106 protein-coding genes, 3 tRNA genes, 1 pseudogene and 1 riboswitch (1 of these 111 only partly in view) are annotated in these 110,859 nt (G+C 68.7%); of the genes and pseudogenes, 53 read left to right on the forward strand and 57 right to left on the reverse strand.

The window, feature by feature from the left end:
- From Q9R47_RS08245 to Q9R47_RS08315, 15 genes are all read right to left on the reverse strand, one after another.
- Nucleotides 1–2,121: phage tail length tape measure family protein (locus Q9R47_RS08245; RefSeq protein WP_311232728.1), on the reverse strand; the 2,121-nt coding region annotated here is incomplete at its 3' end.
- A gap of 72 nt (nt 2,122–2,193) precedes the next feature.
- Nucleotides 2,194–2,631, reverse strand: a complete 438-nt coding sequence (locus tag Q9R47_RS08250) for a DUF1799 domain-containing protein (RefSeq protein WP_311232965.1) — start codon at nt 2,629–2,631, stop codon at nt 2,194–2,196.
- Complete coding sequence (locus tag Q9R47_RS08255) at nt 2,535–2,954, reverse strand: phage tail assembly chaperone (RefSeq protein ID WP_311232729.1); 420 nt, start codon at nt 2,952–2,954, stop codon at nt 2,535–2,537. Before Q9R47_RS08255 ends, Q9R47_RS08250 begins: the two co-directional genes overlap by 97 nt.
- 98 nt (nt 2,955–3,052) lie before the next feature.
- On the reverse strand, nt 3,053–3,703 hold the full coding sequence (locus Q9R47_RS08260; protein WP_311232730.1) for a phage tail protein: 651 nt from the start codon (nt 3,701–3,703) through the stop codon (nt 3,053–3,055).
- Between the two features lie 203 nt (nt 3,704–3,906).
- A complete protein-coding gene (locus Q9R47_RS08265) occupies nt 3,907–4,104 on the reverse strand; it encodes a hypothetical protein (RefSeq protein WP_311232731.1) in 198 nt (65 codons plus the stop codon).
- A gap of 12 nt (nt 4,105–4,116) precedes the next feature.
- Nucleotides 4,117–4,473, reverse strand: a complete 357-nt coding sequence (locus Q9R47_RS08270) for a DUF3168 domain-containing protein (RefSeq protein WP_311232732.1) — start codon at nt 4,471–4,473, stop codon at nt 4,117–4,119.
- Nucleotides 4,470–5,000: an HK97 gp10 family phage protein gene (locus Q9R47_RS08275; RefSeq protein ID WP_311232733.1), complete on the reverse strand. Its 531-nt coding sequence runs from the start codon at nt 4,998–5,000 to the stop codon at nt 4,470–4,472. The genes Q9R47_RS08270 and Q9R47_RS08275 overlap by 4 nt, the downstream gene beginning before the upstream one ends.
- A complete protein-coding gene (locus Q9R47_RS08280; RefSeq protein ID WP_311232734.1) occupies nt 4,997–5,323 on the reverse strand; it encodes a phage head closure protein in 327 nt (108 codons plus the stop codon). Before Q9R47_RS08280 ends, Q9R47_RS08275 begins: the two co-directional genes overlap by 4 nt.
- Nucleotide 5,324: 1 nt before the next feature.
- The gene (locus tag Q9R47_RS08285; RefSeq protein WP_311232735.1) at nt 5,325–5,651 is read right to left on the reverse strand and encodes a head-tail connector protein; all 327 of its coding nucleotides are present in this window, start codon (nt 5,649–5,651) and stop codon (nt 5,325–5,327) included.
- Nucleotides 5,652–5,656: 5 nt separating this feature from the next.
- Nucleotides 5,657–5,890, reverse strand: a complete 234-nt coding sequence (locus Q9R47_RS08290; RefSeq protein ID WP_311232736.1) for a hypothetical protein — start codon at nt 5,888–5,890, stop codon at nt 5,657–5,659.
- Nucleotides 5,891–5,940: 50 nt separating this feature from the next.
- On the reverse strand, nt 5,941–7,131 hold the full coding sequence (locus Q9R47_RS08295; protein ID WP_311232737.1) for a phage major capsid protein: 1,191 nt from the start codon (nt 7,129–7,131) through the stop codon (nt 5,941–5,943).
- 10 nt (nt 7,132–7,141) lie between these two features.
- A complete protein-coding gene (locus tag Q9R47_RS08300) occupies nt 7,142–8,002 on the reverse strand; it encodes a head maturation protease, ClpP-related (RefSeq protein ID WP_311232738.1) in 861 nt (286 codons plus the stop codon).
- A 3-nt stretch (nt 8,003–8,005) separates the two neighbouring features.
- Entirely contained in the window at nt 8,006–9,301 is a 1,296-nt protein-coding gene (locus tag Q9R47_RS08305) for a phage portal protein (protein ID WP_311232739.1), read from the reverse strand.
- Nucleotides 9,298–11,022, reverse strand: coding sequence for a terminase large subunit (locus tag Q9R47_RS08310; protein ID WP_311232740.1), 1,725 nt, complete (start codon nt 11,020–11,022; stop codon nt 9,298–9,300). Before Q9R47_RS08310 ends, Q9R47_RS08305 begins: the two co-directional genes overlap by 4 nt.
- Complete coding sequence (locus Q9R47_RS08315) at nt 11,022–11,267, reverse strand: hypothetical protein (protein ID WP_311232741.1); 246 nt, start codon at nt 11,265–11,267, stop codon at nt 11,022–11,024. Before Q9R47_RS08315 ends, Q9R47_RS08310 begins: the two co-directional genes overlap by 1 nt.
- A gap of 281 nt (nt 11,268–11,548) precedes the next feature.
- Between Q9R47_RS08315 and Q9R47_RS08320 the strand changes: the two genes are divergently transcribed.
- Nucleotides 11,549–11,971, forward strand: a complete 423-nt coding sequence (locus Q9R47_RS08320) for a hypothetical protein (protein ID WP_311232742.1) — start codon at nt 11,549–11,551, stop codon at nt 11,969–11,971.
- Here the strand turns inward: Q9R47_RS08320 and Q9R47_RS08325 are convergent.
- Nucleotides 11,968–12,180: an HNH endonuclease signature motif containing protein gene (locus tag Q9R47_RS08325; protein WP_311232743.1), complete on the reverse strand. Its 213-nt coding sequence runs from the start codon at nt 12,178–12,180 to the stop codon at nt 11,968–11,970. The genes Q9R47_RS08320 and Q9R47_RS08325 overlap by 4 nt on opposite strands.
- A 171-nt stretch (nt 12,181–12,351) precedes the next feature.
- Here Q9R47_RS08325 and Q9R47_RS08330 point away from each other — a divergent pair, with 171 nt between their 5' ends.
- On the forward strand, nt 12,352–12,561 hold the full coding sequence (locus Q9R47_RS08330; RefSeq protein WP_311232744.1) for a hypothetical protein: 210 nt from the start codon (nt 12,352–12,354) through the stop codon (nt 12,559–12,561).
- Nucleotides 12,562–12,684: 123 nt separating this feature from the next.
- On the opposite strand, the gene Q9R47_RS08335 is transcribed toward Q9R47_RS08330, so the two are convergent.
- Complete coding sequence (locus Q9R47_RS08335; protein ID WP_311232745.1) at nt 12,685–13,095, reverse strand: hypothetical protein; 411 nt, start codon at nt 13,093–13,095, stop codon at nt 12,685–12,687.
- Between the two features lie 93 nt (nt 13,096–13,188).
- Here Q9R47_RS08335 and Q9R47_RS08340 point away from each other — a divergent pair, with 93 nt between their 5' ends.
- Nucleotides 13,189–13,410: a hypothetical protein gene (locus Q9R47_RS08340; protein WP_311232746.1), complete on the forward strand. Its 222-nt coding sequence runs from the start codon at nt 13,189–13,191 to the stop codon at nt 13,408–13,410.
- A gap of 199 nt (nt 13,411–13,609) precedes the next feature.
- Here Q9R47_RS08340 and Q9R47_RS08345 read toward each other — a convergent pair whose 3' ends face one another.
- The 7 genes from Q9R47_RS08345 to Q9R47_RS08375 form a co-directional block, all read right to left on the reverse strand.
- The gene (locus tag Q9R47_RS08345; RefSeq protein WP_311232747.1) at nt 13,610–14,305 is read right to left on the reverse strand and encodes a hypothetical protein; all 696 of its coding nucleotides are present in this window, start codon (nt 14,303–14,305) and stop codon (nt 13,610–13,612) included.
- 51 nt (nt 14,306–14,356) lie between these two features.
- The gene (locus Q9R47_RS08350; protein ID WP_311232748.1) at nt 14,357–15,736 is read right to left on the reverse strand and encodes a DnaB-like helicase C-terminal domain-containing protein; all 1,380 of its coding nucleotides are present in this window, start codon (nt 15,734–15,736) and stop codon (nt 14,357–14,359) included.
- Complete coding sequence (locus Q9R47_RS08355) at nt 15,729–16,715, reverse strand: hypothetical protein (protein WP_311232749.1); 987 nt, start codon at nt 16,713–16,715, stop codon at nt 15,729–15,731. Before Q9R47_RS08355 ends, Q9R47_RS08350 begins: the two co-directional genes overlap by 8 nt.
- Before the next feature lie 37 nt (nt 16,716–16,752).
- The gene (locus tag Q9R47_RS08360; protein WP_311232750.1) at nt 16,753–17,271 is read right to left on the reverse strand and encodes a hypothetical protein; all 519 of its coding nucleotides are present in this window, start codon (nt 17,269–17,271) and stop codon (nt 16,753–16,755) included.
- Between the two features lie 105 nt (nt 17,272–17,376).
- Nucleotides 17,377–17,910 carry a phage regulatory CII family protein gene (locus tag Q9R47_RS08365; RefSeq protein WP_311232751.1) on the reverse strand — a complete coding sequence of 178 codons (534 nt, stop codon included), beginning with the start codon at nt 17,908–17,910 and terminating at the stop codon, nt 17,377–17,379.
- Entirely contained in the window at nt 17,907–18,416 is a 510-nt protein-coding gene (locus Q9R47_RS08370) for a hypothetical protein (RefSeq protein ID WP_311232752.1), read from the reverse strand. The genes Q9R47_RS08365 and Q9R47_RS08370 overlap by 4 nt, the downstream gene beginning before the upstream one ends.
- Entirely contained in the window at nt 18,409–18,675 is a 267-nt protein-coding gene (locus Q9R47_RS08375; protein WP_311232753.1) for a hypothetical protein, read from the reverse strand. Before Q9R47_RS08375 ends, Q9R47_RS08370 begins: the two co-directional genes overlap by 8 nt.
- A 21-nt stretch (nt 18,676–18,696) precedes the next feature.
- Here Q9R47_RS08375 and Q9R47_RS08380 point away from each other — a divergent pair, with 21 nt between their 5' ends.
- The 3 genes from Q9R47_RS08380 (at nt 18,697) to Q9R47_RS08390 (ending at nt 20,883) form a co-directional block, all read left to right on the forward strand.
- The gene (locus Q9R47_RS08380) at nt 18,697–19,371 is read left to right on the forward strand and encodes a S24 family peptidase (RefSeq protein ID WP_311232754.1); all 675 of its coding nucleotides are present in this window, start codon (nt 18,697–18,699) and stop codon (nt 19,369–19,371) included.
- A 49-nt stretch (nt 19,372–19,420) separates the two neighbouring features.
- Nucleotides 19,421–20,230 (forward strand): DNA/RNA non-specific endonuclease, encoded by an 810-nt coding sequence (locus tag Q9R47_RS08385; protein ID WP_311232755.1) that lies wholly within the window; start codon nt 19,421–19,423, stop codon nt 20,228–20,230.
- Between the two features lie 119 nt (nt 20,231–20,349).
- The gene (locus tag Q9R47_RS08390; protein WP_311232756.1) at nt 20,350–20,883 is read left to right on the forward strand and encodes a hypothetical protein; all 534 of its coding nucleotides are present in this window, start codon (nt 20,350–20,352) and stop codon (nt 20,881–20,883) included.
- Between the two features lie 226 nt (nt 20,884–21,109).
- Here Q9R47_RS08390 and Q9R47_RS08395 read toward each other — a convergent pair whose 3' ends face one another.
- Nucleotides 21,110–21,784 carry an SOS response-associated peptidase family protein gene (locus Q9R47_RS08395; protein WP_311232757.1) on the reverse strand — a complete coding sequence of 225 codons (675 nt, stop codon included), beginning with the start codon at nt 21,782–21,784 and terminating at the stop codon, nt 21,110–21,112.
- Between the two features lie 188 nt (nt 21,785–21,972).
- Here Q9R47_RS08395 and Q9R47_RS08400 point away from each other — a divergent pair, with 188 nt between their 5' ends.
- Genes Q9R47_RS08400 through Q9R47_RS08410 form a run of 3 tightly spaced genes read left to right on the forward strand, consistent with a single transcriptional unit; the run spans nt 21,973 to nt 22,797 of the window.
- Entirely contained in the window at nt 21,973–22,395 is a 423-nt protein-coding gene (locus Q9R47_RS08400) for a hypothetical protein (RefSeq protein WP_311232758.1), read from the forward strand.
- Nucleotides 22,392–22,598, forward strand: coding sequence for a hypothetical protein (locus Q9R47_RS08405; protein ID WP_311232759.1), 207 nt, complete (start codon nt 22,392–22,394; stop codon nt 22,596–22,598). The genes Q9R47_RS08400 and Q9R47_RS08405 overlap by 4 nt, the downstream gene beginning before the upstream one ends.
- Entirely contained in the window at nt 22,579–22,797 is a 219-nt protein-coding gene (locus Q9R47_RS08410) for a hypothetical protein (RefSeq protein WP_311232760.1), read from the forward strand. Before Q9R47_RS08405 ends, Q9R47_RS08410 begins: the two co-directional genes overlap by 20 nt.
- Nucleotides 22,798–22,918: 121 nt before the next feature.
- Here Q9R47_RS08410 and Q9R47_RS08415 read toward each other — a convergent pair.
- Nucleotides 22,919–23,191, reverse strand: a pseudogene (locus tag Q9R47_RS08415) (IS5/IS1182 family transposase); the annotation flags it as partial.
- A gap of 118 nt (nt 23,192–23,309) precedes the next feature.
- Here Q9R47_RS08415 and Q9R47_RS08420 point away from each other — a divergent pair.
- Entirely contained in the window at nt 23,310–23,729 is a 420-nt protein-coding gene (locus Q9R47_RS08420; RefSeq protein ID WP_311232761.1) for a hypothetical protein, read from the forward strand.
- 178 nt (nt 23,730–23,907) lie between these two features.
- Entirely contained in the window at nt 23,908–24,393 is a 486-nt protein-coding gene (locus tag Q9R47_RS08425) for a hypothetical protein (protein ID WP_311232762.1), read from the forward strand.
- Nucleotides 24,394–24,526: 133 nt separating this feature from the next.
- Here Q9R47_RS08425 and Q9R47_RS08430 read toward each other — a convergent pair whose 3' ends face one another.
- Nucleotides 24,527–25,126 (reverse strand): hypothetical protein, encoded by a 600-nt coding sequence (locus Q9R47_RS08430; protein ID WP_311232763.1) that lies wholly within the window; start codon nt 25,124–25,126, stop codon nt 24,527–24,529.
- A 412-nt stretch (nt 25,127–25,538) separates the two neighbouring features.
- On the opposite strand from Q9R47_RS08430, the gene Q9R47_RS08435 reads away from it, so the two are divergent.
- The 3 genes from Q9R47_RS08435 to Q9R47_RS08445 all read left to right on the forward strand — a co-directional run bounded on the left by Q9R47_RS08435 (nt 25,539) and on the right by Q9R47_RS08445 (nt 27,274).
- The gene (locus tag Q9R47_RS08435) at nt 25,539–26,402 is read left to right on the forward strand and encodes a hypothetical protein (protein WP_311232764.1); all 864 of its coding nucleotides are present in this window, start codon (nt 25,539–25,541) and stop codon (nt 26,400–26,402) included.
- 106 nt (nt 26,403–26,508) lie between these two features.
- Nucleotides 26,509–26,709 carry a helix-turn-helix domain-containing protein gene (locus Q9R47_RS08440; protein WP_311232765.1) on the forward strand — a complete coding sequence of 67 codons (201 nt, stop codon included), beginning with the start codon at nt 26,509–26,511 and terminating at the stop codon, nt 26,707–26,709.
- A 352-nt stretch (nt 26,710–27,061) separates the two neighbouring features.
- On the forward strand, nt 27,062–27,274 hold the full coding sequence (locus tag Q9R47_RS08445; protein ID WP_311232766.1) for a hypothetical protein: 213 nt from the start codon (nt 27,062–27,064) through the stop codon (nt 27,272–27,274).
- A 56-nt stretch (nt 27,275–27,330) separates the two neighbouring features.
- Here Q9R47_RS08445 and Q9R47_RS08450 read toward each other — a convergent pair whose 3' ends face one another.
- Nucleotides 27,331–27,795, reverse strand: a complete 465-nt coding sequence (locus Q9R47_RS08450) for an Arc family DNA-binding protein (protein WP_311232767.1) — start codon at nt 27,793–27,795, stop codon at nt 27,331–27,333.
- 86 nt (nt 27,796–27,881) lie between these two features.
- Here Q9R47_RS08450 and Q9R47_RS08455 point away from each other — a divergent pair, with 86 nt between their 5' ends.
- The 8 genes from Q9R47_RS08455 (at nt 27,882) to Q9R47_RS08490 (ending at nt 32,912) form a co-directional block, all read left to right on the forward strand.
- Nucleotides 27,882–28,067 (forward strand): Arc family DNA-binding protein, encoded by a 186-nt coding sequence (locus Q9R47_RS08455; RefSeq protein ID WP_311232768.1) that lies wholly within the window; start codon nt 27,882–27,884, stop codon nt 28,065–28,067.
- On the forward strand, nt 28,064–28,855 hold the full coding sequence (locus tag Q9R47_RS08460) for an ORF6N domain-containing protein (protein WP_311232769.1): 792 nt from the start codon (nt 28,064–28,066) through the stop codon (nt 28,853–28,855). The genes Q9R47_RS08455 and Q9R47_RS08460 overlap by 4 nt, the downstream gene beginning before the upstream one ends.
- 80 nt (nt 28,856–28,935) lie before the next feature.
- A complete protein-coding gene (locus Q9R47_RS08465; RefSeq protein ID WP_311232770.1) occupies nt 28,936–29,280 on the forward strand; it encodes a hypothetical protein in 345 nt (114 codons plus the stop codon).
- 289 nt (nt 29,281–29,569) lie between these two features.
- A complete protein-coding gene (locus tag Q9R47_RS08470) occupies nt 29,570–30,430 on the forward strand; it encodes a hypothetical protein (RefSeq protein WP_311232771.1) in 861 nt (286 codons plus the stop codon).
- Nucleotides 30,427–31,221: a hypothetical protein gene (locus tag Q9R47_RS08475; protein ID WP_311232772.1), complete on the forward strand. Its 795-nt coding sequence runs from the start codon at nt 30,427–30,429 to the stop codon at nt 31,219–31,221. The genes Q9R47_RS08470 and Q9R47_RS08475 overlap by 4 nt, the downstream gene beginning before the upstream one ends.
- Nucleotides 31,214–31,645, forward strand: a complete 432-nt coding sequence (locus tag Q9R47_RS08480; RefSeq protein WP_311232773.1) for a hypothetical protein — start codon at nt 31,214–31,216, stop codon at nt 31,643–31,645. The genes Q9R47_RS08475 and Q9R47_RS08480 overlap by 8 nt, the downstream gene beginning before the upstream one ends.
- The gene (locus tag Q9R47_RS08485; RefSeq protein ID WP_311232774.1) at nt 31,642–31,890 is read left to right on the forward strand and encodes a DUF4224 domain-containing protein; all 249 of its coding nucleotides are present in this window, start codon (nt 31,642–31,644) and stop codon (nt 31,888–31,890) included. The genes Q9R47_RS08480 and Q9R47_RS08485 overlap by 4 nt, the downstream gene beginning before the upstream one ends.
- Nucleotides 31,887–32,912, forward strand: a complete 1,026-nt coding sequence (locus tag Q9R47_RS08490; RefSeq protein WP_311232775.1) for a tyrosine-type recombinase/integrase — start codon at nt 31,887–31,889, stop codon at nt 32,910–32,912. Before Q9R47_RS08485 ends, Q9R47_RS08490 begins: the two co-directional genes overlap by 4 nt.
- 79 nt (nt 32,913–32,991) lie before the next feature.
- Here Q9R47_RS08490 and Q9R47_RS08495 read toward each other — a convergent pair.
- Both Q9R47_RS08495 and infA read right to left on the reverse strand, forming a co-directional pair.
- Nucleotides 32,992–33,068 (reverse strand) — tRNA-Pro (locus Q9R47_RS08495).
- Nucleotides 33,069–33,168: 100 nt separating this feature from the next.
- Nucleotides 33,169–33,417, reverse strand: a complete 249-nt coding sequence (gene infA / locus Q9R47_RS08500; protein WP_092739728.1) for a translation initiation factor IF-1 — start codon at nt 33,415–33,417, stop codon at nt 33,169–33,171.
- A 491-nt stretch (nt 33,418–33,908) separates the two neighbouring features.
- Between infA and asd the strand changes: the two genes are divergently transcribed.
- Entirely contained in the window at nt 33,909–34,763 is an 855-nt protein-coding gene (gene asd / locus Q9R47_RS08505; RefSeq protein ID WP_311232776.1) for an archaetidylserine decarboxylase, read from the forward strand.
- A gap of 24 nt (nt 34,764–34,787) precedes the next feature.
- On the opposite strand, the gene Q9R47_RS08510 is transcribed toward asd, so the two are convergent.
- Nucleotides 34,788–35,057, reverse strand: a complete 270-nt coding sequence (locus Q9R47_RS08510) for a hypothetical protein (RefSeq protein ID WP_311232777.1) — start codon at nt 35,055–35,057, stop codon at nt 34,788–34,790.
- Between the two features lie 244 nt (nt 35,058–35,301).
- Between Q9R47_RS08510 and Q9R47_RS08515 the strand changes: the two genes are divergently transcribed.
- Complete coding sequence (locus tag Q9R47_RS08515) at nt 35,302–37,260, forward strand: phosphatase PAP2 family protein (protein ID WP_311232778.1); 1,959 nt, start codon at nt 35,302–35,304, stop codon at nt 37,258–37,260.
- A 137-nt stretch (nt 37,261–37,397) separates the two neighbouring features.
- On the opposite strand, the gene Q9R47_RS08520 is transcribed toward Q9R47_RS08515, so the two are convergent.
- The 15 genes from Q9R47_RS08520 to Q9R47_RS08590 all read right to left on the reverse strand — a co-directional run bounded on the left by Q9R47_RS08520 (nt 37,398) and on the right by Q9R47_RS08590 (nt 52,732).
- Nucleotides 37,398–38,309, reverse strand: coding sequence for an EamA family transporter (locus Q9R47_RS08520; RefSeq protein WP_311232779.1), 912 nt, complete (start codon nt 38,307–38,309; stop codon nt 37,398–37,400).
- 69 nt (nt 38,310–38,378) lie between these two features.
- A complete protein-coding gene (hutG, locus tag Q9R47_RS08525; protein WP_311232780.1) occupies nt 38,379–39,206 on the reverse strand; it encodes an N-formylglutamate deformylase in 828 nt (275 codons plus the stop codon).
- 40 nt (nt 39,207–39,246) lie between these two features.
- The gene (locus tag Q9R47_RS08530) at nt 39,247–40,668 is read right to left on the reverse strand and encodes a formimidoylglutamate deiminase (RefSeq protein ID WP_311232781.1); all 1,422 of its coding nucleotides are present in this window, start codon (nt 40,666–40,668) and stop codon (nt 39,247–39,249) included.
- 25 nt (nt 40,669–40,693) lie between these two features.
- Nucleotides 40,694–41,950 (reverse strand): imidazolonepropionase, encoded by a 1,257-nt coding sequence (gene hutI, locus Q9R47_RS08535; protein WP_311232782.1) that lies wholly within the window; start codon nt 41,948–41,950, stop codon nt 40,694–40,696.
- A 35-nt stretch (nt 41,951–41,985) separates the two neighbouring features.
- On the reverse strand, nt 41,986–42,594 hold the full coding sequence (locus Q9R47_RS08540) for a HutD family protein (protein WP_311232783.1): 609 nt from the start codon (nt 42,592–42,594) through the stop codon (nt 41,986–41,988).
- Nucleotides 42,595–42,598: 4 nt separating this feature from the next.
- The gene (locus tag Q9R47_RS08545) at nt 42,599–43,375 is read right to left on the reverse strand and encodes an amino acid ABC transporter ATP-binding protein (protein ID WP_404977122.1); all 777 of its coding nucleotides are present in this window, start codon (nt 43,373–43,375) and stop codon (nt 42,599–42,601) included.
- A gap of 2 nt (nt 43,376–43,377) precedes the next feature.
- The gene (locus tag Q9R47_RS08550; RefSeq protein WP_019701108.1) at nt 43,378–44,046 is read right to left on the reverse strand and encodes an amino acid ABC transporter permease; all 669 of its coding nucleotides are present in this window, start codon (nt 44,044–44,046) and stop codon (nt 43,378–43,380) included.
- Between the two features lie 27 nt (nt 44,047–44,073).
- Nucleotides 44,074–44,823: a transporter substrate-binding domain-containing protein gene (locus Q9R47_RS08555; RefSeq protein ID WP_311232966.1), complete on the reverse strand. Its 750-nt coding sequence runs from the start codon at nt 44,821–44,823 to the stop codon at nt 44,074–44,076.
- Between the two features lie 82 nt (nt 44,824–44,905).
- Nucleotides 44,906–45,655, reverse strand: coding sequence for an IclR family transcriptional regulator (locus tag Q9R47_RS08560; protein WP_311232785.1), 750 nt, complete (start codon nt 45,653–45,655; stop codon nt 44,906–44,908).
- A 126-nt stretch (nt 45,656–45,781) separates the two neighbouring features.
- The gene (gene hutU / locus Q9R47_RS08565) at nt 45,782–47,515 is read right to left on the reverse strand and encodes a urocanate hydratase (RefSeq protein WP_311232786.1); all 1,734 of its coding nucleotides are present in this window, start codon (nt 47,513–47,515) and stop codon (nt 45,782–45,784) included.
- A gap of 54 nt (nt 47,516–47,569) precedes the next feature.
- Complete coding sequence (gene hutH / locus Q9R47_RS08570; protein WP_311232787.1) at nt 47,570–49,129, reverse strand: histidine ammonia-lyase; 1,560 nt, start codon at nt 49,127–49,129, stop codon at nt 47,570–47,572.
- A gap of 119 nt (nt 49,130–49,248) precedes the next feature.
- The gene (gene hutC / locus Q9R47_RS08575; protein ID WP_311232788.1) at nt 49,249–50,058 is read right to left on the reverse strand and encodes a histidine utilization repressor; all 810 of its coding nucleotides are present in this window, start codon (nt 50,056–50,058) and stop codon (nt 49,249–49,251) included.
- Between the two features lie 14 nt (nt 50,059–50,072).
- Complete coding sequence (locus Q9R47_RS08580; protein ID WP_311232789.1) at nt 50,073–50,852, reverse strand: ABC transporter ATP-binding protein; 780 nt, start codon at nt 50,850–50,852, stop codon at nt 50,073–50,075.
- The gene (locus Q9R47_RS08585; RefSeq protein ID WP_311232790.1) at nt 50,852–51,721 is read right to left on the reverse strand and encodes an ABC transporter permease; all 870 of its coding nucleotides are present in this window, start codon (nt 51,719–51,721) and stop codon (nt 50,852–50,854) included. Before Q9R47_RS08585 ends, Q9R47_RS08580 begins: the two co-directional genes overlap by 1 nt.
- A gap of 45 nt (nt 51,722–51,766) precedes the next feature.
- Entirely contained in the window at nt 51,767–52,732 is a 966-nt protein-coding gene (locus Q9R47_RS08590) for an ABC transporter substrate-binding protein (RefSeq protein WP_311232791.1), read from the reverse strand.
- Between the two features lie 512 nt (nt 52,733–53,244).
- On the opposite strand from Q9R47_RS08590, the gene Q9R47_RS08595 reads away from it, so the two are divergent.
- From Q9R47_RS08595 to Q9R47_RS08670, 16 genes are all read left to right on the forward strand, one after another.
- Nucleotides 53,245–54,093 (forward strand): STAS domain-containing protein, encoded by an 849-nt coding sequence (locus tag Q9R47_RS08595; RefSeq protein ID WP_311232792.1) that lies wholly within the window; start codon nt 53,245–53,247, stop codon nt 54,091–54,093.
- A 19-nt stretch (nt 54,094–54,112) separates the two neighbouring features.
- Complete coding sequence (locus Q9R47_RS08600; protein WP_172819446.1) at nt 54,113–54,487, forward strand: STAS domain-containing protein; 375 nt, start codon at nt 54,113–54,115, stop codon at nt 54,485–54,487.
- Complete coding sequence (locus tag Q9R47_RS08605; RefSeq protein WP_160046473.1) at nt 54,477–54,881, forward strand: anti-sigma regulatory factor; 405 nt, start codon at nt 54,477–54,479, stop codon at nt 54,879–54,881. The genes Q9R47_RS08600 and Q9R47_RS08605 overlap by 11 nt, the downstream gene beginning before the upstream one ends.
- On the forward strand, nt 54,881–55,951 hold the full coding sequence (locus Q9R47_RS08610) for an ATP-binding protein (protein ID WP_311232793.1): 1,071 nt from the start codon (nt 54,881–54,883) through the stop codon (nt 55,949–55,951). Before Q9R47_RS08605 ends, Q9R47_RS08610 begins: the two co-directional genes overlap by 1 nt.
- A gap of 42 nt (nt 55,952–55,993) precedes the next feature.
- Nucleotides 55,994–56,911, forward strand: a complete 918-nt coding sequence (locus Q9R47_RS08615) for an ATP-binding protein (protein WP_311232794.1) — start codon at nt 55,994–55,996, stop codon at nt 56,909–56,911.
- A gap of 5 nt (nt 56,912–56,916) precedes the next feature.
- Complete coding sequence (locus tag Q9R47_RS08620; protein ID WP_311232795.1) at nt 56,917–58,899, forward strand: response regulator; 1,983 nt, start codon at nt 56,917–56,919, stop codon at nt 58,897–58,899.
- 18 nt (nt 58,900–58,917) lie between these two features.
- The gene (locus Q9R47_RS08625; protein WP_311232796.1) at nt 58,918–61,587 is read left to right on the forward strand and encodes an ATP-binding protein; all 2,670 of its coding nucleotides are present in this window, start codon (nt 58,918–58,920) and stop codon (nt 61,585–61,587) included.
- A gap of 90 nt (nt 61,588–61,677) precedes the next feature.
- Nucleotides 61,678–62,340, forward strand: a complete 663-nt coding sequence (locus Q9R47_RS08630; RefSeq protein ID WP_311232797.1) for a biliverdin-producing heme oxygenase — start codon at nt 61,678–61,680, stop codon at nt 62,338–62,340.
- 79 nt (nt 62,341–62,419) lie between these two features.
- Entirely contained in the window at nt 62,420–64,657 is a 2,238-nt protein-coding gene (locus tag Q9R47_RS08635; protein WP_311232798.1) for an ATP-binding protein, read from the forward strand.
- 39 nt (nt 64,658–64,696) lie between these two features.
- Entirely contained in the window at nt 64,697–65,092 is a 396-nt protein-coding gene (locus Q9R47_RS08640) for a response regulator (RefSeq protein ID WP_311232799.1), read from the forward strand.
- A gap of 337 nt (nt 65,093–65,429) precedes the next feature.
- Complete coding sequence (locus Q9R47_RS08645; protein WP_311232800.1) at nt 65,430–66,740, forward strand: glucose-1-phosphate adenylyltransferase; 1,311 nt, start codon at nt 65,430–65,432, stop codon at nt 66,738–66,740.
- Nucleotides 66,737–68,887: a glycogen debranching protein GlgX gene (gene glgX, locus Q9R47_RS08650; RefSeq protein ID WP_311232801.1), complete on the forward strand. Its 2,151-nt coding sequence runs from the start codon at nt 66,737–66,739 to the stop codon at nt 68,885–68,887. The genes Q9R47_RS08645 and glgX overlap by 4 nt, the downstream gene beginning before the upstream one ends.
- Nucleotides 68,884–70,713, forward strand: coding sequence for a malto-oligosyltrehalose trehalohydrolase (treZ, locus tag Q9R47_RS08655; RefSeq protein WP_311232802.1), 1,830 nt, complete (start codon nt 68,884–68,886; stop codon nt 70,711–70,713). The genes glgX and treZ overlap by 4 nt, the downstream gene beginning before the upstream one ends.
- Complete coding sequence (locus tag Q9R47_RS08660; RefSeq protein WP_311232803.1) at nt 70,710–75,743, forward strand: malto-oligosyltrehalose synthase; 5,034 nt, start codon at nt 70,710–70,712, stop codon at nt 75,741–75,743. The genes treZ and Q9R47_RS08660 overlap by 4 nt, the downstream gene beginning before the upstream one ends.
- Nucleotides 75,740–77,272 (forward strand): glycogen synthase GlgA, encoded by a 1,533-nt coding sequence (gene glgA, locus Q9R47_RS08665; RefSeq protein ID WP_311232804.1) that lies wholly within the window; start codon nt 75,740–75,742, stop codon nt 77,270–77,272. The genes Q9R47_RS08660 and glgA overlap by 4 nt, the downstream gene beginning before the upstream one ends.
- Nucleotides 77,273–77,326: 54 nt before the next feature.
- A complete protein-coding gene (locus Q9R47_RS08670; RefSeq protein ID WP_311232805.1) occupies nt 77,327–77,542 on the forward strand; it encodes a hypothetical protein in 216 nt (71 codons plus the stop codon).
- 78 nt (nt 77,543–77,620) lie between these two features.
- Here the strand turns inward: Q9R47_RS08670 and Q9R47_RS08675 are convergent, their stop codons facing one another.
- The gene (locus Q9R47_RS08675; protein WP_311232806.1) at nt 77,621–78,388 is read right to left on the reverse strand and encodes an SDR family oxidoreductase; all 768 of its coding nucleotides are present in this window, start codon (nt 78,386–78,388) and stop codon (nt 77,621–77,623) included.
- A gap of 13 nt (nt 78,389–78,401) precedes the next feature.
- Entirely contained in the window at nt 78,402–80,726 is a 2,325-nt protein-coding gene (gene rnr / locus Q9R47_RS08680) for a ribonuclease R (protein WP_311232807.1), read from the reverse strand.
- Nucleotides 80,727–80,745: 19 nt separating this feature from the next.
- On the opposite strand from rnr, the gene Q9R47_RS08685 reads away from it, so the two are divergent.
- Nucleotides 80,746–80,830: transfer RNA gene (locus Q9R47_RS08685), tRNA-Leu, on the forward strand.
- Nucleotides 80,831–81,021: 191 nt separating this feature from the next.
- Nucleotides 81,022–81,106 (forward strand) — tRNA-Leu (locus tag Q9R47_RS08690).
- A gap of 350 nt (nt 81,107–81,456) precedes the next feature.
- Here the strand turns inward: Q9R47_RS08690 and Q9R47_RS08695 are convergent.
- Together Q9R47_RS08695 and Q9R47_RS08700 are read right to left on the reverse strand one after the other, a co-directional pair.
- Entirely contained in the window at nt 81,457–84,225 is a 2,769-nt protein-coding gene (locus tag Q9R47_RS08695; protein ID WP_311232808.1) for a DUF349 domain-containing protein, read from the reverse strand.
- Between the two features lie 298 nt (nt 84,226–84,523).
- Nucleotides 84,524–88,486, reverse strand: coding sequence for a DUF748 domain-containing protein (locus Q9R47_RS08700; protein WP_311232809.1), 3,963 nt, complete (start codon nt 88,484–88,486; stop codon nt 84,524–84,526).
- A gap of 704 nt (nt 88,487–89,190) precedes the next feature.
- Here Q9R47_RS08700 and Q9R47_RS08705 point away from each other — a divergent pair.
- The 4 genes from Q9R47_RS08705 to Q9R47_RS08720 all read left to right on the forward strand — a co-directional run bounded on the left by Q9R47_RS08705 (nt 89,191) and on the right by Q9R47_RS08720 (nt 94,490).
- A complete protein-coding gene (locus Q9R47_RS08705) occupies nt 89,191–90,072 on the forward strand; it encodes a lytic transglycosylase domain-containing protein (protein ID WP_311232810.1) in 882 nt (293 codons plus the stop codon).
- 109 nt (nt 90,073–90,181) lie between these two features.
- Nucleotides 90,182–90,344: riboswitch (ZMP/ZTP riboswitch) on the forward strand.
- A 37-nt stretch (nt 90,345–90,381) separates the two neighbouring features.
- Entirely contained in the window at nt 90,382–91,626 is a 1,245-nt protein-coding gene (glyA, locus tag Q9R47_RS08710) for a serine hydroxymethyltransferase (protein ID WP_311232811.1), read from the forward strand.
- A gap of 34 nt (nt 91,627–91,660) precedes the next feature.
- Nucleotides 91,661–92,110: a transcriptional regulator NrdR gene (nrdR, locus tag Q9R47_RS08715; protein ID WP_311232812.1), complete on the forward strand. Its 450-nt coding sequence runs from the start codon at nt 91,661–91,663 to the stop codon at nt 92,108–92,110.
- Nucleotides 92,111–92,171: 61 nt separating this feature from the next.
- Complete coding sequence (locus Q9R47_RS08720; protein ID WP_311232813.1) at nt 92,172–94,490, forward strand: hypothetical protein; 2,319 nt, start codon at nt 92,172–92,174, stop codon at nt 94,488–94,490.
- Between the two features lie 24 nt (nt 94,491–94,514).
- On the opposite strand, the gene aroC is transcribed toward Q9R47_RS08720, so the two are convergent.
- Nucleotides 94,515–95,612 (reverse strand): chorismate synthase, encoded by a 1,098-nt coding sequence (gene aroC / locus Q9R47_RS08725; RefSeq protein WP_311232814.1) that lies wholly within the window; start codon nt 95,610–95,612, stop codon nt 94,515–94,517.
- A 247-nt stretch (nt 95,613–95,859) separates the two neighbouring features.
- Complete coding sequence (locus Q9R47_RS08730) at nt 95,860–96,312, reverse strand: CBS domain-containing protein (protein WP_311232815.1); 453 nt, start codon at nt 96,310–96,312, stop codon at nt 95,860–95,862.
- A gap of 106 nt (nt 96,313–96,418) precedes the next feature.
- Here Q9R47_RS08730 and Q9R47_RS08735 point away from each other — a divergent pair, with 106 nt between their 5' ends.
- From Q9R47_RS08735 to Q9R47_RS08745, 3 genes are all read left to right on the forward strand, one after another.
- On the forward strand, nt 96,419–97,759 hold the full coding sequence (locus Q9R47_RS08735) for an O-acetylhomoserine aminocarboxypropyltransferase (RefSeq protein WP_311232816.1): 1,341 nt from the start codon (nt 96,419–96,421) through the stop codon (nt 97,757–97,759).
- Nucleotides 97,759–98,568 (forward strand): alpha/beta hydrolase, encoded by an 810-nt coding sequence (locus Q9R47_RS08740; protein WP_311232817.1) that lies wholly within the window; start codon nt 97,759–97,761, stop codon nt 98,566–98,568. Before Q9R47_RS08735 ends, Q9R47_RS08740 begins: the two co-directional genes overlap by 1 nt.
- Before the next feature lie 72 nt (nt 98,569–98,640).
- Nucleotides 98,641–100,023: a CoA transferase gene (locus tag Q9R47_RS08745; protein ID WP_311232818.1), complete on the forward strand. Its 1,383-nt coding sequence runs from the start codon at nt 98,641–98,643 to the stop codon at nt 100,021–100,023.
- A gap of 55 nt (nt 100,024–100,078) precedes the next feature.
- On the opposite strand, the gene Q9R47_RS08750 is transcribed toward Q9R47_RS08745, so the two are convergent.
- Nucleotides 100,079–100,771: an HAD-IA family hydrolase gene (locus Q9R47_RS08750; RefSeq protein WP_311232819.1), complete on the reverse strand. Its 693-nt coding sequence runs from the start codon at nt 100,769–100,771 to the stop codon at nt 100,079–100,081.
- A 65-nt stretch (nt 100,772–100,836) separates the two neighbouring features.
- On the opposite strand from Q9R47_RS08750, the gene hemH reads away from it, so the two are divergent.
- On the forward strand, nt 100,837–101,919 hold the full coding sequence (gene hemH / locus Q9R47_RS08755; protein WP_311232967.1) for a ferrochelatase: 1,083 nt from the start codon (nt 100,837–100,839) through the stop codon (nt 101,917–101,919).
- Between the two features lie 69 nt (nt 101,920–101,988).
- Here hemH and Q9R47_RS08760 read toward each other — a convergent pair whose 3' ends face one another.
- Entirely contained in the window at nt 101,989–102,393 is a 405-nt protein-coding gene (locus Q9R47_RS08760; protein WP_311232820.1) for a polyhydroxyalkanoate granule-associated phasin, read from the reverse strand.
- A 97-nt stretch (nt 102,394–102,490) separates the two neighbouring features.
- Nucleotides 102,491–104,620 carry a D-(-)-3-hydroxybutyrate oligomer hydrolase gene (locus tag Q9R47_RS08765; RefSeq protein ID WP_311232821.1) on the reverse strand — a complete coding sequence of 710 codons (2,130 nt, stop codon included), beginning with the start codon at nt 104,618–104,620 and terminating at the stop codon, nt 102,491–102,493.
- 301 nt (nt 104,621–104,921) lie between these two features.
- Between Q9R47_RS08765 and Q9R47_RS08770 the strand changes: the two genes are divergently transcribed.
- The 3 genes from Q9R47_RS08770 to Q9R47_RS08780 all read left to right on the forward strand — a co-directional run bounded on the left by Q9R47_RS08770 (nt 104,922) and on the right by Q9R47_RS08780 (nt 108,737).
- Complete coding sequence (locus Q9R47_RS08770) at nt 104,922–105,197, forward strand: hypothetical protein (RefSeq protein ID WP_311232822.1); 276 nt, start codon at nt 104,922–104,924, stop codon at nt 105,195–105,197.
- Between the two features lie 77 nt (nt 105,198–105,274).
- Nucleotides 105,275–107,494, forward strand: a complete 2,220-nt coding sequence (locus Q9R47_RS08775; RefSeq protein WP_311232823.1) for a TonB-dependent receptor — start codon at nt 105,275–105,277, stop codon at nt 107,492–107,494.
- Nucleotides 107,495–107,540: 46 nt separating this feature from the next.
- Nucleotides 107,541–108,737, forward strand: coding sequence for a PepSY domain-containing protein (locus Q9R47_RS08780; protein ID WP_311232824.1), 1,197 nt, complete (start codon nt 107,541–107,543; stop codon nt 108,735–108,737).
- Between the two features lie 175 nt (nt 108,738–108,912).
- On the opposite strand, the gene Q9R47_RS08785 is transcribed toward Q9R47_RS08780, so the two are convergent.
- On the reverse strand, nt 108,913–110,424 hold the full coding sequence (locus tag Q9R47_RS08785; protein ID WP_311232968.1) for a tripartite tricarboxylate transporter permease: 1,512 nt from the start codon (nt 110,422–110,424) through the stop codon (nt 108,913–108,915).
- 2 nt (nt 110,425–110,426) lie between these two features.
- Nucleotides 110,427–110,859, reverse strand: the 3' portion of a protein-coding gene (locus tag Q9R47_RS08790; RefSeq protein ID WP_311232825.1) for a tripartite tricarboxylate transporter TctB family protein. It continues 125 nt past the right edge of the window; 433 of the gene's 558 nt are visible here — the last part of the coding sequence; the start codon falls outside the window, past its right edge; it ends in the stop codon at nt 110,427–110,429.

Consider the following 110,859-nt stretch of genomic DNA (forward strand, 5'->3'; position numbering starts at 1 on the left):
TGCGCGCACCCAGCGCTCCTGTGCATCGATCGCGGCGTCCATGGCCGCCAGGTACTCGGGGGTCCATGGGCCCGCGTCCTTCGCCATGTCGCGCGCAAGCTTGGCCTGCTCGAGGTTCATCTCGGCGATCGCGGTCTTCGACTTTCCGAACGACTCGTTCGCTGCCTCCTGCGCCTCAGCCTGCTTGCGCGTGGCGTCCGCGCCCTTGTAGATGCTGTCCAGGAATTTGCGGTAGGCCGCCTCGGCCTGCTCCTGGTTCTTTATGCTCCGCTCTTCCTCCACGCGCTGCACCTGCACGGTCGCGAGCCGCTGGGCCTCTGCCAGCGCCAGTTGCTTCGCCGCGCGGGTGCGCGCGTCCAGCTTGCCGGTCAGCTCCTCCTGCAGCTTTGCCACGAGGCGCTCGCCCTCGGTAAGCTTGCTTGCCTCGGCGCCCCGGTCGCGCAGGCGTGCGATGTACGCCTCTTCCTCCTTGATCTTGGCGCGGATGGTGGCGACCTCGGACTGGCCGGCCGCGGCGGATTTCTCCTTGAACTTTTCGTTGATGTCGGAGATGCGCTCGCGCAGATCGGCCTCGGTGATGAGGCCCGCGGCCACCAGGGCGCGCCCCTCCACCTCGGCCTTGTTGATCTCCTCCTGTCGCTTCGCCGCCTTCGACTGGAATGCCTCGCCCTGTTTCTCCCACTCGAAGTAGGCCTTCCGGCTCTGCGCGCGCTCCGCCTCGGCATCCGCGGCAGCCTTCTGCCCAGCAGCCACGCCTTCGAGGGCCGCCGCTTCCGCGCCCAGGGCCGCGAGGCGTTCCTGCATCTGCTTCTGGGCGGCCGGGTTGAGTCCGCCGCGGCCCGTGCCGAATGCTGCCCCGCCTTCGTTGGCGGCGAAACCCCGCCCGCTGCCCAGCTGCTTTTCGACCGCTGCGATTTCCTCGCGCACCTGCTTCAGGCGGTCCTGGGTGGTCTGCGCGCGGCCCACGCCCAGCATGCTGTCCCAGCCCTTCTTCGCAGCATCCGCCACGGCGCGCCACCCGCGCTCCAGGGTTCCCAGGTTGCGGTCGATGTCACCGGCGCGGCTGATCAGGGCGTCCGCGTAGGCCTGCTGCGCAACGCGCGCGGCATCCGTCGTGCGGCCCTGCTCCTCCAGGCTCTTGATCTGGCGATAGGTGCTCTCCGTCAGGAAATTCATCCCGTCGTTGAGCTTCAGCACGCCCGCCAGCGGCTCGTTGCGCAGGTCGGCGAACTGATCGGCCGTCTTGCTCACAGCCTGGCCGGTGGCGCGCTCGTACTGCACCGCGGCGAGCCCGGCGTCGCGCAGCACGTCGCCCACCACCTTGCCCGTGCCCGCAAGGGCGGTCAGAGATTCGGCGGCCTTGCCCTGGGTGCCCACCACGCCGCTGATGTCCTGGGCATAGGCCTTGAGCTGGCCGGAGGTGGTGCCGACGGCGTTGCCCGTCAAGATGAGCGCATTGCTGTAGCCCTGCGCCTCCTTGCTGCCCTCGTGGTAGGCGAGCGCCAGCACGCCCGCGGCCGCCGCGGCCACGTTGAGCGGATTCACCAGGCCCAGCACATAGCCGCCGAGCGCGCGCGCAGCGTTGCCAGCGCCACCAAACATGTCCTTCAGCTGGCCGCCCTGCTGCAGGAAGACGGTCAGCGGCGCCTGCCCGCCCTGCAGCGACACGATGATGTCGGTGAATTGCGCCGGCACGCCGCGCAGCGCCGCGGCTGTCTGCGCCGCGGACACGCCCATCTTGTTGAGCGAGCCGGAAGCGACGCGCTGCGCCTCCTCGGCCTGGCGCAGTTGCTCCAGGTAGGGCCTGAGCACGTCGGCGTTCGCGCCGCGCTGCTTGGCCAGGGCCTCGAAGTACGAGGCGCTGCCCTTCTCGCCGGCCTGCATGGCCGCCGTTGCGCGCTCGATGCTGCCGACGATGGACTTGGTGGCGCCGTCCATCTTCTGGGCCGCTGCGGGCGCACCGTCGCCGATGGCCTGGATGCCCTTGGCGGCCTGCTGGCCGGACTGCTGCACGTCCTGCGCCATCTCGCGCACGTCGCGCTTGATCTCGGCCATGCCCTGCTTCACGCCCGAGGCATCCACCCCGAAGCTGAGCTGTGCTTTCCGTTCTTCGTTGGCCATGGCGCGTCCAGAAATGCGAAGGCCCCGCGGAGATCCGCAGGGCCAGGTGTTGAGGGCCCCGCAGGGCCGATGTCAGGAGCCGCGGGCCGTTCGCTCGCGCTTCTCCCGCTCTTCGTTCATCTGCTCGAGTGCGGCCAGCTCCATCACGCGTACGTCGGCGTCGAGCTGGTCCCGGTCGTCGTCCGGCAGACGCATGCGATCCAGGCGCAGCAGCAGCACGTTGTGATCGAGGCCGGTGGGCCCACCCCTCGCGACGCGCCACTGGGTGGCCAGGTCGCGGAACAGGAAGAACGCATCGGCGTTCTCGGGCCACACCCACACTTCCTCGTGCCCGTAGTCGTCGGGTGTGAGGCCCCAGAAGGCCAGTTCCTCGGCCGTCGGCGGGCTGGTGTAGAGCGCCGCAGCCAGCGCCTTCAGTTTCCCAAGCGGCCTTCGATGGTGGCGACGCGGTACGCTTCGATGATCGCCTCGCTCGCGGCGGGCAGCTCGTCGGAGAGCTGCTGGAGCGATTCGGCGCTCAGGTCCACGTCGAGGTTCCAGCCGACCAGGATCTGGAGCATGTATTCCGCGTTGGTGCCCACCAGCTTTTCGTAATGGTCGCGCATGCTCCACGCCTTCGCGGGCGCGCCTTCTTCCGTCGGAGCGGCCTCGGCGGTGGCTTGGGCACCCAGCTTCTCGGCTTCGGCCCGGATGCCGTCCACCAGCGCGCCGAACTCCTTGCGGGTGCGGTAGCGGAACGTGCATTCGATGGTGCCTTTGGTGCCATCCAGCATCGGGACGGCGACCGTGCGCTTGAAGGTTTCGGGGCGCTTGCCCAGTACGATTTTTGCCATGGTTTTGTGCTTTCTGAGGGAGGAAAAAGACCCTCGCCGCATACGGTCGGCGGGGCATGAAAAAGGACCCGAAGGGCCCTGTGGCAGACGCGAGAGGATCAGGTGGCCGTGTAGCGCACCGGCCGGCCTTGCAGCGAGATGGTGGCGCGCACCTGCCTCACCTGGCCCTTCGTGAGGGTGGGCGTCTCGTTGAACGACACGTAGCCGTTGTAGAGGATCACCGAGCCGTTGGGGAGCGTGATCTTGATGGCGCGGATGGCGCGGGCTTCGCCGGCGGCCTTGAGGGCCTGGTAGCCGGGCAGCGTCGGGTCGTCACCGATGCCGATCTGGATGGACTGCGCGGCCGTCACGGTGGGCAGCTGGCGCTCGTAGTCCTCTTCCAGGAACGAGAAGTTGGCGAACTGCTGGTCGCCACCGTTCGTGGTGAATTCCAGGATCTGCGGGATCTGCGTCCAGGCCAGGACTTCGCGCATGGAGCCGGCCGAGGAGCCCGCCGGGAAGCGGTTCACGTCGGTGGTGTCGGTGCCGAGCAGCGAGAGCGCGTTCGTGGCGACGTCGCCGGCCTTGAAAATGCGCTCGCTGATCTTCTGCCAGCCGGACTTCAGCTCCAGGAAGGCGCCGTTGTTAAGGCCGTGGCCGGCGCTGGTGACCACGCCCGGCGCCGCGTTGGAGATGAGGGTGATCGCCTTGGCAGGGCCGTAGGCGGTTGCGATGGCGACGGTCGCACCGTCGGGAAGAGAGACAGCCATGTTGGGCCTTTCGAAGAAACGAGCCCCTGGTGGGGCGGATTTCTGCGAGGCGTCATGGCTGCGAGTCCCGAGGGAGAGGCAGGCCTGCGAGGCAGGGTGATGGGTGGGGAATCAGCGCTGCGCGTGCAGCCAGTTCTCCCAGGCGGTGATGGCGCCCTTCGCGAGGCGAATCAGCGCTTCATGCAGGGCTTTGGTGGTCGCGCTCACGGATAGATCCTCAGGCGCTCTTGGCGAGTGACAGTGACTTCGAAAGATGCCATCTCGGAATCGACTCCGAGCGGCACATAGGATGTCATTCGGACATCCACATCGAGAGGCCTTCCGTAGTCGTTCAGTGCCTTCTGCAGATCCTTTGCTGCGGCGGCGATTGCGAGCAGCTTTGCTTGTTGATCTTTTTCCATGAATTCTTCCTTTCAAGTGCGTGCGCCCCAGACGCTGAAGGTCTGCAGCACGCCGGTCAGTTCGTCGCCGTCGTCATAGGCCGACGTGGGCTCGGCTCGCGGCGAGGCCTGCAGCGCAGTCGAGGCGCACAGCGCGTCCTCGATGCCTCGCAACAGGTCCAGTGCTGCTTTCGGCGTGGTGGCCCAGGCGGTGATTTGGATGTCCGCGTGGCGCGTGCTCGGCGCCGTTTTATCGAGGAAGCGAATCGGCTCGCCACCGACGTGCTGCCACACCACGTAGGGCGTAGGCGTGTCGTAGGGTGCGGTCATCGGGAACACGCGCGGGCACTGCGTGCGCAGCGCCGCGACCAGGTCTTCTTCCAGGCTCATGCACCTCCCTTCTGTGCGACCCGCCGCCGCATCTCCGCCTCGGCGGCCTTGTAGGCCGCGTCCATGACCGACGCCGCCCCGCGCACGAATGCCTTGCCGGGCACGATTCGCGGCGCGGGCAGCGTCAGGTAGTAGGCGTCTTTCTGCTCGCGCGTGGCGCGCCGGCCGGGCCGCGGCTTGCCGTCCATGCCTGGGCGCACCACCGGGCCCATGCCGTCTGGGCGGTAGACGTAGCGCTGCAGGTAGCCGTACTCCACGAGGTGTCCGTGGGGTGCCTTGCGGTGGTTCCAGCTCACCTCATAGGTTGCCTTGCCGTCGCCAGACTTGCTGGCGCTGTAGGCCTGGTAGATCGACGCCGCCAGCTTGCCCGTCCGGCGTCCCAGCCCGGCGACATTTCGCTGGACCTGTTCATAGAGCACCTGGGCACCCGCCTGCGCGGCGGGCCGGACGGCCGCCTCGGCTTCATCGCCCAGCTCGTCCAGGTAGCTTTCCAGGCCGGCGGTATCGGCATCGATCGTGAAGCTCATCGGCCGACCTCGCAGACCAGGTCGACGTGCTCGCGGCCGGCGGCGTCCGGCAACACTGCCTGCACGTCGTAGACCGTGCCACCGTGCAGCACGCGCATGCCGGCGGCCACGTCGGTGCGCCAGCGCACGCGGATGGATGCCTTGACGGTGGACGCCTGGGCGTCCGCCTTGATGGCGCCAAGGCCGGAAAGCGTCTTGATGCTGGCCCAGGCCTCTGCGACCTCGACCCAGTTCTCGGAGCCTGGCACCGGGGAGCCCCAGGCGTCGGTCGCCGCGCCGCGGCGCTGGATGGTGATGCGGCGGTTCAGGTCTCCTGCTCGCATGTCACACCCCTATGCCCACGCGGTAGGGCTGCAGCAGCGCGTGCGCGCCGAAAGGCACTTTTGTGGCCGGCCCGGGCAGCACCTCCTCGCGATTGGCGTAGAGGTGCCCCAGGATCAGAAGGATGGCCGCCTGCACCGCGGAATTGACCACCATCGGCAGCGCCTCCGGCGGCTCTTGCGCCGCGTCCAGCGCCGCTTGGGTGGCGTACACGTTGCGGTTCAGGTGCTCGATAGCCGAGGCCTGCGCGGCAGCCAGATACAGCGTCACCAGCTCGTCCTCGTCGCCGGCGTCGATGCGCAGGTGCGCCCGGGCCGTCTCGATAGGCACCAGATTCACTTCCGGCCCCGCGTTGGCTTGGCCGGCTCCGGCGCTGCCGCGGGCGCAGCGGCCGGCTCTTCGGCAGGCGCAGGTGGCGGCGCGGCGGGCGGCGGCACCTCGCGCGGTGCTTCGCCGTTCTCCGGAAGTCGATCGGCCGAGCCCGCGTCGATCAGCTGCTGCCCGCGGATGCTGTCCATACGGGCGGTCATGCCGGCACGCGGGTCCGGCTTTTTGAACTTGATCAGCATGGGGTTCTCCTGGTGGATGGCGGGGCCCGCGCACGGCGGGCCACCGGCCATCAGGTCACGTTGCCGAAGTCACCGTAGATGAAGGCTTCGGGACGGTACACGGCCAGCGCCAGGCGCTCTTCCGCCAGGATCGTGACCATGTTCTTCACGAAGTCGTCGCCGTTCTCGGTGGCCACCTCGACGCGGGCCAGCCAGCGGTCGAAGACCTGGGCGCCCAACTTGAAGGCGCCGGTCAGGAACTTGTCCACCGGGATCGCTTGGGTTTCCACCACCGGCAGGTTCCACAGCGTCGCGCCGATGGAGCCCTGCGGGTTGCCGATGATGTAGCGGCCCGTCGTGTCCTTCAGCAGCTCGATGCGGGCCCAGTCGATGGGGTTCATCACATGGCCGGTTGCCGGGTACTCGGCCAGGAAGGCCTGCAGCATCGCGAGACGGATGTTGTCGATGTTGGTCTCCGTGCCGGCCGGATCGAACGGGGGGACGAAGGCCGAGGCCTGGGGGATGATGCCCAGCAGGTTCTGGCCCGTGCCGTCGCCGTTCAGCAGTTGCCCTTCTTCCTTGAAGGCCAGGCCGTAGCGCAGGCGGCCGTCGATGATGCTGGCCAGCTGCGATGCATCGCTCAGGATCTGGCGGGAGGCCTTCACGAAGTGCGCGATCACCTTGGCGTTGGTGTTGATCAGGTCGAACTTGATGCTCGACTCGGGCTTCTGAGCACCTTCCGCCACCGGCGCCGCGTTGTTCGTGAAGCCGGTTTCCTTGACGTACTCCAGCGAATTGCCGTCCATGGTGCCGGGCGTCAGCAGGTCGCGTACGGTCATGCGGCGCTGAGGCAGCGCCACCACGCCGGGCACGCGAGTGCGTTCGACCAGATCCCCGGCCGAGCCATCGGCGTCGGTGGTCAGGCTCGTGATGGCCGCGTTGATGGGGATGTCCACCCGGCCGCGCGGCGTGGTCTGCCCCAGGAAGGCCTTCACGTTGTCGGCGTTGACGAACTGCTGGCCGAGCGATTGGTGCTGCACATCGCCGCCGGCGCCGTTGGCTTCCAGCTTGGCCAGCGCTTGCTGCGTGGCGGTGAGGCTGTTCTGCAGCTCGCCGTGCTTGCTCAGCAGGCCGTCCACCTTCGCGACGACTTCGTCGTTCTGTTTCGCGTTCTTGGCGAACGCCTCGGCCTGTTCTTTGATCTGGTCGCCGACCTTCTTCAGGCTGGCGTTGATGGTCTGGATGTCTTGTTCGAGTGCCATGGTGGGCCTTTCAGGATTGATTGGAGATGAGGGAAGCGGCAAGCGCCGCGGTTTCACTGAGAGAGCCGGGATCGACTCGTCCGGTGGGATCGCCCTCACCGCTGCCGGCGGGATCGCCCGCGCCGGCCTTGATTTCGCTGATGAGGCGCATGGCCTCGCTCTTGGGCATGCCGCTGGCGCGCAGCCCGGCTTCGATGCGGCGCACTGCGCTGGCGCTGGCGCCGCCGTGCCCCTTGCCCACCTGGTCGGAAGGCAGCAAGTCGTCGGCAAAACCTTGCTCCACCGCCGCAGAGCCGCCAATCCAGGATTCCGAATCCAACAGCTTGGCGACGGCCTTCGACTCCAGCCCAGTGCGCGCGCTGTAGATGTCGGCCATCGCGGCATCGAAGGGCTCCAGCCAGGCGGCGATCTCGCGCAGGTCGTTGCGGTTGCCGGCGGCCACCACCCAGGCGTTGTGGATCATCAGGAAGCCGGAGCGCGCGATTTGCACCGTGTCACCGGCCATCGCGATTACGGAGCCGGCGGAGGCCGCCAGCCCCAGCACCTTCACGTTCACCTCGCCCTCGTGCTCGCGCAGCAGGTTGTAGATGGCAAGGCCTTCGAACATGTCCCCGCCCGGGCTGTTCAGGTGCACCGTCACCGGTCCTTTCCCAAGGCTCCGCAGCGCGCCGGCAACGCGCTTGGCCGTCACGCCTTCGCCCGTCCACGGGTCGTAGCCGATGGCGTCGTAGATGCTGATCGTGCGGTCCTCGTCCTTGTCGGCGGCCCGGACCTCCGGGTTCCAGCGGTCCAGGGCGCGCGGCAGGATCTCGCTGCGCACGCTGGCGCTCGGGCGGCCCATCGGAGCGCCCGGCAAATTCTTGATGCTCATGGATCAGCCTTTCTTCGGCTCTTCGTCGAAGCCCAGGAACGCGCGGATGGCGGCCCGGGCCTGGTTGGCTTGGTCTGCGCCGCCAGCCTGCCCCAGGCCGTCCAGCGTCGTCATGGCGGATTGCACGGTGAGCACCGCGGCGTTGCCGCCCATGGGCTCCCGGTCCTCCAGTTCCCGCACCTCGTCGCGGGTCAGGATCCCGTTGTTGACCATCGCGGCGTAGAAGGCCGCGCGGCCCGCGCTGTCGGCGCGCAGCAGGCCTTCCACCGCGAACTTGGGGTAGAAGCGCGCGCGCTCGGCGGGTGTCAGCAAGTCCTTGCTGATGGCCTGCTCGATCCGCCGCAGCCAGGGCCCCAGCGTGAAGGTCAGGAAGCCGATCATCTGCTGCTCGATGCCCGTGCCCCAGCTCGTCGATTTCTCCGTGTGGCCGACCATCCAGGGCGGCACGCGGAACCAGCGGCAGATCGACTCCACGCTGAACGCCCGGGACTCCAGCAGCTGCGCGTCCGAAGGCTTGATGCCCACGCTGCCCACGTCGGTTCCGCCCTCGAGCACCGGTGTCTCACCGCGCTCCACCGAACCCGCGATTTCCGCCTTGAACATGCGGCGCTGCTCCGGCTTCAGGAAGGCGGCCACCTTGTAGTAGACAGTCTGCAGCAGCCCGTTGCGGAACGTGCGCGCCGCGGCGCGCTCGGCCGCCATCGCCGCGCCGAACACCTTGGCACCATAGGAGATGACCGAGACGCCCGTCTCGCCGTCCAGGGTGAAACCCGGCAGCGTCCAGATGCGCGCGGCAGGGATCCCCCGCGGTGTGCCGTCCGGGCGCGGGTACTGGAAGATCGTGCGGCCGTTCGCGTCTCGCGTGACCACCAGCTTGTTCGGATCCAGAAACGCCAGCCCCACCAGCCTGTCGCCCACGTAGAGCTTCTCGGCCCGGCCGTTGCCTCGCAGCAGCATGGATGCCACGATGGCCTCCCAGAACACCGAGGCTGTGCTGTCCGCGTTCGGCTGGTCGTGGATCACGAAGTGCAGCGGGTGCTGGCTCGCGAGCCGCTTGCCCGACGGCGTGCGCTCGTACATCGACAGCGGGAGGGTGGCGATGGTTTCGGAGATGAGCCGCACGCAGCTCCACACCGCGTCCACCTGCATCACGGCCTTCGGGGTCACATCGACGCCCGTCTCGCTCTCCATGGCGCGGTCGACGTAGAGATCCTTGTCGCGCAGGCTGAAGGACCGGACCCAGCCGTCGATCGCCGCGCGCACCCGGCCGGCAAGGCCTGTGTTCGTTCGTAGTTTCATGCGCGGCCCGTCCGTATGGGGTTGCTCAACCAGTCATCCAGGCCGCCCTTGGCCTCCGGATTAAGGGCCATCAAGTAGACGGCATCGAAAAGCGCCATGAGCGGGTCGATCTTCGCGAACCCGCTGGCCTGCTTGGTGATGCTGATCGCGTTGCCCACGGCCACCACCTTCGCATTGCCCACGCACCACGCCATGAGCGCGGTGCCGCCGTGCACCAGCTTGCGGGCGGCCAGGTGCCGCTCCACGGTCTTGATCGCGCCCTGCAGTTGCCACCCTTGCGGGATGCCCACCACCTGGTCGGCGGTGACTGGGCCGGTCTTTTCCTCGGTGCCCACCAGCGCGTCGTAGATGCCGCCCAAGCCGGCCCGGTCCACACCGACCTTGTCCAGCAGCCCGGAGTCCACCACCTGGGTGACGATGCGCACCACATCGGCGATGTCGTCGCCCACGTCCTGCACCAGCACCAAGTCGCCGGCCTTCGCGAAGTCGTGGTACTTAGCGGCTTCCGACTTCCGGCGCTCGAGCGCGATCGGATGCAGCCACGCCCGGGCCCACACCAGCCACCGGCCGGTGTCGATCTCCCGGCCGACCACCGCCAGGCCCAGCATGTCGTCCAGGCCGCCGCCGTCAATGCCGACGGTGACCACCTCGCTGCGCTGTAGCAGCTCCGCGAGCGAAAACACCGGCACGGCCGCCGCCAGCCAGAAGTCGGCACCCAGCCAGCGGTCGCTGCGCAGGTTCATGCCCACTTCCACGTTCCCGTACTTCGCCAGGAACCCCTTCAGCGAGGCCTCGCCCTCTGCCTCCGCCTTCCGAAACTCGCGCTCCAGGTAGGCCCGGTCCACCGAGTACCCGAGGTTCGGGTTCACCATGGGCAGGTTCTCGAGCAGCCGCGCCCCGCCGCTCTTCACCAGCTCGGGCGGGTGCTCGAACAGGATTGGCAGGAACTGCGGATCGACGATCTTGCCGTCCCGCACATCCCGCGCGTACTGCAGCTTCTCCTTGAACACCCCCTGCGGTGGCTCGTCGCTCTGGGTGGTGATGTAGATCGTGAAGCCTTCGGGCCGCGAAGCGAGCCCGCCGGTGGCCTCCCGCAGCATGTCCTTCGCGTTCGCCTGCTTGCCGAACAGCCACAGCTCTTCCACCAGCACGCCGACCGACTTCTTGCCGGCGGCCGTGTTCGCATCCGCCGCGATCACCTTCAGCGTCGCGTTCATGCCGCGGTGCGTCAGCGTCTTGATGTGCGTCTGCACCTGCACCAGGTCGGCCAGCTCGCTGTATGTCTCGCCGTCGTCGCCCTCTTCCTCGAAGGCCACCATGTCCTTGGCCGGGCCGAAACTGTTGTTCGCCACCTCCAGCGTCGGCGCCAGGATGGTGAACTCCGCCGACTTCCGCCAGTTGCGGATCAGCATCGTGAGCATGATCGAGGCGGCGAGCCCGGACTTGAAGTTCTTCTTGGGCAGCATCACGAACCATTCCGTGATGAGCCGTCGGCCGCTCTCGGCGTCGTAGGCGCCGAAGATTGACGCCGCCAGATCGAACACCCACTGCCCGCTCGCATCCCCGATCTTCGGGCTGTCGGGTGCGTCCACGATGCGCAGCTCGCGCATCACGGACAGCCCGGCTTCTGCCTCCTCGGGGAAGATCGGTGGCGGAATGATCGACCGGCCCGAGCGCAGCCGCTCCGCCCAGTCCGGGCAGGCTGTCGTCCACTCGGGCATCAGACCCTCTTACCGCCAGCAGCTGCCAGCTTCGGCGGCGCGGCCGAAGCGAACTTGCCGGCGCCGGCGGTCTTCGCCGCAGCCTTGGCCTGCTCCTTCTTGCCGCCGTTCTCGGCACGGCGCACCTGGGCCGACAGCAACGCCTTTGCCGCGTCGACGCGTAACTTCGCCTCGGTGCCGCTGTCGTTCATCACGGCGCGCAGGAACTTGTCCGGCTCGTCGTAGATGGCGCTGAGCGTGAGCACCGCGGGCTCTTTCTTCGGGCGGCCGGCACCCGGACGGGCGCCACCGCTTCGTCCTTGGACTCCGGCCATTTGAATTCCTTTTGATAGGGGAAAAATTTTCTGCGCGTGCGGAACCGTGCGGTATCCAGGGGAAAGGGTTCTAGACTTTCTTCCCCCCCTTCTTCTATCTCGCCCCCAACGCCGTTTGCGCGACACCACGGGAGAAAGGCGAGAATCCTCACCAACTGGAGAGGAGCACGCCAATGAGACTATTTTTCAAGCGACTTGACCGATGGACGGACATGGTGATCGAACTCGACAACCTTGTCATAGGCCCGGGCAGAACAGCGCGAGTCACGCTGAAGATGCTCTTTGAGAATCTCCGGTACTACCCGGTGCTGGCATTCATGTGGGTGGGCGTCAAGCTTCTGAAGCACGATCCGAGCTTGCCGGCGCAAGTGAGCGGAATCCTGTTAATGGGACTGACGATCTTGCTTGGACTACTGACTGTTTGGCAGTCGACTTGGGTTGCCTTCTCTGCGAGCCTTACTACGCTGTCCATGCTTCTTCCCCTTCGGGTCGCTGCGCGCTTTCGAAAGATGGTTCGGTTACGAAGCCCTTGGGTCTACGTGTTGTTCGCCGCAGTCGCCGGGACCGTGATCTCGTCCGTGATGCTTTTGGCGGCGTCGATCGTGAGCGCTTTGAACCGAGCAGGACTTCTCTAGGGCTCTCTTGCCCGTTCCTGCGCCTCGCGCGCCGTCTTGTCCGCATGGCAGTCGGGGCACAGGCACTGCCGGTTGTGGTCGGCGTCCTTGCCGCCGCGCCAGAGCGGGACCGTGTGATCCAGCTCGAACGGGTCCGGCGTGCCGGGCGTAATGTCGATCAGCTTCGCGCAGCCTTTGCAGTGCGGCCCGTCGCGCAACCAGATGCGCAATCGCGCCTCCTGCCGTGCGCGTCCCCGGTCCCGATGGGTTGCCCCAATGCGCGGCGCCTGCTGTAGCCTCGTGGCTTGGGCCATCTCGATGCGCTGGGCGGCGGCTGGGATGCGAGGACGAGATAGCACGACATACTCCTGCTTGCCGATCAACCATCAGAAGGACCAACCATGGCAGCCAAGGAAACCGTCCGCAACCACGTTAAGTGTGAGAAGTGCGAAAACGAGGGAATCGTCGTCACGCGTGAGAACGACCACATGTACATGAGAACGGTCGATCTGCAGGTTAAAGGTGTGGAAGGAAACCTTGACGCCGAAAAGGCCGGCGACAGCGATTTCAAGGTGACGTGCAAGGCCTGCGGGCACCAATGGGTCATGTAGCTAATCAGCCGAACCCGGCAGGCAGCCACCACCTGGGGCTTGGCTTCCCTGGCGGCGATAGAGGCGTGGTGGATGCGCCCCGGTGGTGGCAAAACGAAAAGGCCACCCGAAGGTGGCTTCTGATTAACGTTGCAATACTATTTGTATCCCTGCATTGCCGCCGTGGTAGAGAGACAGGGTGCCTTCATTTTCCAACACAGCAACGATCGCCGCCTTGATTGGGACATTCCAACCATGCCCGTGAGCCGGTGCCGGAAGCCAGGCCGCCAACTGCTTATGGAGACTTGGCTGTGCGGCAGGGATCCCTTTGCTCAGGCCGAAAGTTTGACGATTCCCTGCTGCTACGCCGTCAAGGATTTGTTGCCACTCCCCGGGTGTGAACAGGTACTGCTTGCCGCTAGCGGTCGCCAAGCCGATCGAGAGGTCGATCAGCACGCCTTTGGACGTCCGCTTGTACTGGAAAAATCCAAGTTGCTTGCCGCCCTTTTTTCCCAAAGTTTGAATAACCTTCACATCATCCTCCTCGGCCAACATTGGCCACACCGAGTATGACGGAAGTCAGGCAGCGATACGGTCGTAGACTGGCTCCAGCATCTTGCTTTCCGTATTCATCCCCTAAGAACAGATATGAACGAAGACCTCAGACAATTACGTGCTTTGAACCTCGCAACCCATACGCTTCTATTGCAGTTGGTACTTGCACTGAAACATTCGGGTTCATTGGACTGCACCCTTCTGCGCAATCAATTGAATCATGCAAGGAATGTCCTTGAGGAGGGAGGCGACCCTGTCGATATACAGGCGAGTCTGCTGCTGGAGCACCTAGTCGAGAGTGTGCTCGAACGTTAAACGCTTCGCTCTGCACATCGCCCCAGTAATTCCTCCACTGACCTGAAAACAAAAGCCCGCATGGCGGACCGTGCGGGCTTCATGAATTCAAGGCGAGCATCACCAACAAGTTTTCCTATCCGGACTCACCGCCCGGCGGACGCTCAACATGTTGGCATGGCGGACATATTGCGCCTGCGCTCTAGGGACGCAGTATACCCTAAACCACGGCGGCGGCAATCTTTTTGAGCGACCCCGTCCGCCTCAGCGCGGCGATTGAACCGCTGCGTGCCCGGTCGACGTGGTGAGCGATGTGCTCGGAAATCGCCTGCCCTTCCCGCCCATGCGGCACGTCTCGCAGTCCAGTAGATCGACATTGCTTGCAGCTTCGGCCGCCGGCCTCTCCAGTGCCGCGGCACTTAGGGCAGCAACGATCGGCCCACCAACCGAGAACATCGAGCAGCTTGTCCCGAGCCTTCGCATAGCCTTGAGCCTTCACCCATGGAAGCAGCCCTGCATGCGGGTCGAGCAGCTTGGGCAGACTGCGCAACCGGCTGACGATGCGTCGACGTTCTGCTCCCATCCATTCTTCAACCTGGGCGCGCGCGCCAGTCAGGTCCAGCGCCTCTACCGTCTCCGGCGCACCGCGCTTTCCCTGCTTCACCCCCTTGATGCGGGGCAGTTGTTCCGCGATCCGTGCAATGTCCTCCTCGGTGATCGGCCGCGGTTTGGCGCAGGCATCCCATTCCGCCATGAGGCTGTAGACGCTTCGCCCGATCTGTGCAGGGGCTGCTCCCGCAGCGATCAGGTAGTCGGCATCGCCGCGCGATTCCAAACGTACCGAAAGGTCGGTGCTGTTGCTCGCGTTGGCGATGCGTTCTGCCAGGCATGGGCGGGTGGCGGTGGCTGCGGTCATAAATTGCTGTGCTTCAAGGTTGGGGTGGTGGGTTTCTCGGCATTCGCTGGCTCAGAACTGGGCGCCGCGGGTGCGCATCGGTGGACTGGGCGCAGATGGCGTGGCGGCAGGACGCTTCGGGATGTCACGCATCCAGTCGCCCATCTGCTGGTACTTGCCGATGAACTCCAACGGGACGAGGCCTTGCGGCCCGCTGCGGTGGGCTACGACCTCGAGCTCGGCGTAGCCTTGGAACTCAGGGGTGCGTTTGCTCAGGGGGTGAGCCCAGTCGTTGAACAGCAGAGCGATCTGGTCGGCGGCGGCCTCGATCGCGCCGGAGTCCCGCAGGTAGGTCATCGTGGGGCGCCCGTAGTGCTCGTCAGCCTTGCGGCTCATCTGGCTCAGCACCACTACGCAGATCTGCAGGTCGAGAGCCATCGCCTTGATGCCGTTCACGATGACGTCGAGCTCGCGGTTGCGGCTCTCTTCGCCGGCCCCGGCCATCAGTTGCAGGAAGTCGATGAAAAGCACATCGAGGCCACGCTCGCGCCTGACCTTCATTGCCTTACGGCGGATGTCCATCAAGGTCAGCGCGCACTGGTCGTCGTGGCTCAGGTTGAGGTCGCCCAACCGTCGAGCGGCGTCACCGACCGCATCCCACATGTCGTGGTCCGCGGCGTCGGCCGCCATGATTCGGGCCAGGTCGAAAGGGCCGGCCGCCGCAGTGTGCCGATGCATCAGCTCGGTGATTGGCATTTCCTGGCTCAGGAACAGCACGCTGTGGTCGCGGGCCATATTGCGGGCCATCGTGAGCGACAGCGCCGTCTTGCCATGCTTGGGCCGCGCGCCGATGACCATCATCTGTCCGCGTCGCAGGCCGCCATTGAGGATCTTGTCCAGCCCGCCAATACCGGTCGGGATCGCCGGATTCTTGCCGTCCGCGAGGTCCTGCAGCAGCGCCAAGTAGTCGTCCATCGACTCGGTGACATGCTGGGGTTCCCGCCTTGACTTCACGGTGGCGAGCTTCGCCAGCTGCATCTGGGCCTTGTCGATCTGCTCAGCGGATGTGTGCCCGGGCGTCATCGCTCCGTCGACGATTTCGTGGCCGACGTCCATCAACTGGCGCATGCGGTAGCAGTCCATCACCACCCGCGCAAAGTTGCGCATGCTGGTTGGTCCGGTCGCGTAAGGGGCCATCTCGTGGAGTTCGGTGACGCCGATGTCTTTTCCCTGAGCGCAGAGCTGCACATGCACGCTCACGACGTCCACTGGGCTGCCCTTCGCGACGAGCGCGTGGATGGCCCGGTAGACCTCGGCGAATGTTGGGTGGTAGAACGCATCGGCGTCCAACTCGCCGATCTTCTGCAGCATGGACGAGTCGAGAAGCAGGCCCGCGATGAGCGCGGCCTCGGCTTCGACGCTGGCGGGGACTGCGAGGGCGAGCTCACGCATACTCGGCCTCCTGCACGTCGGTGTGGTACTTGCCCTCGAGGACCTTCTCGAAGTTTTCCAGCTTCATCAGCCAGCCCAGGTCCGCAACCCACCTTCGCCCTGTCGCGCCGAGCCGCTCCCCACGGAGGAATGCCGACTCAGCGGCGTAAGCGAAGAACCGTCGAAACCACTCCACGCCCTCTTCCCGTGTGGTCGCCATGCGTTGGCCAGCCTTTTCGCCAACCACGGCCTTCGACGTCATAACCCATCGCCAGCGAGCGAGCATCGCGTCGCCCCGCTTCCCGGTTTTGAACAGGTCCGCACGCACCACGGTCATGGTTGGGCAGAGCTCGTGGTACTGCCTCAGCAGCACGTCGTACGGGCATGGGGGCACCTCGGCCCTCGGAGCCTGCAATCGCTCCCCGATCGGCAGGATTTCGGCCTGCCGGGGACTGTCGGTCGACTGCGAAGTCGACAAAGACCCGGTAGGGTCTTCTTCTACGATAGGAGACGGAGACGGAGACGGAGACGGAGACGGAGACGGAGACGGAGCATTGCTGCGATCGTTCTGTAGCAATGCTGGCAGCATGCTAGTAGCATCCTCTGCAGCATTGCTAGTAGCACTGCTCATAGCAATGCTGGCAGCACTGCGTACAGCAGCGTATTCGGGTACTAGCCGATCAGCCTCAGCAATGCCATGGTGACGCTTTGCAGCGTTCCATCTGGCCTTTGCGCTGCGCATGTCCGAGCCAGCAGCCCAGGGGTTGTGCTCGGCCCAGTCATGGATGCGCCGATCACCTTCCTCGCCATCTAGGAATTTCACGGCAGCTGCTTCGCGAACAAACGCGCCAGGCTCGCCCGACCAGTCGCATGCGAGCTCGATATCCTCGTCGGTCATGCCGGTGAGGTCACCATTGCTGCGGTTCTGCGCAGCCCACAGGAACAACCAGATGATGGACAAGCCAGCGCCCGGTCCGAGGCGCCGGATCAGCTTCTTCATCTTCGGGTGGTCCTTCAAACCTACCGAGATTCGTGCATCAGTCGTCACCTGACGCCCCCTCGCTCTCTACCCATGCAGCCTCCGCCAGCACCCGGATCGCTTCGATATCCAGCATCGTTGCGGCGGGCGAGAGGCCCGCGGCCTCCGGGATGGGCGCGAGCGCCACAGCGTTCAGCAAGACCTCGCTGACGCTGAGCGTGCCCTCTTCGTCTGAAGGCTTCACGAACTTCGCCAGCACGCCGCCATTACCGGCGTTCTCGAGGACGTCACCCATGTGCATGAGCCGCATCAGGTAAGCCTGCGGGTGCTCCACTCCGCGCTCGCGCAGGAACTTAGCGGTGCCCATCGCGGCACGATTGATTGGGATGTCGGACAACGCATAGCCGCGGCCTTTGGGTGGACCGCTACGCAGAGGAACCTGCCGCGCGGCACCCCAAGCCTCGACGGCAGCGCGAAAGATCTCAGGATCACAGGGCTCCATTGCTCCGGCGATCCAGGGCGACTTCGCACGGCCACCGACTTGATCGCTCCGAGCGTTTTTGGAAACTACAGGCATCTGCCACCTCAAAAAAACACCAACAGAAAAAACCAACGGCAGCCAGGTGGTGGAACTGCTCTTCGGGGTGAGGGAGCTACCCTGCCCCTAGCCGTGGCTCAAAAATCAGACGGAAGCGGGAGTACGCGCCATGGGGTCCAGCACGGGAAGGTCGACGTGCTGGCGCTCGCTCTTGGGCTTGCCAGCGGCATTCGTTGCCCGGGCAGCGCGGCGCAGCTTGCGGAGCACCTCTTCTGCCTCAGCGATTTCGTGCTCGATGCGGGCGAGTTCGTTGTCCGAAATCACGCCATCGCTCAGCGCCTCAATCACCGTGGTGGTCACATCCGATGTCTCGCGCATCAGACGCGACACCTTGGTCATTGGGTTGAGGGAGGCCTCGGGCTCGGGTTCGTCGTTGGGCACGAAACGGCCGCCGCACTCCTGGGCAACGAACGCGGGGTAGTCATAGCAATGAGGCGTCCGGCCTTCGACAAGCAGGCGAGCGATGGCCAGTGCGTCCATTGCGCCGAGCTTGTGCGACACGGCACCAGACAGCTCTTTGCGCAGCACCTCGTCGCCCTTGCTCATGCGAACGGAGAGGACCGCGCGCCCTCCTGGAAAGTGGTCTGCACCGCGGCGCAGTGCGTCGTGAAGGCTCATATCCGGCTCTCCCGAATTTGGACGTGGACGGGCATGTCAGCCAAAGCGACCATTGCGGCCATGACTTCCAACACATCACCGCTCTCCCTAGCACTGCAGCTGTCAGTGCGTTTGACCATGCCCGGCACGAACGCACGGAGGCCCGGCGTTTGGTTGCCGGCAAAAGCGATGCGCCCGAAAACACGGATTGCTTTTCCGTCCTTCCACCACACACGGGCGCGCGCCCGCCCGCATTTCCGGTTGGAGTGAAGGCACCGAAGCGCCATGCGAGCACTCACAGATCCGTTCCACACGTCGACCCGGACTTCGCTGTCCATCAACACATGTCCGGACACCGGAAACCGACTGCAGACCCTCTGCACCTCACGGCTGGAGATGGCGTGGGTGGCGGGCCAGTTGGTGATGCGGGCAGTCGTCTCGCGTGTTGAGATGCCAGCGACATTGAGCGCGCCGCGAAGACGGAAAGGCCCCGCCTGAAGCCCCTTGGCCGGACGATCTTCAAGCATTCTTGACCGCCTCAGTGGTGCGTTCAGCCGTTGCAAAGACATCAGGCCGGACCACCCGCAGGAACATCAGCCGCGCCTTGGGGATACGCCGTTCCGCGCCAGTCTTGGGGTTGCGCCCAGACCACTGCACTACAGACTGGGGCGTGCATCCGCACAGCTTGGCAACCGCCGATGGCCCGCCGAGGGCATTGATGATTTCTCTGTCGTCCATGGCTTTATTAAAGCATTCATGACAAGCAAAAGCAAGAATGCCTACCATCTATGCATGTAAGCTCTCTTTATGACCTACGGTGACCGCCTCAACGACGCACTCCAGCAATCCGGCAAGGGACGGCGCGAGCTCGCCTCTGCCATTGGTATCAGCGTCCAGGCCGTTGGAGATGTCATCAACGGCAAGACGAAGGCCCTAACGGCCGAGAACAACGCCAACGCGGCGAGGTTTCTGAGCGTCAATCCGTCGTGGCTCGCCACAGGCAAAGGCCACCGTGCGCCAGGTGCAAGAGATCCCAAGCCGCCAGGTCAAGCCGCTGCAGCAACCGAGAATTTCGTCCCCGTCCAGCGAGCGGTCGTGCGGAGTTCCGGTGGCAAGGCGCAGGTGGTCTATGCGGAGGACGACCTTCTGCCCATCGCACCAAGCGCGGACTTCCTCGCGCGGCTCGGAATCGCCGAGAGCGATGCCGTCGCGGTCTTGGCCACCGACAACAGCAACGAGCCAGCGATACGCGATGGAGCGGTCGTCTTGGTGAACCGCGGCGACAGTGAGCGGTTGAATGGCGAGCTGTTCGCCTTCCGGAGCAAGGGTGAGCTGCTGCTCCGCCGCCTCGAACGGGTAGAGGGCGTCGGGGTCCTGGCCGTCGCCGAGAACCCGCTCTTCAAGCCACGGATCAAGGTGTTCTCCAGTCCTGACGACATTGAAATCATCGGACGAGCGGTGTGGACTGGATCGACGCTTTGAGTCTGCTCAGGCAGAAAGCGCTCCACGCAGGCCGTAGACTCGCCCGCCCATGAACCTGCCTACCCTCAGCACCGCCCGCCGGAGCCTGCTTTTCCTGCTCAGCGCCGCAGCATTCGTCCTGCCCCTCCCCGCCTCAAGCTTCTGGCCTGGTGACAAGCCAGCCGCCGGGCGTGCGCCCTCCTCCGGTGCCGGCTTCGCGTCGTGCCCGCAGCACTTCGCGGGCGGCGTGCCTCCCGCTCGCCCTGCCGGCGACAAGCTGCGCGAGCTGTGCTTCGACTCCTTCGCCGTGCTCCACAGCGGCAACACGAAGACGCCGGTCTACGTCGCCGAGCGGCTGAACCGTCAGACGTACGAGTCGGGGACGAAGCCCAAGCGCGGCGACAAGTTCTACGCCGAGGCGCGGCTCCCCTCCTCTGAGCGCGCCGAGCTGGCCGACTACAAGGGTTCAGGCTGGTCGCGCGGCCACATGGCCCCCGCTGGCGACATGGGCACGCCCGAGGCCATGGCGCAGTCCTTCAGTCTGGCCAACATGGTGCCGCAGGACCGGAAGCAGAACGGCGGACCATGGGCGAAGATCGAGGAAGACACGCGCCGCTACGTCATGCGTGCGAAGGGCGACGTGTACGTCATCACCGGGCCGGTGTTCGAGGCCAACCCGCCGCGCATTGGTCAGGGCGTGGCCGTGCCGTCGCACCTGTTTAAGCTGGTCTACGACCCGGGCACCGGGAAGTCGTGGGCACACTGGCAGGAGAACAGCCCAAGCGCCACGGTCGGGCGGCCGATCTCTCTGCAGGAATTGGAGAGCCGAACGGGGCTCGGCCTGCTGGCTGGCCAACCAGCTCAGCAGAAGTTTCGGTAGCCTGTCGCATCAGCCCTTGTTGTCTAGGAGCTGCACCTCAGCGATGTATGCGGACTTCCACGTAGCACTACGCGCAAGTAGGGAAAAGAAGGCATGATTGCCAGTACAGGAGGGAACTGATGGAGTTCAGAAAATTTACTCAACAAGAGTACGAAGCCACGTTAGCTAAGTGGACCAAGGAGGCGGAAGATTGCGACTGCTTCCCAGAGGAAGTGCCAAGAAAATTGGCGTTCATCCAGGAGTCGCTTGGACCAACGCAGGGCTCAGTGTTCCAGAGGCTCGCATACGGGCTGTTCGCAAACGATGAGCCAGTTGCGACTGGCGTCTGCGAACTGGTGCTGTCGAACAAGGGATTGCTCGGCGGCAAGTGGATCAAACTCATGAACTTGGTTCTATCGCCCGAGATAGACACCAAGATGCAAGATGAAGACATGGCGGCCATGCACGCAGCGGTATCAGCCTACAAGGCCGCGGCCCTTGGAGCCTTTAGTGTTCGTCTGGAGCACGACGCTGATACACTCAAACTTTACGCTCGAAATGACCAACAACTTCGTTTCTTGATGGTTCTGCTCGCGACGATCAAAGATGATAGCTCTTCTAACCTGCGAGCATCAAGGCAGGGCAGATGGCTTGTCCTAGAGCATGACATTTAAACTGGAGTTCTCGATGACCACACATACGTCCCCCCAAGCTACAGCCTTCATCGAGAGGGCAAATAGCGAAGCAGCCGCACTGGCCCACCTTGCCCGAGCTTTGGACAAGGCAGTTGCAATTTTCGGTGTAGAGAATTTAGCCTTGTCACTTGCTCATTCTCGAGCGGCTGCGAAGAACTGAATTTTCTTCGCCAGCAGAGCATAAGCCCGCCGCGTGCGGGCTTTTTCACGCCTCCACGGGGCTGGCGTCGTACACCTCTACCGGCGCCAGCCGCAGTAGCTTCGACGCCTCGGCCACCGTGCCCGCCAGCCAGGTGTCCACGTCTTCCAACTCGATCGGAATGACGCTGCGCTTGTCCTGGCGATCGGCCGGCCGCTTCGGGTCCGGGCGGTGCATGCGCGACATCAACGGATCGTGGTCGGCGTTGATGGTGAGCATCGTATAGCTCTCATGCACCTCGCCGGTTGCCTTGTCGGTCCAGGTGTTCCAGAGCCCGGCCAGCCCCCAAGGTTTGTGGTCCCGGCGCTTGAAGCGCCACCACACGTTTTTTCCGCTCTCCCAGTTGGGCTCATCGAAGTCCACGGCGGGAATGATGCACCGCTGCCCGCGCGCCCACGGCTCCTTATAGCTGGCTTTCTGGCTCAGCTCCTCCGACCTAGCGTTGTTCGTGGGGTACTTGAGCCTCGCTTCCTTCGCGAACCACGGGATGAGCGCCCAGGTGCCCACGACCAGCTCCTTGCTGTATCCCGCGTCGTCGCGCGCACGGCGCAGGAACGGGCCCTGCCCGCGCGGGTGTAGCACCTCGTCCCACCAGCGTCCGCCCTCGGGGTGCTGGCGCGAGATCTCCCAGGTGAGCTCGATGTCCCTGACGTGTGGTGGCGGCTTGTATCGATTGCACATGGCGCCAGCATGCTCGCCGGCCCGGGCGCCGTCTGTCGGATCGCGCGCACTTTCCATGCTCCGACTTTTGCAGCAGCTATGCACCGCAGGGCACAGGAAAGCGCTCATTTGAACCGCGCTCAACAGCTCTCGCCACGCAATCGACCGTTTCTCCTCGCCCGCATACACTGTATATTTGCACAGTGTTTATGCATATTTACCCCCTGCGGCACTTTGGATTGCGCGTTCGGGCCAGCGAGTTGCTGGCTCGGCCGCCGATCTTCGGATGGCTGCAGTACAAGCAGACACCCTTGGACAGCTACGGCCAGCGGTGGGAAGCGCACCTGCTGACCGCCCAGGGCGGCAAGCCCCTGCTCCCGCCTTTGTTCTGGGCCAGGCTGCGACGGGTAGATGGCGTGATGCACCTCGTTGGCAGGGAAGACTGCGGCCGGCAAACAAAGAAAGCATCGCCTGCCTGGAAGCGGCAATCTTGGATGTGCGCTGCGGATCTGACGCTCGCGGCGCCGATGCTGCAGCGACTTTGCGAGGCCGAGCAGAAGATCCCGCCCGATGATTTCGACGACGACGAAGTCACCATGCTTTTTCGCGCTCTACAGGAGAAACCATCATGACGACTGAAACCGTAGTGAAGGCCTGGTTGCTCTATCCGGGGTGGCTGGGCTACTCCGAAACGATCGAACTCCCAGACGAGCCCGGGGCGTACAGCATCGAGGAAGACGCAGAGAGCTGGGTGCTCAGGCACAACGATACCGGCGCAGAGCAGTACCGAGGCCTCGGGCCTATCAGGATCGTCGATGAACCCATCCCCTTCTGATCCGCCGCCCTCCGACGGCGAGCGTGCAATGGCATCCATGGCAGTGGCCGCGGGCCTCATTGATGAGGGTGAGCCGATGTCGCCCGAGCTGCAGAACTACAGCTACCTGCTGCTGCATGCGTGCGCGCAAATCGGCTCGCGCTATGGGGACGCGGACGCAAATGCGGGAGACCACATCCGTGCTGTCTTCTACCCTTGAGGCTGGAGCCTCGTTGTGCGGGCTTGCTGCGTGCGGGCGACTGGAGCGAGTGCGCAACGCCCGCCAGACGATGGGGGATGACTTGTCTGTGATGCCCTTCGAAGACCCACCGAAGGCACCCGTCGGCCGGCGTGACATATACCGCCAACAGATGGCCCAGCGTCTCCACGGCCATATGCACCTTGCTGCCGCGCTTGCGTTTGTAGCCGGCGTCGCTTGCACGTGGGCCGCTCTCGCAACTCGATTGCAGCGTGCGCCCCATCCATCACCACGGCGCTGGGCTGGCCTTGCCGCCGCTGTGCCACGCGGATGAGGGAGTGCAGGTACGGCACCATGCCTCGAAGCACCCCGTGTCCAGCCAACCCCTGCTCTGCTGGTAAACCGGCGCCCAGGGCGCAGATGGTTGGGCAGCATTCGCCCATGACACTCTCCCGCATTCTGAGCTGGGTCATCGAAGCTGGATGACGTTACGAATCTACCGATGACACACCTGCGGTCACTAGATTAACATCATGAAACAATACTCGGGAGCCCTCATGAACTTCACTCGCATTGCATCGATTGCATGCTTGGCCGCGGCGTGCACTGGATGCGCAACATGGTCCACCAGCAACGTGGACGCTTCATCTGCTGATGCGAAGGACGCAATGCAGACGCTTGCCGCGAGAAGTCCTGCCGAGGTGCGAGTCACAGATGGAGACGTTGTTGACCAGCGTTACGTCTCGCTTGGCGACATCACTGTCACCGTGAATAAGACCACGGTGTTTCACCCCAACCCGACTCGCGAGCAGGTGAATGAGAAGCTTCGCGAAAAGGCGGCAGAGCTCGGCGCTGATGCGGTCATTTTTGTGAGGTACGGGGCGGGGGGCATGTCTCTGGTTAGTTGGAACAGCTTGGAAGGAAAAGGCCGTGCCATCAAGTTCGTCAAGTAACGTCCTGGGTGGTCTCGCGGCAGCAGTCCTTCTGACTGGCTGCGTTGCACCAGCCCCTGATCTTCCTCGCCATACCAGTAGAACTCAGGAGCCCGGCTATGCAACAGCACCTCTAGCTGCTGCCAAAGCTGGGGAGCCGGCCCAGACGAACGCTGAGCCAACGACAAAGCGAGCCTTGGTGTCTCGAATTGTCTGGCAGCAACTTGCTGCTTCAGAGCGTGAGCGCATCGAAAGCGCGCATGAGGTCCAGATCTTTGCTCCCGATGGCTTCGGCGTCATCACGGACGTGCAGGGAATGGATCAGTCCACGGCGGGAACCAATTCGGGCGCCATGGTTGGAGGCGCCATTGGGAGCGCTGCGTACATAGACCGAGCCTTCAGTGGCGGGCATAGCTATTCAGCTGGAGCAAATCTAGCCGTTGGCCTGCTCGGGGCAGTACTAGGTTCTGCGCTCGACAAAGCTCCTGAGACCAAGTTCCAGTTTCGCTACACCATCAAACAGGGAGATGGCGAGATTCAGTACTTTGACGAAATCAAAGCGAGCGGCTTCAGACACTCGCCCGGAGTCTGCGTTTTAGTTCCCGCCCTGACTCTCGTCAGCCAGCAGCTTTGTCAACAGACGCCGGAGACACTGCGGGCCAAGTATTTAGCCGACGGCAGCTGATCCCTTGGGCTGCTCTAGAGAGGTTTAGCCCACCAACTCCGCAAAAAGCTTGGGAAGTCGATAGCCAAGCAACCAAAGGAGGAATGTGCAAGTCAGTGCCGCCGACGGCGCTCGCCCGGGCCCACACGGCAATTCAGAAGTTGTCTTTCAACCACCTAATAGGGTCAGCGGCAACCAGCTTGCGAACGCGCCTGCTCGGATCCGTGTTGATCGATGCCCTCGGCTTCGGCATCCGGCTGACCATCTTGGCCTCAAGATCATCGTCATTTGAATCCACGACGAGCGACGCCGGCAGATCGAGCCACACCACCTCGCTTGCCCTCACCTGAAAGAGCTCCCCGTCCGCATCCACGAAGGACGGAAATGGCTGCACTTTCGGATCCGCCTCCAGGCTCGAGCAAAAGAGCTGTATTTCGTTGCCGTCTTCAAGCATACCCAGCAGCAACGGCGCCCTGCCGCGAAGCTTCAGCACCGAAGCCTCAGCCTCTCCTTCTGGCAATTCTTCGTGCACATAGGGCCAAGCCTCCCAAAGGTATCGCACCCCCTGCACGTCGTCCAGGTTGATGACCACTGAGCGCTCGCTCAGCGTGTCGAACCAGAAGAACTGCGGACGCGGGGAAGTGTCGGGGTCGAGGATGTGCTGCAGCCTAGTGCAGGTCTTCTCCTCGACGGGAAAGGTGAGTTCCTTGTCGTCACCTCTGACGATGAACTGCAGGTAGTGGTGTTTGGCCATGCGGGTAGATGTTCAAGAAAACGTCACCCAAGCGGCAACGATCAATAGATTCTGAGCAAAAGGTTCCATACTTGGAAGCACCACATTGTCTCGGGAGGCATCATGCACACGATGATCGTTCAAGCAATCAAACAGCGACAAGTCCTGGCCGTGTTCTACGACGGCTACCTTCGCACTGTCGAACCTAGCGTCTATGGCATCAATTCCGCGGGGCATGAAGCATTGAGCTGCTACCAAATCAGCGGAGGCAGTAGCTCAGGAGTGGCTGAGGGCTGGAAGATGCTTCTCGTGTCGAAGTTGGGGACTGTGAACATGACAGACCAAAAGTTTTCGCCCAGGAGCACATCTGCCCCTTGGAGCAAGACCCCCATGCGCACGGTGTACGCACAAGTGTGATCGCCGGGACCGACATATGAACGACTGGTATGAACAGTACGAAAGGAACGCAGCAGGCGCACGGGCAGACGCTATGCGCTCACTAGAAGAAATGCAGTTGCCAATGAGGTTAGAACTGCCATCGACCATCACAGGTCTTCATGAAAGAGCGAACTCCCAATACGCCAATAAATTGGCTCAGCTTGGCAATGATGGGGAGGATATCGAAAATCTACTAGCCTACTCTCAATGGGTACTATGGTTATCGTGTTGGGAGGGCGCACACTGGACAAGGAGATCTATCGAAACCGGTTTGATCAGCAATAACGATGTCATGCTCTCTCGGTGTACTCCAAGTGGATATGCGAAGTCAGAAGGTTGGTCTAACACTGTTTACGAGAAGATGTCAGAGAACTCGTTTGAACAGCAGTTTTCACCAGTATTATCCATTTTCCGTTACAAAAAATCCCCCGAAATTGTTGAAGTACTAACCGCTTTGCAGGTGCATTGGCTTCACAAGGCGAGTAGGAAAGATATTTCACACAGCGAATTCCTGGAGGCAATACACGAAGCGTCAGATGCAGGCTTGCTCGGTCACGGGAGCTACATGTGGAACGAATGTGAAAAATTTTATGCCGAATCCTCAAACAGTTCGTTCGATAGCCCAGCTGCCTCGGCTGCACGAAAAGCCTTAGCAAGGAATGCAGCATCTGCCAGGCATGCTGAGAACCGCGCTATGAAGCAGCAGGTTTTTGAATGGTGTGATGCCAACGTGGGAAATTTTTCCAGCCTGGATGCAGGAGCGAGTGCCGTCGCTGGAGTCTTGGTGCCCGTCGCGTGGCGCACGGCACGGGACTGGATGACAGAGTGGAAGAAGCTACGCGCTGCAGGCACAGCGTAGGGCCTACGAGCAGAACGCCTCTCGTACGAGCACATAGGATTCTCCTAGCCTCGTAAGCTCGGGACACTCATCCCATACCGTTTAGCGGGATCAATTGGGATGAAAAGTGAAACCAACCACCAATGCGCAATCTTTGCGCCCAAAGCAAGCCGCCGAACTACTCGGCATAGGCATCGCTACGTTTTGGCGATGGGCTAAAGAACGCCCGGATTTCCCGAAACCGCGGCGGCTTTCCTCCAGATGTACGGTGTTTGATAGGGACGAGTTGCTGGCGTGGAGGGATTCGATTCCCCCGGGAAATTCGTGAACTCACTACTACGTCGGACCCAAAGAGCCAAGGCCCACATGGGTCGGGCTTAGCGGAAAAGCGCCAGCATGCGGAAATAGTATCCCAGCACTTCAGTTTTGCCTGCGCTCAAACCGTCCAACCAGATGAGCCGCCCACCACCCCACCATGAAAGCCCAGCCTTTGTCTATAGCAACGTGGCCCTCTTTTTGTGATAGCTGCGGGGCCGCTATCCAGCCAACATTTGCTTCCACCAAGACGAGGCCGAGTGCTGCAGCCAACTTGTTGGCACGAAGCCAAGCAGTTCCGCGTAACTCAAAAGTGCTTTTTCAGTGCGTCGCAATATTTCCAGCATCCACCTACGCTGCACCCCATGTCACAAGATCTGACCCGGCGAGCCATTGCCAGCTACCTGAGAAAGACAGGCAACCAGCAGCCCGCGTGCCTGCTCAGCGGCCCATCAACCGCCCGCGGGCTCGACTACATAGTCCTCAGCAACCTCGGAGGCATTCTGGCCGTGGTCCGCGTGCTGCCGCACTCCGGCGCCCTGAAGCGGCTGAAGCGCTGGCCGAAGGATGTGGAGTGATGGCAACCATGGTGATTGCCGCCATGGTCGGTCACTACGAACCTTTCGTAGTGGGGTCAGGGCTTGGGTTTGGGCTTGCGCGAAGATTCAGGCAATTCTTTCGCCCATCCCGGGCCCAGCATCTCGTTAACACGGTCAAGGAAGGCCTCAAGGCCCGCTGTGTATTCACGCATGGATGGCTCGATCGCTGTTCTGAGTTTGGACTCGTCCTCTGTTGCCTGAACAGCTCGCGCCATTTTGAGCATGGCCCCCTCCATAGGAGCCATCACTTCGGGATGGTTGTGCCGGAGGGTGATGAAGTTTGCCAGTGTCCTCAGCAACTCGATGTTGCCGCGCAGGAGCCGGATGGTGTCATCGGACTGGTAGCTGCGCGAGAGTCGTTCAACGATCTCGGCATTCATTGAGCGCCCGCTCTCCTTCGCCGACTCCTCAACTCTGTCTCTCAGTTCGGGAAGCATGCGCAACCCGAAAGGGGCAATGCTTCCAGTGGGCGCCGTCGTCGTCTTAGGGGTCTTGGCCATAACTACGCAGTGTAGTTAAAAAATGTCTTGCAAAAAATGACTACGCGGCGTTACCATAACTACACCGCGTAGCCATAAAGGAAATCATGAAAGGTATTGGCCTCCTGGCACCCTCTCCAGTGCGGGTTCCCGCCGAGTTGAAGGACTGGCTCAAACACCGAGCGATCGAGAACCGCCGCTCATTCAATAGCGAGGTTCTCGACCGTCTGGAACGCAGCCGTCAGGCAGACATGGCAACCCAGCAACCCCAGCAGAAAGGACAGCAGCAGTGAGCAACGAGATCATCATCGGTGGCGTGGCCGCCCAAGTCATCAGCTACAAGGGTCAGCGGGTGTGCACCACCCGGCAGCTGGCCGGCTTCTACGGATGCAGCGAAAAGAACATTGGCGACAACCACGCCAACAACCGCGCGCACTTCGAGGAAGGAAAGCACCTGTTCAAGCTCAGCGGGGCCGAACTGCGCACCCTGGCGGCTTTGCAACCCGACGAAATCGGGTCGCAAATCACCAGCAAGACCCGTAGCCTGATCCTGTGGACGGAGCGGGGCGCGGCCCGCCACGCAAAGATGCTGACCACGGCCGAAGCCTGGGAAGTGTTCGAAATTCTTGAAGACCGGTACTTCCGGCCGGTGGCCCAACCCCTTTTGCCAGCCCCGGCCTCCGACAGCGTGGCCGCCATCATTCTGATCGGCGAGGCCGTGGCAAAGGTGCCCGGCGTGAAGGCAGGCATCGCCATGGCGGCCACCCTGACCTGTATTCAGCAGAACACCGGCATCGAGACTGCCTCAATGCGCCTGGCCCTCCCAGCGGCCAACGAAGGCCCGTTGTGCTCGCTCAACGCGACGAACCTCGGCAAGCTGGTCGGCTTAAGCGCAGCAGCGACGAACAAGCGCCTGCAGCAGCTCGGCCTGCAAGGCAAGAACGCCCGCGGTGAATGGGAGCTGACCGCCGACGGCACTGCCTGGGGCGAAGCTCTGCCCTACGCCGCTAACACCGGCCACAGCGGTTACCAAGTGCTTTGGAACCCCTCCGTGGCAGACAAACTGCGCAAGGCCGCATAGGACCCCACAAAAGGCGAAGCCCCGAAGCAGGTGAGAGCGCTTTAGGGCTTCTGATCCGAAACCGTCCAAGGAAACGAACCATGCCGAATGATGCCACGCTTGCCGCGGCAGGGGCAACCGTTGCCCAGAAACCCCGGGCACGAGGTGCGCCCCCTCCTCTTGCCGACGAGCCCCCGCAGGGCGTAACGCGGTACACCCACGCCCAGCTCCAAGCCATCATGGAGAACGTGGCCGGGAAGGCCGATACCCTCCGCACGCTGCTCATGTACTTGCAGCAGCAGCCTAACGCCGAGCGGGACTATTGGTCCGCGCAGATCGGCGCAGCAGCTCTCATCGCCGAGAACATCGGCGCTATCGCAGACAACGCTGCCGGCGCAACGCTGGTGGGCGACCACGACCGCTGGAACTTCGGACCTGGCTTCTGAAGCTCTCCACACTTTAACCCCACTTTAAAAACGCACGCATCAAAAGGCATTCTTTACTTAGTACAACAAGAATGCTTTAATAAAGGCAATCGAACACAGCAACTGCAAAGGGACCGTTTCCATGAGCTACCTCCCCCTCCTCTATCGCCTTGCTTGCATGCGCCGCCGGGCGGGCGCTGGACACCTCCACTCTTTGTCGTGGGCTGCCGGCGTGGTCTGGCGCTCGCTGCGGGCCTGATATGGCCGCCGAACTGGCCCATTCCTTGAACACCGTCACCAGGAACGAACTATGACAACCGAAGCTGTGCATACCCCCGCAACCGCTGCACCTCGCCGCACGCGTAGTGTCAAGAAGCCGGCAGTCGTCGTGCGGCCCATGGCCCCGACGTCTTCCGCCCCGGGTTCGGAGGCAGGACAAGCAAGCGCTGATGAGGCCACGGCCTCCGCACAGCCGTGGCGTGTGCTGATCCGGCATTACCTGGCGGAAACGAACGATGTCCTGTCCGCTGCCGTCTTGCCCTCTGAAGGCCACGTCCCCGAAGGGCTGCTGAGCGAGTTGGCAATCCACTGTGTCGAATTTCTTGCGGCTCTGCTGAACGCTCCCGATACCAGCACCCAGTGGGAAGATCGCTTCGCAAGCATCGATGAGTTGCAGTGGGCACGGGACAGCATGCTGGCGGTGGTGGCCTTGCTGGGCACTAAGCATGACGGGACAGGCACGGCTGGCAGGGCCTTCCGCACGGTGGCTCAACGGCTGGTGATCGCATGCGAAGCTCTGAAACGGGCGAGCGACATCACGGCCATGAGCAGAGTGCTCCAGGCATCTGCTGCCGAGCCTCTTCAAGAAGATTTGCCGCCGCCAGTCCGACCTGAGCCTGCGGCAAATCAGCAGTCCGCGGATGACAGCAAGAGGGTGTTTTCCGAACTCGCAATGCATGCGTCCACGCTCCGCACATTCCTGTTCGACGCGCGGATGGACGTTGAGCAATGCCGCGACAGGGGCAAGGCCGCGAACAACTTTCTGATGGCGGAGTACCTGTGCGCCTTCATGGGGTCGGTCTGCGACCAGATGTTGAACTACAGAGTCGCTGGCGGCCCGGCGGAGTGGGCTGTTGACCGCATGATCCAGACGGAAGGGGATGCAGCATGAGCGCCGCAGCCACGAACAGCCGCCGCAGGGCGAAGGCTGGCCGCCCCACAGCAACCGCACCGGCGCCGGCCCTCGCCAGTCTTACAACCCAGCAACATGAACGCGCCTGCCTGGAGGCTTTGGCGACAGCGCTTGATCATGCTGCCAACACCGAAGAGGCCAGTACGTGGTCGGGCGAAAGCGACCGCCTGCTTCGTGTGGCCCATGAACTGGCCGAGCAGTTGCACATCCATCCCGACCAAGCTGTTACATGCGGGACGCTCGACAACCGCGCGCACACCGTAGCCGCGCTGATCAAGGCAGCGCTGCAGGTGCCTGGCGATAAGCCATCCGCCGAACGTGTGGCCTTCATCGAGCAGACCCGCGCGCCACTGGTCGCACTGACCGGCTGCGTTACGGTCCTGGACGGATGGGAGACCTATCCGCAGGGTTGCTCTGGAGCATCTGGAGTTGATTCCGAACCGTCACGGGACTGGCTGCCTGACATCCAGGCCAAAGTGCGTGAAGCAGCCGCGATCCTATCGGTGGTGGTGGATCAGGGGGGCACCGATCCAGTCTGGGGCCTGGTCCGGCTCGCTGACTGGACGGCTGAAAAGGTGCGAGCTCGGGTCGATGGCATGGACAACTCAGAGACGCCGTGTTCCGACACTGCATGCGACATCGCGTGCTTGATGTCGCTCCTCAACTTGGTCGCCGAGCAGGAAGACAACGTATTGCTCTATGCCGCTGCGTCGCTCCTGGAAGTGGCCGCCTCGCTCTGTCGATCCGCCCAGGAGACCGGCCATGCATGACGCCATCGAGCTCGTTCCGGTGCGCGCCGCGCCGCATCGCACGTTGCTTGCGCGTGCAGTTGAGAAGGCCGTCGAGGTGGACCCACTGTCCTCCATCTCTGGCCTGCATCTGATCCAGGTTCAGGCAACGCTGCTGGCTTCGGAAATAGAAGCCGGGGATTGCATCGAAGTGGACTTTGACCGGCGGGCCGTCGCCTATGACGGCCTGTACCTGGTCGAGATCGACCAAGGCGACGGCAGCCGCTGGCACTGCGCCCGCCGCTTCCAGCGCGTCCCCGGCGAGGACGGAATAGAACTCTGGGGTTGCAACGTCAGCGCTGAACGCTGGGCCCGTGTGCCCGCAGACATGCTGCCTCGCATCACCATTCACGGCGAGATCCGAGAGGTTTTCAAGCCCACGAGTAGGCGACGGAGGACAGGATGAAAGGAGCAGATGCCACCACGTCCATCACACTCAGCCAGGACGAGCTGGCCAACATCACCGGGTACAAGCGCGCGGCCGACCAACTGGCCGAGCTGCGCCGGCAGGGCTTTTTCCGCGCGCGCCGCTCGCCGACCACCGGCGACGTGATCCTGGAGCGCGCCCACTACGATGCCGTCTGCGCGGCCGCGCGGGCGCCCACTGCAGCCGCACGCGGCCCTGTCGTTCGAAGGCTGCAGGCTGTATGAGCAAGCGACGCGACCTGCCGAAGCGGGTGCAGGAAAAGCACGGCGCCTACTACCACGTCAAGGCCGAGGGTCCGAAGCGGATCTGGACGCGGCTGTCGGCCGTGCGCGACGGCCTGCCGGCCATGTACCGCGCACTCGCTGATGTCGAAGCGCGCGACGTGCTGGACGACTCGATGCCGCGGCTCATCCAGGACTGGCTCAGGGACGTGAGCAGCCGGCGGACCAAGAAGACCCAGGCCAACGATGCTTACCAGACCCGGAACATCGCCCGGGCCTTCGCCGAGTTCCGGGCGCCCCAGATTCGGGCGCCGCATATTGTCGAGTTCCTGCAGGAATTCCGTGACAAGCCCCGGTCGCACAATGCGCACCGGAGCATGATCCGGGAACTCATGCGGTATGCGGAGGAGCGCGGCTTCCGCGAGCCGGGGACCAACCCCGTGGACAGCCTGCGCATCATGAAGACGCCGCCGCGGCGCCGATACATCACCGACTCGGAACTGCGACGCATCAAGGTCGGGATATGCTACGGCAAGGACGGCAAGCGGACGCCCTCGGGGCCCATGATCTGCTGCCTGGTCGAGATGGCCTATCTGACGGGCCAGCGCGCGAGCGATCTGCTGTCGATGGAGTGGTCGGAGATCGGCAAGGCCGGCATCCTCTTCCAGCCCGGCAAGACGCTGGCCAGCACCGGCGTGGCGGTCATGATCGGCTGGACGCCACGCCTCCAACGGCTGGTGGCCAGGCTGCGGGCGTTCGGGCACGCCAACAGCCGGCACGTCTTCTGCAAGCAGGACGGCTCCCGGTACACCTACTCAGGTGCCAGCACGGCCTGGAAGCGAGGCCTCGCTCGGGCGGGCATCCCAGACACCCAGTTCCGTGACCTACGCGCCAAGGCGCTGACGGACGTGGACGCTCAGCGGGGGATTGTCGAGGCGCAAAGGATGGGTGCCCATTCCACCCAGGCGCAGACCGCGGACTACGTGCGCCACAAGAGCGCGATCAAGACCTCGGCGACACGCTGACAGGGCATGACCGTTAGACAGGTGTGATTCCGTAAGACAAAAGGGGTTAGGCCAAAATGACCTAACCCCTTGGTATCCATGGTCGGAGCGGCGGGATTCGAACTCGCGACCCTCTGCTCCCAAAGCAGATGCGCTACCAGGCTGCGCTACGCTCCGACAGCTCGTATTCTAACCTGCCGTGCAGGGCCCTCCCGCCCTGGCGCCGGCGTTTCAGCACTTTATTTGCTGCAATCGCCGCCCGGCTTGCGCCCGAGGCTCAGCGGGACGACGGTCCCGGGCCGCGGCCGGGGAGGTGGCGGAAGGTGATGCGGCCCTTGGAGAGGTCGTACGGAGACATCTCCAGCGAGACCTTGTCGCCGGCCAGGATGCGGATGTGGTGCTTGCGCATCTTGCCGCCGGTGTAGGCGATCAGCTGGTGCCCGTTGTCGAGCGTGACGCGGAACCGCGAATCCGGAAGCACTTCCGTCACGGAGCCCTGCATTTCGATGAGTTCTTCTTTAGCCATGGTTCAACTTGATTTAAAGATCCGGAAGCGGTGCGACAGCGGCCGGGACGGGCTTTCCCCACGGGAGCCGGGCGGGCCGCCGCGGCGAGCGATGCAGACGCATGCGCTTCGTTACGCCGGGGCTTTGCGGTCGGTGCCAGAATGCACGTGACTGCCGCAATGCGGAGCATGGGAGGCGGGCGTTGGCCGCCTCGCCTCGCGAAGCGCAGGCCGGTGAGGGCCTGGTGCAAAACCTGTCAATTGTACTGTGCCGGGCATGTGTGGCAGTGCGGGCGTGTGGCCGCGCCGACACAGTTGGCTGCCGGCGCGTGGCAGGCCGCCGGCCACCGCCGGGCAGTGATGCAGGCCGGGGTCGCTTCACCGCTTCCTTCAGCGAGCCACCCTGATGAAGGAGATGGGGCCGGATGGCGGAAACAAAAGCCCCCGCCGGTCGAGGCCACGGCGCCCCCAGTCCGCCTAGAATGGCCGGCCCTTTCGCCGCAGGAGCCTCCGTGCCAGACCGCCTCGCCGTTCTTCCGCAATACCTGCTGCCCAAGCGGGCCCTCACCAGCCTGGCCGGGCGCTTCGCCTCGGCGCGCGCCGGCAGCAGCACGACGGCTGCGATCCGCCGGTTCGTGGCCCGCTACCGCGTCGACATGTCCGAAGCCGGGAACCCGGACATCACCAGCTACGCGACCTTCAACGATTTCTTCACGCGCGCGCTGCGGCCGGGCGCGCGCCCGATCGCCGACGCGCCCGCCGTCTGCCCGGTGGACGGGGCCGTGAGCCAGTTCGGGCGCATCGACGACGACCAGATCTTCCAGGCGAAGGGCCACCGCTACTCCACCACCGCCCTGCTGGGCGGCGACACCGCGCTGGCGGCCGGGTTCTCCAACGGCAGCTTCGCCACCATCTACCTGAGCCCGCGCGACTACCACCGCATCCACATGCCGTGCGACGGCCGGCTGCGGCGCATGGTCTACGTGCCAGGCTCGCTCTTCTCGGTGAACCCCGTCACGGCACGCGGCGTGCCCGGCCTCTTTGCGCGCAACGAGCGGGTGGTGTGCATCTTCGACACGCCGCTCGGCACGATGGCGCTGGTGCTCGTGGGCGCCACGATCGTGGGCAGCATGGCCACGGTGTGGCACGGCACGGTGAACCCGCCGCGGTCTGCCACGCTGCGGCAATGGAGCTACGACGACGGCCCGGCGATCACGCTGCGCAAGGGCGAGGAGATGGGCCGATTCCTGCTGGGATCGACCGTGGTGCTGCTGTTCGAGCCCGGTGCGCTGCGCTTCACCGAGGCCTGGGAGCCTGCCCGGGCCGTGCGGCTCGGCGAGCCCATGGGGTGGCCGCCGCAGGACTGAACCCGGCCCGCCCCGGCTCACACGTCATGGCACCCGGCAGGTGGTGAAGACGGTCGGCTCGACGACCAGTTTCTCGGGGGGGACGGGGGTGTCGCGGCCCACCAGGTGGATGCACATGTCCTGGCGGCGGATGGTGATGTGGCTCACGGTTTCCACGCGGTCGCCAAGGCGCACCTGAGCTCCGGGATGGAAGACCGGCATGCGGAAGAACTCGCCCCAACCCTCCGGCCGATCGGAAGAAACGGAGAGCGATGCGGCAGCCGACGGCGGGGATGAAAGCGACGCAACACCCATGGGTCGATGCTACCGTAGAGTTGCTTTCAAAATGCGAAATTTGAAACTTTCTGTGCGGATCGGGGCGGGACCGGGGTGTCGGCTGTAGCAGCCCGACCACGGTCAGACCGTGGGAGCTGCGTCACAGAACCGTCACGCATGGGCTCTACAGTGGCGCCGCCGCGGGCTCCCGTGCCTGCGCGGCATTCGCAGAAGGGATGCCGCGCATGCACTGCCGTCGCATCTCCTTCTCCTTTCACGCCCCATGACGACCACCCTCTCCCGCCGCCCCCTCATCCTGGCGCTCGCCGCCGCCTTTGCCCTGTCCGCCTGCGGCGGTGGCGGCGGCGCGTCCATCTCCGCCGTCCCCGCACCGCCCACCGGGCTCGGCACCACGGAGACGGCGCCGCAACCCAACGAGACCAGCGTTCCCCCGTTCGTGGACAACGCCGCGTCGAACCAGCGCGGCGACGCGCGCTACGCCACGCTGGAGACGAACGCGGGCGTGCGCGTGCTGTCGGGCTTCCTCGCCATCTGGAAGCCGTCCACGCTGGTGGTGGACGCCGGCGTGAGCGCCGCTGCGACCGGTGCCTTCCCGGCCGTGACGCCATCCACCTGGACGGGCATCCCGGGCGACGCGACCGATGGCACCGTGCTCAATGCCCAGGTGCATGCACGCAACATCCAGTACGTGGTGGATGCCACGGCCCGCCGCACCTCGGCGCAGGAACTGCAGGCCTACCTGGACGATCGCCGCGGCAAGGGCTACAGCGTGAGCGACGGCATGGGCCCGCTGACGGCCGCGTGGCGCGCCGCGGCCCAGCAGACCACCACGATCACCGGGATCGCGGCGGACGCCACCACCGTAGCCTACAACGACGGCGGCAACAACACGGGCGTGGGCGGCAGCGCCAATGCCGGCTTCGGCAGCGCCGTGGATTTCGTGGGCGGCATCGGCGAGAACGGCTCCACCGAACCCGCCAAGCGCTTCTACAAGTACGCCCGCCCGTGGCGCTGGAGCAGCAGCGTGCAGGTGGTGCCCTCCCTGCTGCCGGCGCGCAGCACGTCGCCGTCCACGGATGGCGGCTTCACCAGCGGCCACTCCGCCGAGGCGGTGCGCACCTCCATCGCCATGGCGTACCTCGTGCCGGAGCGCTTCCAGGAGATGCTCGCGCGCGGCCTGGAGCTGGGCGAGAACCGCATCCTGGCCGGCATGCACTCCCCGCTGGACGTGATCAGCGGCCGCATGCACGGGCAGGCCGTCGCCGCCGCGAGCATCGCCACGGGCGCCAATGCGGCGCGCAAGGCGGCGGCCTTCCAGCAGGCCCGCACCGCGTTGATGGCAGCGGTCGGCGCCAGGACGCCTGCCGAGTTCTGGCAGTTCGCGCATTCGCAGCCGTCCAGCACGGACCGCTTCGCGGACTACGCGACCAACCGATCCGAATACCTCCGGCGCATGACCTTCGGCTTCCCGCAGATCGCCGATGCCTCCCGGCCCGCCGTGGTGCCCAAGGGCGCCGAAGTGCTGCTGGAAACCCGCCTGCCCTACCTGACCGCCGCGCAGCGCCGCGTGGTGCTCAAGACCACGGCGGTGCCGTCGGGCTATCCGGTGATGGACGATGCCGAAGGCTGGGGCCGCCTGAACCTGTTCGCCGCGGCCGACGGCTACGGCCGCTTCGACGGCGACGTGGCGGTGACGATGGATGCGGCCCAGGCCGGCTTCTCCGCGCTGGACACGTGGCGCAACGACATCGCCGGCGCCGGCAAGCTGACGAAGCTCGGCAGCGGCACGCTGGTGCTCGCGGGCAGCAACACGTTCACGGGCGGCATCGAACTGGTGGCCGGCACGCTGCAGGCGGGCAGCGGCTCGGCGCTGGGCAACGGCGCCGTGTACCTGGGCGGCGGCACGCTGCGCACGTCGGCTGGCCAGCAGGTGGCGGCGAACGGTACCTACACCCAACGCCCGGGCAGCACGCTGTCGCTGCAGCTGGCCTCGGCATCGGGCACGGCCGGCACGCTGGCGGTGAACGGCATGGCCTGGCTGGCCGGCACGCTGGAAGTGGTGTTCGCGGACGGCGCGCGCCCCGCCGTGGGTTCGACGATCACGGTACTGCGCCATGGCGGCGTGAACGGCGCGTTCGATGCCGTGTCGGTGCCGGGCTACCGCGTGACGCCGGTCTATCTGAACAACGCGGTGCAGCTGCGCATCGACGCGGCGGTCTGACGGCACCGCGCAACGGGTGCGGCGACGCACTGCATGCAAAGGGCGGCCTGCGGGCCGCTTTTTTTTAGTCCGGTTCCTGCGGCGTCGGCGTGGCGATACGGCGGCGGGCGCGAGATGCCGCCACGGCGACCATCCGCTCAGTCGGTACGGGCCGCCCGCTCCTGGGCGCTCACCGCCGCCGCGGGCCGGGCACCCCGCCGCTGCGCCGTGGCGGCACAACCCATGGACGCGGCCATGATCATGCCGATCGCCAGCCACTGGGCGAGGCTCAGGGCCTCGCCGAGCAGCACCAGGGCCAGCAGCGCGGCGACGGCCGGCTCCATGCTGATCATGATGCCGAAGGCCTGCTGCGGCAGGCGCTTGAGGGCCACCATTTCGAGCGAGATGGGAATGGCGCTGGACAGCGCGGCCACGCCGATGCCGGTGAGCAGCACCGCGGGCGTCCACAGATCGGCGCCGGCGTGCACAACGCCCACGGGCACCACCACCAACGCCGCCACCGTCAGGCCCAGCGACACGGAATGGCCGGCGTGCAGGTGCCCCACCCGCTTGCCGAACAGGATGTAGGACGCCCAGAACACGGCGGCCGCGAGCGCGAAGCCCACGCCCCGCGGATCGAGCGCGCCAGCTCCCGGCTCCCAGGGCAGCAACACGGCCAGCCCGGCCACCGCCAGCACCACCCAGATGAAATCCAGCGGGCGCCGCGACGACAGCACGGCCACCGCCAGCGGCCCGGAGAATTCGATCGCCACCGCCACGCCGAACGGGATGGTCTGCAGCGACAGGTAGAAGCAGAGGTTCATCGCGCCCACGGCGACACCGTAGGCGACGAGCCGCAGGGCGTCGGAGCGCGAGAGCCGCCAGCGCCAGGGGCGCCAGAGCAGCAGCAGGAGGAGCGCCGAGAAACCCACGCGCACGGCGGTGGTGCCCTGGGCGCCCACCAGCGGAAACAGCGACTGCTTGGCCCAGGACGTGCCCAACCCCAGGAAGGTGACGGAGCCCAGGATGGCCAGGGCGGGGATGAGCGGTGATTCGTTCGGTGCGGACATCGTGGGACTGTATCGCGCCATGCCGCTCACCGCACCGCCCGCCAACGGCCGTGGCGAGCCTGCCGGCGTTCAGGCCGCTGCGCGTTCCTTTGCGAACGCCAGGCATGCTTCGAGCATGCGCCGCAGGTGGGGCTGCACGTTCATGGCGATCTCCGGCAGGTAGTCGAACGGCAGGGCCTCCTGCATGTAGCTGGCCTGCGTCATCTCCAGCTGCACCGCATGCACGTTGCGGCCCGGATCGCCGTAGTGCCGCGTGATGTAGCCGCCCTTGAAACGGCCGTTGAGCACGGCGCTGTGGCCCGGCACGACCATGCCGATGGCGAGCAGTTCGCGCGCGAGCGCCGGATCGCAACTCGCGCCGTCGGCGGTGCCCAGGTTGAAGTCCGGCAGGCGGCCGTCGAAGAAGCGCGGCAGCACGGAGCGGATGGAGTGCGCATCCCAGAGCACCGCCACGCCATGGGCGGCTCGGATGCGGTCGAGTTCGGCGCGCAGCTGCGCGTGGTACGGGTCCCAGTAGGCGCGGCGGCGTTCTTCGGTTTCCGCGGCGTCGGGCACCTGGGCCGCGTCGGCGTAGAGGGGCGTGTCGTCGAAGGTGTCGATGGGGCACAGGCCGGTCACGCTCTGGCCGGGATAGAGGCTGCTGCCGTCCGGCGGGCGGTTCAGGTCCACCACGTAGCGCGAGTGCGTGGCCGCGAGCACCGAGGCTCCCAGGCCGCGCGCGAAGGCGTAGAGGCGTTCCAGGTGCCAGTCGGTGTCGGGCACCTGCCGGGCTTCGCCGGTGAGCCGGCCGGCGATGGCAGGCGGCACGTGGGTGCCCACATGCGGCATGGACACCAGCAGCGGCGCGGTGCCGGCATGGAAGTGGAAGAGCGGCGTGGCCGTCGTCGTGTCGTTCATGGAAAGGTCTCTCGCAGCGAAAGCGGGTTCGTTCATGGATTCAAGATTGCAGCAGGCCGGACCGCACCGCGGCGAAGGCCGCCGCGCTCTCGCCGTGCAGCGCATGCCGGCCCGCGGCGACGCGCTGCACACCCGCCGCCCAGACGCCGTGCAGCGCGGACGTGCGGTGGCTGCCGAAGACGTGCGCGGCGAGCTGGCTTTCGGGCGGCAGGCCGCGCAGGGCGATGTGTTCCGGATCGAGCGCCACGAAGTCTGCCATGCCTCCGGGCACGAGACCCGCCTGCGCGCCGGGCGCCGCGAGCCGGCCGGCGGCCTGCGCACCGCCCTGCACGGCCTGCAGCAGCGTGGCGGTGGCGACCTGCGCCTGCGCGTCGGTGGCGAGCACGTTGCGGCGGCGCAGCATGAGACGCTGACCGTACTCCAGCAGCATGAGTTCCTCGGCCGCGTTCACGCAGGCATGGCTGTCGGAGCCCAGGCCCCAGAGGCCGCCTGCCGCCCGCCAGCGCGGCAGGTCGAACAGTCCGTCGCCCAGATTGGCTTCGGTCGTCGGGCACAGGCCGGCCACGGCGCCGGTGCGGGCCGCTCCCCGGGCCTCGGCCTCGGTCAGGTGCGTGGCGTGGACCAGGCACCAGCGCGCATCGACGGGCGCATGCTCCAGCAGCCACTCCACCGGCCGCTGTCCGCTCCAGGCGAGGCAGTCATCCACCTCCTGCGTCTGCTCGGCGATGTGGATGTGTACCGGCGCACCAGGGACGATGGCGTCCAGGCCCCGCAGCGCCGCGTGCAGGCTGTCGGGCGGCACGGCGCGCAGCGAGTGCGGCGCGAGGCCCAGCACGCCGCCCTGCGCACGCACCTGGGGCGCGAGGCGTTCCAGCAGCGCGAGCATGCCGTCCGTGCCGCGCAGAAAGCGCCGCTGGCCGTCGCGCGGCGGCTGGCCGCCGAAGCCGCCGGTCTGGTAGAGCACCGGCAGCAGCGTGATGCCGATGCCGGCCCGGCGCGCGGCGCGCAGCAGCGCGAGCGACATCTCGGCATCGTCGGCATAGGGGCGGCCGTCCTCGGCATGGTGCAGGTAGTGGAACTCGCACACCGCCGTGTAGCCCGCCTCCAGCATCTCGACGTACAGCCAGGTGGCGATCGCCTCCAGCGCCGCGGGCGACATGCGTGCGGCGAAGCGGTACATGAGGTCGCGCCAGCTCCAGAACGAATCGTCGCTGGCGGCGCGGAACTCGGTCAGGCCGGCGAACGCGCGCTGGAAGGCGTGGGAATGCAGGTTCGGCATGCCGGGCAGCAGCGGTCCGGGCGCACGGGGCACGCCCGGCGGCCGGGCGCTGCCGGGCTGCGCGTGGGTGATGCGGCCGTCTTCGCTCCAGCGCAGCAGCACGTCGTTCGCCCAGCCGCCGGGCAGCAGGGCCTGGGCGGCGAAGAGCGCGCTGCCGTCGGAAGGGGAAGATGCGTCGGTCATCTCGGGCGCTTTCAGGGAGATGGATTCAGGAAGCATGGCGCGCCACCCGGCCCTGCCGCACGATCGCGCGCGGCGGCTGGTGGCCGAACCAGTAGGCCAGCTCGGCGGCCTCGGCGAACGGCCAGAGCACGAAATCGGCGGGCCGGCCGGTGGCAAGGAGCCCGTGCGTGTCCTGCAGGCCCAGGGCGCGCGCGGCATGGGTGGTGATGCCCGCGAGCGCTTCCGGCACCGTGAGCCGGAACAGCGTGCAGGCCATGTTGGCCATCAGCCGCAGGCTGAGCGCGGGCGAGGTGCCGGGGTTGTGGTCGGTGGAGACGGCCATGGGCACGCCCGCCTCGCGCAGCGCCTGGATGGGCGGCAGGTGCGTGTCGCGCAGCGTGTAGTAGGCGCCGGGCAGCAGCACGGCCACCGTGCCGGCCGCCTTCATCGCGGCGATGCCCCCGGCCGAGAGGTGTTCGATGTGGTCGCACGACAGCGCGCCGTACCGCGCAGCGAGCCGGGCGCCGTCCATGTCGGAGAGCTGCTCGGCATGCAGCTTGACGGGCAGGCCCAGCGCCTGCGCGGCCTGGAATACCTGCTCGGTTTCGGCCAGGCTGAAGGCGATGCGCTCGCAGAACACGTCCACCGCGTCCACCAGCCCTTCCTCGGCCAGTGCCGGAAGCATCTCGCGGCAGACGAGGTCGATGTAATCCTGGCTGCGGCCCGCGTATTCCGGCGGCAGCGCGTGCGCGCCCAGGAAGGTGGTGCGCACGGTGACGCCGCAGGCCTCGCCCAGCCGCCGCGCCGCGCGCAACTGCTTGCGCTCGTGCTCCAGGGCCAGGCCGTAGCCGGACTTGATCTCGATCGCGCAGACGCCCTCGTCCAGCAGCGCCTGCAGCCGCGGCAGCGCCTGCGCGACGAGTTCGTCTTCCGTTGCGGCGCGCGTCGCCTTGACGGAGGAAACGATGCCGCCGCCCGCGCGGGCCACCTCTTCGTAGCTGGCGCCGGCCAGGCGCATGGCGAATTCGCCGGCGCGGTGGCCGCCGTAGACCAGGTGGGTGTGGCAGTCCACGAGGCCGGGCGTGGCCAGCGCGCCGCCGCCCGCATGGCGGGGCAGCGTGGCGAAGGCCGGCGGCAGCGCGGCCTCGGCCCCTACCCAGCGCACGGTGCCGTCCTGCACCACCACGCACGCCGGCGCGCCGGCGGGCACGGCCACGTCCGGCAGGCACAGGCCGTCGGCGAGCCGCAGTTCGGTCCAGCAGCCGTCGGCGCTGGGCAGGGAAGACAAAGGTGTGGGCTGCATGGGATTTCCTCTGGAGCGCGCAGCGTTCCGTTGTATCAAGTGTCCTGCAGGACCGGCGCGGGGGCCGCTCCGGCATCCGGCGCCAGGCCGATCCAGGCCAGCGCGGCGCCCCGGGCATCGCCGGGCGCGAGCTGCAGCGGCTGCCCTTGCGCTTCTCCCCACCACAGGCCATGGCCGGGCGGGTAGCCTTCACCGGCGCCGTCGCGCCACGTGCCGGCGAGCACCAGGCAGACACCGGCCGGCGTGGAGCCTGGCTGCACGCTGTCCGACACGATTTCGATGGTGCCCTGCCACGCGCCACGGCGCAGCATGAGGTTGAAATCCGTGGAGGCGCCGCCCAGCGGGGTGCAATCGAGCGCTGCGGCGCCGTCGAACGACCAGGGGCGCCAGGGCTCGTCGAGCCGGTGGTCGATGCCGCTCGCGCTCAGGTGCACGCCATCGCCGCCCAGCAGCATGATCTGGCGGTCCACGCCGGGATAGGCCGAGAACGGCCCGGCCCGGTCGATGGTGGCCGCGCTCACGCGCCAGCCGAAACCGTCCATGCCCGCGCCGGGCGGCCAGCACACGATCTCGCGCGTGGAGCCGCCGCCGTTCTTCCAGGGGCTGGGCGCGATCGCGCCCAGGTCGAAACGTTGCAGTGGCATGGTGTCAGGCGCGCGTGAGCACGGCCTGCAGGAACGAGCGCGTGCGTTCCTGGCGCGGGTTGGTGAAGATGGTGGCGGGTGGGCCCGATTCGATGATGCCGCCGCCGTCCATGACGACGACGACATCGCCGACCTCGCGGGCGAAATCCATCTCGTGGGTGACGACCATCATGGTCATGCCCTCGCGTGCGAGCACCTTCATGACCTGCAGCACCTCGCCCACCAGTTCCGGATCGAGCGCCGACGTGGGCTCGTCGAACAGCATCACGCGCGGCCTCATGGCCAGTGCGCGGGCGATGGCCACGCGCTGCTTCTGACCGCCGGAGAGGCTGGCGGGCATGGCGCCGGCCTTGTGGGCCAGGCCCACCTTCTCGAGCAGCACGCGCGCCTGCGCCTCGGCCTCGGCGCGGGCCATGCCGTGCAGCTTGCGCGGGCCCAGCGTCACGTTGTCGATCACCGACAGGTGCGGGAACAGGTTGAAGGACTGGAACACCATGCCCACTTCCTCGCGCAGCGCGTTGAGGTCGCGGTCGGGCAGCATGCGGCCGGAGTCCACCAGCGTGCGGCCGCAGATGTCGATGCGCCCGCCCTGGGGTTCCTCGAGTCCGTTGCAGCAGCGCAGGAAGGTGCTCTTGCCGGAGCCGCTGGGGCCGATCACGACCACCACCTGCGATGGCTGCACGTCGAAATCGATGCCGTCGAGCACGACGTGCTCGCCATAGGCCTTGTGCAGGCCGCGGATGCGCACGATGGGTTCGGCGCTCCGGGAATCGGGTGGCATCGTCATTGCACCATTCCTCCGGCGCGCAGGCGCAGTTCGATGTGGCGCAGCACCAGCGTGGTGGCCCCGGTGAGGACGAAGTACACGACCGCGATGGCCAGGTACACCTCCAGAGAGCGGTACGACACGCTGATGATCTTCTGGCCCTCGTGCATGAGGTCGTGGATCGTGAGCAGCGACACCAGGGCCGAGTTCTTGATCAGCGCGATGAACTCGTTGCCCAGCGGCGGGATCATGCGCACCACGGCCTGCGGCAGCACCACGCTGCGCATCGCCTGGCCCGAGGACATGCCGATGGAGCGCGCGGCTTCCATCTGCCCCTTGTCGATCGACTGGATCGCGCCGCGCACGATCTCGGACACGTAGGCGCCCGAGTAGATGCCCAGGCCGATCACGCCGCACACGAAGGCCGGCAGCAGGATGCCGAACTGCGGCAGGCCGAAGAACAGGATGAACAGCTGCACCAGCAGCGGCGTGCCGCGGATGACCGCCACGTAGGCGGTGCACAGGCCGTACACGATGCGGTTGCGGGGATTGAGGCGGCCGATGCCCACCAGCAGGCCCATCACGCATCCGAGCAGCAGCGAGGCGGCCGTGATCTCCACGGTCACCGCCGCGCCCTGCAGCAGTTGGGGCCAGCCGGCCCACACGGGGGAAAAATCGAGTTCCATCGCTTCAGGTCGTCACGGGGGCCGTGCTTACTTGGCCGCCGGCGCGCTGAACCACTTCTTCTCGATGGCGGCATAGGTGCCGTCGGCCTTGAGCCTGGCGATGGCGCCATTCACGGCGCGGGTCAGCTCGGGCGTGTCCTTGCGCAGGGCCATGCCGTATTCCTCGGTAGTGAGCTGTTCCTGGAGCACGCGCAGGCCGGGCCGCATGCGGGTGTACTGGTAGGCCGCGGGCTTGCCGGTGACGGCGGCGTCGGCGCGGCCGATGTCCACGAGGTTGAACATCTCCTGGTTCTTCTCCACCTCGACGCGCTGCACCTTGGGATGGTTCTGCGTGAGGAAGCCCACCGACTTGGTGCCCACCTGCACGGTGACCTTCTTGCCGTCCAGGTCGGCGATCTTCTGGATCGACGTGTTGCCGTCCTTCACCATGGCGACCAGGCCGCCCGCATAGTAGGGCTCGGTGAAGTCCACCACCTTCCTGCGCTCGTCGGTGATGTAGATGGCCGACACGGCCATGTCGAAGCGGCGGGACATCAGGCCGGGAATGAGGCCCTTGAAGTCGATGTCCACCCACTCGACGCGCTTGCCCAGGGCCTTGCCGACGGCCTCGACGAGTTCCACGTCGAAGCCCGTACGCTTGCCGTTCTCGACGAACTCCATGGGCGGGAAGGTGGCGTCGGTGCCCACGCGCAGCACATTGTCCTGGGCATGCACGCTGGCATGTCCCAGGGCCAGTGCGGCCATGCTGGCGAGAAGGATGTGGCGGCGGGGAGTCATCATGGGCAGGTCTCGGTTCAAGGGTCGGAGAAACGGAAACGGAAACGGAAACGGAAAAACGGCAGGCGACCGGGGACGGCGATCAGTGCAGGACCAGCTGGCGGGAGATGCGCGCGGCGGCCACGACCGCCATGCGTATCAGCGCCGGCTCCTGCCCCTGGGCCCGCAGGATCGGGGCCATGAGCGTGATGGCGCCGGCGGCCTGGCGGGAGGCGCCGAAGAGCGGCACGCTGCAGCCCCACACGCCCTCGTCGACTTCGCCTTCGCTCACGGCGAAGCCCGCCGCGCGGATGGCGTCGAGCTCATCGCGGGCGGACTCGCGGCCGGGCGTGCCAGGCCCCCACTGGGCATCGAGCACCGCGTCGCGCGCAGCCTCGGGCAGGTGGGCCAGCACGCACTTGGCCGACGCCCCCGCGCGCAGGGGCACGCTGCGCCCCTTCTCGAACGAGCAGCGCAGCGAATGGTGGCTCTCCACCATGTCGAGGCAGATCGCCTGGTCGTTCACGGCCAGGATCAGGCCCACGCTCTCGTGCGACTGCTGCGAGAGTTCCACCATGCCGGGGCGCGCCTGCCGCACGAGGTGCGAGGCCAGATCGAAGCCCAGGGCGAGCTGCAGGCTCAGCGGGCCGGGCGCGTAGAAGCCGTCGCTTTCGAGCACGAAGCCCCAGCGCTTGAGCCGCGCGAGCTGCCGGTACAGCGTGCTGCGCGCGAGGCCGGTGAGCTCCATGAGTTCGGTCGCCGACGAGGCCTTGCCCTGCTGGGCCAGCACGGCCAGCACCTGCAGCACGCGGTCGGCGGTGGGTACGGCAACAGGCAAGGCACTCTTGGACATGCCCGCAGTATCAAAGCAAGCGGCCCTGCCTCACACCCCCGCATTCCCAAAAATTGGGAATGGACGTCCCTTTTTTGCGCATTCGCGGGGTTTGCGACCGTATTCCGTTTTTTCGGCAGCGCTCTCTCAGCGCACCATCGGCAGGTGCAACTGGTGCTTCTTCGCCGTGGCGATGGCGATGTCGTACCCCGCATCGGCATGGCGCATCACGCCGCTGGCCGGGTCGTTCCACAGCACGCGGCCCAGGCGCGCGGCGGCCTCGTCGGTGCCGTCCGCCACGATCACCACGCCGGCATGCTGCGAATAGCCCATGCCCACGCCGCCGCCGTGGTGCAGGCTCACCCAGGTGGCGCCGCCCGCGGTGTTGAGCAGCGCGTTGAGCAGCGGCCAGTCGCTCACCGCGTCGGTGCCGTCCTTCATGGCCTCGGTCTCGCGGTTCGGGCTGGCGACGGAGCCGGTGTCCAGGTGGTCGCGGCCGATCACGATGGGTGCCTTCAGCTCGCCGTTCTTCACCATCTCGTTGAAGGCCAGCGCCGCCCTGTGGCGCTCGCCCAGGCCCAGCCAGCAGATGCGCGCGGGCAGGCCCTGGAAGGCGATGCGCTCGCGGGCCATGTCCAGCCAGCGGTGGGTGTGCCTGTTCTCGGGGAACAGCTCCTTGATCTTGGCGTCGGTCTTGTAGATGTCTTCCGGGTCGCCCGAGAGCGCCACCCAGCGGAACGGGCCCTTGCCCTCGCAGAACAGCGGGCGGATGTAGGCCGGCACGAAGCCGGGGAAGTCGAAGGCATTCTTGACGCCCTCGTCGAGGGCCACCTGGCGGATGTTGTTGCCGTAGTCCACCGTGGGAATGCCCATGGCCTGGAAGTCGAGCATGGCCTGCACGTGCGCGGCGCAGCCCTGGGCCGCGGCCTTCTTCAGGCGGGCGTGCCGGGCCGGGTCGGCCGCGGCGGCACGCCACTCGGCGACCGTCCAGCCCACGGGCAGGTAGCCGTTGACGAGGTCGTGCGCGGAGGTCTGGTCGGTCACGATGTCGGGCTTCGGGCCGCCGGCCTGCGCGCGCCGGACCAGCTCCGGCAGCACCTCGGCGGCATTGCCCAGCAGGGCGATGGAGACCGCCTCCTTGCGCGCCGTGTGGTGGGCGATCAGTGCGAGCGCATCGTCGATGTCATTCGCCTGCTTGTCCACGTAGCGGGTGCGCAGGCGGAAGTCGATGCTGCTCTGCTGGCATTCGACGGCCAGCACGCAGGCCCCGGCCAGCACGCCGGCCAGCGGCTGGGCACCGCCCATGCCGCCCAGGCCGGCGGTGAGGATCCAGCGGCCCGACAGGTCGTTGCCGTAGTGCTGGCGGCCGGCCTCGACGAAGGTCTCGAACGTGCCCTGCACGATGCCCTGCGCGCCGATGTAGATCCAGCTGCCGGCGGTCATCTGGCCATACATGAAGAGGCCCTTGCGGTCCAGCTCGTTGAAGTGCTCCCAGGTGCCCCACTTCGGCACCAGGTTGGAGTTGGCGAGCAGCACGCGCGGCGCGTTCTCGTGCGTCTTGAACACGCCCACGGGCTTGCCGGACTGGATCAGCAGGGATTCGTCGGCCTCCAGGGTCTGGAGCGATGCCAGGATCTGGTCGAAGCACTCCCAGTTGCGCGCCGCGCGGCCGATGCCGCCGTACACCACCAGCGACTGCGGGTTCTCGGCCACGTCCGGATCCAGGTTGTTCTGGAGCATGCGCCAGGCGGCCTCGGCCAGCCAGTTCTTGCAGTGCAGCTGGCTGCCGCGCGGCGCGCGGATGGTGCGCGACGGATCGTGGCGGGGATCGGCCAGGGGTTGGGCGGCGGCGGCCGACAGGATGGCGTCGTTGGCGTTCATGGCATCGCTCCTCGGGGCGTTCGGGCTATGGATGGATGAATGGGGAAAGAAGAATCACTGGAAGCTGGGCAGGATGGCGGACAGCGCCTCCGGCCAGGTGCCGTGCTGCGCCCACTGGCGCATGGCTTCGATGTCGGGCGCGAGGTAGCGATCCTGCTCGAGGAAGGCCACGCGCGTGCGCACGGCGGCGAACTGCGCCTCGACCAGCGGCGAGCTGCTCAGGCTGCGGTCGAACTCCATGCCCTGCGCCGCGGCCATGGCCTCGATGCCGACGATCACGCCGGTGTTGCGCGCCATGTCCAGCAGGCGCCGCGCGGCGTAGGTGGCCATGGAGACATGGTCTTCCTGGTTGGCCGAGGTGGGCAGGCTGGTCACGCTGCTCGGGTGCGCCAGGCACTGGTTCTCGGCGGCGAGCGCGGCGGCGGTCACCTGCGCGATCATGAAGCCGGAGTTGACGCCGCTCTCACGGATCAGGAAGGCCGGCAGGCCCGAGAGGCCGGTGTCGAGCAGCAGCGCGAGGCGGCGCTCGGAGATGGCGCCGATCTCGGCGAGCGCGAGCGCGATGATGTCCGCCGCGAAGGCGACCGGCTCGGCGTGGAAGTTGCCGCCGGAGATCACCTCGCCCTGCCCGGAGGTCCCTTCGGTCAACGCGGTGAAGACCAGCGGGTTGTCCGATGCGGCATTGGCCTCGATGCGCAGCACGCGGGCGGCATGCGCCAGGTTGTCCAGGCAGGCCCCCATCACCTGGGGCACGCAGCGGATCGAATACGGGTCCTGCACGCGGCCGCAGTTCGGGTGGGAGGTGTCGATGGCGCTGCCTTCCAGCAGCGCGCGCACGGCGGCGGCCACGGCGATCTGCCCGGCCTGACCACGCGCTTCGTGGATGCGCGCGTCGAACGGCTTGACCGAGCCCTTGATGGCTTCGAGCGTCAGGCAGCCCGCGACCAGGCCGGCGGCGAACACGCTCTCGGCCGCGAACAGGCCCGCCAACGCGAGCGCGGTGGACACCTGCGTGCCGTTGAGCAGCGCCAGCCCCTCTTTCGGGCCGAGAACGAAAGGCTCGAGCCCGATCGCGGCCAAGGCCTCGCGGCCGGACACGATCTTGCCGTCCACCCTGGCGGCGCCCTCCCCGATCAGCACGCAGGCCAGGTGCGCGAGCGGTGCGAGATCGCCCGAGGCACCCACCGAGCCCTTGGCGGGAATCACGGGCAGCACGTCGGCATTGGCCAGCGCCAGCAGCGCGTCGGCCAGTGCCGGGCGCACGCCCGAATGGCCGCGCGCCAGGCTCACGGCCTTGGTGGCCAGCACCATGCGCACCACGTCGTCCGGCAACGGATCGCCCGTGCCCACGCTGTGCGAGAGCACGAGGTTGCGCTGCAGTTCGGCCAGCCGCTCGTGCGCGATCTTCGTGCTGGCCAGCTTGCCGAAGCCGGTGTTGATGCCGTAGACCACCTGGTCTTCTTCGACGATGCGGTCCACCGTGGCCTGGGCCGCCTGCATGGCGGGCAGCGCGGCCGCATCCAGCGACAGCCGCACGCCCCCGCCGGCGATGGAGCGCAGTTCGGCCAGCGTGACCTGGCCCGGAAGCAGCGCGAGGGTGGGAATGGCGCTCATGGACTACTCCTGTATATACAAGTTGATCTTCGAAAAATTCAGCGGCTGGTACGAACAGCTTTCGGCGCGGATTGGACCATGAAACGCCCAGCTTGTATATACAGGAAGAACATGGCGAATCAGCCGACCAGCGGATGGCCGTCGGCCCGGATGCGGCTGCCCAGCCGGTAGCGCGAGCCCGGGTGCAGGCAGCGCACCAGGGTGACCGGCATACCGCGCGACCAGGTGCGGCGGGTGAGCAGCAGGCACGGATCGCCGCCCGCCATGTCCAGCAGGCGCGCCTGCTCGGCCGTGGGCAGCACGGCATCGACGACGTGCTCCAGCTGGTCGAACGGTACGTTGCGCACCAGGTATTCGGAGGGCTGCATGCGCGTGAAGTCCTGCGCGCCGAACTGCGGCACCGCGCGCGGGTTCACGTAGCGGTCTTCCAGCTGCACGGGCATGCCGTCCTCGCGGTGCACGCAGACCGCATGGAACACCGATTCGCCGGTGCGCAGGTCCAGCGCCGCGGCCACGTCCAGCGGCGCGGAGATGCGCTCCACCGTGAGCACGTCGCAGCGGTAGTCGTGGCCGCGCTGGCGGATCTCGCTGGCCAGGTTGGCGATCTGCAGCAGCGTGGATTGCGGCTTGTCCTCGGCCACGAAGCTGCCCACGCCGGCCACGCGCACGATGCGGCCCTGCTCGGACAGCTCGCGCAGCGCGCGGTTCACCGTCATGCGCGACATCCCGAACTGCTGCACCAGCTCGCTCTCGGACGGCAGCCGGTCGCCCGCGCGCCAGGAGCCGTCCTGGATGCGGCGCACGATGTGGTCCTTGATCTGCTGGTAGAGCGCGAGCGCCGGCGCGGGCGCGGCGGATGCCGGCGCCGGGGTACTGCGGGAGGGAGTGGCGGGCCGGGAGGTGCGCGCGCGGGCGGTCGTCGCTTTCATGGCGCGGCACTCTATCAGTGCGCGTCGGCGGCCATCGACTCGGCGCGGATCTCTTCGGTCAGTCGCGCCTTGAGTTCCATGAATTCCGGCGAGGTCTTCACGCGATAGTGCCGCGGGTGCGGCAGGTCCACCGCGATCTCGCTCTTGATGCGCCCGGGCCGGGCGCTGAACACGGCCACGCGGCTGGCCATGAAGATCGCCTCGTCGATGTCGTGGGTCACGAACATCACCGTCTTGCGCTCGGCCTCCCAGATGCCCAGCAGCAGCTCCTGCATGAGCACGCGGGTCTGGTTGTCGAGCGCGCCGAAGGGCTCGTCCATCAGCAGGATCTTCGGGTCGTTGGCGAGCGCGCGGGCGATGGCCGTGCGCTGCTGCATGCCGCCCGAGAGCTGCTTGGGATAGTGCTGCTCGAAGCCGCGCAGCCCCACCTTGGCGATGAAATACGCCGCCCGCTCCTTCTGCACGCTCTCGGCGACGCCGCGCTCGCGCAGGCCGAAGCGGATGTTCTGCTCGATGGTGAGCCACGGGAACAGCGTGTAGCTCTGGAACACCATGCCGCGGTCGGCGCCCGGGCCCGTCACCGGCTGGCCGTCCAGCAGCACGCGGCCGGCGGTGGGCTGGTCCAGCCCCGCCACGATGCGCAGCATGGTCGACTTGCCGCAGCCCGAGGGACCCAGGATGGTGACGAAGTCGTTGTCGGCCACGTGGAAGTCCACCGGCAGCAGCGCCTGCGTGGCGGGCCCCTTGGCCGAGGTGAAGGTGCGCGAGACGCCCTGGATATGCAACTCACTCATCAGATCACGCTCCAGGCGAAGAGGCGGCGGTTGACCGCCTTGAAGAGGAAGTCCGACACCAGGCCGATGATCCCGATCACGATGATGCCGAAGATGATCTGCCCGGTGTTGAGCAGCGCCTGGCTGTCGGTGATCATGTGGCCGATGCCCGAGGACGAGCCGATCAGCTCGGCGACGATCACGTAGGTCCAGGCCCAGCCCAGCACCAGCCGCAGCGTCTCGGCGATGTGGGGCGCGGCGCCGGGAATCAGCACGCGGCGCACGATGCCCGTGGGCGTGGCGCCCAGCGTGTAGGCGGCCTCGACCAGGTCCTTGCGTGCGCTGCCCACGGTGACGGCGACCATCAGGATGATCTGGAACACCGAGCCGATGAAGATCACCAGCAGCTTCTGCAGCTCCCCCAGGCCCGCCCAGAGGATGAGCAGCGGGATGAAGGCCGATGCGGGCAGGTAGCGGCAGAAGGACACGAAGGGCTCCAGGAATGCCTCGACCCCCTTGTGCGCGCCCATGCAGATGCCCAGGGGCACGGCCACCAGCGCCGCCAGGAAGAAGCCGCCCAGCACGCGCCAGACCGTCATGCCGATGTCGTGCAGGAACCCGAACTGCGTGAACAGCAGCCAGCCTTCCTGCACCATGGTGATCGGGCTGGCCAGGAAGGTGGGCGAGACGTAGCCGCCGAGCGTGGCCACCGACCACACGGCCACGAAGAGCACGAAGAAGGCCGCGCCCAGCAGCCAGCGCGTGCGCGAGGCCACCGGCTCCAGCGGCCGCAGGCGGCGGCGCGGCGCGGCATGCGCGGGCGCGGCCGCTGGCGCGGTCGCCGCGCCGGGTTGGGGGTCAGCGGGCATGGCGCCCATCACTCGGCTCATCGCGGGACTCTCCTGGCAGGTTCGGTGGCAGCGGCGATGCCGGCATCACTTGATGAAGCTGTCGTCGAACATGGCGGCGAAGTTGTCCGGCTGCTTGCGCACCACGCCCGCCTCCAGCAGGATCGCGCCCGCATCCTTCATGAACTGCTGCAGCTCGCCCGCGAAGAACTTCTGGTTGGCGGCCTTGTCCTGCCAGCGCAGGTAGGCCGACGACTTGGCGAAGGCCTCGCCGGTCTGCTTGACGGCGGCGCCCATGATCTCGTTGGCCTTGGCCGGGTCGGCCTTGATCATCTCCAGCGCATCGAAATACGACTGCGTGAGCGCCTGCGCGGCCTTCGGGTTCGCCTTGAGCCACTCGGGCGCGCAGCCCACGGTGTCCATCACCATCGGATAGTCGATGGTAGTGGCGAGGATCTTGCCAGCCTGCGGATTGGCGCGGATCGTCGAGAGGTACGGCTCGTACGTCATCGCGGCATCGTTCTGGCCCGACACGAAGGCCTGCGCGGCCGGCTGCGGCTCGAGCGACACGGTCTTCACGTCCTTGAGCGTCATGCCGTTCTTCGACAGCATCCAGGCCAGGCCGAAATACGGCGCGGTGCCGGGTGCGCTCACGGCGACGGTCTTGCCCTTGAGGTCGGCGAAGCCCTTCACGTCGTTGCGCACCGCGATGCCGTCGGCGCCGTAGGATTTGTCCATCTGGAAGATCTGCACGATCGGCACACCGTTCGTATTCCAGGCCACGTGCGTCTCGACCGTGGTCGCCGCGCACTGGATGGCCTTGGAAGCCAGGGCCAGGTGGCGGTCCTTCTGCGGAATCATCTTGAGTTCCACGTCCAGGCCGTTCTTCTTGAAGATACCGGCCTTGTCCGCCAGGGTGAGCGGCGCGAAGCCCGTCCAGCCCGACATGCCGAGCGCGAGTTTCGTCTCCTGCGCCTGCGCGCCGAGCGCCAGGCCCGCAAACCCCACCACCGCCGCGATCCGCGACACCTTGCCCGCCATCGTTCCAGCCATCGTCCAGCTCCTCGAAAATGAATGCGTTCGTCCAACCCGGTGCGCGCCGCTCCACCGCCGGGACACCTGGCCGGCCGCCGCAGCGGGCCCGCCCATTCTTGTCCCGCGGCCAGGCTGTCTATACAGGGTAAACACCCAGAGTGCGGCCGGCAGGAAACCGGCGGCGCAGGCACGCAACGGGTCCGCATGCAAGAAGGGGACCAGGCTTCCTTCCCACGGGATAAAGGCAGGTGTCGCCCCGGCGCCGACGCCGTTCCCGGCGCACCCGCCGGCCTTGCGAATACCCCGCGGCGTCCCCTGGTGTCGCGGGGTGCCCCACAATGGCTGCATAACCATCGGATTTGCCGGCTCACCCGCGCCGCGGCCGTGTCGGAGCCGACCCTGCCGCCGCGTCGTACGCGGCACGATCGCACGTCGGAATGCACCGCGAAAGGGCTTCGTGCACCACCGCCGGGCAGGGGCCGCGCCGTAGAATTTGCAGTATCCGAACCACAACGAAAGCGCCCCTGGCCATGACTCAGCAGTACGAGGCCCTCCTTGCCATCCTGGACTCCAAGGAAGACCCCCTCATCCAGGAATGGCTGGCCGAAGCGGCCCAGGGCGGCACGGCTCCCGCGGCCAGTTTCTCGTCCGACGCGCGCGAGCTGCTGCAGGCGCTGCGTACCGCGCTGCACAGCGGCCCGCCTCCGCGCGGCACGCCCCATCCGGGCAATGCATGGCACACGCTGAACGGCGTGCTGGAATCGCTGTCCCGCTCCCGTGCCGCGCGCGGCGAAACCGCCGGCGACACGAGCGTGTTCGTGCTGGCGCTGAAAAAGGCGCTGTTCACGCAGCTGCAGGCCACCAGCGACGCCGCCGCGCTGGCGCCCGCGCTCTGGAGCGCGACCGAACTGGTGGATCGCCTGGCCCAGCACACCGTGACCACCTTCCAGCTGGCACGCGAGGACATCATCCGCCGCCAGCAGGAAGAACTGCTGGAGCTCTCCACCCCGGTCGTCAAGCTCTGGGACGGCGTACTGGCGGTGCCCATGATCGGCACGCTCGACAGCAACCGCACCCAGGTGGTGATGGAGACGCTGCTGCAGCGCATCGTCGACACCGAATCCGAGATCGCCATCATCGACATCACCGGCGTACCCACGGTGGACACGCTGGTCGCGCAGCACCTGCTCAAGACCGTCGCGGCCATCCGGCTCATGGGCGCGGACTGCATCGTGAGCGGCATCCGCCCGCAGATCGCGCAGACCATCGTGCACCTGGGCATCGACCTGCAGGGCATCCACACCCGCGCCACGCTGGCCGACGCCCTCGCGCTCGCGCTGCAGAAGACCGGCTGGCGCATCGGCCGCGTGCCGGCCTGAAGCGGAAAGGACGCATTCCATGGAACGCATACCGATCCTGCGCATGGGCGATACGCTGCTGGTCACCATCCAGCTGGACATGCAGGACCGCACGGCCCTCGCCCTGCAGGAAGACCTCGCGGCGCGCATCGCCGACACCGGCGCCACGGGTGTGATGATCGACATCTCCGGGCTGGAGATCGTGGACTCGTTCGTCGGCCGGATGCTCAGCAGCATCTCGGGCATCGCACGCATCCTCTCGGCCCACACGGTGGTAGTCGGCATGCAGCCGGCGGTGGCCATCACCCTGGTGGAACTCGGCCTCTCGCTGGATGGCGTGCGCACCGCACTCAACGTGGAGCGCGGCATGGACCTGCTGCGCCGCATCCGCGAGGAGGCCCCTCTTGGCCTTTGAACCCACGGGCACGCTGCCCATCGAATCCGAGCAGCACATCGTCGCCTGCCGCCAGACCGTGCGGGCGCTCTGCGCGGGCCTGCGCTTCTCGCTGGTGGACCAGACCAAGGTCATCACGGCCGCCAGCGAGCTGTCGCGCAACACCCTGGTGCATGGTGGCGGCGGCCGCATGCGCTGGGAGGTGCTCGACCAGCACGGCCGCTCCGGTCTGCGGATGGCCTTCGAGGACGAGGGCCCCGGCATCGCCGACATGCAGCTGGCCCTGACGGACGGCTGGACCTCCGGCGGCGGCATGGGCCTGGGCCTGCCGGGCAGCCGGCGCCTCGTCAACGAATTCGACATCCGCTCGGCGCCCGGCCAGGGCACCTGCGTCACCATCACGAAATGGAAGTGATGGACCCCGCCCGCGCCGAAGTGCTGCACGGCTGGACGCACACGGCCTTCCCGATCGACGACGCGAGCCGCGTCGGCGAGGCGCGGCGCTTCGCTGCGCACGAAAGCGCACGGCTCGGCTGGAACCCGACCGACGCCGGGCGGCTGTCGCTGGTGGTGACCGAACTCGCCGCCAACCTGCACCGCCATGCGCGCGGCGGGCGCCTGCTGATCGCAGCCATTCCCGCGCGGCACGCGGTGGAGGTGATCGCGATCGACAACGGCCCGGGCATCGCGGACCTGCGGATGGTGATGCAGGACGGCTACTCGACCGGCGGCACCCCCGGAACCGGCCTGGGAGCCGTCCGGCGCCTGTCCGACGAATTCGACCTCCACTCCACGCCCGAGGGCACGGTCTGCGTGGCCCGGGTCTCGGAGCGCCCCCACGAGAAAGACGACGGCTACGCCTCGGCAGAGACATGCACCCCGCGTGGCGACGCGGCCCGGCCCTGCGTGCGCGTGGGCGCCATCCGCCTGCCCCTGCGCGGCGAGACGGCCTGCGGGGACGCCTGGGCGGCCGCCATCGACGGCGAGCGCGTGGCCCTGTGCGTGGCCGACGGCCTGGGGCACGGGCCGGAAGCGGCGCGGGCTTCGGAGGCGGCGCTGGAAGTCTTCGCCCAGGCCCCCTTCGGCGATCTGGTCGGCATGGCGGAACGCGCCCACCGCGCGCTGCTGGGGCTGCGCGGCGCGGCGGTCTGCGCCCTGCGCTGGGACGGGCCTGCCGCCACGGTTCAGAGCACCAGCATCGGCAACGTGGCGGCGCGGCTGGTCTCCGGCGTGGCCGACCGGTCGGTGCCGGCGCAGCACGGCACGGTGGGCCTGCAGATCCGCAAGCCCCAGGAAGCCGCCATCCAGCCCCCGGACCATGCGATCGCCGTGGTCCATACCGACGGCATCGAGGGGCGCTGGCACGCCCGCTCGATCCATGCGCTGCTCGGCCGCGACCCGACCCTCGTGGCCGCGGTGCTGCTGCGCGACCACCACCGCGTCCGGGACGACGCCACCATCGTGGTGGTCCAGCGCAACGGCTGAACCATCCACCCCCTTGAAGCCGACATCCCGAGGAACCGCACGATGACATCCCAGCCCGACGCACAGGCCGACACAGGGGCCGGCGCCGAAACCCCCACCCTCTCCGCACTGCAGGCCGCACTCGCCGCCAGCCAGCTGGAGGTGGAGATGCTGCGCGCCGAGCTCGAGGAAACCAACCGCGGCGTGGTGGCGCTCTATTCGGAGCTGGACGCACAGGCCGAGCAGCTGCGCAAGGCCACGGAGATGAAAAGCCGTTTCCTGGCGTACATGAGCCACGAGTTCCGCACGCCGATCAGCTCGATCCGCAGCATCGCGCGCCTGCTCGCCGACCACGTGGACGGCCCGCTGAACGCCGAGCAGACCCGCCAGGTGGGCTTCATCCAGACCACGGCGGTGGAGTTCTCCGAGATGGTGGACGACCTGCTCGATCTCGCGAAGATCGAAGCCGGCCGGGTCGACATCTCGCCGGCGTGGTTCGACATGGTGGACCTCTTCCAGGCGCTGCGCGGCATGTTCAAGCCCGTGGTCACCAACGCGGATCTGAACCTGGTGTTCGAGGAGCCGCGCGGCCTGCCGCCGCTCTTCACGGACGACCGCAAGCTGTCGCAGATCCTGCGCAATTTCATCTCCAACGCACTCAAATTCACGCCGCGCGGCGAGGTGCGCATCAGCGTCGAGCCCTGCGAGGGCGACCGCGTGCGGTTCTCGGTGGCGGATACCGGCATCGGCATCGCGCCGGAATTCCACACCCGCGTGTTCGAGGACTTTTCGCAGGTCGGCTCTCCGCTGCAGAACCGCCTGCGGGGCACGGGCCTCGGCCTGGCGCTGAGCCGCCAGCTCGCCGAGCTGCTGGGCGGCCGGGTGGACCTGCAGAGCGTGCTGGGCGAAGGCTCGGTGTTTTCCGTGACCCTGCCCGCACGGCTGCCGCAGCCAAATGCCGGCGCGGGAACCCCGGAGTGAGCGGCATGCTGGACGTCGGAGCCATCCACACCACCATCGACCGCGGCACCCACACCGTGCTGGTGGTGGACGACAACCCGGTCACCCGCTACTCGACCGCGCGCATCGTGCGTGCCGCCGGCTTCCAGACGCTGGAAGCCGCCAGCGGCGCGCAGGCCCTGCAGATGGCCGGCGGCAACATCTCGGCCGTGGTGCTGGACGTGCACCTGCCGGACATCGACGGTTTCGAGGTCTGCCGCACCCTGCGCGTGCGGCAGGACACGGCGCAGCTGCCGGTGATGCACCTGTCCGCGGCCCATGTGCATGCCGAGGACCGCGTCACCGGGCTCAACGCCGGGGCGGACGCCTACCTCACGCACCCCGTGGAGCCTGCGGTGCTGGTGGGCACCCTGCAGGCGCTCATCCGCGCCCGCACGGCCGAGGACAGCCTGCGCCGCAGCGACCGGCGCTTCCGCGCGATCTACAGCCAGGCGCTGAGCGGCATCGGCCTGCTCGAGCGCGACGGCCGGTTCACCGACATCAACCCGGCCATGGCGCGGCTGCTCGGCCGTTCGCCGCAGGAAGTGCTCGGGCGTGCGGTCAGCGATTTCGCGCCGCCCGACTGGGCGGATTTCGTGCGCGACAAGACGGTGGAGACCGGGCAGCCCACGACATGGCAGGGCGAATTCCCCCTGCTGCGGCCGTCGGGGCAGTGGGTGTACCTGGAATGGAGCATCTCGGCCCATGTGGAGCCGGGCCTGCGCATGGCGATCGCCGCCGACATCTCCGAGCGCGTGGAACTCGACAGCCGCCGCCAGGAAGTCCTGGAGCGCGAACAGGTGGCGCGCGCCACGGCCGAGCGCCTGGGCCGCACCAAGGACGATTTCATCGCCGTGCTGTCCCACGAGCTGCGCACGCCGCTGAACGCGATCGCCGGCTGGGTTCACATCCTCAAGCGCCGCGGCGGCACGCCCGAACTGATCAAGGGGCTGGATTCGATCCACCGCAACGTGAAGGCGCAGGCACGCATCATCTCGGACATCCTGGACGTATCGCGCATCAACAGCGGCAAGCTGCACCTCGAACGCGAATGGACGCAGCCCGAGGAGGCGGTGCGCTCGGCGATCGAAGCGCTGCAGGCCTCCATCGCCGAGAAGCGCCTGACGGTGGACGTGCAGGCGGGCGCCGGCATCGGGCCCGCCTGGCTCGACCCGACGCGCTTCCAGCAGATCTTCTGGAACCTGCTCACGAACGCCATCAAGTTCTCCGACAACGACGGGCGCATCGAGGTGGTGCTGTCGCGCGAGGGCAATGCGCTCACGCTGTCCGTGCAGGACTGGGGCCGCGGCATCGCTGCGGAGTTCATCGAACACCTCTTCGACCGCTTCACCCAGAGCGACTCGCCCGACAACCGCCGCCACGGCGGCCTGGGCCTGGGCCTCTCCATCGTCAAGCAGCTCGCCGAGCTGCACGGCGGCGGGGTCGAGGCGTACAGCGCCGGCTCCGGGAAGGGCTCCACCATCACCGTGCGGCTCACCGCGGCCTACGAGGGCGAAGGCGAGAGCGCGCCCGCGCCGCTGCGCGCGGACGAAGCGCCGCCCGAGCCGCCCATGGAGGAGCGCCCGCTGCGCGCTCTCGACATCCTCACCGTGGAAGACCATCCGGACGCCAGCGAGATGCTGGCCGTGGTGCTGTCCGACGGCGGCGCGCGGCCGCGGCAGGCCGCGGATTTCGATGCCGCCATCCGGGCACTGGGCGAACGCTGGCCCGACGTGGTGGTCAGCGACATCGGGCTGCCGGGGCGCGACGGCTACGAACTCGTGCGCGCCCTGCGCGGCATGGCGGTACCGCCAGGACGCCGGCCGCCCGTCGCGATCGCGCTCACGGCCTTCTCGCGCCCGCAGGACGCGAACAGGGCGCTGGAAGCCGGTTTCGACGCGCACCTCGGCAAACCGCTGCAACCCCACGCCCTCATGGCCACCATCGTCCGGCTGATGGCGGGCCGGTAGACCGTGCACGAAGGCCCCATGACCCCCTCGCTTTCCCCGCAGCCCGAACGCCATGCCGACATCTTCATCGGCCACAGCGAGATGGCCCGCCGCATGCGCCAGCATGACTGGGAAGCCACGCCGCTCGGCCCGCCCGACCGCTGGCCCCAGGGCCTGAAGGCGGCGCTGCGCATCCTGCTGACCTCCCGCTTCGAGATGTGGGTCGGCTGGGGACCCGACATCGCGTTCTTCTACAACGACGCCTACCGGCCCACGCTGGGCGTCAAGCACCCGGAGGCCCTGGGGCGCCCCACGGCCCTGGTCTGGCGGGAGATCTGGGACGACGTGAAGGGCCGCATGCACGCGGTGTACGAGCGCGGCGAATCCACCTGGGACTCCTCGCTCATGCTGCTCATCGACCGGGCGGGCACGGGCACGCTGGAGGAGACCTACCACACGTTCTCCTACAGCCCGCTGCTGGACGACGACGGCAGCGTCAACGGGCTCTTCTGCGCGGTCTCCGAGGAAACCCGGCGCATCATCAGCGAGCGGCGGCTCGGCCTGCTGCACGAACTGGGCGCTGCCATGTCGCTCGGCGGCACGCGCCAGCAGGTGCTGGACGCCGCTTGCGCCACCGTCGCCCGCGCGCAGCACGACCTGCCCTTCTCGCTGATCTACCTCTACGATGCCCACGGCACGGCCCGGCTGGCCTGCAACGCGGGCATTCCCTCGGGCCACCGCCTGGCGCCGCGGGTGCTGCTGCCGGGCACGCCGCAGCCCTGGCAGCTCGAGCGGCTCGCCCGGGGCGAGCCCGCCTACGCCGTGCCGCTGGCGCCCGCGGCCGATACGCCCACGGGCGCATGGCAGGCGCCCCCGCACACCGCCTTCGTGGTGGCGCTGCCGCCCCAGGGCGACAGCCGTTCCGCAGGGTTCTTCGTGTGCGGCTGCAATCCGCACCGCCCCGGGGACGATGCGGAAATCCAGGCGTTCCTGCAACTGCTCGCGGGCCAGGTGGCGCCCGCCATCGCGCAGGCCGAGGCGCTCGAATCCCGCACGGCGGAGCGCGACCGGCTGCGCGACCTGTTCAGCAAGGCGCCCGGCTTCATGTGCGTCATGCACGGGCCCGAGCACGTTTTCGAATTCGTCAACGAGTCCTACCAGCAGCTCATCGGCCGCCAGGACCTGGAAGGCAAGACCGTGCTGGAGGCGATGCCCGAGCTGGAAGGCCAGGGCATCCGGGAACTGCTCGACGAGGTGTACCGCACCGGCCGGCCCTACATCGGCAAGAACCTCAAGGTCCAGCTGCGGCGCACCCCAGGCGGCCCGCTCACCGAGCACTATCTGAACTTCGTCTACCAGCCGACGCTGGACGGACAGGGCGCGGTGACCGGCATCTTCGCCGAGGGGCACGACGTGACCGACCAGCGTGTCGCCGAGGAAGAACTGCGCATGCTCAACCGCGAGCTGGAAAGCCGCGTGGCCGAGCGCACCCGCGACCTGGAGGACGCGCTGGCCCGCCTCACGGCCGAGTCGCGCGAGCGCGAGGCCGTGCAGGAAGCGCTGCGGCAGTCCCAGAAGATGGAGGCCGTGGGGCAGCTCACGGGCGGCCTGGCGCACGACTTCAACAACCTGCTCGCCACCATCAGCGGCAGCCTCGAACTGCTCAACCGGCGCGTGGCCCAGGGCCGCTTCGACGACCTCGCGCGCTACGTGACCGTCGGCCAGGGCGCGGCCCGCCGCGCCGCCTCGCTCACGCACCGCATGCTGGCGTTCTCGCGCCGCCAGACGCTCGACCCCAAGGCCACCGACGTGAACCGGCTGGTGCGCGGGATGGAGGAACTCATCCGCCGCACCATCGGTCCCGAGACGGAGCTGGAAGTCGTCAACGCCGTCGGCCTGTGGACCACCCACGTCGATCCGCACCAGCTCGAAAGCACCCTGCTCAACCTGTGCATCAACTCGCGCGACGCCATGCCCGGCGGCGGACGGCTCACCATCGAGACCGTCAATGCCTGGATGGACGAGCGCGCCGGCCGGGAGCGCGACCTGCCGCCGGGCCAATACGTGTCGCTCTGCGTGACCGACACCGGCGCGGGCATGACGCCCGAGATCATGGGACGGATCTTCGAGCCGTTCTTCACCACCAAGCCGATCGGCATGGGCACCGGCCTGGGCCTGTCGATGGTGTACGGCTTCGCCCGGCAGTCCGGCGGACAGGTGCGTGCCTATTCCGAGCCCGGCATGGGCACCACGATGTGCATCTACCTGCCGCGCCACGAAGCGCCGGCGGAGGATTCGGGCCTGCCCGCGACTCCGCCCGTGGAGCCCGGCGAAGGGTCGGGCGTGGTGCTGGTGGTGGACGACGAGCCGAGCGTGCGCTCCCTGGTGGTGGAAGTGCTGCACGAGATGGGCTACCAAACCCTGGAGGCCGGCGATGGCGCCGCCGCGCTGGAGGTGCTGCAGTCGCGCACCCACCTCGACCTGCTCATCACCGACGTGGGCCTGCCCGGCGGCATGAACGGGCGGCAGCTCGCCGACGGCGGCCGGCTCACACGGCCCGACCTGAAGATCCTCTTCATCACCGGCTATGCCGAAAATGCCGCCGTGGGCAACGGTCATCTGGAGCGCGGCATGCACGTGCTGACGAAACCGTTCACACTCGACGCCCTCGCCCACCGCGTGCGCAACCTCATCCAGCAGGGGTCGTGACACGGCTCCCGCGGGCGCCTTTCCTCCTCCCCTCCCTTGCTTCCACCCAGACGAACGCCAGCGATTCACCGTCGCCCTTCCCGCCATCCAGTGAGCACCCCGCACCCGATTCCCTCCGGCACCGGCCGCGCATTGCCGGCCGTTCCCGCCGCACGCACCGGCGGCCTGGCCGCGCTGCGGGAAGCGACGCGGGAGCAGCATGCCCGGCTCGACGCGGCCCTGCCGCTCGCGCGCGAAGGGGCAACGCTGCAGGACTACGTGCGGCATGCCCGCGCGCTGGCTGCATGGCTGCAGGCCCTCGGCCCGGTGATCTCGCCGATCGATGCCGGCCCGCATCCCTGGCGCCTGGACGATCCCGGCCGGTTGCAGGCCCTGCGCCTCGACCTCGAGGACGCAGCGGCCGCGGCCTGGCCGGCGGCGGGGGTGGAAACGGAGGAAGCCGCGGCCCGCGTGCTGGAGCGTTTCCCCGCGCGCGCGGCGGCGGTCGCCTGGGGCATGGCCTACGTGGTGGAGGGCTCGCAGCTCGGCGGGCAGTGGCTCCACCGGCGCCTCTCCGCCACGCTGGCGCCGCATCCGCTGCGCTACCTGCAGGGCAGCGGCGGCGAGACGGCCGCCCGCTGGAAGCATTTCCTCGCGCGGCTGGCCGATGCCTTGCAGGCGCCGGAGGACATCGCAGCCGCCTGCGCAGGTGCGCAGACCGCCTTCGACGCGCTGCGACGGCAGTACGATGTGCAGGAAGAAACGCCTGCATGATCCCCGAGCGGAACCCACTCCCAACCTCCTCGCCCGCAGACCGCGCTGCACCCCTCGCCCTCCTGACGGAGCCCCAGCCATGACCATGCCGCTCCACACCCAGGAATCCCCCGCCCCGACGCTGGACAACTGCGACCGCGAGCCGATCCACATCCCGGGCCGCATCCAGAGCCACGGCGCGCTGGTCGCGTTCGACATGGACGGGAAGGTGCGCTACGCCAGCGAGAACGTGGAAGAGCTGCTGGGCTGTCCGCTCTGGCCGGGCAGCGATCTGTCCACACTGCCCCAGCCTCCCTGCACCGCCATCGCCGACAAGGTGCGCGAGGGGCTGCAGGCCCTGCGCGGCGAAGCCGAGCTGCCCATGCCTGCCGAGATGGAAGCGAAAGGCCGGGTGTTCGACGTGGTGCTGCACATCAGCGGCAAGCTGCTGGTGGCCGAGTTCGAGCCCCGCCGGCACAGCCCGGCCGAGCTGGCGGTGTTCGCCGTGCAGGCGCACCGCGCGATGGAAAAGTTGCGCCGCCCCCGCGCCATCGACGAGCTGCTGCAGCTCGCCACCCAGGAGCTGCAGGCGCTCACCGGCTTCGACCGGATCATGGCCTACCGGTTCCGGCACGACAGCAGCGGCGACGTGGTGGCGGAGACCTGCGTGCCGGAACTCGATCCGTACCGCGGGCGCCGCTATCCCGCCAGCGACATTCCCGCGCAGGCGCGGCGGCTGTACGTGGCCAACACGCTGCGGCTCATCGCCGACGTGGGCGCCGCCACGGTCGCGCTGCTGCAGCAGACGGCGGAGCCGCTCGACATGAGCGCGAGCGTGCTGCGCAGCGTGTCGCCGATCCACATCGAATACCTCTCCAACATGGGGGTGGCGGCTTCGATGAGCGTCTCCATCGTCATCAACGGCCGGCTGTGGGGCCTGCTGGCCTGCCACCACATGCAGCCGCGGCAGGTGCCCTACAGCGTGCGCATGACCTGCGACGTGATCGCGCAGGTGCTGTCGTCGAACATCCAGAACTCGCTGCTCGCCGCCAACAACGGCCGCACCCAGTCGGCCGCCACCCTGCGCGCGCAGCTCATCCAGGACATCGTGCACTCCGACGACGAGTTCGCGGCGCTCTGCCGCTGCGCGCCGGAACTCGCTGCCAACCTCCACGCCGAAGCCGCGGTGGTGGCGGTGGGCGCCAAGCTGCAGCGCTTCGGCGACGTGTCGGAGCGGGCGGCCAAGGCCATCCTAGACTGGCTCGCCTCCGCGCGGGACGATATTCCCGCCGACCGGCTCTACCAGACCCATGCCATGCCGCTGCTGGAGCCCACCCTGGCCACCGATGCCGCGCCCTGGTGCGGCCTGCTGGCGCTGCCGTTCGACCGCGAGCGCGGCGGCTGGGTGCTCTTCCTGCGCCGGGAGCAGATCGAGACCATCCACTGGGGTGGCCGCCCAGAGAAGGAAGTGCGCCCCGGGCCGCTGGGCCCCCGGCTCACGCCGCGCGGCTCTTTCGACCTCTGGAAGGAAACCGTGCGCTCCACCGCCGAGGCGTGGGACGCGGTGGAACTCGACATTGCCGGCCAGGTACTCGACGAGATGCAACGCGCGCAGCATGCCCGTCACACCGAGCTCAACCGCACGCGCAACCAGCTGATGGCCGTGCTCGGCCACGACCTGCGCGATCCGCTGCATTCGATCAGCATGGCGGCCCGCGTGCTCGAGAAAGGCGGCGATGCCGACGGCCGCACCGGCCGCCTGGGCCAGCGCATCCAGTCCTCCAGCAGCCGCATGCAGCGGCTGGTGAGCCAGGTGATGGACATGTCGCGGCTGCAGAGCGGCCTGGGCATCGACCTGCAGCTCGCCGCCACGGACGTCGCGGCACTGCTGGCCGACCTCATCGACGAGGCCCGCACGGCCCATCCGGAAACCGACCTGCAGACCGAACTGCCGCCTTCGCTGGAAGCCGAGGTCGATGCCGACCGGATCGCCCAGGTGGTGGTGAACCTCATCAGCAACGCCCGCCACCACGGCCTGCCGGGCCATCCGGTGCGCATTGCCGCCGCAGCGCTGCCGGACGGCGGCGGCGTGGCGATCGTGGTGCGCAACGTGGCCGCGCCGATTCCCGACGCCGTGGCGAAGAATCTGTTCAGCCCGTTCAAGGCATCGTCGTCCGGCAACGCGCGCAACCGGTCCGGCATGGGCCTGGGTCTGTACATCGCCCACGAGATCGTCCGGGGCCACGGCGGCGACATCCGCTATGCCCATGAAGACGACCATGTGGTTTTCTCGGTACGACTGCCGCCCGCGGCGTCGGGCACAATCACCCGTTCCTGAATCCAGCCGGCCCCCGCGGCCGAGGCCCCGCGCCCCTTCATGCACGCAGAGATACTGATCGTCGACGACAACCACGAGGCTGCGGAACTGCTGCGGGATCTGCTGGAACTCAACGGGCACGGCGTTCGCATGGCATTCACGGGTGCAGAAGCGCTTGCCGCCATGCAGGCGCAGGCTGCGCCGCTGCTGCTCGTGGACCAGCATCTGCCGGACATGCTGGGCGCCGACCTCGTGCCGCAGCTCAAGCGCATCGCCCGCGACAGCGGTCTGTCCGCGTGCATCGCGATCGGCATCACGGGGGTAGGTGCGGCCGAACGCGCGTCGCTCGAGGGCTTCGACCACGTCCTGCCCAAGCCGATGAATTTCGACACGTTCGACGCCCTCATCGAGAGTTCACTGGCCACCCTGCGCGACGCCGGCGCGACGGGCGCCTGATCCTGCTCGGGCGCCGCCAGGCGCCTTTCGAGAACTCCGGCAGACCCTGCCGAGGGACCGTTACACCACGGTCCGGCACGGTACGGCGTCCGGAACCGATGCTGCCGCCGCGCACGTAGGCGCCCACTGACATCGCGTCGTCGGAACTTCCTGCAACGCCTTGTTGCGCCGCAACAGAACATGCACGGGTATTCCCTGCCATGTCGCATCCCGCCTCCACCGCCCCGCATCCGGCCCGCCTTCCACGGCGAACCCGGTCGCGCGCGCAAGGAAGCCGGACGGTGGCGGCAGCACCAGTTTTCGCGCCCTTCCACGTCTGACTTCACGGGAGTCCCACATGTCCAGCACCAAGAACGTTCTCGCCATCGTCATGGCCGGCGGCGAAGGCTCGCGCCTGCACCCGCTCACGGCCGAGCGCTGCAAGCCCGCCGTCCCCTTCAACGGCAAGCACCGCATCGTCGATTTCGTGCTCTCGAACCTCGTGAACTCCGAGATCTACTCGATCTACCTGCTCGTGCAGTACAAGTCGCAGTCGCTCATCGAGCACATCCGCCAGTCGTGGACGATGACGCGTTTCATCCCCCAGCACTTCGTCACCGTCGTGCCGCCGCAGATGAACAACGGCCCGGAATGGTTCCAGGGCACGGCCGACTCGGTCTACCAGAACATCCACCTGATCGAGACGTTCAAGCCCGACATCGTGGCCGTGTTCGGCGCCGACCACATCTACCGCATGGACGTGCGCCAGATGATCGACTTCCATACGAAGAACGATGCGCACGTCAGCGTGGCGACGCTGCCGGTGAAGCTCGCCGACTGCAACCAGTTCGGCATCGTGGAGACGGACGACAGCCACCGCATCGTCGACTTCGTCGAGAAGCCGCAGACGCCGCCGCGCCCCATGCCCGGCAGCTCCACCCATGCGCTGGCCTCGATGGGCAACTACCTGTTCAACGCCGACGTGCTGCTGGATGCCCTGCGCGAAGCCCATGAAACCGGCCACAGCGATTTCGGCAAGCACATCCTGCCGGCCATGCTCAAGTCGCACCGCCTGATGGCCTACGACTTCGACACCAACACCATCCCCGGCACCGAGCCCTACGAAGAGCACGGCTACTGGCGCGACGTGGGCACCATCGACGCCTACTACCAGGCCCACTTCGACACGCTGGGCGCCACGCCGCGCTTCCGCATGACCAACAGCCGCTGGCCCATCTACGCCAGCCCCGACCAGGCCGAATCGGCCCAGATCGAGAACGGCGTGATCCACCGCTCGGTGGTGGGCTCGGGCAGCATCGTGGACGGTGCCTCGCTGGACAACGCGATGCTGCGCCGCTCGGTGGTCGTCGAGCGCGATGCGCGCCTCGAACACTGCATCATCATGGAACGCTCGCGCATCGGCCGCGGCGCCCAGGTGCGCCGCGCGATCATCGACCAGGACAACGACATCCCTGCGCACGAGCGCATCGGCTTCGACCTGGAGGCCGACCGCAAGCGCTTCCACGTGACCGAAAGCGGCATCGTCGTCGTGCCCCGCCAGTTCTTCAAGGCCCAGGGCCTGCAGTCGACCACCGCCAGCATCGGCCGCGCACGGCCTGCGGCCCCCGCCGCGACCGAAGGCTCCGGCCTGAAGAAGGTGGCCGCATGAAGGCTGGCGACGCCGCTCCCTCCATGACGCCGCGCCGCCCCCGCGCAGCCCGCTACACGGTAGAGCAGGGCCGGGCCCTGCCCCTCGGCGCCACGGCCGACCGTCTCGGCGTGAACTTCGCCGTGCACGCACCCGGCGCGGAGAAGGTCGAGATCTGCCTGTACTCCGACGGTGAGAACGAGTCCGGCCGCGTCGCGCTGCCCGGCTTCACCGCCGGCACCTGGCACGGACACATCAAGAACATCAAGCCCGGGCAGCGTTACGGCCTGCGCGTGCACGGCCCCTACGACCCGTCGAAGGGCCAGCGCTTCAACCCCGCCAAGCTGCTCATCGATCCGTACGCGCGGGCGCTCGACCGCCCCGTGATGGGCGCGGACGACCAGTTCGGCTACGAGCTCGGCCACGAGGACGAGGACCACGCCATCAGCGGCGTCGACAACGGCGCCACCGCGCCCAAGTCCATCGTGGTGCGCTCCCGCTTCGACTGGGACGACGATGCGCATCCGCGCGTGCCGCCCGCCGAGACCGTGTTCTACGAGATGCATGTCAAGGGCTTCACGCAGACGCTGGAGGGCGTGCCCGAGCACCTGCGCGGCACCTATGCCGGTCTGGGATCGGAAGCCGCCGTGGGCTACCTCAAGCAGCTCGGCGTGACCAGCATCGAGCTGCTGCCGGTGCAGGCCTTCGTGGACGACAAGCGGCTCGTGGACGCGGGCCTCGCCAACTACTGGGGCTACAACACGATCGCGTTCTTCGCGCCAGAGCCCCGCTACGCCGCGAACCGCGCCGACGGCGGCACGGACGAATTCAAGGCGATGGTCCGCGCGCTGCACGCCGCCGACATCGAGGTGATCCTGGACGTGGTCTACAACCACACGGCCGAAGGCAACCACCTGGGCCCCACGCTGAGCCTCAAGGGCATCGACAACGGCGCCTACTACCGTCTGTCGCCCGAGGACACGCGCTTCTACGTCGACTACACCGGCACCGGCAACACCGTGGACACCAGCAGCCCGGCCGCCCTGCGGCTGGTGATGGACAGCCTGCGCTACTGGGTCACCGAAATGCACGTCGACGGCTTCCGGTTCGACCTGGCCTGCTCGCTCGGCCGCGACGTCTCGGGGGCCTTCACGCACCGTGCCGCCTTCTTCGCGGCCGTGGCGCAGGACCCGGTGCTCTCTCGCGTCAAGCTGATCGCCGAGCCGTGGGACCTGGGGCCGGACGGCTACCAGGTGGGCGGCTTCCCCGACGGCTGGATGGAGTGGAACGGCCGCTACCGCGACGTGGTGCGCGACTACTGGCGCGGCACCGACGGCAGCCTGCCCGGCTTCGCGGCCTGCCTCTGCGGCAGCGCGGACCTGCTGGAACACCGCCGCCGCCCAGCGACCGACAGCGTGAACATCGTCACCGTGCACGACGGCTTCACCCTGGCCGACCTCGTGAGCTACAACGAAAAGCACAACGAGGCCAACCAGGAAGACAGCCGCGACGGCGAGAACCACAACCGCAGCTGGAACTGCGGCGCCGAAGGCGAGACCGACGATGCCGGCGTGCTGGAGCTGCGCGGCCGCCAGATGCGCAACTTCCTCGCCACGCTGTTCGTCTCGCACGGCACGCCGCTGCTGCTGGGCGGCGACGAGCATGCGCGCACCCAGAACGGCAACAACAACGGCTATTGCCAGGACAGCCCGCTCTCGTGGTACGACTGGGAGCATGCGGGCCGCAACGAGGCGCAGCGCCGCTTCACCGAGGCGCTGATCGCCCTGCGCGCGGAGCTGCCGGCGCTGCGCACCGCCACCGCGAGCAGCGGCCGCGCCGATTGCGTCGGCGTGCACTGGCACAGCGTCTGGGGACTGCCGATGACTCCCGAGGAATGGGACGACCCGCAATCGCGCTGCGTCGCCGCCCTCATGGAGACCGATGCCGGCCACGGTGCCGCCGTGGTGCTGTTCAACGCGAGCGGCGAGGACGCCACCTTCACGCTGCCCGAGGAAGACCAGCCCCGCACCTGGACCGTGCGCGTGGACACCCGCACGGCCGAAGTCCCTCCGCCGGACGCGCAGCCCGTGGAACCCGGCACGCAGTACGTGCTGCCCGCGCACTCGATGGCCATCCTCACCGCCACTTCCCACACCGCCCATCCATGACCTACCGGCACGACATGCCGATCGGCGCCCGCCTCCTGCCTGAAGGCGGCGTCCGGTTCACCCTCTGGGCACCGGCCGCCGAGCGGCTCGCCCTCCACTACCGGACCGGCCCCGGCACCGGGACCGCCCGGGCCGACGCCCGGCCCACGCGGGACGGTTACTGGGAGGTGGTCGTGCCGGAGGCGGACGCGGAAACGCTCTACCAGTGGCAGGCGGACGACGGCCCGCTGGTGCCCGACCCGGCCTCGCGCAGCAACCCGGACGGCCCGCACGGCCCGAGCCGGGTGACCGACCCGGAGGCTTTCGACTGGCAGGCGAAGGATTGGGCGGGGCGCCCCTGGAAGGATGTGGTGCTCTACGAACTGCATGTGGGCACCTTCACGCCCGAGGGCACTTTCGCGGCAGCGGCGGAGCGCCTGCAGTGGCTGGCGGACCAGGGCTTCACCGCGGTCGAGCTGATGCCGGTCGCCACCTTCGGCGGCCACCACGGCTGGGGCTACGACGGCGTGCTGCCGTTCGCGCCCCACCCCGCCTACGGCACGCCCGACGACATGAAACGGCTCATCGACCGGGCGCATGCGCTCGGGCTGATGGTGTTCCTCGACGTGGTCTACAACCACTTCGGTCCGGACGGCAACTACCTCGGCAGCTACGCGCCGGGCTTCTTCTCCGAGACGCACCACAGCCCGTGGGGCGCGGCCATCAACTTCGACGGCGACGGCAGCGGGCCGGTGCGCGAGTTCTTCATCCAGAACGCGGTCTACTGGGTGCAGGAATTCCGCATCGACGGGCTGCGGCTGGATGCCGTGCACGCCATCATCGACGACGGCACGCCCCACGTGCTGGAAGACATCGCCTCGCGCGTGCGCGAGGCCGCCGCGGGCCGCCACGTACACCTGGTTCTGGAGAACGAGAAGAACGAGGGCGAGCGCCTGGCCCCGGGCCCGCAGGCAGCGCGCTACGACGCGCAGTGGAACGACGAATTCCACCACGTGCTGCACGTGAGCCTCACCGGTGAGCGCCAGGGCTACTACGCCGACTACGCCCACGCGCCGTTCGACGGCCTGGCCCACAGCCTCGCGGGCGGCTACGTGTTCGCCCATTCCGAGCGCGACGGCGAAGGCCACCGCACCGAGCGCACGCCGGCCGCCGCCCAGCCGCTGGCCACGATGGTCAACTTCTTCGGCAACCACGACCAGGTCGGCAACCGCGCCTTCGGCGAACGGCTCGGGCATCTGGTGCCGTCGCCCGCCGCCGGACTGGCGATGCTCGCCACGCTGCTCACGCCGGCGATACCGCTCGTCTTCATGGGCGACGAATTCGGGGCGGAGACGCCCTTCCTCTACTTCGCCGACTGGACGGGCGAGCTGCGCGAGGCCGTGCGCGCCGGCCGGCAGCGCGAATTCCGCCTGGAAGCCGGCTCCGGCCGGGAGCTGCCCGACCCCTGCGATGCCGCCACGTTCGAGCGCAGCCGCCTGGACTGGGCGCAGGCCGACTCCCCCGCGGGGCGCGAACGCCTGGCCCTGCTGCGAGCGGCGCTGGCCGCCCGGCGTGAATGGATCACCCCTCGCCTGGAGCGACTGCGCACGGGCGGGCACAGCGCCCGGCGCGTCGGTGCCACGGGACTGCAGGCCGGATGGGCCTATGACGATGGAGCACGGCTCGTGATGCAGATGAACCTGGGCAGTGAGGCCGTTACGGCGCCAGAGACCGATGATTCCGGCTCGGCCCCGGAAGGAATTGCGGTGTTCGATCACCGCTGGCAGGACGGCGGCGCCTGGGCGCCCTGGTCCGCCCGCTGGACCCTGTACGGAGTGACCGCATGAACGCCCCCCACGACACCATCGGCCAGGGCGACCTGCACCACCGCGCCGGCCTGGCCGGCATCGCGCTGAACTACGCCAGCTTCTGGGGCGAGAACCGCGACGTGCCGCCCGAAGTCCTGGAGCGCGCGCTCGCCGCCATGGGCCCGCACGCCGACGCCTCCGCCCTGCCGCCGCCCGTCCTCGTCGAGGAAGGACAACCGGCCACGGTGGACTGGACCGCTTCCGCCGCCTGGCGGCTCGTCACCAGCGAAGTCGAGGCCGAAACCACCGTGTGCGAAGGCCGGGGCCCGGTGGCCCGGCTGCCGGCCGACCTGCCGGCCGGCTACTACCGCCTCGTCGCGGCGGATGCGGACACGGGCACCACGGCGCTCGCCGGCACGGGCGCGGGTGCTGCTCCCGAGCGCTTCGTCATCGTCGCGCCCGCCCAGTGCTGGTCACCCGAGCCGCTGCGGCACGGCGAGCGCTGGTGGGGCCTGTGCGTGCAGCTGTATTCGCTGCGCTCCGAACGCAACTGGGGCATCGGCGATTTCACCGATCTGTCCGAACTCGTGGCCACCGCGGCCGCGCAGGGTGCCGCCTTCATCGGCCTGAGCCCGCTGCACGCCCTCCGCATGGACCGGGCCGACCTCGCCAGCCCCTACAGCCCCTCCAGCCGGCTCGCGCTCAATCCGCTGTTCATCGACGTGACGGCGATGCCCGAATTCCTGCGCAGCGCGCCCGCGCAGGCACTGTACGCGGACGGTGCCTTCCAGCAGCGCCTGGAGGCGCTGCGCGGCGCGGAGGCCGTGCAGTACGCCGACGTCGCCGCCGCCAAGGAGGAGATGCTCGCCCTGCTTTGGGAAGAATTCCGCCAGGGCGACTGGAAAACGCTCAGCCCGCGCGGCGTCGCCTTCCAGGCCTTCCTGCAGGAGCACGACGCCACCCTGGGCCAGCACGCACTGTACGAGGCGCTGCAGCGACACCTCTCGCGCGGAGCGCCCGACGTCTGGGGCTGGCCCGCCTGGCCCGAGGCCCTGCGCGACCCGCGGGGCGCGGAAGTGCAGGCCTTCGCCCACGACCATGCCGAAGCGGTGGCCTACCACATGTGGCTGCAGTGGACGGCCCGCACCCAACTGGACCAGGCCGGCGAGCGCGCACGTGCCCTCATGCCCGTGGGCCTCTACTGCGACCTGGCGGTGGGTGCGAGCGATGGCGGTTCGGAGACCTGGACGCTGCAGGACCTGTACGCGCGCGGCATGAACGTCGGCGCACCGCCCGATCCGCTCAACACCCAGGGCCAGGACTGGGGCCTGCCCCCGCTCAATCCCGTGGCCCTGTCCGCCGCCCGCTTCATGCCGATCCGCCGCCTGCTGCACGCCGTGATGCATCCCGCGGGCGCGCTGCGCATGGACCACGTGATGGCGCTCATGCGGCTCTTCTGGATCCACAACGGTGCCGGCACCTACGTGGCCTATCCGCTGGAAGCCCTGCTCGCGGTGCTTGCCATCGAAAGCCACCGCCACCGCTGCCTCGTGATCGGCGAAGACCTCGGCAACGTCGCGCCGCGGATGCGCGAGGCGATGGCACAGCGCGCCGTGCTGTCGTACCGCCCGCTGATCTTCGAACGCCTGGACGGCGGCGCCTTCCGCCCGCCCGCGCAATGGCCCGCCCAGGCCCTGGCCGTGGTGAGCACGCACGACCTGCCCACCCTGCGCGGCTACTGGAGCGGCGAGGACATCGAGGTGCAGAAGCGCCTCGGCTGGCTGCCGGATTCCGAAGCGCATGCGCGCAGCCTGATCGAACGGGCGCAGGACCGCGTGCGGCTGCTGATGGCGCTGCAGGAAGAAGGCCTGCTGCCCGAGGGCGCCACGGTCGATGCCCAGTCGGTGCCCGAGGCCACGCCGGAATTCATCGCCGCGGTGCACGGCTACCTTGCGCGCACGCCCTGCTGGCTCGCCGCCGTGCAGATCGAAGACGCCATCGGCCAGCTCGAACAGGTGAACGTGCCCGGCACCACCGAGGACATGCAGCCCAACTGGCGCCGGCGCCTGGCCGTGCCGCTGGACCGGCTCGCCACGCATCCCTGCTTCGCCGCCGTGGCCGCGGCCATGCGCGCGCAGCGCGGCCGTCCCGCCTTCCAGGCCGAGGCCGAGGCGCTGCCCGCGCTCGACACCGCCGACGTGCCGCTCGCCACCTACCGCGTGCAGTTCCACAAGGACAACACCTTCGAGGCGATGACCCGCGCCGTGCCCTACCTGCACGCCCTGGGCATCAGCCACCTCTACAGCTCGCCCTACCTCAAGGCCGCGCCGGGCAGCACGCACGGCTACAACGTCGTCGATCCCACCCGGCTCAACCCCGAGATCGGCGACGAAGCGAGCCATGCCGCCCTGTGCGATGCGCTGAAGGAGCGCGGTCTCGGCCAGTTGCTGGACATCGTTCCCAACCACATGGGCGTGCTGGACGCACCCAACCCCTGGTGGGACGACGTGATGGAGCATGGACGCGCCTCCGCCTATGCGGGCTTCTTCGACATCGAATGGGAACCCGCCACCGCCAACCTCCAGGGCCGGGTGCTGCTGCCCATGCTGGGCGGCCAGTACGGCCAGGTGCTGGAGGCGGGCGAGTTGCGCCTGGATTTCGATGCCGAGGCCGGCAAGTTCTTCGTCCGCTACTGGGACCACCGCCTGCCCGTCGATCCGCGGCACTATGCGCGCATCTTCGGGGCCGTGCCGGCACCCGCCACCGGCGCCGAGTCGGACGGCGACAGCGCGCTGCAGGTGCAGTCGCTGGTCGACGCCTTCGGGCGCCTGCCCGACCGCGACACTCCCGACGACGCCGAGCGTGCGATGCGCATGCGCGACGCCCCGCTGCACCAGCGCCGGCTGGCGGAACTCGCCGCGGCCCATGCCTGGGTGCGCCAGTGGATCGACGCCTGCCTGCAGCACTGGAACGGCCGCAAGGAAGAGCCCGCGAGCCTGGATGCGCTCGACGCGCTGCTGCGCGACCAGCCCTACCGCCTCGCCGATTGGCGGGTGGCCGGCGACGACATCAACTACCGCCGGTTCTTCGACGTGAACTCGCTCGCGGCACTGCGCATGGAGGAGCCCAGCGTGTTCGAGGCCGCGCATGCCTGCATCTTCCGCTGGCTGGCGGAAGGCCGCATCACCGGCCTGCGCATCGACCACCCGGACGGCCTCGCGCATCCCGCGCAGTACTTCGACCGTCTGCAGCGCCGCTACGCCGCGCTCGCCCGCGCTGCCGGCCGCGAGCCGACTGCCCTCTACCTGGTGGTGGAGAAGATCCTCGCCGACCATGAACCGCTGCCCGCCGAATGGCCGGTGCACGGCGCGACGGGCTACCGCTTCAGCAGCCTGGTGAACGGCCTGTTCGTGGATGCCGCGTCGCAATCGGCCTTCGACGATGCCTACACCAGCTTCACCGGCGACACCAAGGACTTCGAGGAAGCCGTCTACGAGTGCAAGAAGCACATCATCGGGACCTCCCTCTACAGCGACCTGGGCTGGCTGGCGGACACGCTCTACCGCATCGCCCAGGCCGACCGGCGGACCTTCGACTTCACGCGCAACCAGCTGCGCAACGCACTCACGGAAGTGGCGGCGGTGTTCCCGGTCTACCGCACCTACCTCGTGCCGGACGGCACGCCCGCGAGCGATGCGGACCGGCGCCACGTGCAATGGGCCGTCGCGGCCGCCCGGCGCCGCATGGGCACCAGCGAAGGCGGCGTGCTCGCCTTCCTGCAGGGCGTGCTGCTCGGCGACGAGGGCCTAGTGCCCGAGCTGCGCGCCCGCTTCCTGCGGCGCTGGCAGCAGTTCACCTCGCCCGTCATGGCCAAGTCGCTGGAGGACACCGTCTTCTACCGCTACGTGCGCCTGGTCTCGCTGAACGACGTGGGCTCCGAGCCTCGCCGCTTCGGCCTCACCGCTTCCGCGTTCCACCAGGCCAACCTGCAGCGGGCGCGTTACCGTCCGCACAACCTGCTCGCCACCTCCACGCACGACAGCAAGCGCTCGGAAGACCTGCGCGCGCGCCTCAACGTGCTCTCGGAAATCCCGGCGCTGTGGGAAGACACCGCCCTGCAATTGCGGGAGCTCGGCGAGCGCTTCGCCTCCGAAGTGGACGGCGACACGGCACCGCGCGCGCACGACCTGTGGGCGCTCTACCAGGCGCTCGTCGGCATCTGGCCCACGCACGAAACCCAGCCCTCCGAACGCCAGGAGCTGCGCGAACGCATCCAGCAGTACATGGTCAAGGCCATGCGCGAGGCCAAGCAGCAGACCAACTGGCTCTTCCCCAACGAGGTCTACGAGAACGCGGTCGCGCGCTACATCGACGGCGCGCTGTCCACCGAACGGTTCGTGCGCGAGCTGGAGCGCTTCGTGCAATCCATCGCGCCCTACGGCTACCGCAACAGCCTCTGCCAGCTCGCGCTGAAGCTCACCGTGCCCGGAGTGCCCGACATCTACCAGGGCTGCGAGCAGTGGAACTTCAGTCTCGTGGACCCGGACAACCGCCGCCCCGTGGACTTCCCCGCGCTCGCGCAGGCGCTGGAAGGCCTGCAGACGCTCTACCAGAACGGCCATCCGTCGCAGGCGGACTGGCAGCGCCTGCTGGGCCCGGTGCCGTCGCCGGACGCGAAGCAGCTCGTCACCTGGCGCCTGCTGCGGTTGCGGCAGGCCCTGCCGGACCTGTTCTTCCAGTCGACCTACCTGCCGCTCGCACTGGAAGGCCCGAGCGCGGAGCATGCCTTCGCCTTCGCGCGCATCCGCGACGGCCGCGCCATCGTCGTGGTGTGCTCGCGGCTGCCCTACGGCCTCGCCGCCGTGGGCTGGCGCGGCACCCGGCTGGCGCTGGCCTCCGCCCATCCCCAGCTCGCGAAGACCGCGCAGTGGGAAGACTGGATGACCGGCCGCCGCCTGGGTGCGGACACCGGCGAGGGCTGGGATCTCGACGACGTGCTCAGCGAAGTGCTGCCGGACCGCCCCACGCTGCCGTTCGCGGTGCTGGTGGGCGCAGAATCCGCGGCATGAAGGTTCTTTTCGCCACTTCCGAATGCGCCCCGCTGGTCAAGACCGGGGGCCTGGGCGACGTCAGCGCGGCGCTGCCGCCCGCCATCGCCGCGCTGGGCCACGAGGTCATGCTGCTCATGCCCGCCTATGCCGACATGCCGCTGCAGGGCCGCATCACCGGCTGGTTCCCCGTGCCGGCCGAGGGCCCCTGGCCCGCCGCGCAACTGCTGCGCGTGGACCGCGGCGAGGGCGTGCCCCTGCTCCTGCTGGCCTGCCCGCAGCTCTACGCCCGCTCCGGCCCGCCGTATGCGGACGCAGCCGGCGTGGAACATCCCGACAACGCCCTGCGCTTCGGCCTGCTGAGCCGCGTCGCCGCGCTCATCGGCACGCCCCGGTCCCCCTGCGGATGGACGGCGGACATCGTGCATGCGAACGACTGGCCCACGGCACTCGCGCCGCTCTATCTGCGGCAATGGCGCGATGCCGCCGGCGCGGCGGACCGAAGCCGCATCGCCGCCAGCATGGTCACCGTCCACAACCTCGCCTTCCAGGGCGTCGTGCCGATGGACTGGGCCAGCCGCCTCGGCATCGGCGGCGCCTATCTGGGTGTGCATGACGGCGCCGAATTCTGGGGCAAGCTCTCCATGATGAAGGCCGGGCTGCAGTTCGCCGATGCGATCACCACCGTCAGCCCGACCTACGCCCGCGAGATCCAGACCCCCGAACTGGGCTTCGGGCTCGACGGCGTGCTGCGCACCCGTGCCGATCGCCTGCAGGGCATCCTGAACGGCATCGATACGGACATCTGGAACCCGCTGCGCGATCCGCTGATCGAGGCCCCCTTCTCCGCCGACCGGCTGGCCGGCAAGGCGGCCTGCAAGGCGGCCCTGCGCCGCACGCTCGGACTGGCCGAGGACGACAAGCGCATGCTGTTCGGCCTGGTGGGCCGCTTCACGGAGCAGAAAGGCATCGACTGGGTCATCGCCGGGGCGGAGCGCCTGGTGTGTCAGGGCGGGCAGCTCGCGATCCTCGGCAGCGGCGACCGGGCCCTGGAGACCGCGCTGCGTGCGCTCGCGCAGAAGCATCCCCAGCACGTGCGCGTGACGGTCGGATTCGACGAAGCGCTGGCCCACCAGATCGAAGCGGGCAGCGACAGCTTCCTCATGCCCTCGCGCTTCGAGCCCTGCGGCCTCAACCAGATGTACAGCCAGGCCTACGGCACACCGCCCGTGGTCACACCCACCGGCGGGCTCGCGGATTCGGTCACCGACGCCGCGGCGCCGGGCGGCGGAGGCACCGGGTTCGTGATGCAGGGCGGCAGCCAGGCGGCTTTCGACGAGGCGGTGGCCCGCGCACTGGCCTGCTGGAAGGATACGCCGGACACCTGGCGCCGCCTGCAGCGCAACGGCATGCAGCGCGATTTCGGCTGGCCGGCGTCCGCGCGCGCCTATGTGCGGGCGTACACCGGAATCCTGCCCGGGGCGGATGCGGACCCGCAAGGGGCTCCTGCGTTGTCCTACAAAGCCGGTACTGCCGCGGCGGAATACTGAGCCCCACGCCATCCCGCCCCGGGCTGGCGGCCCCGCGTGATTGAGGAGCCCGACATGATCCGCAAACCATGGCCTTTCCTGTCGTCGTACCAGGAGCGTACCGCCACCGGCGACTCCACCGTGCCCGCCGTCTCCGTGCAGGACGACATCGCGGCCGATGCCCCGGCACGGTCGGCGGTGCGCCCGCGCATCCGCGCCGCGCACCTCGTCATGGTGAACACGCAGGCCTCCCTGGGCGCATCGGCCCAGGCGTCGCACTGCCCGGGCTGACGGCCTCGCCCTGCGCAGAGCCCGCCGTGCCGCGGACGGCCCCGCGCCTGGCAGGATGCCGTGCGCGCCCCGCGGGCTTCAACCGCGGCCTACGAACGGCATCTTGGTGGCCATCACCGTGTGGAACAGCACATTGGCCTCCAGCGGAAGATCCGCCATGTAGAGCACCGATTTCGCCACGATGCCCACGTCCATCAGCGGCTCGGCGGCGATCGCACCGTGGGCCTGCTGCACGCCCTGGGTCATGCGCTGCGCCAGCTCGGTGCCCGCATTGCCGACGTCGATCTGGCCCACGGCGATGTCGTACTTGCGGCCATCCAGCGAGGCCGTCTTGGTGAGCCCCATCACCGCGTGCTTGGTGGCCGTGTAAGCGATCGAGTTCGGGCGCGGCGCATGGGCCGAGATCGACCCGTTGTTGATGATGCGCCCGCCCCGCGGGCTCTGCGACTTCATCACCCGGAACGCCTGCCGCAGGCAATAGAACATGCCGTTCAGGTTAATGTCCACCACCCGCCGCCATTCCTCCAGCGGCAGATCCTCCAGCGGCACCGCCGGCGCGCCCGTGCCGGCGTTGTTGAACAGCAGGTCCACCCGCCCGAAGCGTTCCACCGCGGTGTCGAACAGGTGCTCCACCGCCTGCGGGTCGGCCACGTCGGTGGGCACCGCGAGCGCCCGCTGACCCGCCCCGCTCTCCTGCGCCACTGCCTCCAGCAGCGCTGCGCGTCGCCCGGCGAGCACCACCGACCAGCCCGCGCCCAGCAGCGCCAGCGCCGCCGCGCGGCCGATACCCGAGCCCGCGCCCGTGACCACCGCGATGCGCGGTGCGTTCGTCGAATCCATCGTCATCATTGCGTTTCCGTCATCGGCGGGACTTGCCGCCCCGGTTCGCCGCACCCGCGCGGCGCCCGGAGCCCTTGGCGGGGGCCTTGCGGGGCAACGCGGGGACCACGTCCTGCGAACGGGTCGGCTGCTGCTTCTGCGACGCCTTGCCGCGCGCCTTGCGCCCGCGGGACTCCGGCGACGCACCATCCGCGGCAGTGTTGCCGTCGCCGGCCTCGCGCCCGCCGCGGCTGCGCCCGCTGCGTGCCGCGGCCTGCAGTTCGTCGCCTTCGCGCACCAGGCGGAAGTCGATCCGGCGGCCGTCCAGGTCCACGCGGCTCACCTGTACCCGCACCCGCGTGCCGATCGCATAGCGGATGCCGGTGCGCTCGCCGCGCAGCTCCTGGCGCGCCTCGTCGAACTTGAAGTACTCGCCCCCGAGTTCGGTGATGTGCACCAGGCCTTCGACGTACATCGCGTCCAGCGTCACGAAGATGCCGAAGCTGGTCGCCGCCGTGACCAGGCCGCTGAATTCCTCGCCCAGGTGCTCACGCATGTACTTGCACTTGAGCCAGGCTTCCACGTCACGGCTCGCCTCGTCCGCGCGGCGCTCGTTGGCGCTGCAGTGCAGGCCGGCGGCCTCCCAGGCCTGCACCTCGCGGGCCGCCGAGGCAGACAGCGGCTTGCGCGGCTGCTGGGTGGGCGCCGGCACGCGCGCGGCCAGGCGCTTTGCGAGCTTGGCATGGGCCTCGCCCGGTATGGGGAGGGCCGGCAGGCGGTATTTGGTCTGGCCCAGGATCGCCTTGATGACGCGGTGCACCAGCAGATCGGGATAGCGCCGGATCGGGCTGGTGAAGTGCGTGTAGGCCTCGTACGCCAGACCGAAGTGGCCGCTGTTGGTCGGCGTGTAGATGGCCTGCTGCATCGAGCGCAGCAGCATCGTGTGGATCTGCTGCGCGTCCGGCCGCTCCTTCGTCGCCTCCGCGATGGCCTGGAAGTCGCCGGGCTTCGGATCGTCGCCGATCGTCATGCCGACACCCATGGCCTTCAGGTAGTTGCGCAGGATCTCCTGCTTCTCCGGCGTGGGTCCCTCGTGCACCCGGAACAGCCCCGGCTGCCCGCCCTGCGCGATGAAGTCGGCGCTGCACACGTTGGCCGCGAGCATCGCCTCCTCGATCAGCCGGTGGGCATCGTTGCGCGTGCGCGGCACGATCTTCTCGATGCGGCCGTTGTCGTCGCAGACGATCTGCGTCTCGGTGGTCTCGAAATCCACCGCGCCGCGCTCGTGCCGCGACGACAGCAGCGCGCGGTACACGTCGTGCAGGTTCAGCAGGTCCTGCACGCGGGCGCGGCGCTTCGTCGCCTCGGGGCCGCGCGTGTTCGCGAGGATCGCCGCCACTTCCGTATAGGTGAAGCGCGCGTGGCTGAACATCACCGCCGGGTAGAACTGGTAGGCATGCACATCGCCCTTGGCGGTGACGAGCATGTCGCAGACCATGCACAGGCGCTCCACCTCGGGGTTGAGCGAGCACAGGCCGTTGGAGAGCTTCTCCGGCAGCATCGGGATCACGCGGCGCGGGAAATACACGCTGGTGGCGCGGTCGTACGCGTCCACGTCGATCGCGCTGCCCGTCTCCACGTAGTGGCTCACGTCGGCGATGGCGACCAGCAGGCGCCAGCCCTTGGCGCGGCCGACCTTGGCGGGTTCGCAATAGACGGCATCGTCGAAATCGCGCGCATCCTCGCCGTCGATGGTGACGAGCGGCACGTCCGTCAGGTCGACGCGCTGGCGCTTGTCCTGGGCGCGCACCTTGTCCGGCAGCGCCTTGGCCTGGGCCAGCGCCTCCTGCGAGAACTCGTGCGGCACGCCGTACTTGCGCACGGCGATCTCGATCTCCATGCCGGGATCGTCCACCTCGCCGAGCACTTCCTTCACGCGGCCCACCGGCTGGCCGAACAGGGCCGGCGGCTCGGTCAGCTCCACCACGACCACCTGCCCCACCTTCGCCGCGCCCGTGGCGCCCTTGGGAATCAGCACGTCCTGGCCGTAGCGCTTGTCTTCCGGCGCGACCAGCCAGACGCCGCTTTCCTGCAGCAGCCGGCCGATGATCGGGTGCTGGGGGCGTTCGATGATCTCGACGATGCGGCCCTCGGGCCGGCCTCGCCGGTCGTGGCGGGCGATGCGCACGCGCACGCGGTCCTTGTGCAGCACCGCGCGCATCTCGTTCGCGGGAATGTAGATGTCGGCGTCGCCGTCATCGCGCTGCACGAATCCATGACCGTCGCGGTGGCCCTGCACGCTGCCTTCGATTTCGTCATCGGCCTGCGCGACGTTTGCTTCGGTCTTCGTTTTTTTGATATACAATCTGAGTCTTTCCTGAAATGCCCAGGTGGCGGAATTGGTAGACGCACTAGTTTCAGGTACTAGCGAGTAACATCGTGGAGGTTCGAGTCCTCTCCTGGGCACCAAGTTTAACGAGAACCAGACCGGTTTTCGGCAATCCGGCCGCTTCGTTTTCGAAGCGGCTTTTTTGTTTCCGCACCCGGCTGCTCAGGGCGGCCGAAGGCCCTCTGCACTGGCTACGCAGTTTTTTTCGAAAAATTTGCGGATCCGGCCGAAGTGCCCGAAATCCTCGCTATAATTCGAGGATTCCTGAGATGCCCAGGTGGCGGAATTGGTAGACGCACTAGTTTCAGGTACTAGCGAGTAACATCGTGGAGGTTCGAGTCCTCTCCTGGGCACCAAAATTTGAAAAAGCCGCTGTTTCGACAGCGGCTTTTTTTTTCGCCCGTTCGGGCGGTCCGCAGGCACGGCACAGCCCAGTGCATGCACGCTGCATGCGCAGCGGCCCGGGAGGGGGGCAGCCCGCGTGGGGCCTGCGATCTCCGGCGTCACGCCCCACCCCCTGCCCGCCCTCTCGATCAACGCTGCCCGGTGCATCCGTCCACCGGACAGCCCGCCACCCCGCCGCGCTACCGCTCGGCAGAAATGACAAGAGCCGCAGGGCGGACCGTGCGGCTCTTGGAATGTCCCGCCACCCAGGGCGCGGGCCATGGCGAGGGCTGGGCGACGCCGCAGCCCTCCGGATCGACCCTCAACCCTTCAGCAATGCCTTGAGCGCCTGCTGCAGGCGGCGGGCGTTGCCCGGCTCGCTCGGGCTGGCCAGCACGCGCGCGGTGTCCTGGGCCCAGGTCTGGGCGGGCTGGGGATCGTTGCGGCGCGTGAGCAGCTGCAACTGCAGCGCACGGCGCGCGGACAATTGCTCGGCCGGCGTCGGCACCTCGGCCGCCATCTCCAGGCGCAGCAGCGCTTCGGAGGCGTCGCCCGACGGGCCGGCCGACACGGCCTGCGCCCACGAGGAACGCACACCCGCCGGCACCCGCGAACCCAGCTCCTGTGCCGACGGCAGCTGCGCGGCATCGCGCTTCTCCCACGCCGCGAGCAGCTGGGTCAGCGCTTCGCCGTGCGCCTGGGCCGCCAGGCGCCGCAGCGCGGCCTGGGCATGCTCCTGCGCTTCGCGCTGCGCGCGGAACGCCGCATCGCCGAGGCGCGGGCCGCGGGGCTGCATGTCCCGATCACCGAAGCGGTCGCCGAAACGTCCGCCGCGGTCGCCGCCGTCGCGTCCGTCCCGGGCATCGCGGCCCGGACGGCCATCCCTGCGGTCGCGCTCGCCCGGACGTCCCGGGCGGCCAGCGGCTGCGGGCACGTCACGCTTGGCGCCGGGCCGGTCGTCGCCGCGCACGGCCACCACGGGACGCGCGGGCTTGGGAGCCGGCGCGGCCGGTGCCGGAGCGGCGTCGGCGTCGGCCTGCGGCGCTTCGCCGCCTTCGGCAGCCGCATCGGCCGGAGCCGTTGGCGCGGCCGCATCGCGCGCAGCCGGAGCGGCGGCATCGGCACCGCTGCCGGCACGCGCCGCGGCGGCGCTTTCCTGCTGTGCCTGCGCCTGGCCGCGCACGGCAGCCTCCAGGGCCGCGAGCGCTGCCCGGATCTGCTGCACGTCGCCGGACGCATTGGCCTGTTCGACGGCCTTGGAAGCTTCCAGCACGGCACGGTCGTGCGCACTGGCCTCTCCCGCCGTCTTGTGGCGGTCGGCCGATTTGCGGTTGAAGGCTTCGTCGATCGGCTTGCGGAAGGCATCCCAGAGCTTCTGCTCGTGCTTGCGGTCGAGCGGCACGGACTGGGCCTCGGCCTGCCAGCGCTGCTGCAGGCCCTTCACCGCGTCGATGCGCAGCACGGGCGCGGCGCCGAGCGCGGTCGCCTCTTCGATCATCGCGTGGCGGCGCGCCAGGCTTTCCTTCTGAGCGGTTTCCAGCGGAGCGGCCGCGGCGGAGAAGGCCTGCTTCCACTGCGGCTGCAGCTCGGCATACACCTTCTCGTTCACGTGGCCGCCTTCGCGCCAGCGGTCGGAGAACTGGTGCAGCGCGCGGTTCACCTGCTTCCAGTCGCGCTCTGCACCGCCTTCGGCCTGCGCGGCCGTCCAGGCCTGCAGTTCCTGGATGAGGGCGAGCCGCTGGCCCTTGTGCTCGGCCGCGTCGGCGCGCACCTTCTCGAGCCAGGCCTCGACCACCTTGTGCGCGGCGTTGCAGGCTTCGTCGAATTTCTTCCAGAGCGCATGGTTGGCCTGGCCGCCCTGGTCGGTCTGCTTCCACTGTTCACGCAGCTGGCGCAGGCTCTCCTGGATCTTGCGGCCGCCCAGGGCCTGGCCCTCGGGGCGCTTGAGCAGCCCTTCGGCCTTGGCCACGAGTTCCTCGCGCACCTGGTCGGCGCTCCAGCGCTGCCAGCCCTGCAGTTCGCCCGCCGCGATCAGCGCGGTGTGCACGTCGTGTTCCAGCGCGCCGTCGATGTGGCGGCCGTGCTGCTTGAGCACCGTGCGCAGCGCGGTGGCGGCGCCCGCGGACGCCTTGCCGTGGCCCTGCGCCGTTTCTTCCTGCAGCTTCGCGAGCGCGGCACGCACGGCCTGTTCGGCCTTCTCGCGGACGGCGGGATCGGTCTTCACGGCCGGGCGCGCGGCAGGCGCGGGCGCGGCACCGGCGGCCGCACTGTCGACCATCGGTTCTCCGCCACGCGCGACGCGCAGCTCTTCCGCCCATACGGGCACGGGCGGCAGCGGCGCCTCGGGGTTCTCGGCCGCGGCGGCGGCCTGCGCGATGGCGGGCTGGAAGGCGCCCCACACCACCAGCAGCTGGGTGCGCGAGGCTTCGAGCTGGGGCGGGAAGCGGGCCTCGACGCTCGGCCAGGCGGGATCGCCCGACAGCTCGTCGGCCTGCTGCTGCCAGCGCTCCACGTCGGCACGCAGCGCTTCCAGCGCGGCCTGCGCGTCGCGCCAGGGCTTGGTGGAGAGCACGTCGATGCGCTGGGCGAGCAGCACGGCCGCCTCGCGCTGGACCTGCACGCGGTGCTGCAGGTCCTCGATGACCTTCATGCGCTCGGCCAGGCGGGCCTTCAGCGATGCCAGCGGCTCGCGCGAGAGCGGCGCGCCGGCCTTGGCGGCGTCGCGCTGCCAGGCGAGCGCGTCGGCGATGTGGAAACGAGAGGCGTCGAGCAGCGCGGTCGCCTTGTCGGCCCATTCGGCGGCGATCGCTTCCTGGCCCTTGGCGCGGCGGATCTCGTCGAGGCGCTCGCGCACGGCGCGCGCGGCGCCCTTGTCGCGGCCGCTCAGCTCCTTGAACACTTCCTGCAACTGCTCGGGGGTTGGCTGGGTGGCCAGCCAGTCGCGGATGCGCGAGGCGCGTTCGCCCGACGTGGCGGCGGAAAAGGCCCCGCCCGTCAACGCGTCCAGCGGGTGCGGCTCGGAAGCTTTGGCCGGGGCCGGGGTCACTTCAGGGGCGTCAGACATTTTGTTGCGAGAAGAAAAAGGAAACATGGTTCTGGTCAGGAGGGGCAGGTGCCGGCGGCACCAGCGCCCGCACGCCGGACCATGGCCCGGCGAATCGTCGAAGTCGCTATTTTGGCCCGGTTTTGACTACCGGCCCGTCGAGACGGTCAGCGCGGCCGGGAAACTCCGTCCGCAAGGCTTCCCATATGGGGCGCGAAACGCACGCTGCAACCGCTTCGGAGCGACCGGCGACGGCGGCACCGGGACGTCCGTCCATGCAGCATACGACAGTCCCGCGCCGCCCGGGTTCCGTTGCGCGCCCTGCCCCCGTCCGTGCTTCGAAAACTCAGCGCGCCTCCAGCGAGAGCTCGGCCCGCGGCGCCGCGCGGGCCGGCGCTGCGTCGTCCACGCGCGGCGCGGCCACGAACAGCCGCTCCAAAGGGATGCCGTCCTGCGCGAGCCGGTCGCGCACGGCCACGGCGCGCGCCTGGGCCAGCTCCCGCAACGCTCCGGCCGGCATGCGGATCTGTGCGAGCAGCAGCGCCTCCATCTCGGCGGGCGGAATGTCGCGGGCGAGTCCCAGGAGGTTGCGGGGCTTGGGAAAATCGGCGCGCCGGTAGAGCTCGCGCAGACCGTCGGCCTGCGCTGCGGGCCGCGTTCCCGCTCCGGGAGCGGCATCCCGCGCGGTGTCCGCGGCCGCCTGCGCGGCGGCTCCGCCGGCAGCCCGGCCGGCGGAGCGCCGCTGCAGCACCTGCTGTCCCTGGGCGCGCAGGCGCTCGCGCTTCCAGCCCTCCTCTTCACCGTCGGCCGATGCGTGGCCGGTCACGGTCAGGCGGAGCGCAGGCCGGTCGCGCAGGGAGCGCGCGACCTTCTCCAGCCCTTCCAGGGCGGCGGCATCCAGTTCGGCGCTGCCGGGCGCGAATACCACCGCGCCCTGCTCCGCCGATCCGCCACCGAAGGCGTTCGCCAGCAGCGTGAAGGGTGAGGTCACGGCCTTCAGTACCAGGCTGCCCACCGCCCGCAGGATGACCGGCCCCAGACTGAACTGCGGGTCGTTGAGCGATCCGCTGATGGGCAGGTCGAGATCGATCACGCCGTTGCGATCGGCGAGCAGCGCGGCCGCGAGCCGCACCGGCAGGCTGGCGGGCGCGCCCTCCACCGGTTCGCCGAACACGAGCTGCTGCAGCACGAGCCGATTGCCGGCCGTGAGCTGGCCGTCGGGCAGCACGGTGTAGCGCACGTCCATGCCCAGCTTGCCGCGTTCGATGCCGTGCCCGACGTATTTGACGGCATAGGGCGAGAGCGGCGGCAGGTCCAGATCGCGCACCCGGCCCTGGATGTCGAGCGCGATCGGCTTCGCCAGCGGATTGAGCCGCCCGGAGACCTGCAGCGACGCGGAACCCTGCACCCGGCCGGCCAGTTCCAGTTCCGCCATGTCCGGCGCCGCGCCATCCGCCGGGGGCTCGGACGAGAAGGCGCCCAGCCGGCCGGCCAATTCGCTGAGATCGGCGGAATAGTTGGGCTCGATGAAATAGTCGGTGAAACGCACGGAACCGGCGGACAGCACGACCGGGCCGAAACGCAGCACGGGTTTCGGCCCGGCGGCAGGTGCTGTGGCCGGCTCCGTGCCGGCCGCGGCCGCGGATTCCACCGGCGCACCGGCCGCGCGCGCCCGTCCCGCAGCCTGGGCGCGGGCGGCGGCCTGCGCGGTGCCGGCGGTCGCCGCCGGATCGCGCGTGAGGTCCTGCAGGTTGAGCCGCCCGTTCTTCTGCAGCACGATGCGCGCGAAGAACTCCCGCAGCGCCGTCTCGCGCACGTCCAGGCGCACGGGGCTGCCCGGCGCCATGCGCCAGTCCAGGCCCTGCAGGGCCAGATTGCGCCAGCGCAGCAGGTCCTCGCCGCGCTCGGCGGCAGCGGCCGGCAGGCCCTCGGCGGCCGGCGGTATCGCGCGCACGCGCACCTCGTCGAGGGCCGCATTGCCCCGCGCCGATGCCACCGCGCCCGACGCGCCCGACGCATAGCGCACCTCGCCGTCGAACCCCGCTTCGGCACGCGCGACATGCACGTTCAGCCAGGGGGCGACATACGGCTCCAGCACATGCAGCGGCAGGCGCCGCGCCTGCAGTCGCCCCTGCACGCCCACGGGCGCCAGGGACAGGCTGCCTTCGTAGGACAGCCGGCCCGGGGCGCGCCGCCCGGCCTCCCAATCCGCGGACAGCGACAACTGCACGGGTGCCGCGCCAGTGGCGCTTGCCGCGGGCGGGCCGGCGGGCCAGGCCAGGCCCCGGGCCCGCAGTGCGATGGCCGACCATTGCAACTGCACGGGCGCCGTCGCCGACGGCACCGCATCGCGCAACGCCACGGTCCCGTCCGCCACGGCCGCGTCGTCCACGCGCACCGACCAGGGCGCCGCCGCTGCGCCGGGCACCGCGGCCGTGCGGGAGGTCTCCGCCGTGCCGGCGGCAGGGGCGGGCCCGCCAGGGGCACGCACCGCCCAGCCGTCGAACATCCACCGGCCCGACGCATCGCGTTCCACGCGCACCTTCGGCGCCGTGGCCAGGAAGCGCCCCACGGATGCGGTCCGGGCGGTGAGGTGCACCACGGCATCCTCCACCTCCAGCCGGTCCGCCTGCGCCCAGACGCCCGGCGCGCCGCCCGGTCCTTCCTTCGCCGCCTCATCCGAGGGAGCGCCCGGCGTGCCGTTGGCCGCCACTGCCGAAGGAAGGCCACAGCGGCCCCCGTCCCCGCACGACAACACCATCCTGTCGACCGAGAGCCGCGCGAGCCGGGCCACCACGGCGCCGGTCGCATGGTTCCAGGCGATGCCGGCGTCGGCATCGGCCGCGCCCCGCAATTGCGGGGCGAACGCGGCAGCCAGGTAGCCGTCGAACGCCGCCAGCGGCAACCCGCGCAGCGAGGCGGCCACCTGCCCCCGGTCCGGCCAGGCCGTGCCCTCGATGCCCAGCGTGGCCGGGACCGCCTTGCGGGCATCCGATGGGGTTGCAGGGGATGCCAGCCGGGCCCGCGCGGCGAACGGCAGGCCGCCCTTCCAGGGCCAGGCCAGGGAGGAGGCCCTGGCGCTCACCGCTTCCAGCGCCAGCGCGACGGGGCGCCCGGTGCTGTCGTCGCGCCAGGCCACGCTTCCGCCCTGTACCGCGGCACGGTCGACCACCACCTGCCATGCCGGGGCCGCCGTCTTCTCGGGCATGGTGGCCGCGCCATGGCCGCGGCGCGCCGCCCCGGCCCAGTCGAGTCGGCCGCCTGCATCGCGGTGCAGCGCGATGCGGGGGGACGTCCATTGCACCGAGGCCAGGTGCGCCCGGCGCTGCAGCGGCTCGATCGACAGGGCCTGCACTTCGAGCGACTCGAATGCCAGGGGGGCCGCGCCTGCCGGCCCTTCGAGCCGCGCCCCCGACACGCGGGCGCGGCCGCTGACGGCCAGCCGCGGCACCTCACCCTGCCCGAAATCCAGCGCCAGGTCGGCGTCGAGCTGGCCCGCGAGCGGTCGCATCGGAGCGCCGTCCGGCCAGTAGGCCTGCAGCGGCGACAGGTCCAGGCCCTGCACCTTCAGCCGTGCCCGCGCCTGCCGGTCTTCGGCGAACGGCGTGGCTTCGGCACGGGATTCGAAGCGGCTGCCATCCAGCGTGAAGGCGAGTTGCGGCGTGACGGTGGCCTGCCGGTCGGCGGGCAGATTGCTCAGAAACGGCAGGCCGACGTCGAGCCCGCGCAGCGCATGCGACTGCCCCGTGCCGCGGTCGGCGAAATCGATCGAACCGTCGCGCAGCCGCAGGTTGTAGAGGGCGAAACGGGCGCCGCTCCCGCCTTCCCGCGCGCCCGCCTTCTCGGAGGCCGCAGCCCATCGCCGCAGCAGGTCGTCGACGTCGAAACGGCCGTCCTTCTCCCGCACCAGCCGCAGCTGCGGTGCATCCACCTCCACCGCGTCCAGCACCGGCCCCAGGCGCACCAGGGACTGCAGCTCCATATCTATATAGATACGCCGAATCTCCACCTGGGGAGGCGCGCCTGGCGAAGCCGCGGCCAGGGATACGTCGTGCAGGAGGAGCTCCAGCGTCCAGGGCCTGAATTCCACTTTGCCGACCGTGGCGGTGCGGCCCCAGGTGTGCATGGCCCAGCGCTCGATGCCCATGCGCACGAGCGTCGGCACGGCGAGCCACGCCAGCGCCCACACGGCCAGCACCACGGCCAGGCCGGCGCCCGGCCAGCGCAGTGCCGCCACTGCTGCGGAGCGGCCGCGTGGCGGGCCTTCCGGCTTCTTCATCCCGTTGCGCTTGCGCGATCTCCAGTGCATGCCCGGATTGCAGCAGATGCAGGGCCTGTAAAGATGTAACGGAGCGCAAAAAAGAAAGCCCGGCAGGGCCAGGAAGGCTCTGCCGGGCTTGACGGCTGACGCAACGGTCCTTTGCCATCGTTTTTGCACCATGGAGGTTGAAGGTCCATGGGGCAGGAGGCAAGGTATTGCCTCCAAGGGTTTGCCGTGGAAGTTTCTTCCTGCCCTGCCGGGGCACTGCATGCCCATGGCCGGTGGTTTCCGCTTCGTCCGGCGATGCCTGATCGATGTCAGACGCCTCCAATTTAACGAATCCCGGGCGCCACGCCAAGCGAATTTTGCAATGGTCTTGCCGGCCGCGATTGCGCCAGACTTTCGCGGCGTGACCAGCGTCATTACGGCGTCACAGTCAAGGTGTTACAAGGTTCGTAAAAACCCCCAAAACTGTGTTTGCATCCATATTTTTTAGAATAAATTGATCTAACGAATAGCCTCCTTAGTGTTGACCTGGCATTTGGCGGCCTCCTAGAATCCGCCAGCTTCAAAACCCGAGGCTGAACACGCTCACCATCGCTGCCGAATCCGGCGCACCGGGTCCCCCACTCCGCCCTGCTGCGGAGATGTCCTGTGGGGATCTTGATGGCGAACCCATCCAGGCGAGATGCCTGGCACGGAGGGCCCCGCAGGGACCTCCGCAACAGGCCTCGACTCAGAAAGGAAGAGCTATGACGGCGTCAGGAACGGTGATCGGCGGGGTACAGACCTTCGCATCCGATGTGATCGACGGTTTCCTCGAAATCACCCACAGCGGCTTCGCGCTCGTCGGTCTGGCGGTCGCGTTCGGCGCGATCACGCTGACCGCACGGCCGGACCTCCGGCAGGCCGGCGAGGAAGAGCTGCGCAGCTGGCTGCAGGCGCGCCAGGTGGCGACAGTGGGCATGCCCCTGGAGCCCGAGGCCAGCGAACGCGCCACGGCCACGAACCCGAAGGATCTGCCGAAGGAGCAGGCGTCCGTGGCCTTCTGGCTCAGCAAGAAATACCGCGTCGCCCCCGAGCCGCTGGCCGCGCTGGTGGCCGAGGCCTACGAGATCGGCGGCCGCACGAAGCTCGACCCCACGCTGATCCTGGCGATCATGGCCGTGGAGTCGAGCTTCAACCCCTTCGCGCAGAGCGCGGTGGGCGCCCAGGGCCTGATGCAGGTCATGACCCGGGTACACACCGACAAGTACGACCACTTCGGCGGACATCTCGCCGCGTTCGATCCGGTGAGCAACCTGCGCGTCGGCGTGCGCGTGCTGCAGGAATGCATCGCACGCGCCGGCTCGATCGAAGGCGGGCTGCGCTACTACGTGGGCGCGGCCAACCTGGCCGACGACGGCGGCTACGCGATCAAGGTGATGGCCGAGCACATGCGCCTGCGCCAGGTGGCCAACGGCCGCAACGTGCCCATCTTCACGCCGCCGCCCGCTCCCGCGGCGCCTGCGGCCCCCCCGATGCTCTCGACCCAGGCCCCCGCCCAGACCGTGCCCGCCAAGGCCTCCGGCACCGCCGATGCAGCGCCCACCGCCGCGGAGGACAAGGTGGCCCTGCTCTCGCCCGCGACCTGATCCGCCGCCCGGGCCGGACCGCCGCGCAGCGCATGGTGCGCAGCGCGGACTGCTCCTCGGGCAGGCGGGCCTGCATGCCATGCCGCCCCCCCCTGCCGTCCGGTACACTCGAGGGGTACGCGACTGGCGATAGGCGCGGCGCATCCCGCACGGGCGGGCGCCGCCGCTGACGTGGAATCCGGCAGGCCCTTTTCCGTCCTGCGAACCACTGGGAAGCGTGCCGCACGGGCTGCAGGGCCCGCTGTGTTCCGCCGTTCGCCTGGGCAGCCCTTGTTTTCCAAGGGACACCATTCACAGGACTGCCACGCCATGTACCAACGCAACATCCTCGTCGAGCAAACCGATCCCGAAGTGTGGGCCGCCATCCAGGCCGAGAACGTCCGCCAGGAACAGCACATCGAACTGATCGCGAGCGAGAACTACGCCTCGCCCGCCGTCATGGCCGCCCAGGGTTCGCAGCTCACCAACAAGTACGCCGAAGGCTATCCCGGCAAGCGCTACTACGGCGGCTGCGAGAACGTCGACGTGGTCGAGCAGCTCGCCATCGACCGCGTGAAGCAGCTCTTCGGTGCCGAGGCCGCCAACGTGCAGCCCAACTCCGGCTCGCAGGCCAACCAGGCCGTGCTGCTCGCCTTCCTGAAGCCCGGCGACACCATCCTCGGCATGAGCCTGGCCGAAGGCGGCCACCTCACGCACGGCATGCCCCTCAACATGAGCGGCAAGTGGTTCAACATCGTCTCCTACGGCCTGAACGAGAAGGAAGAGATCGACTACGACGCGCTGGAAGCCAAGGCCCGCGAGCACAAGCCCAAGCTGATCATCGCCGGTGCCTCCGCCTACAGCCTGCGCATCGATTTCGAGCGCTTCGCGAAGATCGCCAAGGAAATCGGCGCGATCCTGTGGGTGGACATCGCCCACTACGCCGGCCTCGTGGTGGCGGGCGTGTACCCCAACCCGGTGCCGCATGCCGACGTGGTGACGTCCACCACCCACAAGAGCCTGCGCGGCCCGCGTGGCGGCATCATCCTGATGAAGGCCGAGCACGAGAAGGCGATCAACTCCGCCATCTTCCCGGGCCTGCAGGGCGGCCCCCTCGAGCACGTGATCGCCGCCAAGGCCGTGGCCTTCAAGGAAGCGCTCACGCCCGAGTTCAAGGCCTACCAGGAGCAGGTCGCGAAGAACGCCAAGGTGTTCGCCGAGACGCTGATCGAACGCGGCCTGCGCATCATCAGCGGCCGCACGGAAAGCCACGTCATGCTGGTGGACCTGCGCGCCAAGGGCATCACCGGCAAGGCGGCCGAAGCGGCCCTGGGCCAGGCACACATCACCATCAACAAGAACTCGATCCCGAACGACCCGGAAAAGCCGATGGTGACCAGCGGCATCCGCGTGGGCACGCCCGCGATCACGACGCGCGGCTTCAAGGAAGAAGAGACGCGCATCACCGCGAACCTGCTGGCCGACGTGCTGGAGAACCCGAACGACGAAGCCAACCTGGCCGCCGTGCGCGAGAAGGTGCACGCGCTCACGAGCCGCTTCCCGGTCTACCGCTGACCGCCACGCAGCCCCGAGACCGCCCGCCGCCACGATGAAGTGCCCGTTCTGCAGCCACCCCGACACGCAGGTCGTCGAAACGCGCGTGGCCGAGGACGGGGACTTCGTGCGGCGGCGCCGGCAGTGCGGGGCCTGCGACAAGCGCTTCACGACCTATGAGCGCCCGGAAGTCAGCTTCCCCAACGTGGTGAAGAAGGACGGCCGGCGCATCGAATACGACCGCAGCAAGCTCATCGGCTCGTTCAGCATCGCGCTGCGCAAGCGGCCGGTGAGCACCACCCAGATCGACAGCGCCATCGAGCGCATCGAGGAAAAGCTGCTCAACCTCGGACAGCGCGAAGTGCTCTCCAGCCGCATCGGCGAGCTGGTGATGCGCGAACTCAAGAAGCTCGACAAGGTGGCCTACATCCGCTTCGCGAGCGTGTACCGCAGCTTCGAGGACATCGACGAATTCCGCGCACTGGTGGACGAAGTGCGCAAGTAGCCTGTCCCCTCTCCCCGGTGCCGGCGGCGCCCTCCCCTTGCCTACCGCTCATTCCACGCCCATGCAGCCTCCCGCGAACCGTTCTTCCGCCTCCGCGCATGCGTGGCAATTCTTCCGCGCCGGCGGGGTCGACCAGGTGGCCATCCGCACGGGCGCCGACATCGCGCACCTAGCCGAACTGGACCAGAAGCTCTGGGTGGCGCTGGCCTGCCCCACGCGCGGCGTGGAGTTCGACCACCGCACGCTCGACCTGATCGACACCGACGGCGACGGCCGCATCCGCCCGCCGGAGCTGATCGCCGCCTGCGCATGGGCCTGCGCGCGGTTGCGCGACCCGGACGAACTCGCCCGGCCCGCCGATGCGCTGGCGATCGACGCGCTTGACGAAACCACCGAAGACGGCGCGGCGCTGGCGGCGCAGGCCCGCCGCATCCTGGGCTTCGCGGACCGCGAGGGCGAGACGACGATCGCCCTGGCCGACGTGATCGCGCGCAGCGAGCAGTTGAATGCGCAGCGCTTCAACGGCGACGGCGTAGTGTCGCCCGCCACCGCCGGGGACGACGACGAGGCGCGCGAGGCACTGGAGCGCATCATGGCCACGCAGGGCAGCGTGCCCGCCGTGGCCGACCAGCCCGCGGGCGTGGACCGCAAGACCGCGGAAGCGTTCTTCAAGGAGGTGGAGGCGCTGCAGCACTGGGCCGACGGCGTGCAGGCGCACCCGGAAGGCCTGCCGCTGGGCGACCGCACGCTGCAGGCGGCCCAGGCCGTGCAGGCGGTGCGCCACAAGGTGGACGACTTCTTCACGCGCGCGCGGCTCGCGGCCTACGATCCGCGGGTGCGTTCCGCCATGCACCCCTCGGACGACGACTACGCAGCGCTCGCGCGCCAGGAGCTGTCGCCGGACTCGGATGCGGTGGCCTCCCTGCCCCTGGCACCGTTCACGCAGGACGGCGACCTGCCACTGGTGCGCGGCATCAACCCGGCATGGACGGCTGCCGTCGAAGCGCTGCGCGAAAAAGTGCTGCAGCCGCTGCTGGGCACCGATGCGGAAAGCCTGTCGGAGGCCGATTGGAAACGGGTGCTCGCAGCGCTGCAGCCGTGCCTCAAGCAGCTGTCCGCCCGCCCGGCCACGCGCCTGGACACGCTGGACGCCGGGACCATCCGCCAGTTGCACGGCAGCGGCGTGCGCGAGCGGGTGATGGACCTGATCGCGCAGGACGAAGCCGAGAAGGCGCACAACGGCCACACGTTCGCGCTGGAGAAACTGCTGCGCTTCAAGCGCGACCTGCTGAAGCTGCTGAACAACTTCGTGTCGTTCTCGGCGTTCTACCAGCGCGAGGGAGCGATCTTCCAGGCCGGCACGCTGTACCTCGACGCGCGCAGCTGCGACCTCGCCGTGCAGGTGCCGGACGCGGGCCGGCATGCCAAGCTGGCGGGCCTCGCGAAGACCTACCTCGCCTACTGCGACTGCACCCGCAAGGGGCAGAAGATGGGGATCGTCGCCGCGTTCACGGCAGGCGACGTGGATTTCCTCTTCGTGGGCCGCAACGGCGTGTTCTACGACCGCGAGGGCCTCGACTGGGACGCGACGATCACCAAGATCATCGAAAACCCCACAAGCATCGCCCAGGCGTTCTTCTCGCCCTATAAGAAATTCCTGCGCATGATCGAGGAGCAGGTGGCCAAGCGCGCGGCAGCGAGCGATTCCCGCGTCGAGAAATCGCTGGGCGCGACGGCCGGCAACCTCGCCACCGCGCCGGCCAAAACGCTGGTGAATGCCACGACGCCGGCGGCCGACGGCCAGCGCCGCGTGGACGTGGGCACGGTGGCGGCGATCGGCGTGGCCCTCGGCAGCCTGAGCGCGGTGGCCGTGGGCATCTTCGCGAAGTTCGTGGACCTGGGCGCCTGGATCCCGATCGCCCTGCTGGGCATCGTGCTGGCGATTTCCGGACCGAGCATGCTGATCGCCTGGCTCAAGCTGCGCCAGCGCAGCCTGGGGCCGATCCTCGACGCGAGCGGCTGGGCGATCAACGGCCGCATGCGCATCAACACGCGCCTGGGCGGATCGCTGTCGCAGACCGCGCACGTGCCGCCGGGCGCGCGGCGCCTGATGGACGACCCGTTCCCGGAATCGCGCAAGCCCGCCTGGGCCGCGGCGCTCGTGGTGGTGGCGGTGGTGCTGTTCTGCGCGCTGGCCTGGAAGATGGGGTGGCTCGAACAGGCCGCAGCGGCGGTGAGCGCCCCGGCGCAACGCACGGTGCCCGCAACGGCCCCCGCGCGGCCGGCGTCTTCGCCGCAGCAAGCCACGCCATCCACGAACGCGGCATCGCCCGTGCCGGCGGCGAGCGGCGCGGCGGTGGCCGCTTCCGCCACCCCCTGACCGCAGGGCCGGCCCGTCGCGGCCTTACAGGAACGAGGCCTGGATCGGCGGCACGGCCTGCACCACGTCGCCGCACTGCGCGCGGTGCCGCAATGCGTGGTCCATCAGCACGATCGCGAGCAGCGCCTCGGCGATCGGCGCGGCGCGGATGCCCACGCACGGGTCGTGGCGGCCCTTGGTGATGACCTCGGTGCTCTGGCCGTGGATGTCGATGGACTGGCGCGGGCTGATGATGGAGCTGGTGGGCTTGATGGCGATCACGGCCTCGATGTCCTGCCCGCTGCTGATGCCGCCCAGGATGCCGCCGGCATTGTTGCTGGCGAAGCCCTCGGGCGTGAGGGAATCGCCGTGCGTGGTGCCGCGCTGGACCACGCTGGCGAAGCCCGCGCCGATCTCCACCGCCTTCACCGCATTGAGGCCCATGAGCGCATGGGCGATGTCGGCGTCGAGCTTGTCGTAGAGCGGCTCGCCCAGGCCCACCGGCACGCCCGTGGCCTGCACGCGGATGCGGGCGCCGCACGAATCGCCGGCCTTGCGCAGCGCGTCCATGTAGTTCTCCAGCGCCGAGACGTCGGCCACCGGGGCGAAGAAGGGGTTGTGGGGCACGTGGTCCCAGCTCTCGAACGGGATCTCCACCTCGCCGATCTGCGTCATGCAGGCGCGGAACCGCGTGCCGTATTTTTCCGCCAGCCACTTCTTGGCGACGGCGCCGGCCGCCACGGTGGGCGCCGTCAGCCGGGCCGACGAGCGGCCGCCGCCGCGCGGATCGCGGATGCCGTACTTGTGCCAGTAGGTGTAGTCGGCATGGCCCGGACGGAAGCTCTGGGCGATGTTCGAGTAATCCTTGCTGCGCTGGTCGGTGTTGCGGATCAGCAGGGCGATGGGCGTGCCCGTGGTGCGGCCTTCATAGATGCCGGAGAGGATCTCCACCGCATCGGGCTCGGCGCGCTGGGTGACGTGGCGGCTCGTGCCAGGCCGGCGGCGGTCCAGGTCGGCCTGGATGTCGGCCTCCGACAGCTCCATGCCCGGCGGGCAGCCGTCGATCACGCAGCCGATGGCCGGGCCGTGGGATTCACCGAAATTGGTGACTGCGAAGATGGTGCCGAGTGTGTTGCCGCTCATGGCGCCGGATTATCCCAGAGCCATCCGCCGGGCCGGGCCATTCCGACCCAGGTCATTGAACCAGGCAGTCAGCCCAAATACCAGCCATCAAGCGCGGCCCTTAAACAACCGCGCCTTCACCCGTCGGATGGCCGCGGAGCAGGCCACGCCAGCAGACCCCGCGGAACCGGCTTCGCCGGGCCGCTGGGGTCGTCCCCCTTCCCGATGCGCGCAGCGCAGCGAGAGAAGGGGGAAGGCGCGCAGCGCCTCAGGGGGTAGCTTCTTTTTCTTCAGGCCAGTCGCGGATGTAGGCCTTCAGCATCTTGTTCTCGAAGTTCTGGCTGTCCACGACGGCCTTGGCCACGTCGTAGAAGCTCACAACTCCCATGAGCATCTTCTTGTCCATGACCGGCATGTAGCGCGCATGGCGGTTGAGCATCATGCGGCGCACCTCGTCCATTTCGGTTTCGAGCGTGCAGGTGAGCGGCGCATCGTCCATGGCCGTGCGCACGAGCATGGTGCCCACGGTGCCGCCGTTCTTCACCACGGCCTGGATGACTTCGCGGAAGGTGAGCATGCCCACCAGGTCGCCATGGTCCATCACCACCAGCGACCCGATGTCCTTCTCCGCCATGATCTCGACGGCTTTCGCCAGGGGCTCGTCGGCGGTGACGGTGAAGAGCGTGTTGCCTTTGACGCGGAGGATGTCGCTGACTTTCATGGGAGGATCTCCAGGGGGGCGCCGCGCCGCGGAGGCGGGCCGATCGGTGTTTCCTGCGCAATATAGCCCACAATGTTGCGCTGCGATCACACACAGGAGACAACGAATGCCCGGCTACTCCGATCCCGGCTTCGACACGCTGGCGCTGCATGCGGGCGCCGAGCCCGACCCGGCCACCGGCGCGCGCGCCGTGCCCATCCACCTGACGACCTCGTTCGTCTTCGAATCGAGCGACCACGCCGCGTCGCTCTTCAACCTCGAGCGGCCCGGCCACGTCTACAGCCGCATCAGCAACCCCACCAACGCGGTGCTGGAGCAGCGCGTGGCCGCGCTCGAGGGCGGCGTGGGCGCGATCGCGGTCGCGAGCGGCCAGGCGGCGCTGCACCTGGCCGTAAGCACGCTGATGGGGGCCGGCGGGCACATCGTGGCGAGCACCGCGCTCTACGGCGGCTCGCAGAACCTGCTGCACTACACGCTGCGGCGCTTCGGCATCGAGACCACCTTCGTGCGCCCGGGCGACCTGGACGGCTGGCGCGCCGCGATCCGGCCCGAGACGCGGTTGTGCTTCGGCGAAACCGTGGGCAACCCGGGCCTGGACGTGCTCGACATTCCCGCGGTGGCCGACATCGCACACGACGCGGGCGTGCCGCTGCTGGTGGACTCCACCCTCACCTCGCCCTGGCTGATCCGCCCGCTGGAGCATGGCGCCGACCTGGTCTACCACTCGGCCACCAAGTTCCTTTCGGGCCACGGCACGGTGATCGGCGGCGTGCTGGTCGATGGCGGCAGCTTCGACTGGGAAGCCTCCGGGCGCTTTCCGGAGCTGTGCGCGCCCTACGCGGGCTTCCACGGCATGGTGTTTTCCGAGGAATCCACCGTGGGCGCCTTCCTGCTGCGCGCGCGCCGCGAGGGGCTCCGCGATTTCGGCGCCTGCATGAGCCCGCACACGGCCTGGCTGATCCTGCAGGGCATCGAGACGCTGCCGTTGCGCATGGAGCGCCACGTGCGCAACACCGGGCGCGTGGTGGAGTTCCTGGCGAGCCATCCGTTCGTCTCGCGCGTCGGCCATCCGATGCTGGCATCGCACCCCAGCCATGCGCTCGCGCAGCGCCTGCTGCCGCGCGGCGCCGGCTCGGTGTTCAGCTTCGACCTGAAGGGCGACCGCGCCCAGGGCCGCGCCTTCATCGAATCGCTCCAGGTGTTCAGCCACCTGGCCAACGTGGGCGACTGCCGCAGCCTGGTGATCCACCCGGCCAGCACCACCCATTTCCGGATGGACGACGGGGCGCTGGCGCAGGCCGGCATCTCGCAGGGCACGATCCGCCTGTCGATCGGGCTGGAGGATGCGGACGATCTCATCGACGACCTGAAGCGCGCGCTCAGGGCCGCGGAGAAGGTGGGCGCCAGCGCAGGCGGCCAGGCCGGCGGCGGAAAGGCGGGTGCGTGATGCAGGTGACCGTCAACGGCCACGCGGCCTACTGCTACACGGGCGGCAAGCCCTTCGACCCCGCCAAGCCCACGGCGGTGATGGTGCACGGGGTGCTCAACGACCACAGCGTGTGGGGCTTCCAGAGCCGGCACCTCGCGCACCACGGCTGGAACGTGCTGGCGGTGGACCTGCCCGGCCATGGACGCAGCGCGGGCGATGCGCCGCAGAGCGTCGAAGAGGCCGCGGACTTCGTGGTGGCGCTGCTGCGCGCGCTGGGCGTGGAGCGCGCCGCGCTCGTCGGCCACAGCTGGGGATCGCTGATCGCGCTGGAGGCGGCCGCGCGGCTCGGCCCCGCTGCGACGCATCTGGCGCTGGTGGGCACGGCCTATCCGATGAAGGTGTCGCCCGCGCTCATCGAGGCCGCGCTGAACGAGCCCGAGAAGGCGCTGCGGATGGTGAACGTGTTCTCCCGCAGCAGCCTCACCTCACCCTCCGGCGCGGGGGTCTGGGTGTTCGGCGCGGGCATGGCGCTCGGGCGCCGCGTGCTGCGCAGCAATCCGCACGTGAACGTGTTCCACCGCGGCTTCGTGGCCTGCGACCGCTATGCGGGCGCGGAAGCCGCCGTGGCCGCCCTCGCCTGCCCGGTGCTGTTCGCGCTCGGCACGCAGGACCAGATGACGCAGCCCCGAGCGGCCCAGGGCCTGATCGCGGCGGCGCGTGTGGCAGGCCAGGACGTGCGCGTGGAGATGCTGCCCGTGGGCCACCACCAGATGACCGAAGCGCCCGAAGAAACGCTGGCCGCGCTGCGGCGGTTCCTCGGCGCCTGACCCCGGACGGCCGCCCCCGCGGCCGGCCATCCCGCTCCCTGCCCCACGCGGCACCCCTCCGACTGGAACGACATGCCCACACCGTCCCTCGAATCCGTCGCGTCCCTGTGGCGCCTCGCCGGAATGCCCGGGCAGGCGCTGGAATGGCTCGACCTGCCCGGCGCCGATCCCGTGTTCCCGTCGTCGTTCGCGGTGGCCGCGGCGGGGCAGTCCGCCATCGCGGCCGCGGCGCTCGCGGCGTGCGAGCTGGGCCACGCCCGCGGCACGGCGCGCCAGCGCGTATCCGTGCCTGCGGAGCATGCGGCGGCGGAGTGCTCCGGCTGGTTCGCGCTGGACGGCGCCACGCCGGAGGCCTGGGACGCGTTCTCCGGCCTCTACCGCTGCGCGGACGGCCACGTGCGGGTGCACGCCAACTTCCGGCACCACCGCGATGGCGCGCTGCGCCTGCTGGGCCTGCCGCCCGAGACCGCCACGCGCGAGGATGCCGAGCGGGCGATGGCCGGCTGGCGCGCGATCGATTTCGAGACCGCCGCCGCGGAGCGCGGGCTCGTCGCGACCGCGCTGCGCACGTTCGCGCAATGGGACGCCACGGCCCAGGGCCAGGCGATCGCGGCCCAGCCGCTGATGGCCATCGAACGCATCGGCGATGCGCCACCCCTGCCCCTCCCGGCACTGGACGGATCGCAGCGGCCGCTGTCGGGCGTGCGCGCGCTCGACCTGACGCGCGTGCTGGCCGGCCCGGTCGCCGGCCGGGCGCTGGCGGGGCTGGGAGCGGACGTGATGCTGGTCAACGGCCCGCACCTGCCCAACATCGACGCGATCGCGGACACGAGCCGGGGCAAGCGCTCCGCGCTGGTGGACCTGCGCACCGATGGCGGCCAGGACACCCTGCGGCGGCTGGTGGACGGCGCCCACGTGTTCTCCCAGGGCTACCGGCCCGGCGGGCTCGCGGCACGCGGCTTCTCGCCCGAGGCCCTGGCGCAGCGGCGGCCGGGCATCGTCTGCGTGTTGCTCACCGCCTACGGCACGCAAGGGCCTTGGGCCGATCGCCGGGGCTTCGATTCGCTGGTGCAGACGGCCATGGGCTTCAACCATGCCGAGGGCGAGGCGGCAGGCAACGGCACGCCGCGCGCGTTGCCGATGCAGATCCTCGACCAGGCCACCGGCTGGCTCATGGCCTTCGGTGCGGCAGCGGCCCTGTGGCGCCAGCAGCGCGATGGCGGCAGCTGGCATGTGCAGGTGTCGCTCGCGCAGACGGGGCACTGGCTTCGCGGGATGGGCCGTGTTCCCGAGGGCCTGCAGGCCGCCCGCCCCCCGCTGGCACCCTATGTGGAGCGGTCGGCGTCGGGATTCGGCCCGCTCGACGCCGTGAAGCCGAGCGCACGGCTGGAGCGCACGCCCATGCGCTACGACCGGCGATCAGAGCCGCCGGGCAGCGCGCCGGCGCAGTGGTGACCCGCACGGCGCCCGGCGCGGCCGGCCGCTGCGCCGGGCGGGGCCTCCGGCCGCATCAGGCCAGCAGGCGGCACAGCCCCGTGAGGTCTTCCACCACCACGGGCTCCGGCCCCTCGTGCGGCCAGGCGATGCCGCTGCGGTTGATCCACACCGCCTGCATGCCGGCCTGCAGCGCGCCATGCGCGTCGAGCGTGGCATCGTCGCCCACGTGCAGCACGGCTTCGGGCGGCACGCCGAGCCGCTGCGCGGCCTCGTGGAAGATCCGCGGATCGGGCTTGGCCACGCCGAACCCGCGTGCCGTCACGCTGCCCTGGAAGTAGTGGCCGAGGCCGATCAGCCCGAGGTCGGCGTTGCCGTTGGAGAGCGCCATCAGCGGATGGCGCACGGCCAGGAATTCGAGGGCGGCGATGGCATCGTCGTACAGTTCCACGCGCTGGCGCTCGGCGAAGAACAGGTCGAAGGCGGCATCGGTGAGCGATTCGTCCTCGCCCGTGCGGCGCAGCGCGGCCCGGATGCTCTCGCGGCGCATGGCGCTGAGATCGTGCGCAAGGTGCGCATGGGCCTGCACCACCTCGGCGCGGATCACGGCGGCCGTCTCGGCGTCGGCCAGCAGGGCCGCGGTGGCCGGAGCGCGGTCCTTCAGCCAGTCGCGCAGCACCTGTTCGGCGCGCCGGATGGCGGGCCAGACCGGCCAGAGCGTATCGTCGAGATCAAGGGTCATCGCACGGATGCGGGCGGTATCGAGCATGGTGGCCGAGAATAGCGCAACCGCTGTTCCCGCCCATCCAGGAAACCTCCGACGCCATGCCCTCCATGACCGCCGTCACCGCCGCCGCGGCACCCGCCGCCCGCTCCCCGTCCGACCGCACCGTGCCCCGCACCGCCATCCTGCTGTGCAACCTGGGCACGCCCGAGGCCCCCACCGCGCCCGCGCTGCGGCGCTACCTCGGGCAGTTTCTCGCCGATCCGCGCATCGTGGAGATTCCGCGCGTGGCCTGGCTGCCGATCCTGCACGGGATCATCCTGCGCATCCGGCCGGCGAAATCCGCGGCCAAGTACGCCAGCATCTGGATGGCGGAAGGCTCCCCCCTGGCCGTGTGGACGGAGCGGCAGGCCACGCTGCTGCGCGGCTGGCTGGGAGAGGCGGGGCTGCGTGTGCAGGTGCGCCACGCCATGCGCTACGGCCAGCCAGCCATCGCCGCGCAGCTCAAGGCGCTGCAGGCCGAGGGGGTGGACCGGGTGCTGGTGCTGCCGCTCTATCCGCAGTATTCGGGAACCACCACCGCGAGCGTGTCGGACGACGTGTGCGCCTACGCACTGCGCACGCGCCGCCTGCCGGAGCTGCGCTTCGTGAACAGCTACCACGACCATCCGGACTACATCGGTGCGCTGGCGCAGAGCGTGCGCGCGCACTGGCAGCGCGAGGGCGGCCCGGCCGAGCAGCTGGTGATGAGCTTCCACGGCATCCCGGAGCGCGCCGTGCGCCTGGGCGATCCGTACCAGCAGGAGTGCCTGGCGACGGCGGCGCTGCTGGCGCAGGCGCTGGGCCTGGCGCCCGAGCGCTACCGGGTGACCTTCCAGTCGCGCTTCGGCAAGGCCAAGTGGCTGGAGCCCTACACCGAGCCGACGCTGATCGAGATGGCGAAGGGCGGCACGCGCAGCGTGGACGTGATGTGCCCCGGCTTCACCAGCGATTGCCTGGAAACGCTGGAGGAAATCAACCAGGAAGCGCGCGAAGCCTTCCTGCATGCGGGCGGCCAGGAGTTCCGCTACATCTCCTGCCTGAATGCGGACACCGCCTGGATCACGGCCCTCAGCCGGATCGCGCAGCAGCATCTGGCGGGCTGGGAGACGGGTACGGCTGCGGACACGCCAGCGCCCTCTTCCTCGCGCTGAGATTCCCGCCCCGGGGGGGGTGGCGCCTCGCAGCGCCTGCCGGTGGCACCTGGCGGCAGCGGCGCGGGCTCAGGCCAGCGGCGTGCGCGCTAGCCGGCGCGCGTTCGCCACGGCGGCGCGGTGCACGGGCGCCAGGCCCTTGCCGAGCACGCCGGCCGCGGCGTCCTGCCACTGCCGGGCGAGCGCCGGGCCGGTGGCCGCCGTCCAGGGCGTCCACCAGAGCCGCGCCATGCTGGCGGCCAGGGCCTGCTGGGCGGTGAAGGCCTGCAGGCCCATGGCGGCCCAGGACTGGAAGAAGGCCCACTGCTTCTCGGCGACCATGCGGCCGAATTCGCGCCGGTCGCGCTGCGAGGGCGAGGGCCCCGCCAGCGCCATGCGGGCGACGCGGTGCGCGACGACCGGCGGCACGGCCATGGCGAGTGCGGTGCCCTGGCGTGCCAGGGATCGGTTGCGGCGGGACGACGGACCGGACATGGGCATTCCTCTCGGTGGTGGTCCCCCACTCTAGACCCACCGGCAGCGGCCCGGGTGGCGAACAACCGCGCGCCCTGCGAGGGCTTGGCGCGGGCGCTCAGTCCGGCACGGCGATCGCCCCGCTGGTGATGGTGATCGCATCGGCGGCGGCGGGCGTCGCCGCGATGGGCGGCACGTTGGCGGCCGTGATCGCGGGCGCGCTGCCCGGCGTGCCGCCGCGCGGCACGGTGCGCACCACCTGGCTGCCCGGCAGGGGCTGGCCGTTCACGAGGTGCGCGTACATGGCGTCCAGCGCGCGGTTGAGGTACAGGTGCAGGGGGATGTAGCGGCTGTCGTAGCCCGGCAGCGTGGCGGGCAGGCCGATGAACGCATCGAAATGCTGGGCGTTCGTCACCTCGATGTAGCTCAGGCGGCTGGCCGGGCCTTCCACGCGCCGGTTCAGCGCGGCGTAGGGGCGCGAGGTGTGGTTGACCGGGATCAGCGCATCGTCGCGGCCGTGCACGATGATGGCCGGCTTGCCCTGCAGGTTGCCGCTGCGGCGGGTTTCGTCCAGGCCGGCCTGCAGGCGCTGGGCGGCCGCGTCGGTGCCCGTCACGAGGCTGCGCAGGCAGAGCGCGCCCTCCAGGTTCCAGGTGGGGGTGCCGGCGGCGTTGAAGGAGAACAGATCGCGCACCGGCACGCCGCGGCTGCGGTCGTTGACGAGCTGCACGCCGGCCGTCGGGGGAATGCCGTTGCCGGTGGCGAACAGGGTGGCCGTCACCGCGGCGGGCGTGGGCTGCACCGCGCCGATGGCGGAGGTGGTCGCGAAGCTGTAGCCGCACAGACGGTCCTTCACGCTCGCGCGCGACAGCGCATTGGCGTAGGTGACGGCGATGGACGGGGCCACCTCGAAGGCGGCGAGCGAGGCGTGCAGCGCCGCCGATTCGGGCTCCCAGCCGTAGGCGGCGAGGCGCGCCAGGGCTTCTTCGGCCTGGGCGGACGTGGTGGTGGCCGTGAGCAGGCCCTGGGCCTTCAGGCCGGCGCAGCGGTTGGCGGCCACCGGGAAGGCCGGGTCCGCGAAGCGGATGGCGAAGGCCGCGGCGAACGGGGTGGACGCGACCGAGGGCGCGAGCGCCGCGCACGACTGGTAGAGGTGCGCCTGCGTGGTGTAGTCGATCAGCGGCCGGGCGTTCACGGCCACGGCGCGTCCGCCGCGGCGCACGGTGACGCCGGCATCCGCCGGCAGCTGGACCGAGGGCTCGGAGACGGCCACGCCGTCGATCAGGCCCTGCGTGTCCTGCTCGGCCGCCGCGATCGCCGCGCCGCCGCCGTTCGACAGGCTGGAGGCGATCACCGTGGTGTTGGCGGGCTGGAAGGTGCGCAGCGGCTGGCCGCCCGGGGAGCGGTCGCCGAAGCGCTCGTTGAGGATGTAGAACGCGAACTCCACCGCCTGCAGCGTGGACCGGCCCCAGTCCTTTTCGGGGTTCTGCCCGGAATGCGCATGCTTGAACGCCAGGCGCTGCGGCGTGGCGGCATTGAAGGCCGCGAGATCGGCCGCGGACAGGCCCGCGTTGAAGGCGGCGCGCGTGCCCGCGAGCGAGGCCGTGGTGCGGGTGCCGTCGATCAGCGCCACGGTGTCGTTCTGCAGGTCGTGCGGGGACGTGCCCGTGCCCTTGTCGGTGTAGGCCACCGCGCAGCCGCGCTTGAGGCCCCATTCGCCGGTGGGGATGCCGCCATAGATGCCGCGCGATCCGGACGAGGTCGCGGTCACGATGCAGGGGCGCGTGCGGTCGAAGCCGTCCGGCACCTGCACCATCAGGGTGACGTTGCGGCGCCCGGTGCCGTCGTCCGCATAGGCGATCGCCTCCAGGCCCGCCACCTTGCCCTCGCCCTGGGTGGGACGGCCCTGCACGTCCACGTTCGGGCCGTAGAGCGTGCCGTAGCCGCCCTCGCTCGTGGTGTCCACCAGCGCGCGGTAGTTGACGTAGATGGCGTTGCGGCGCAGTTCGTCGGCCGTGGGCTGGGCACCCTCGTAGCCCGGCGCGGAATCGTCCTGCAGGCCCGAGCGGCCCAGGCCGCCGGTCAGCAGGTCGTCGCCCACGCCGTCGTAGGTCGCCTGGCTGACGTTGCCGAGGTAGCCCGGGCGGGCGTTGAAGTCGTAATCGACCGAGGCACCGCTGCCCCCGCCTCCGCAGGACGAGGCAGCCAGGGCGGCGATCAGCAGGGGGGCGGTTTTCAGGGGATGCATGGTTGTTCTTTCCTCGGGATCGTTCGGGGCGGTTCTCGGGGGCCGCCTGCAGGGCGCATTCAACCACGGCGCGGACGCCCGCGCCAGCACCGCGCGCCGCCGGGCGGGCGCGCGCTTTGGGCGCATTCCATGAAATTCAATGCGAACCATTCGCAATATCTTTTAGAATGGAGGGATCGCGAGCACAGTGCCCTGGTGGGGAGCCCCGGCGGACGGCAGCGTCCCCGGGGCGCGCTGTCGCGACCGTGCCGCCGGTCTTCTCACCGTTCCGGCCCCGCCCACCCCATCCTTCCGATCGCCCATGTCCGCCTCCTCCGCTTCCGGCACTGCGCCGCAGTCCGCCGCCTCTTCGCCCGCCGAGGGCGAGTTCGCCGCCGAGCCCGTCCTCCAGGCATCCGGAGAGACTGAGCGGCCCGGCCGTCTCTGGGGCTGGCCCATCGCGCTCGGTGTGCTCACCGCCACCGGGCTCGTGAGCGCCCTGGTGTCCGAGGGCTGGGGCGATGTCTGGTCATGGATCGCGCTGGGCGTGCCGGTGGCCGTCATGGCGTGGTTCGGCCTGCTGCGCCGTCGCGGCTGACCGCGCTCCCCGCACGCCCCCTTTTTTCCATTCCCCTCCTTCCTCCGGCTCTCTCCTTCCTTTTTCCAGGCCTCGCCATGTTCCGCCCCCATCCCGTCGCCGCCGCCGCTTCGCTCGCCCTCGCCCTGCTGGGCGCGCAGGCCGCGGCCCAGTCCGTTCCCTCCGCGCCGCCCGCCCCCGGTGCGGAGACGCCCGCCCTGCCCACGGTGACGGTGGGCGCCAGCGCCGACGCCTCCGCGCAGGGCCTCTCCCCGGCCTATCCCGGCGGCCAGGTGGCGCGCGGCGGACGCGCCGGCATCCTGGGCACGAAGGACTCCATGGAGACCCCGTTCAGCATCACCAGCTACACGAACGAGCTGATCCAGGACAAGCAGGCCAAGAGCGTGGGCGAGGTGCTGCTGAACGACTCCGGCGTGCGCCTGGCGCGCGGCTTCGGCAACTTCCAGGAGGCGTACTTCATCCGCGGCTTCGTCCTCGGATCGGACGACACCGCCTACAACGGCCTCTACAGCCTGCTGCCGCGCCAGTACATCGCCACCGAGCTGTTCGAGCGCGTCGAGGTGATGCGCGGCGCCTCCACCTTCCTCACCGGCGCCACGCCGTCGGGCGGCGGCATCGGCGGTGCGGTCAACCTGCTGCCCAAGCGGGCGCCCAACGAGCCGCTGTCGCGCGTGACGGTGGGCACCGGCTCCGGCGGCCGCGTGGAGACGGCGGTGGACATCGGCCGGCGCTTCGGGCCGGACAACAGCACCGGCATCCGCTTCAACGCCGCCTACCACGACGGCGACACGGCGGTGGACCATGAAAAGAGCCGCCTCGGCCTCGCCGCCCTGGGCCTGGACTGGCGCAGCCGCGACGTGCGCCTGTCGGCCGACATCGGCTGGCAGGACAACCGCCTGAAGGGTTCGCGCCCGAACGTCTCGCTCTCCGGCGCCACGGCCGTGCCCGCCGCGCCGGATGCCTCCTCCAACTTCTCGCAGCCCTGGTCGTATTCCAACGAACGCGACGTGTTCGGCACCTTCCGCGGCGAGGTCGATCTCTCGCCCGGGGTCACGGCCTGGGGGGCCTGGGGCATGCGCCGCGGCAAGGAAGCGAACTCGCTCGCCAACCTGACGGTGAACGATGCCGCCACGGGCGCGGCCAGCACCTACCGCTTTGACAACACCCGCAAGGACCGCGTGGACACCGGCGAGCTGGGCCTGCGCGGCAAGCTGCGCACCGGCGCCGTCGGCCACGAGTGGGTGACCGCGCTGTCGTACTTCGAGGCCGAGAAGGACGGCGCCTACGCGATGGACTGGCGCAACACCATCGCCTCCAACCTCTACCAGTACCGCCCGATCGCGCAGCCCGCGTTCAGCGCGGCGACGCTCTACGGCGGCACCCTGGCCAGCCCCAACCTCACGGGCCGTACACGCCTCATGAGCTATGCGCTCGGCGACACGCTCTCGTTCCTGGACGACACCGCCCTGCTGACCCTGGGGCTGCGCCACCAGCGCCTGGAAGTGTCCGACTTCGCCTATGGCACGTCGGCCCCGCTGGGCCACTACGAGCAGAGCCGCAACAGCCCCATGGCCGGGCTGGTGTTCAAGGTGGCGCCCCAGTGGTCGCTGTACGGCAACTACATCGAGAGCCTGAGCCAGGGCCAGACCGCGCCGACCACGGCCAACGGGGCGCCGGTCGTCAACAGCGGGCAGCAGCTCGCTCCCTACGTCGCCAAGCAGAAGGAGGTGGGTGTGAAGTACGACGGCGGCCGCCTGCGCGGCTCGCTGGCGCTGTTCAGCACCACCAAGCCCCGGGCCTACGTGAATGCCGACAACGTCTTCAGCGCGGCCGGCAAGGACCGCCACCAGGGCGTCGAGCTGGACGTGCAGGGCGAGGCCGTGCGCGGCCTGCGGCTGCTGGGCGGCGTGACCTGGCTGGACGCCAGGCAGCGCACCACGGGCAGCGCCGCGTTCGACGGCAAGCGCGTGATCGGCGTGCCGCGCGTGCAGGCCAATGCCGGCGTGGAGTGGGACGTGCCCGGCGTGCCCGGCCTGGCGCTGGACACCCGCGCGCTCTACACCGGCGCGAGCTACGCGGACGGTGCCAACACCCTGCGCGTGCCCGGCTGGACGCGCCTGGACCTGGGTGTGCGCTACACCACCGAATGGAGCGGCCGCCTCGTGACGCTGCGCGCCCGCGTGGACAACGTGGCCGACCGCAACTACTGGGCCTCGTCCGGCGGCTACCCCGGCTCGGGCTACCTCGTGGTGGGCGCGCCGCGCACCTTCACGCTGAGCGCGAGCGTGGACTTCTGACCGCCCCGCCCGCCCGGCCCGCCCCCGTTCTCGACAGGAAAACGACATGACGCCCAAAGCCCTCAAGACCTGGTCCTGGCTGCACAAGTGGAGCAGCCTCGTATGCACGGTGTTCATGCTGCTGCTGTGCCTCACGGGGCTGCCGCTGATCTTCCACCACGAGATCGGGCACCTGCTGGGCACCGAGATCGAGGCACCCGCCATGCCGAAGGACACGCCGCGCGCCAGCCTCGACCAGGTGCTGGACGTGGCGCGCGCGCAGCACCCGGACCGGATCGTGCAGTTCGCCTCGCAGGGCGAGGACGATCCGAACGTCTGGTACGTCACGCTCACCCACACGCCCGACCCCACCACCGATTTCCGCTCGGTGGCGGTGGATGCCCGCACCGGCGCCATCCTCGCGCAGCCGCGGTTCGACGAAGGCTTCATGTATGTGATGTTCAAGCTGCACGTGGACCTGTTCGCGGGCCTGGCGGGCAAGCTGTTCCTCGGGTTCATGGGCCTGCTGCTGCTGGTGGCGATCGTCTCGGGCGTGGTGCTGTATGCGCCGTTCATGCGCAAGCTGGATTTCGGCACGGTGCGCGAGCAGCGCTCGACGCGCGTGAAATGGCTGGACCTGCACAACCTGCTGGGCATCGTCACGCTGGTCTGGGCCTTCGTGGTGGGCGGCACCGGCATGATCAATACCTGGGCGGACCTGGTCATCAAGTACTGGCAGCACGACCAGCTCTCCGCGCTGCTCGCGCCCTATGCCGGCCAGCCCATCACCCCGCAGGCCGAGCGCGGATCGCTGCAGAAATCGCTCGACGCCGCACTGGAGCGCGCACCGGGCACGCGCCTGTCGTTCATCGCCTTCCCGGGCACGGCGTTCTCCAGCCCGCACCACAATACCTTCTTCCTGCACGGCAGCGAGCCGCTCACCTCCAAGCTCTACCAGCCCGTGCTGGTGGATGCGCGCACCGCGCAGGTCACGGCCGCGCCGGAACTGCCGTGGTACCTCACCGCCCTGCTCATCTCGCAGCCGCTGCATTTCGGCGACTACGCGGGCATGCCGATGCAGATCCTCTGGGCGCTGCTCGATATCGCCACCATCATCGTGCTGGGCAGCGGACTGTATCTGTGGCTGAAGAAGGGCTCCACCGCCACGCAGAAAGAGAAGGAAGCGGCCTCCCGCCGCCAGCGCAACGGGGCGCCCGAAGGCGCCCCGCTGGAACCATCCGCGGCGCGTACCGCCAGGCCCTGAACACCAGTCACAACGCATACCTCGCCTGGAGTGCGTTGGCCACCTCCGGCGCCACCCGTCCGAAGGCCGCGGAGCAGGCCAGGCCAGCGGCCGCCGCGCAAGGGCCGCCCCGCCGCGCTGGCGGCGTCCCCCTTGCCACGCGCAGCGTGAGAGAAGGGGGAAGGCGCGAAGCGCCTCAGGGGGTCGCCACTTGCAACCGCCGTGCGGCCCAGCCGCGCAGCAGGCGCGGCAGCACCAGCACCAGCACCACGATCACGATCAGCGCGAGGGACATCGGCCGCGTCACGAACACCGACCAGCTGCCCTCGCCGATCGAGATCGCGTTGCGCATCTGCGCCTCGGCCAGCGGCCCGAGGATCATGCCGACCACCACGGGGGCCGTGGGGAAGTCGAAGCGCCGCATCATCACGCCCAAGAGGCCGATGCCGTAGAGCAGGAACAGGTCGAACGCGCTCTGGCGCATGCCGTAGGCCCCCACCGTGGCGAAGATCAGGATGCCGGCATAGAGCTGCGGCTTCGGGATCTTGAGCAGCTTCACCCACAGGCCCACCATCGGCAGGTTGAGCACCAGCAGCATCACGTTGCCGATGTAGAGCGAGGCGATCAGCGCCCAGACCAGCGCGGCGGAACTCGTGAACAGCTGCGGGCCGGGGTTGATGCCGTAGTTCTGGAACGCGCCCAGCAGCACCGCCGTGGTGTTGGAGGTGGGAATGCCCAGCGTGAGCAGCGGGATCAGCGCGGCCGTCACGGTAGCGTTGTTGGCGGCCTCGGGGCCGGCCACGCCTTCGATGGCGCCCTTCGTGCCGAACTCCTCGCGGTCCGCGCCCTTGGCGAGCTTCTTCTCCGTCGCATAGCTCAGGAAGGTGGGGATCTCGGTGCCGCCGGCGGGAATGCAGCCGAACGGCGTGCCCAGCAGCGTGCCGCGCAGCCAGGCGGGCACCGAGCGCTTCCAGTCGCGCGCCGTCATGTGCACGCGGCCCATGCGGTTCTGCGTGTCGACGATGCGGCCCTCGTACATCGCGGCGTACAGCACCTCGGCCACCGCGAACAGGCCCACGGCCACGAGCACGATGTCGATGCCGTCCAGCAGCTCAGGCTGGCCCAGCGTGTAGCGCGCGGCACCGGAAATCTGGTCCATGCCCACGCAGCCCAGGGCCAGGCCCAGGAACAGCGCGGTGAGGCCGCGCACGGTGCTCTGCCCCAGCACGGCGCTCACCGTGGTGAAGGCCAGCACCATCAGCATGAAGTATTCGGGCGGCCCGAGCTTGACGGCGAGTTCGGCCACGGAGGGCGCGAACAGCGTCACCACGATCGTGGCGATGGTGCCGGCGACGAACGAGCCGATGGCCGCGGTGGCGAGCGCCGCGCCCGCGCGCCCGCTCTTGGCCATCTTGTTGCCCTCCATCGCCGTGACCATGCTCGCCGTTTCACCGGGCGTGTTCAGCAGGATCGAGGTGGTCGATCCGCCGTACATGGCGCCGTAGTAGATGCCGGCGAAGAAGATCATGGAGGCCGTCACCTCCACCTTGGCGGTGATCGGCAGCAGCATGGCCACCGCCACCGCGGGCCCGATGCCGGGCAGCACGCCCACGGCGGTGCCGAGCGCGCAGCCCACCAGGGCCCAGAGCAGGTTGGCGGGCGTGGCCGCCGTCGCGAAGCCCTGCAGCAGGGCGTTGAAAATATCCATCATCACAGCCACCCCGTTTGCGTGAGCCCCGGCAGGTTGATCGCCAGGAATTGCGTGAAGGCCCAGAACACCGGCGCGGAGATCGCCAAGCCCGTGAACAGGTCCACGGCCCAGGTGCGGGCGGTGCCCGCGGCGGGCTGCCCGGCCGCGCGGCGCAGGCCCTGCACGGCCAGCAGGTAGCACAGCGTGCAGCTCAGGATGAAGCCCACCGTGCCGATCAGCGCGGCGTTGAGCAGCAGCCCGGCCGACACCCACACGAACGCCTGCTTGTCGGCCCGGGCCGCGCCGCCGGGCGCGCCCAGCGACCGGAAGCCGCCGGAGAACACTTCCCACAGCAGGAAGCCGCCGCACACGGCCAGCACCGCCGAGACCAGCCAGGGCAGGAAGTTCGGGCTCACGCCGCCGTAGCCGGCGTCGCCGGGAATCTGCAGTGCG

It is taken from the genome of Acidovorax sp. PRC11 (assembly GCF_031844105.1).
GTDB lineage: Bacteria > Pseudomonadota > Gammaproteobacteria > Burkholderiales > Burkholderiaceae_C > Paracidovorax.

What these genes read in the sequence shown, in the direction of transcription:
- Q9R47_RS08405 (WP_311232759.1), top strand. Translation starts at nt 22,392, where the DNA reads ATGACGACTGAAACCGTAGTGAAGGCCTGGTTGCTCTATCCGGGGTGG.
- Q9R47_RS08720 (WP_311232813.1), top strand. Translation starts at nt 92,172, where the DNA reads ATGCAGCCTCCCGCGAACCGTTCTTCCGCCTCCGCGCATGCGTGGCAA.
- Q9R47_RS08420 (WP_311232761.1), top strand. Translation starts at nt 23,310, where the DNA reads ATGAAACAATACTCGGGAGCCCTCATGAACTTCACTCGCATTGCATCG.
- Q9R47_RS08295 (WP_311232737.1), bottom strand. Translation starts at nt 7,131, where the DNA reads ATGGCACTCGAACAAGACATCCAGACCATCAACGCCAGCCTGAAGAAG.
- Q9R47_RS08670 (WP_311232805.1), top strand. Translation starts at nt 77,327, where the DNA reads ATGATCCGCAAACCATGGCCTTTCCTGTCGTCGTACCAGGAGCGTACC.
- Q9R47_RS08455 (WP_311232768.1), top strand. Translation starts at nt 27,882, where the DNA reads ATGAAAGGTATTGGCCTCCTGGCACCCTCTCCAGTGCGGGTTCCCGCC.
- Q9R47_RS08545 (WP_404977122.1), bottom strand. Translation starts at nt 43,375, where the DNA reads ATGCCACCCGATTCCCGGAGCGCCGAACCCATCGTGCGCATCCGCGGC.
- Q9R47_RS08375 (WP_311232753.1), bottom strand. Translation starts at nt 18,675, where the DNA reads ATGGTAGGCATTCTTGCTTTTGCTTGTCATGAATGCTTTAATAAAGCC.
- Q9R47_RS08600 (WP_172819446.1), top strand. Translation starts at nt 54,113, where the DNA reads ATGGAACGCATACCGATCCTGCGCATGGGCGATACGCTGCTGGTCACC.
- Q9R47_RS08730 (WP_311232815.1), bottom strand. Translation starts at nt 96,312, where the DNA reads ATGAAAGTCAGCGACATCCTCCGCGTCAAAGGCAACACGCTCTTCACC.
- hutC (WP_311232788.1), bottom strand. Translation starts at nt 50,058, where the DNA reads ATGAAAGCGACGACCGCCCGCGCGCGCACCTCCCGGCCCGCCACTCCC.
- Q9R47_RS08585 (WP_311232790.1), bottom strand. Translation starts at nt 51,721, where the DNA reads ATGAGCCGAGTGATGGGCGCCATGCCCGCTGACCCCCAACCCGGCGCG.
- hutU (WP_311232786.1), bottom strand. Translation starts at nt 47,515, where the DNA reads ATGAACGCCAACGACGCCATCCTGTCGGCCGCCGCCGCCCAACCCCTG.
- Q9R47_RS08580 (WP_311232789.1), bottom strand. Translation starts at nt 50,852, where the DNA reads ATGAGTGAGTTGCATATCCAGGGCGTCTCGCGCACCTTCACCTCGGCC.
- Q9R47_RS08750 (WP_311232819.1), bottom strand. Translation starts at nt 100,771, where the DNA reads ATGCTCGATACCGCCCGCATCCGTGCGATGACCCTTGATCTCGACGAT.
- Q9R47_RS08645 (WP_311232800.1), top strand. Translation starts at nt 65,430, where the DNA reads ATGTCCAGCACCAAGAACGTTCTCGCCATCGTCATGGCCGGCGGCGAA.
- Q9R47_RS08675 (WP_311232806.1), bottom strand. Translation starts at nt 78,388, where the DNA reads ATGACGATGGATTCGACGAACGCACCGCGCATCGCGGTGGTCACGGGC.
- Q9R47_RS08705 (WP_311232810.1), top strand. Translation starts at nt 89,191, where the DNA reads ATGACGGCGTCAGGAACGGTGATCGGCGGGGTACAGACCTTCGCATCC.
- Q9R47_RS08490 (WP_311232775.1), top strand. Translation starts at nt 31,887, where the DNA reads ATGAGCAAGCGACGCGACCTGCCGAAGCGGGTGCAGGAAAAGCACGGC.
- Q9R47_RS08345 (WP_311232747.1), bottom strand. Translation starts at nt 14,305, where the DNA reads ATGACCGCAGCCACCGCCACCCGCCCATGCCTGGCAGAACGCATCGCC.
- Q9R47_RS08280 (WP_311232734.1), bottom strand. Translation starts at nt 5,323, where the DNA reads ATGCGAGCAGGAGACCTGAACCGCCGCATCACCATCCAGCGCCGCGGC.
- hutI (WP_311232782.1), bottom strand. Translation starts at nt 41,950, where the DNA reads ATGCAGCCCACACCTTTGTCTTCCCTGCCCAGCGCCGACGGCTGCTGG.
- Q9R47_RS08760 (WP_311232820.1), bottom strand. Translation starts at nt 102,393, where the DNA reads ATGTCCGGTCCGTCGTCCCGCCGCAACCGATCCCTGGCACGCCAGGGC.
- Q9R47_RS08550 (WP_019701108.1), bottom strand. Translation starts at nt 44,046, where the DNA reads ATGGAACTCGATTTTTCCCCCGTGTGGGCCGGCTGGCCCCAACTGCTG.
- Q9R47_RS08745 (WP_311232818.1), top strand. Translation starts at nt 98,641, where the DNA reads ATGCCCACACCGTCCCTCGAATCCGTCGCGTCCCTGTGGCGCCTCGCC.
- Q9R47_RS08785 (WP_311232968.1), bottom strand. Translation starts at nt 110,424, where the DNA reads ATGGATATTTTCAACGCCCTGCTGCAGGGCTTCGCGACGGCGGCCACG.
- Q9R47_RS08515 (WP_311232778.1), top strand. Translation starts at nt 35,302, where the DNA reads ATGACGACCACCCTCTCCCGCCGCCCCCTCATCCTGGCGCTCGCCGCC.
- Q9R47_RS08530 (WP_311232781.1), bottom strand. Translation starts at nt 40,668, where the DNA reads ATGACCGACGCATCTTCCCCTTCCGACGGCAGCGCGCTCTTCGCCGCC.
- Q9R47_RS08300 (WP_311232738.1), bottom strand. Translation starts at nt 8,002, where the DNA reads ATGAGCATCAAGAATTTGCCGGGCGCTCCGATGGGCCGCCCGAGCGCC.
- Q9R47_RS08380 (WP_311232754.1), top strand. Translation starts at nt 18,697, where the DNA reads ATGACCTACGGTGACCGCCTCAACGACGCACTCCAGCAATCCGGCAAG.
- Q9R47_RS08615 (WP_311232794.1), top strand. Translation starts at nt 55,994, where the DNA reads ATGACATCCCAGCCCGACGCACAGGCCGACACAGGGGCCGGCGCCGAA.
- Q9R47_RS08255 (WP_311232729.1), bottom strand. Translation starts at nt 2,954, where the DNA reads ATGGCAAAAATCGTACTGGGCAAGCGCCCCGAAACCTTCAAGCGCACG.
- Q9R47_RS08625 (WP_311232796.1), top strand. Translation starts at nt 58,918, where the DNA reads ATGACCCCCTCGCTTTCCCCGCAGCCCGAACGCCATGCCGACATCTTC.
- glgX (WP_311232801.1), top strand. Translation starts at nt 66,737, where the DNA reads ATGAAGGCTGGCGACGCCGCTCCCTCCATGACGCCGCGCCGCCCCCGC.
- Q9R47_RS08740 (WP_311232817.1), top strand. Translation starts at nt 97,759, where the DNA reads ATGCAGGTGACCGTCAACGGCCACGCGGCCTACTGCTACACGGGCGGC.
- Q9R47_RS08510 (WP_311232777.1), bottom strand. Translation starts at nt 35,057, where the DNA reads ATGGGTGTTGCGTCGCTTTCATCCCCGCCGTCGGCTGCCGCATCGCTC.
- aroC (WP_311232814.1), bottom strand. Translation starts at nt 95,612, where the DNA reads ATGAGCGGCAACACACTCGGCACCATCTTCGCAGTCACCAATTTCGGT.
- Q9R47_RS08410 (WP_311232760.1), top strand. Translation starts at nt 22,579, where the DNA reads ATGAACCCATCCCCTTCTGATCCGCCGCCCTCCGACGGCGAGCGTGCA.
- Q9R47_RS08780 (WP_311232824.1), top strand. Translation starts at nt 107,541, where the DNA reads ATGACGCCCAAAGCCCTCAAGACCTGGTCCTGGCTGCACAAGTGGAGC.
- Q9R47_RS08445 (WP_311232766.1), top strand. Translation starts at nt 27,062, where the DNA reads ATGTCACAAGATCTGACCCGGCGAGCCATTGCCAGCTACCTGAGAAAG.
- treZ (WP_311232802.1), top strand. Translation starts at nt 68,884, where the DNA reads ATGACCTACCGGCACGACATGCCGATCGGCGCCCGCCTCCTGCCTGAA.
- Q9R47_RS08635 (WP_311232798.1), top strand. Translation starts at nt 62,420, where the DNA reads ATGACCATGCCGCTCCACACCCAGGAATCCCCCGCCCCGACGCTGGAC.
- Q9R47_RS08335 (WP_311232745.1), bottom strand. Translation starts at nt 13,095, where the DNA reads ATGTTGGCCGAGGAGGATGATGTGAAGGTTATTCAAACTTTGGGAAAA.
- Q9R47_RS08590 (WP_311232791.1), bottom strand. Translation starts at nt 52,732, where the DNA reads ATGGCTGGAACGATGGCGGGCAAGGTGTCGCGGATCGCGGCGGTGGTG.
- Q9R47_RS08400 (WP_311232758.1), top strand. Translation starts at nt 21,973, where the DNA reads ATGCATATTTACCCCCTGCGGCACTTTGGATTGCGCGTTCGGGCCAGC.
- Q9R47_RS08355 (WP_311232749.1), bottom strand. Translation starts at nt 16,715, where the DNA reads ATGAAGAAGCTGATCCGGCGCCTCGGACCGGGCGCTGGCTTGTCCATC.
- Q9R47_RS08340 (WP_311232746.1), top strand. Translation starts at nt 13,189, where the DNA reads ATGAACGAAGACCTCAGACAATTACGTGCTTTGAACCTCGCAACCCAT.
- Q9R47_RS08385 (WP_311232755.1), top strand. Translation starts at nt 19,421, where the DNA reads ATGAACCTGCCTACCCTCAGCACCGCCCGCCGGAGCCTGCTTTTCCTG.
- Q9R47_RS08450 (WP_311232767.1), bottom strand. Translation starts at nt 27,795, where the DNA reads ATGGCCAAGACCCCTAAGACGACGACGGCGCCCACTGGAAGCATTGCC.
- Q9R47_RS08305 (WP_311232739.1), bottom strand. Translation starts at nt 9,301, where the DNA reads ATGAAACTACGAACGAACACAGGCCTTGCCGGCCGGGTGCGCGCGGCG.
- Q9R47_RS08470 (WP_311232771.1), top strand. Translation starts at nt 29,570, where the DNA reads ATGACAACCGAAGCTGTGCATACCCCCGCAACCGCTGCACCTCGCCGC.
- hemH (WP_311232967.1), top strand. Translation starts at nt 100,837, where the DNA reads ATGACCGCCGTCACCGCCGCCGCGGCACCCGCCGCCCGCTCCCCGTCC.
- Q9R47_RS08485 (WP_311232774.1), top strand. Translation starts at nt 31,642, where the DNA reads ATGAAAGGAGCAGATGCCACCACGTCCATCACACTCAGCCAGGACGAG.
- Q9R47_RS08260 (WP_311232730.1), bottom strand. Translation starts at nt 3,703, where the DNA reads ATGGCTGTCTCTCTTCCCGACGGTGCGACCGTCGCCATCGCAACCGCC.
- Q9R47_RS08265 (WP_311232731.1), bottom strand. Translation starts at nt 4,104, where the DNA reads ATGGAAAAAGATCAACAAGCAAAGCTGCTCGCAATCGCCGCCGCAGCA.
- Q9R47_RS08660 (WP_311232803.1), top strand. Translation starts at nt 70,710, where the DNA reads ATGAACGCCCCCCACGACACCATCGGCCAGGGCGACCTGCACCACCGC.
- infA (WP_092739728.1), bottom strand. Translation starts at nt 33,417, where the DNA reads ATGGCTAAAGAAGAACTCATCGAAATGCAGGGCTCCGTGACGGAAGTG.
- Q9R47_RS08395 (WP_311232757.1), bottom strand. Translation starts at nt 21,784, where the DNA reads ATGTGCAATCGATACAAGCCGCCACCACACGTCAGGGACATCGAGCTC.
- hutH (WP_311232787.1), bottom strand. Translation starts at nt 49,129, where the DNA reads ATGAGCGCCATTCCCACCCTCGCGCTGCTTCCGGGCCAGGTCACGCTG.
- Q9R47_RS08520 (WP_311232779.1), bottom strand. Translation starts at nt 38,309, where the DNA reads ATGTCCGCACCGAACGAATCACCGCTCATCCCCGCCCTGGCCATCCTG.
- Q9R47_RS08540 (WP_311232783.1), bottom strand. Translation starts at nt 42,594, where the DNA reads ATGCCACTGCAACGTTTCGACCTGGGCGCGATCGCGCCCAGCCCCTGG.
- Q9R47_RS08330 (WP_311232744.1), top strand. Translation starts at nt 12,352, where the DNA reads ATGGCAGCCAAGGAAACCGTCCGCAACCACGTTAAGTGTGAGAAGTGC.
- Q9R47_RS08465 (WP_311232770.1), top strand. Translation starts at nt 28,936, where the DNA reads ATGCCGAATGATGCCACGCTTGCCGCGGCAGGGGCAACCGTTGCCCAG.
- Q9R47_RS08365 (WP_311232751.1), bottom strand. Translation starts at nt 17,910, where the DNA reads ATGAGCCTTCACGACGCACTGCGCCGCGGTGCAGACCACTTTCCAGGA.
- Q9R47_RS08695 (WP_311232808.1), bottom strand. Translation starts at nt 84,225, where the DNA reads ATGTTTCCTTTTTCTTCTCGCAACAAAATGTCTGACGCCCCTGAAGTG.
- Q9R47_RS08290 (WP_311232736.1), bottom strand. Translation starts at nt 5,890, where the DNA reads ATGCTGATCAAGTTCAAAAAGCCGGACCCGCGTGCCGGCATGACCGCC.
- Q9R47_RS08360 (WP_311232750.1), bottom strand. Translation starts at nt 17,271, where the DNA reads ATGCCTGTAGTTTCCAAAAACGCTCGGAGCGATCAAGTCGGTGGCCGT.
- Q9R47_RS08640 (WP_311232799.1), top strand. Translation starts at nt 64,697, where the DNA reads ATGCACGCAGAGATACTGATCGTCGACGACAACCACGAGGCTGCGGAA.
- glyA (WP_311232811.1), top strand. Translation starts at nt 90,382, where the DNA reads ATGTACCAACGCAACATCCTCGTCGAGCAAACCGATCCCGAAGTGTGG.
- glgA (WP_311232804.1), top strand. Translation starts at nt 75,740, where the DNA reads ATGAAGGTTCTTTTCGCCACTTCCGAATGCGCCCCGCTGGTCAAGACC.
- Q9R47_RS08475 (WP_311232772.1), top strand. Translation starts at nt 30,427, where the DNA reads ATGAGCGCCGCAGCCACGAACAGCCGCCGCAGGGCGAAGGCTGGCCGC.
- Q9R47_RS08435 (WP_311232764.1), top strand. Translation starts at nt 25,539, where the DNA reads ATGAACGACTGGTATGAACAGTACGAAAGGAACGCAGCAGGCGCACGG.
- hutG (WP_311232780.1), bottom strand. Translation starts at nt 39,206, where the DNA reads ATGAACGACACGACGACGGCCACGCCGCTCTTCCACTTCCATGCCGGC.
- Q9R47_RS08700 (WP_311232809.1), bottom strand. Translation starts at nt 88,486, where the DNA reads ATGCACTGGAGATCGCGCAAGCGCAACGGGATGAAGAAGCCGGAAGGC.
- Q9R47_RS08350 (WP_311232748.1), bottom strand. Translation starts at nt 15,736, where the DNA reads ATGCGTGAGCTCGCCCTCGCAGTCCCCGCCAGCGTCGAAGCCGAGGCC.
- Q9R47_RS08390 (WP_311232756.1), top strand. Translation starts at nt 20,350, where the DNA reads ATGGAGTTCAGAAAATTTACTCAACAAGAGTACGAAGCCACGTTAGCT.
- Q9R47_RS08370 (WP_311232752.1), bottom strand. Translation starts at nt 18,416, where the DNA reads ATGCTTGAAGATCGTCCGGCCAAGGGGCTTCAGGCGGGGCCTTTCCGT.
- Q9R47_RS08480 (WP_311232773.1), top strand. Translation starts at nt 31,214, where the DNA reads ATGCATGACGCCATCGAGCTCGTTCCGGTGCGCGCCGCGCCGCATCGC.
- Q9R47_RS08555 (WP_311232966.1), bottom strand. Translation starts at nt 44,823, where the DNA reads ATGACTCCCCGCCGCCACATCCTTCTCGCCAGCATGGCCGCACTGGCC.
- Q9R47_RS08595 (WP_311232792.1), top strand. Translation starts at nt 53,245, where the DNA reads ATGACTCAGCAGTACGAGGCCCTCCTTGCCATCCTGGACTCCAAGGAA.
- Q9R47_RS08620 (WP_311232795.1), top strand. Translation starts at nt 56,917, where the DNA reads ATGCTGGACGTCGGAGCCATCCACACCACCATCGACCGCGGCACCCAC.
- Q9R47_RS08770 (WP_311232822.1), top strand. Translation starts at nt 104,922, where the DNA reads ATGTCCGCCTCCTCCGCTTCCGGCACTGCGCCGCAGTCCGCCGCCTCT.
- Q9R47_RS08765 (WP_311232821.1), bottom strand. Translation starts at nt 104,620, where the DNA reads ATGCATCCCCTGAAAACCGCCCCCCTGCTGATCGCCGCCCTGGCTGCC.
- Q9R47_RS08560 (WP_311232785.1), bottom strand. Translation starts at nt 45,655, where the DNA reads ATGTCCAAGAGTGCCTTGCCTGTTGCCGTACCCACCGCCGACCGCGTG.
- Q9R47_RS08275 (WP_311232733.1), bottom strand. Translation starts at nt 5,000, where the DNA reads ATGAGCTTCACGATCGATGCCGATACCGCCGGCCTGGAAAGCTACCTG.
- Q9R47_RS08735 (WP_311232816.1), top strand. Translation starts at nt 96,419, where the DNA reads ATGCCCGGCTACTCCGATCCCGGCTTCGACACGCTGGCGCTGCATGCG.
- Q9R47_RS08310 (WP_311232740.1), bottom strand. Translation starts at nt 11,022, where the DNA reads ATGCCCGAGTGGACGACAGCCTGCCCGGACTGGGCGGAGCGGCTGCGC.
- Q9R47_RS08775 (WP_311232823.1), top strand. Translation starts at nt 105,275, where the DNA reads ATGTTCCGCCCCCATCCCGTCGCCGCCGCCGCTTCGCTCGCCCTCGCC.
- Q9R47_RS08610 (WP_311232793.1), top strand. Translation starts at nt 54,881, where the DNA reads ATGGACCCCGCCCGCGCCGAAGTGCTGCACGGCTGGACGCACACGGCC.
- Q9R47_RS08430 (WP_311232763.1), bottom strand. Translation starts at nt 25,126, where the DNA reads ATGGCCAAACACCACTACCTGCAGTTCATCGTCAGAGGTGACGACAAG.
- Q9R47_RS08320 (WP_311232742.1), top strand. Translation starts at nt 11,549, where the DNA reads ATGGTGATCGAACTCGACAACCTTGTCATAGGCCCGGGCAGAACAGCG.
- Q9R47_RS08270 (WP_311232732.1), bottom strand. Translation starts at nt 4,473, where the DNA reads ATGAGCCTGGAAGAAGACCTGGTCGCGGCGCTGCGCACGCAGTGCCCG.
- nrdR (WP_311232812.1), top strand. Translation starts at nt 91,661, where the DNA reads ATGAAGTGCCCGTTCTGCAGCCACCCCGACACGCAGGTCGTCGAAACG.